The organism is Gimesia benthica, from assembly GCF_009720525.1.
GTDB classification, from domain to species: domain Bacteria; phylum Planctomycetota; class Planctomycetia; order Planctomycetales; family Planctomycetaceae; genus Gimesia; species Gimesia benthica.
Map to the genome: position 1 here is coordinate 346,029 of NZ_CP043930.1, position 115,343 is coordinate 461,371.

General features: G+C 54.1%; 91 protein-coding genes, 1 tRNA gene and 2 pseudogenes (1 of these 94 only partly in view). 44 read left to right on the forward strand and 50 right to left on the reverse strand.

The window, feature by feature from the left end; genetic code table 11:
- The 3 genes from F1728_RS01505 to F1728_RS01515 all read right to left on the reverse strand — a co-directional run.
- Positions 1-92 carry the start of a nucleotidyltransferase domain-containing protein gene (locus tag F1728_RS01505; protein WP_155362600.1) on the reverse strand. Its footprint begins 526 nt before the window's first position, so the window shows 92 of its 618 coding nt (coding positions 1-92); the start codon lies at positions 90-92; the stop codon falls past the left edge of the window.
- Position 93: 1 nt separating this feature from the next.
- Positions 94-894: a pentapeptide repeat-containing protein gene (locus F1728_RS01510; protein WP_155362601.1), complete on the reverse strand. Its 801-nt coding sequence runs from the start codon at positions 892-894 to the stop codon at positions 94-96.
- A 331-nt stretch (positions 895-1,225) separates the two neighbouring features.
- Positions 1,226-1,615, reverse strand: coding sequence for a phage holin family protein (locus F1728_RS01515; RefSeq protein WP_155362602.1), 390 nt, complete (start codon positions 1,613-1,615; stop codon positions 1,226-1,228).
- 379 nt (positions 1,616-1,994) lie between these two features.
- Here F1728_RS01515 and F1728_RS01520 point away from each other — a divergent pair, with 379 nt between their 5' ends.
- The 3 genes from F1728_RS01520 (at position 1,995) to F1728_RS01530 (ending at position 6,037) form a co-directional block, all read left to right on the forward strand.
- Complete coding sequence (locus F1728_RS01520) at positions 1,995-3,329, forward strand: flavin-containing monooxygenase (RefSeq protein ID WP_194242634.1); 1,335 nt, start codon at positions 1,995-1,997, stop codon at positions 3,327-3,329.
- 749 nt (positions 3,330-4,078) lie between these two features.
- The gene (locus F1728_RS01525; RefSeq protein ID WP_228030456.1) at positions 4,079-5,242 is read left to right on the forward strand and encodes a GNAT family N-acetyltransferase; all 1,164 of its coding nucleotides are present in this window, start codon (positions 4,079-4,081) and stop codon (positions 5,240-5,242) included.
- A 60-nt stretch (positions 5,243-5,302) separates the two neighbouring features.
- Positions 5,303-6,037 (forward strand): hypothetical protein, encoded by a 735-nt coding sequence (locus tag F1728_RS01530; RefSeq protein WP_155362605.1) that lies wholly within the window; start codon positions 5,303-5,305, stop codon positions 6,035-6,037.
- Positions 6,038-6,136: 99 nt separating this feature from the next.
- Here the strand turns inward: F1728_RS01530 and F1728_RS01535 are convergent, their stop codons facing one another.
- Both F1728_RS01535 and F1728_RS01540 read right to left on the reverse strand, forming a co-directional pair.
- Complete coding sequence (locus F1728_RS01535; RefSeq protein WP_155362606.1) at positions 6,137-7,405, reverse strand: NPCBM/NEW2 domain-containing protein; 1,269 nt, start codon at positions 7,403-7,405, stop codon at positions 6,137-6,139.
- Between the two features lie 129 nt (positions 7,406-7,534).
- On the reverse strand, positions 7,535-8,182 hold the full coding sequence (locus tag F1728_RS01540; protein ID WP_155362607.1) for a hypothetical protein: 648 nt from the start codon (positions 8,180-8,182) through the stop codon (positions 7,535-7,537).
- Positions 8,183-8,386: 204 nt separating this feature from the next.
- Here F1728_RS01540 and F1728_RS01545 point away from each other — a divergent pair, with 204 nt between their 5' ends.
- The 3 genes from F1728_RS01545 to F1728_RS01555 all read left to right on the forward strand — a co-directional run bounded on the left by F1728_RS01545 (position 8,387) and on the right by F1728_RS01555 (position 9,594).
- Positions 8,387-8,743 carry a hypothetical protein gene (locus F1728_RS01545; protein ID WP_155362608.1) on the forward strand — a complete coding sequence of 119 codons (357 nt, stop codon included), beginning with the start codon at positions 8,387-8,389 and terminating at the stop codon, positions 8,741-8,743.
- 75 nt (positions 8,744-8,818) lie between these two features.
- A complete protein-coding gene (locus F1728_RS01550) occupies positions 8,819-9,166 on the forward strand; it encodes a DUF2007 domain-containing protein (protein WP_155362609.1) in 348 nt (115 codons plus the stop codon).
- Positions 9,163-9,594 (forward strand): hypothetical protein, encoded by a 432-nt coding sequence (locus F1728_RS01555; RefSeq protein ID WP_155362610.1) that lies wholly within the window; start codon positions 9,163-9,165, stop codon positions 9,592-9,594. Before F1728_RS01550 ends, F1728_RS01555 begins: the two co-directional genes overlap by 4 nt.
- Before the next feature lie 14 nt (positions 9,595-9,608).
- Here F1728_RS01555 and F1728_RS01560 read toward each other — a convergent pair whose 3' ends face one another.
- The gene (locus tag F1728_RS01560; protein WP_155362611.1) at positions 9,609-10,400 is read right to left on the reverse strand and encodes an outer membrane protein; all 792 of its coding nucleotides are present in this window, start codon (positions 10,398-10,400) and stop codon (positions 9,609-9,611) included.
- 570 nt (positions 10,401-10,970) lie between these two features.
- Here F1728_RS01560 and F1728_RS01565 point away from each other — a divergent pair.
- The gene (locus tag F1728_RS01565; protein ID WP_155362612.1) at positions 10,971-12,185 is read left to right on the forward strand and encodes a hypothetical protein; all 1,215 of its coding nucleotides are present in this window, start codon (positions 10,971-10,973) and stop codon (positions 12,183-12,185) included.
- A gap of 12 nt (positions 12,186-12,197) precedes the next feature.
- On the opposite strand, the gene F1728_RS01570 is transcribed toward F1728_RS01565, so the two are convergent.
- Positions 12,198-12,773 (reverse strand): HdeD family acid-resistance protein, encoded by a 576-nt coding sequence (locus F1728_RS01570; RefSeq protein ID WP_155362613.1) that lies wholly within the window; start codon positions 12,771-12,773, stop codon positions 12,198-12,200.
- A gap of 415 nt (positions 12,774-13,188) precedes the next feature.
- On the opposite strand from F1728_RS01570, the gene F1728_RS01575 reads away from it, so the two are divergent.
- Entirely contained in the window at positions 13,189-14,160 is a 972-nt protein-coding gene (locus F1728_RS01575) for a DUF1559 domain-containing protein (protein WP_155362614.1), read from the forward strand.
- Positions 14,161-14,247: 87 nt separating this feature from the next.
- Positions 14,248-14,688: a carboxypeptidase-like regulatory domain-containing protein gene (locus tag F1728_RS01580; RefSeq protein WP_155362615.1), complete on the forward strand. Its 441-nt coding sequence runs from the start codon at positions 14,248-14,250 to the stop codon at positions 14,686-14,688.
- 41 nt (positions 14,689-14,729) lie between these two features.
- Here F1728_RS01580 and F1728_RS01585 read toward each other — a convergent pair whose 3' ends face one another.
- Positions 14,730-15,893, reverse strand: a complete 1,164-nt coding sequence (locus tag F1728_RS01585; RefSeq protein ID WP_155362616.1) for a prolyl oligopeptidase family serine peptidase — start codon at positions 15,891-15,893, stop codon at positions 14,730-14,732.
- Between the two features lie 208 nt (positions 15,894-16,101).
- Here F1728_RS01585 and F1728_RS01590 point away from each other — a divergent pair, with 208 nt between their 5' ends.
- Positions 16,102-17,010: an alpha/beta hydrolase gene (locus F1728_RS01590; RefSeq protein ID WP_155362617.1), complete on the forward strand. Its 909-nt coding sequence runs from the start codon at positions 16,102-16,104 to the stop codon at positions 17,008-17,010.
- Between the two features lie 71 nt (positions 17,011-17,081).
- On the opposite strand, the gene F1728_RS01595 is transcribed toward F1728_RS01590, so the two are convergent.
- Positions 17,082-18,602: a hypothetical protein gene (locus F1728_RS01595; RefSeq protein WP_155362618.1), complete on the reverse strand. Its 1,521-nt coding sequence runs from the start codon at positions 18,600-18,602 to the stop codon at positions 17,082-17,084.
- Positions 18,603-18,789: 187 nt separating this feature from the next.
- Here F1728_RS01595 and F1728_RS01600 point away from each other — a divergent pair, with 187 nt between their 5' ends.
- Positions 18,790-20,514, forward strand: coding sequence for an FAD-dependent oxidoreductase (locus F1728_RS01600; RefSeq protein WP_194242635.1), 1,725 nt, complete (start codon positions 18,790-18,792; stop codon positions 20,512-20,514).
- A gap of 9 nt (positions 20,515-20,523) precedes the next feature.
- Here F1728_RS01600 and F1728_RS01605 read toward each other — a convergent pair whose 3' ends face one another.
- Together F1728_RS01605 and F1728_RS01610 are read right to left on the reverse strand one after the other, a co-directional pair.
- Positions 20,524-21,654 carry an NAD(P)/FAD-dependent oxidoreductase gene (locus F1728_RS01605; RefSeq protein WP_155362620.1) on the reverse strand — a complete coding sequence of 377 codons (1,131 nt, stop codon included), beginning with the start codon at positions 21,652-21,654 and terminating at the stop codon, positions 20,524-20,526.
- 4 nt (positions 21,655-21,658) lie between these two features.
- Complete coding sequence (locus F1728_RS01610; RefSeq protein WP_228030457.1) at positions 21,659-23,005, reverse strand: SAM-dependent methyltransferase; 1,347 nt, start codon at positions 23,003-23,005, stop codon at positions 21,659-21,661.
- Positions 23,006-23,572: 567 nt separating this feature from the next.
- On the opposite strand from F1728_RS01610, the gene F1728_RS01615 reads away from it, so the two are divergent.
- The 12 genes and pseudogenes from F1728_RS01615 (at position 23,573) to F1728_RS01670 (ending at position 36,965) form a co-directional block, all read left to right on the forward strand.
- Complete coding sequence (locus F1728_RS01615; protein ID WP_155362621.1) at positions 23,573-24,913, forward strand: DUF1501 domain-containing protein; 1,341 nt, start codon at positions 23,573-23,575, stop codon at positions 24,911-24,913.
- A gap of 109 nt (positions 24,914-25,022) precedes the next feature.
- Complete coding sequence (gene recQ, locus F1728_RS01620) at positions 25,023-26,858, forward strand: DNA helicase RecQ (RefSeq protein ID WP_155362622.1); 1,836 nt, start codon at positions 25,023-25,025, stop codon at positions 26,856-26,858.
- Between the two features lie 341 nt (positions 26,859-27,199).
- Positions 27,200-28,138, forward strand: coding sequence for a DUF1559 domain-containing protein (locus tag F1728_RS01625; RefSeq protein ID WP_155362623.1), 939 nt, complete (start codon positions 27,200-27,202; stop codon positions 28,136-28,138).
- Positions 28,128-28,586, forward strand: a complete 459-nt coding sequence (locus F1728_RS01630; protein WP_155362624.1) for a hypothetical protein — start codon at positions 28,128-28,130, stop codon at positions 28,584-28,586. Before F1728_RS01625 ends, F1728_RS01630 begins: the two co-directional genes overlap by 11 nt.
- Before the next feature lie 77 nt (positions 28,587-28,663).
- The gene (locus tag F1728_RS01635; protein ID WP_155362625.1) at positions 28,664-29,440 is read left to right on the forward strand and encodes a DUF3386 family protein; all 777 of its coding nucleotides are present in this window, start codon (positions 28,664-28,666) and stop codon (positions 29,438-29,440) included.
- A 43-nt stretch (positions 29,441-29,483) separates the two neighbouring features.
- Positions 29,484-31,127 (forward strand): DUF4198 domain-containing protein, encoded by a 1,644-nt coding sequence (locus tag F1728_RS01640; protein ID WP_155362626.1) that lies wholly within the window; start codon positions 29,484-29,486, stop codon positions 31,125-31,127.
- A 118-nt stretch (positions 31,128-31,245) separates the two neighbouring features.
- Complete coding sequence (locus tag F1728_RS01645; protein WP_155362627.1) at positions 31,246-32,046, forward strand: tetratricopeptide repeat protein; 801 nt, start codon at positions 31,246-31,248, stop codon at positions 32,044-32,046.
- 18 nt (positions 32,047-32,064) lie between these two features.
- Complete coding sequence (locus tag F1728_RS01650; RefSeq protein WP_194242636.1) at positions 32,065-32,499, forward strand: Rrf2 family transcriptional regulator; 435 nt, start codon at positions 32,065-32,067, stop codon at positions 32,497-32,499.
- Positions 32,483-33,835 carry an outer membrane protein assembly factor BamB family protein gene (locus tag F1728_RS01655; protein ID WP_228030458.1) on the forward strand — a complete coding sequence of 451 codons (1,353 nt, stop codon included), beginning with the start codon at positions 32,483-32,485 and terminating at the stop codon, positions 33,833-33,835. Before F1728_RS01650 ends, F1728_RS01655 begins: the two co-directional genes overlap by 17 nt.
- A 315-nt stretch (positions 33,836-34,150) precedes the next feature.
- Positions 34,151-34,600 (forward strand): GNAT family N-acetyltransferase, encoded by a 450-nt coding sequence (locus F1728_RS01660; RefSeq protein WP_155362629.1) that lies wholly within the window; start codon positions 34,151-34,153, stop codon positions 34,598-34,600.
- 65 nt (positions 34,601-34,665) lie between these two features.
- Positions 34,666-36,068, forward strand: a pseudogene (rimK, locus tag F1728_RS01665) (30S ribosomal protein S6--L-glutamate ligase).
- A gap of 90 nt (positions 36,069-36,158) precedes the next feature.
- Positions 36,159-36,965 carry a hypothetical protein gene (locus tag F1728_RS01670; RefSeq protein ID WP_155362630.1) on the forward strand — a complete coding sequence of 269 codons (807 nt, stop codon included), beginning with the start codon at positions 36,159-36,161 and terminating at the stop codon, positions 36,963-36,965.
- A gap of 32 nt (positions 36,966-36,997) precedes the next feature.
- Here F1728_RS01670 and F1728_RS31445 read toward each other — a convergent pair whose 3' ends face one another.
- The 4 genes from F1728_RS31445 to F1728_RS01685 form a co-directional block, all read right to left on the reverse strand.
- Positions 36,998-37,741, reverse strand: coding sequence for an outer membrane protein assembly factor BamB family protein (locus tag F1728_RS31445; protein ID WP_390644281.1), 744 nt, complete (start codon positions 37,739-37,741; stop codon positions 36,998-37,000).
- Positions 37,639-38,343, reverse strand: coding sequence for an outer membrane protein assembly factor BamB family protein (locus F1728_RS31450; RefSeq protein WP_228030459.1), 705 nt, complete (start codon positions 38,341-38,343; stop codon positions 37,639-37,641). The genes F1728_RS31445 and F1728_RS31450 overlap by 103 nt, the downstream gene beginning before the upstream one ends.
- Before the next feature lie 110 nt (positions 38,344-38,453).
- Positions 38,454-39,203: a 3-keto-disaccharide hydrolase gene (locus tag F1728_RS01680; protein ID WP_228030460.1), complete on the reverse strand. Its 750-nt coding sequence runs from the start codon at positions 39,201-39,203 to the stop codon at positions 38,454-38,456.
- Between the two features lie 150 nt (positions 39,204-39,353).
- Entirely contained in the window at positions 39,354-40,766 is a 1,413-nt protein-coding gene (locus F1728_RS01685) for a sigma-54 interaction domain-containing protein (protein WP_155362631.1), read from the reverse strand.
- A 541-nt stretch (positions 40,767-41,307) separates the two neighbouring features.
- On the opposite strand from F1728_RS01685, the gene F1728_RS01690 reads away from it, so the two are divergent.
- The 3 genes from F1728_RS01690 to treZ are packed head-to-tail and all read left to right on the forward strand — an operon-like array spanning position 41,308 to position 48,137.
- Positions 41,308-43,536, forward strand: coding sequence for an HAD-IIB family hydrolase (locus F1728_RS01690; RefSeq protein ID WP_155362632.1), 2,229 nt, complete (start codon positions 41,308-41,310; stop codon positions 43,534-43,536).
- Positions 43,533-45,500, forward strand: a complete 1,968-nt coding sequence (locus F1728_RS01695; protein WP_155362633.1) for an alpha-amylase family glycosyl hydrolase — start codon at positions 43,533-43,535, stop codon at positions 45,498-45,500. Before F1728_RS01690 ends, F1728_RS01695 begins: the two co-directional genes overlap by 4 nt.
- A gap of 15 nt (positions 45,501-45,515) precedes the next feature.
- Positions 45,516-48,137 (forward strand): malto-oligosyltrehalose trehalohydrolase, encoded by a 2,622-nt coding sequence (gene treZ / locus F1728_RS01700; protein WP_155362634.1) that lies wholly within the window; start codon positions 45,516-45,518, stop codon positions 48,135-48,137.
- On the opposite strand, the gene F1728_RS01705 is transcribed toward treZ, so the two are convergent.
- Positions 48,134-49,588 (reverse strand): MFS transporter, encoded by a 1,455-nt coding sequence (locus tag F1728_RS01705; protein WP_228030461.1) that lies wholly within the window; start codon positions 49,586-49,588, stop codon positions 48,134-48,136. The two genes, treZ and F1728_RS01705, sit on opposite strands and share 4 nt — an antisense overlap.
- A gap of 496 nt (positions 49,589-50,084) precedes the next feature.
- Here F1728_RS01705 and F1728_RS01710 point away from each other — a divergent pair, with 496 nt between their 5' ends.
- Together F1728_RS01710 and F1728_RS01715 are read left to right on the forward strand one after the other, a co-directional pair.
- The gene (locus F1728_RS01710) at positions 50,085-51,002 is read left to right on the forward strand and encodes an alpha/beta hydrolase (RefSeq protein WP_194242637.1); all 918 of its coding nucleotides are present in this window, start codon (positions 50,085-50,087) and stop codon (positions 51,000-51,002) included.
- Between the two features lie 136 nt (positions 51,003-51,138).
- Entirely contained in the window at positions 51,139-52,392 is a 1,254-nt protein-coding gene (locus F1728_RS01715; RefSeq protein ID WP_155362635.1) for a carbohydrate porin, read from the forward strand.
- 858 nt (positions 52,393-53,250) lie between these two features.
- On the opposite strand, the gene F1728_RS01720 is transcribed toward F1728_RS01715, so the two are convergent.
- The 3 genes from F1728_RS01720 to F1728_RS01730 form a co-directional block, all read right to left on the reverse strand.
- On the reverse strand, positions 53,251-58,386 hold the full coding sequence (locus F1728_RS01720; RefSeq protein ID WP_155362636.1) for a PVC-type heme-binding CxxCH protein: 5,136 nt from the start codon (positions 58,384-58,386) through the stop codon (positions 53,251-53,253).
- 215 nt (positions 58,387-58,601) lie between these two features.
- A tRNA-Arg gene (locus F1728_RS01725) sits at positions 58,602-58,675 on the reverse strand.
- Positions 58,676-58,883: 208 nt separating this feature from the next.
- Complete coding sequence (locus F1728_RS01730; protein ID WP_194242638.1) at positions 58,884-60,269, reverse strand: neutral/alkaline non-lysosomal ceramidase N-terminal domain-containing protein; 1,386 nt, start codon at positions 60,267-60,269, stop codon at positions 58,884-58,886.
- 439 nt (positions 60,270-60,708) lie between these two features.
- Between F1728_RS01730 and F1728_RS01735 the strand changes: the two genes are divergently transcribed.
- On the forward strand, positions 60,709-61,656 hold the full coding sequence (locus F1728_RS01735; RefSeq protein WP_155362638.1) for a hypothetical protein: 948 nt from the start codon (positions 60,709-60,711) through the stop codon (positions 61,654-61,656).
- 23 nt (positions 61,657-61,679) lie between these two features.
- Here the strand turns inward: F1728_RS01735 and F1728_RS01740 are convergent, their stop codons facing one another.
- The gene (locus F1728_RS01740) at positions 61,680-62,711 is read right to left on the reverse strand and encodes a hypothetical protein (protein ID WP_155362639.1); all 1,032 of its coding nucleotides are present in this window, start codon (positions 62,709-62,711) and stop codon (positions 61,680-61,682) included.
- Between the two features lie 407 nt (positions 62,712-63,118).
- Here F1728_RS01740 and F1728_RS01745 point away from each other — a divergent pair, with 407 nt between their 5' ends.
- Positions 63,119-64,003 carry a DUF1559 domain-containing protein gene (locus tag F1728_RS01745; protein ID WP_261344499.1) on the forward strand — a complete coding sequence of 295 codons (885 nt, stop codon included), beginning with the start codon at positions 63,119-63,121 and terminating at the stop codon, positions 64,001-64,003.
- A gap of 102 nt (positions 64,004-64,105) precedes the next feature.
- Positions 64,106-64,396, forward strand: coding sequence for a hypothetical protein (locus tag F1728_RS01750; RefSeq protein WP_155362640.1), 291 nt, complete (start codon positions 64,106-64,108; stop codon positions 64,394-64,396).
- A 101-nt stretch (positions 64,397-64,497) separates the two neighbouring features.
- Here the strand turns inward: F1728_RS01750 and F1728_RS01755 are convergent, their stop codons facing one another.
- On the reverse strand, positions 64,498-65,142 hold the full coding sequence (locus F1728_RS01755; protein WP_194242639.1) for a WD40 repeat domain-containing protein: 645 nt from the start codon (positions 65,140-65,142) through the stop codon (positions 64,498-64,500).
- A gap of 270 nt (positions 65,143-65,412) precedes the next feature.
- Between F1728_RS01755 and F1728_RS01760 the strand changes: the two genes are divergently transcribed.
- Together F1728_RS01760 and F1728_RS01765 are read left to right on the forward strand one after the other, a co-directional pair.
- Positions 65,413-66,348, forward strand: coding sequence for a dienelactone hydrolase family protein (locus tag F1728_RS01760; protein ID WP_155362642.1), 936 nt, complete (start codon positions 65,413-65,415; stop codon positions 66,346-66,348).
- Positions 66,349-66,375: 27 nt separating this feature from the next.
- Entirely contained in the window at positions 66,376-67,503 is a 1,128-nt protein-coding gene (locus F1728_RS01765; protein WP_155362643.1) for a M20 family metallopeptidase, read from the forward strand.
- 14 nt (positions 67,504-67,517) lie between these two features.
- On the opposite strand, the gene F1728_RS01770 is transcribed toward F1728_RS01765, so the two are convergent.
- Positions 67,518-68,759 carry a hypothetical protein gene (locus tag F1728_RS01770; RefSeq protein ID WP_155362644.1) on the reverse strand — a complete coding sequence of 414 codons (1,242 nt, stop codon included), beginning with the start codon at positions 68,757-68,759 and terminating at the stop codon, positions 67,518-67,520.
- A gap of 289 nt (positions 68,760-69,048) precedes the next feature.
- Here F1728_RS01770 and F1728_RS01775 point away from each other — a divergent pair, with 289 nt between their 5' ends.
- Positions 69,049-69,327 carry a hypothetical protein gene (locus tag F1728_RS01775; protein WP_145040341.1) on the forward strand — a complete coding sequence of 93 codons (279 nt, stop codon included), beginning with the start codon at positions 69,049-69,051 and terminating at the stop codon, positions 69,325-69,327.
- A gap of 89 nt (positions 69,328-69,416) precedes the next feature.
- On the opposite strand, the gene F1728_RS01780 is transcribed toward F1728_RS01775, so the two are convergent.
- On the reverse strand, positions 69,417-70,745 hold the full coding sequence (locus tag F1728_RS01780) for a Gfo/Idh/MocA family protein (protein ID WP_145184164.1): 1,329 nt from the start codon (positions 70,743-70,745) through the stop codon (positions 69,417-69,419).
- 323 nt (positions 70,746-71,068) lie between these two features.
- Here F1728_RS01780 and F1728_RS01785 point away from each other — a divergent pair, with 323 nt between their 5' ends.
- Positions 71,069-72,673, forward strand: coding sequence for an N-acyl-D-amino-acid deacylase family protein (locus F1728_RS01785; RefSeq protein WP_155362645.1), 1,605 nt, complete (start codon positions 71,069-71,071; stop codon positions 72,671-72,673).
- Here F1728_RS01785 and F1728_RS01790 read toward each other — a convergent pair.
- The 22 genes from F1728_RS01790 to F1728_RS01895 form a co-directional block, all read right to left on the reverse strand.
- A complete protein-coding gene (locus tag F1728_RS01790; RefSeq protein WP_155362646.1) occupies positions 72,661-73,032 on the reverse strand; it encodes a response regulator in 372 nt (123 codons plus the stop codon). The genes F1728_RS01785 and F1728_RS01790 overlap by 13 nt on opposite strands.
- A gap of 72 nt (positions 73,033-73,104) precedes the next feature.
- Positions 73,105-74,208, reverse strand: coding sequence for an HD domain-containing protein (locus F1728_RS01795; RefSeq protein ID WP_155362647.1), 1,104 nt, complete (start codon positions 74,206-74,208; stop codon positions 73,105-73,107).
- Positions 74,209-74,468: 260 nt separating this feature from the next.
- Entirely contained in the window at positions 74,469-75,899 is a 1,431-nt protein-coding gene (locus F1728_RS01800; protein WP_155362648.1) for a neutral/alkaline non-lysosomal ceramidase N-terminal domain-containing protein, read from the reverse strand.
- 42 nt (positions 75,900-75,941) lie between these two features.
- Positions 75,942-76,694, reverse strand: coding sequence for a HesA/MoeB/ThiF family protein (locus tag F1728_RS01805; RefSeq protein WP_228030462.1), 753 nt, complete (start codon positions 76,692-76,694; stop codon positions 75,942-75,944).
- Between the two features lie 48 nt (positions 76,695-76,742).
- Entirely contained in the window at positions 76,743-77,021 is a 279-nt protein-coding gene (locus F1728_RS01810) for a MoaD/ThiS family protein (protein WP_145040329.1), read from the reverse strand.
- A gap of 1 nt (position 77,022) precedes the next feature.
- Positions 77,023-77,739, reverse strand: coding sequence for an ATP-binding cassette domain-containing protein (locus tag F1728_RS01815; RefSeq protein ID WP_155362649.1), 717 nt, complete (start codon positions 77,737-77,739; stop codon positions 77,023-77,025).
- An 83-nt stretch (positions 77,740-77,822) separates the two neighbouring features.
- The gene (locus tag F1728_RS01820) at positions 77,823-78,776 is read right to left on the reverse strand and encodes an ABC transporter permease (RefSeq protein WP_155362650.1); all 954 of its coding nucleotides are present in this window, start codon (positions 78,774-78,776) and stop codon (positions 77,823-77,825) included.
- Positions 78,773-80,425 carry a molybdate ABC transporter substrate-binding protein gene (gene modA, locus F1728_RS01825; RefSeq protein ID WP_155362651.1) on the reverse strand — a complete coding sequence of 551 codons (1,653 nt, stop codon included), beginning with the start codon at positions 80,423-80,425 and terminating at the stop codon, positions 78,773-78,775. Before modA ends, F1728_RS01820 begins: the two co-directional genes overlap by 4 nt.
- A gap of 37 nt (positions 80,426-80,462) precedes the next feature.
- Positions 80,463-81,152 (reverse strand): ABC transporter ATP-binding protein, encoded by a 690-nt coding sequence (locus F1728_RS01830; protein WP_155362652.1) that lies wholly within the window; start codon positions 81,150-81,152, stop codon positions 80,463-80,465.
- 10 nt (positions 81,153-81,162) lie between these two features.
- The gene (locus tag F1728_RS01835; RefSeq protein WP_155362653.1) at positions 81,163-82,443 is read right to left on the reverse strand and encodes an ABC transporter permease; all 1,281 of its coding nucleotides are present in this window, start codon (positions 82,441-82,443) and stop codon (positions 81,163-81,165) included.
- Between the two features lie 56 nt (positions 82,444-82,499).
- Entirely contained in the window at positions 82,500-83,774 is a 1,275-nt protein-coding gene (locus tag F1728_RS01840) for a hypothetical protein (RefSeq protein ID WP_155362654.1), read from the reverse strand.
- A 327-nt stretch (positions 83,775-84,101) separates the two neighbouring features.
- The gene (locus F1728_RS01845) at positions 84,102-84,566 is read right to left on the reverse strand and encodes a hypothetical protein (RefSeq protein ID WP_155362655.1); all 465 of its coding nucleotides are present in this window, start codon (positions 84,564-84,566) and stop codon (positions 84,102-84,104) included.
- Positions 84,567-84,611: 45 nt separating this feature from the next.
- Positions 84,612-85,592, reverse strand: coding sequence for a DUF1559 family PulG-like putative transporter (locus F1728_RS01850; RefSeq protein ID WP_155362656.1), 981 nt, complete (start codon positions 85,590-85,592; stop codon positions 84,612-84,614).
- Between the two features lie 374 nt (positions 85,593-85,966).
- The gene (locus F1728_RS01855) at positions 85,967-86,239 is read right to left on the reverse strand and encodes a ribosomal protein L7/L12 (RefSeq protein WP_228030463.1); all 273 of its coding nucleotides are present in this window, start codon (positions 86,237-86,239) and stop codon (positions 85,967-85,969) included.
- Positions 86,240-86,407: 168 nt separating this feature from the next.
- On the reverse strand, positions 86,408-86,626 hold the full coding sequence (locus F1728_RS01860) for a hypothetical protein (RefSeq protein ID WP_145440348.1): 219 nt from the start codon (positions 86,624-86,626) through the stop codon (positions 86,408-86,410).
- A gap of 452 nt (positions 86,627-87,078) precedes the next feature.
- Positions 87,079-88,392 (reverse strand): putative sugar nucleotidyl transferase, encoded by a 1,314-nt coding sequence (locus F1728_RS01865; RefSeq protein ID WP_194242640.1) that lies wholly within the window; start codon positions 88,390-88,392, stop codon positions 87,079-87,081.
- A 227-nt stretch (positions 88,393-88,619) separates the two neighbouring features.
- Entirely contained in the window at positions 88,620-89,462 is an 843-nt protein-coding gene (locus F1728_RS01870; RefSeq protein ID WP_228030464.1) for a CheR family methyltransferase, read from the reverse strand.
- Positions 89,463-89,476: 14 nt separating this feature from the next.
- On the reverse strand, positions 89,477-90,523 hold the full coding sequence (locus tag F1728_RS01875) for a protein-glutamate methylesterase/protein-glutamine glutaminase (protein ID WP_155362660.1): 1,047 nt from the start codon (positions 90,521-90,523) through the stop codon (positions 89,477-89,479).
- The gene (locus F1728_RS01880; protein ID WP_145040302.1) at positions 90,520-90,888 is read right to left on the reverse strand and encodes a response regulator; all 369 of its coding nucleotides are present in this window, start codon (positions 90,886-90,888) and stop codon (positions 90,520-90,522) included. Before F1728_RS01880 ends, F1728_RS01875 begins: the two co-directional genes overlap by 4 nt.
- 315 nt (positions 90,889-91,203) lie before the next feature.
- Positions 91,204-93,741 (reverse strand): methyl-accepting chemotaxis protein, encoded by a 2,538-nt coding sequence (locus F1728_RS01885; protein ID WP_155362661.1) that lies wholly within the window; start codon positions 93,739-93,741, stop codon positions 91,204-91,206.
- A gap of 52 nt (positions 93,742-93,793) precedes the next feature.
- A complete protein-coding gene (locus F1728_RS01890; protein ID WP_145040298.1) occupies positions 93,794-94,264 on the reverse strand; it encodes a chemotaxis protein CheW in 471 nt (156 codons plus the stop codon).
- The gene (locus F1728_RS01895; RefSeq protein ID WP_155362662.1) at positions 94,261-96,930 is read right to left on the reverse strand and encodes a hybrid sensor histidine kinase/response regulator; all 2,670 of its coding nucleotides are present in this window, start codon (positions 96,928-96,930) and stop codon (positions 94,261-94,263) included. The genes F1728_RS01890 and F1728_RS01895 overlap by 4 nt, the downstream gene beginning before the upstream one ends.
- Before the next feature lie 520 nt (positions 96,931-97,450).
- On the opposite strand from F1728_RS01895, the gene gap reads away from it, so the two are divergent.
- The 6 genes and pseudogenes from gap to F1728_RS01925 all read left to right on the forward strand — a co-directional run bounded on the left by gap (position 97,451) and on the right by F1728_RS01925 (position 104,425).
- Positions 97,451-98,473, forward strand: coding sequence for a type I glyceraldehyde-3-phosphate dehydrogenase (gene gap / locus F1728_RS01900; RefSeq protein WP_155362663.1), 1,023 nt, complete (start codon positions 97,451-97,453; stop codon positions 98,471-98,473).
- A gap of 276 nt (positions 98,474-98,749) precedes the next feature.
- Entirely contained in the window at positions 98,750-99,454 is a 705-nt protein-coding gene (gene rpe, locus F1728_RS01905) for a ribulose-phosphate 3-epimerase (protein WP_155362664.1), read from the forward strand.
- Positions 99,455-99,469: 15 nt separating this feature from the next.
- Entirely contained in the window at positions 99,470-100,144 is a 675-nt protein-coding gene (locus tag F1728_RS01910) for a histidine phosphatase family protein (protein ID WP_145040289.1), read from the forward strand.
- Position 100,145: 1 nt separating this feature from the next.
- A pseudogene (gene accD / locus F1728_RS01915) lies at positions 100,146-100,999 on the forward strand (acetyl-CoA carboxylase, carboxyltransferase subunit beta).
- Between the two features lie 205 nt (positions 101,000-101,204).
- Positions 101,205-102,368, forward strand: coding sequence for a serine/threonine protein kinase (locus tag F1728_RS01920; protein ID WP_155362665.1), 1,164 nt, complete (start codon positions 101,205-101,207; stop codon positions 102,366-102,368).
- 74 nt (positions 102,369-102,442) lie between these two features.
- The gene (locus tag F1728_RS01925) at positions 102,443-104,425 is read left to right on the forward strand and encodes an ATP-dependent helicase (protein WP_155362666.1); all 1,983 of its coding nucleotides are present in this window, start codon (positions 102,443-102,445) and stop codon (positions 104,423-104,425) included.
- A 1-nt stretch (position 104,426) separates the two neighbouring features.
- Here the strand turns inward: F1728_RS01925 and F1728_RS01930 are convergent, their stop codons facing one another.
- The gene (locus F1728_RS01930; RefSeq protein WP_155362667.1) at positions 104,427-106,295 is read right to left on the reverse strand and encodes a chloride channel protein; all 1,869 of its coding nucleotides are present in this window, start codon (positions 106,293-106,295) and stop codon (positions 104,427-104,429) included.
- Between the two features lie 344 nt (positions 106,296-106,639).
- Between F1728_RS01930 and tsaB the strand changes: the two genes are divergently transcribed.
- The 3 genes from tsaB to F1728_RS01945 all read left to right on the forward strand — a co-directional run bounded on the left by tsaB (position 106,640) and on the right by F1728_RS01945 (position 109,232).
- Positions 106,640-107,344: a tRNA (adenosine(37)-N6)-threonylcarbamoyltransferase complex dimerization subunit type 1 TsaB gene (gene tsaB / locus F1728_RS01935; protein WP_194242641.1), complete on the forward strand. Its 705-nt coding sequence runs from the start codon at positions 106,640-106,642 to the stop codon at positions 107,342-107,344.
- A gap of 276 nt (positions 107,345-107,620) precedes the next feature.
- The gene (locus F1728_RS01940) at positions 107,621-107,944 is read left to right on the forward strand and encodes a DUF6793 family protein (RefSeq protein ID WP_145040278.1); all 324 of its coding nucleotides are present in this window, start codon (positions 107,621-107,623) and stop codon (positions 107,942-107,944) included.
- Between the two features lie 61 nt (positions 107,945-108,005).
- Positions 108,006-109,232 carry an amidohydrolase family protein gene (locus F1728_RS01945; protein WP_155362669.1) on the forward strand — a complete coding sequence of 409 codons (1,227 nt, stop codon included), beginning with the start codon at positions 108,006-108,008 and terminating at the stop codon, positions 109,230-109,232.
- Positions 109,233-109,381: 149 nt separating this feature from the next.
- On the opposite strand, the gene secD is transcribed toward F1728_RS01945, so the two are convergent.
- From secD to F1728_RS01965, 4 genes are all read right to left on the reverse strand, one after another.
- Complete coding sequence (gene secD / locus F1728_RS01950) at positions 109,382-112,372, reverse strand: protein translocase subunit SecD (RefSeq protein ID WP_155362670.1); 2,991 nt, start codon at positions 112,370-112,372, stop codon at positions 109,382-109,384.
- Positions 112,373-112,483: 111 nt separating this feature from the next.
- A complete protein-coding gene (gene yajC / locus F1728_RS01955) occupies positions 112,484-112,837 on the reverse strand; it encodes a preprotein translocase subunit YajC (RefSeq protein ID WP_155362671.1) in 354 nt (117 codons plus the stop codon).
- A 191-nt stretch (positions 112,838-113,028) separates the two neighbouring features.
- Positions 113,029-114,147, reverse strand: coding sequence for a tRNA guanosine(34) transglycosylase Tgt (gene tgt, locus F1728_RS01960; protein ID WP_145184081.1), 1,119 nt, complete (start codon positions 114,145-114,147; stop codon positions 113,029-113,031).
- Between the two features lie 79 nt (positions 114,148-114,226).
- Positions 114,227-115,270: a type II secretion system F family protein gene (locus F1728_RS01965; RefSeq protein ID WP_155362672.1), complete on the reverse strand. Its 1,044-nt coding sequence runs from the start codon at positions 115,268-115,270 to the stop codon at positions 114,227-114,229.
- Positions 115,271-115,343 lie beyond the last annotated feature (73 nt).

Below are 115,343 nucleotides of genomic sequence, written 5' to 3' on the forward strand. Positions count from 1 at the left end.
ATCGGATTATCAGAATGTAGACACAACACATCGAAGTCAGAATTATTATCTATCTCACCTCTTACAAATGATCCATAAACATAAACCCACATTTTACCGCCTCGAGAGTCTTCGAACTAAACTCGAGACGAAAAGTCCCATAGCAATATATCTGGCAATATTTATCACAGAGGAAGATAACAAAGATAATTTTGCTGACTTCCCACCAACACAAAACACACTAAATGTCTCCCTAATCGAATCGTGAAATGAAATATCAGAGGACAAAAAAATTAAAAGACTCATAACAAAAACTAAACATGGGATTGATAAGAACATCAAAGAGGGGATTTCACCATTTCCCCAAATTAAACGGAATAATCCAAAATTCAAACATTTTATAACATACCATGATCGATTCCAAAAACCGTTATATTCGCTCTTATCTCGGTAGTATTGCTCTCTGGAAAAAGCAGCCTTAAACAGATGACTCCAAGTAGCTTCTAATTCCACTTTAATTGCAAAATTCACACCTTCATAATCACCAATTGATGCATAGTTCATTCTCAAGCTCTTAGCCAAATACATTTTGAGGTTATCTTGAATTGGCAAATTCCGTTTTAATGGTCCCATTCCAATTTGAGTGCGATCAAAGCTCGTATACATAAAGTTACAGCCTAGAAATTCTGCCCCTTGAAAATTCGTATCTGAAATCTTTGCTCCGGTGAAATCACAATTTTTAAATTGACAGTTTCTGAAGTAACATTCATTTATAATTGACTGCTTAAAACTAACATTTTCAAAAGAAAAGTCGACAGCATAAACCCTGATCAACTCACACCTTTCAAAGTTTAAGCTTTCATCATCTTGCTGTATCTCTTTCTCTTTTATCCTTTGTTTTTTGTGAATCTTCATTGATCACAAAACCTTTACATTATTGATTTGAGAGTCGTAAATTATTTATCAGTACAGTATATTTAAATATTCACGAATGTACAACAAGAAAGCATCTAACATTAGGTTGAAGTCTGTTTCTAATTGGCAAATAAATCGTAAAATCCTTCGGAATAAACTTTCACACCAGTGATCAGCATTGACCTGCGTTATTGTATTTTGGAATCAGATTTCGCCTGCCGGGGATTCGAGTCCCTCCACCACTACTTATAAAAGAAAGCCAGAAGCATTCAATCAGTAATGCTTCTGGCTTTTTTATGCGCTGAGTTAAAAGTGATCCCGCCGCTGTCGCTCAGGACTCTTTCACCTTTTCCAGTGTCTTCTTGAAAAGGAACAACGGCAGCACCAGCCCCGCGATCAAAGCGACGACCCAGATGATCAACGGCGCGAGAATCCAGGTGGTGAGGCCGGAGATCTTCAGTCCATCGGAAAACATGCTGGTTCCGATCAGGCCAACCAGGATTGCGACCAGGGCAACGCCGCCACTCATCTGGGGCACGTTCTTGATCGAGATCTTAATCAGCAGGGGAGTAATCACAACCACGATCAGCGTGAAGATCGCCGCGACGATGACGATCGACCAGAAGTCGATGGAGAAGCCGGGCAACAACTTGGCAGCCACGACGATTCCAATCGCATTCCCGAGTACATACAGGACAGTGGAGGCGAGAAGACGAACCATAGAATCTTCCTTTCACGGCGAGAGCCGTTCTGGACCTGCTGTCCGTAGCAATTGATCTGAGATTTTTGAATAGTGACTGGAACCCGATTATCGACTGTGCAATTTCAACTGTCAACTTTTTTTTGACGGGGAGGTCAATCGAAGGTTTTCGATTGGCTGGAAACGCCTCCAACTCGCACCAGGATTTCCCGACCGTTGGTCTCCCTCTTGAACCGATATGCTTACAAATTATCAGTGCCATTCTCATTCAACAGTGGCCTCAATCTCCGCCCAGTCCCCCCAATTCTTAAGTTTTTTCCATCTTGGGGTAGTCAAAATCTGCCGATATTGAGAAAAGGGGGCCACAATCTATCTAAATTACTGAATCGGAGTTCCCACATTGCTGGATGTTGACCGTTCGCAATCCATCTGTGTTATTGGAGCAGGAAGCTCAGGGCTGGCCGCCGCAAAAAACCTGAATGAAGAGGGTTTTGCCGTAGATGTGCTGGAACACGAGCGGGATCTGGGAGGCAACTGGAACTATGAGCTGGATTGTGCCCGCGTCTACCGCTCCACTCACACCATTACCTCCAAACACACGATGCGTTTCGTGGACTTCTCCATGCCCGGCGATTTCCCCGAATACCCCCATCACAGCCAGATCTGCAACTACCTCCAGCAATACGCCGACAGGTTCCAGTTACGCCCGTTGATCGAGTTCAACACAGGAGTCGAGCGCATCGAACCCGAACCGGGTACGGATGACTGGAACGTCACGCTTTCGAACGGACAGATCAGATGCTACGCCGCGGTCGTTATTGCCAACGGCCACAACTGGTCGCCGCGCTATCCGGACTACCCGGGGGAATCGACCGCAGACGTCTTCCATTCCGCAGCTTACAAAACCGCGGGAGTCTTCGAAGGTAAAACCGTGCTCGTCGTGGGAGGCGGGAACAGCGGCTGTGACATCGCCGTCGAATCCGCACAACACGGCTGTCGCACCTTCCACAGCACCCGTCGGGGTTACTACTACATCCCCAAATTTCTACTGGGAACCGGTTCCGAACGACTGGGCCAGCGCATGCGGCGGATTCAGTTGCCGCTGTTCCTGAGGCGCTGGCTGATGCAGACGGTCCTCCGGTTCTCCATCGGAACCCCGGAAAGAAACGGGCTGCCAAAACCGGACCACAGGCTCTACGAAACCCATCCCCTGGTCAACACGCTGCTCCCGTATTACGTCCGCCACGGCGACATCGCCCCTAAACCGGACATCGACCATTTCGCTGGACGCCGCGTGCATTTCGTGGACGGCACCAGTGAAGAAGTGGACGTCGTGGTCTACGCAACCGGCTACAACATTGTCTTCCCCTTCATTGAGAACAAATGGCTCAACTGGCAGGAGGGGAAACCGCGTTTGTACAAGAACGTGTTTCATCCCACATCAGACACACTGTTCGTCGCCGGTCTGATTCAGCCCGACAGCGGCCAGTTTGGACTGGTGGACTGGCAGATGCGCGCCGTAGCAGCCTGGCTGCGGGCCAGAAAAAAGAACCCGCGACAGCTGGACTGGTTTCGAAATCAAAGACAACAGGTGGACGAAGATCTGACCAACGGCGTCAAAATGCAGTCTACGGCCCGGCACTCAATCCAGGTCGACGCCTGGAGCTACCGCCGCGCACTCCAGAAACTGGTCACACGCCTGGAAAGCATTGTCGTCCCATCGCGAGCTGCATAGTTCGCTGCCGGGGTTTTGATTTTCTGGCTCGGTTGGTAAGCGCAATAGAACCAGCAGAGATGTGTCGGGAGTTCGAGTCCTTCCACCATTAGTTAAAAACCAGAATCCTCAAAGACTGTAGTTTCAACTGGTTTATCTTTGCATTGAGTTGAAAGCCATCTATTGTGAGCGATGGTCTTGATTGATCCACTTTCATTCATGAATGCGCACTCAACACGCATCACAGCGACGAAATTCACAACACAGGGATTCGGTTTACGGGGGCATTCCCGGTTGCCGGGACAGTGGAAGCGAGAAGCCGAATCATAGAATCTTCCTTTCACGACGATCGCCGTCCAGAGCCCGGCCCCTTAGCAATCAGCTATTATTTGAACAGTGCCTGAATCCCGGTTCTCAGCTGCGCACTTTCAACACTCAATACGCGAATTCGATTTTCTTCAAATCTCACCGGGGGATCAGGCGATCGATTTGTGGTACCACTTTCGCACCGTATTCTACATACAAATGTTATAACCCGCTCTTTTAAAATAAAGTTATGTGAAGCAGCTGTTTTTTTCTCATCATCAAGTCTCCACTCCTCCCCTGAAACTATGTTTTTAAGTCATTTTATGGCATTCAGCAATGCTTCACATCGACTGCGGAAGCTGTGATTGAGGACACTCAGTACCGATAGTCAGTCAGTCAACCTGAAGGTTGACTGAACTCGAGATTCACTTTTTTGATTCAATAAAATTATGTCAGGGCCCAACTTGGACATCATCGAAATCAACGAAATCAATGGTCTGGTACAAATCTGCAATGACTGGAATCGATTGCTGGCTGTAACTCCGGGCGGTAACTTCTTCCAGTCTTTTAACTGGTTAAAAGTGTATTGGCAGCATTTTCATCAGAAGCAATTTCTGCGCGTGTTTGTGGTCAGGGAGGCCGGCGAAGTGACGGGAATCGTGCCGCTCTGCGTGCGGCGGATCAAAACCAAGATGGGGACGTGCAGTATTCTAACCTATCCCTTTGATGACTGGGGAAGTTTCTACGGCCCTGTATCCGCTAACCCCGAAGCCACCTTGAACTGTGTTCTGAAATACGTGCAACAGACACAACGCGACTGGGATCTGATTGACCTGCGTTGTGTCGACACGGATGGATTTGATGGAGGTGCGACTGAACGGGCACTGGATGCGGCCGGACTTGCGTGTGCTAAATTTGAGTGGAGCCAGACCTACTATGTTGACCTTCAGCAGAACTGGGATGATTATCTGGCAACGCGCAGCGGAAAAGCACGCCAGACCTTTCGACGTGCAGAGAAGCGAGTTGCCGAGGAAGGGACAGTTGAATACTTACGTTATCGCCCCCGCGGAGAAAAATGCGGCGAGAGCGATCCCCGCTGGGATTTGTATGATACATGCGAGGAAATTGCCAGCAGCAGCTGGCAAGGTAGCTCAACCACCGGAACGACATTATCGTACGAAGATGTAGCCCAGTATTTCCGCGATACCCACGAGAGTGCAGCCCGTTTTGGATCCGTCGATCTAAATCTGTTGTACCTGTCCGGACAGCCGGCAGCCTTCATTTACAATTACGTCTACCAGGGAATCGTCTATTCACTGCGGATGGGCTTTAACCCTGATGTATCCAACAAAGGGCTGGGACGTTTGTTAATGGGTCAGATGCTGCGTGACAGCATGGAACGTGGAGACCGAATCTACGATATCGGCCCCGGCTCTCCAGATGCCAAGAAATACTGGTATACCTCGGTCGAGAACAGTTATCGGTATGTGCATTATTCCAGCGAATCTAAAAAAGCAAAAATGCTGCAGATCAGTAATCGCATCGCCAGCTGGTATCGAAGGGACAAGCAAGATCATCAGCAAAACTCTCTGAGTTCAAAAGAAACTCAGACTTCCGTTTCTGGCTAACAAGTTGGGGGGCCTTAGCCATTTCCTGTTCTCCTGCAAACACATTTTGAAAGCATTTTCATGTCCTCACAATCGTCCTTAGTACAAATAAAACTTCCGGCGCCGTTCGAGGTCACACGCAGATTACTGATTATCGTCGGGCTGTTGCTGAGTTTAAGCCTGCTTTCACAATTGGTGAAATATGGCACCGGTCATGATCAGGTATTTGGAATCATTCCTCTGCTGTACGTGGACTATGAAGCCAATTTGCCGACCTGGTACTCTTCCATAGCATTACTTACCGCTTCCCTGGTTCTGCTGCTGATCGCGCTCAGTAAACGCTCACAGGCTGATCGCTTTACCTTACACTGGTTTTTTATGGCAGGGCTGTTTTGTCTTCTCTCACTCGATGAGGTAGCGACAATTCATGAATGTGCGATCGAGCCGATGCGCAGATTAATTGATGCGCGAGGGGTCTTGCATTACGCCTGGGTGATTCCGGGAGGGATCTTCGTCCTGGTTGTCGGAGCACTGATGTCCCGTTTTCTGTTTTCACTCCCCGCCCGGACTCGGAATCTGTATCTCCTCGCTGCTGGAGTCTTTGTCGGGGGAGCCATTGGAGTGGAAATGATCAGCGCATTCCACGCCTTTTCCCATGGCGAAAAGAATCTGCTCTACGCTCTCATCATCACTTTTGAGGAAGCAATGGAAATGCTGGGAGTGATCATTTTTATTCACGCCAGCCTGGAATATCTGTGTGAACATGTGCGTTCTATGGAATTCAGTTTGCCGGAACGCAGCGAACCAACGACCTGAAACCGACACCCTACTCGCCGTGAACAAGGCCTCTAGACTTCGCTGTTTCTCAACAGAATCGTCCCCAGGCAGAAAGCTTCCCTCACGAATTGCCGACATTCACTCAGTCTTCAACACCGGCTGTCCCCACACCGCCAGGTTATGACTCGGTTCGGAACCTTCGCCGGCGATTGTCTTCAGCGTCAGCTTCAAGACCTCAGCCGAGGGCAGGGGGACGTCCAGTTTGACGGGTTCATCCCCCACAAGCAGTGGTTTGGTGCGGACCAGTTCCTTGCCGTTCGCCTCGACCGCGAACATGACTGCTCCCTTCTTACCCGCGGTGGGATGCAGTCCAACATCGCACGTAAACCGCTTGAAGACACTCCCCGGGGCCAGCACGAAGTCCAGTTCGAACGGCGTCCCCATGCCATAGCCGGTTTCGTATCTGGTCTCATTAATCTTGAGGGGATGCAGTTGCCGCCGGGCGTCCATCGCCTGGTTCACCAGGAACGGTTTCACGTAATACGGGTGGGGAATCATCCGCCCCCGGAAATCAGGCAACCACTCTGTCAATGATTGATCAGCGAACAGAAACTCCTGATCGTCCACATGGTCCGTCGCCAGGCAGATCGCGGTAAAGATCACATCCGCCGTATGCCGCCCGTTGGCCAGGGCCGCAGCCGCCCGATGTTCGTCCGCCTTGGTGCCGTCTCCGTGCATCGTGTCCTGTACGATGGGAATGATGTGCGCTGCGGCATTGTTCCGCAGCAGCTTCTGGTGCTCATAGATTCGCAGCGCCGCCTCAGCACGCGTCCGTCCCAAAAGTCGGGGCGTATACGCTTCATCCGCCAGTTGATAATTGCCGGAATCCATGAAGCCACCCGCGCCAAACAGATAGTTATAGCGTGCCTTGTCCTTGGGGGGAGGCAGCAGCGTTTTGAGTTGCAGCTCGGAAACGGGACTGCTGTGTGCCGAGGGACAGCCCGGATCTTCGTTCCAGTGACAGAGCACGCCCAGGTACTTCATCGCCTCATCTGTTTTACCCGCGTTCAGGTTATCGGCGATCTGCTCCAGGTACCACTGGATGGCGGTCGCACTCTGTGTCGGCGGGTTGACATCATGCAGCGAGAGCCGCACGCCCGGCACCAGGCAGTAAGCATCCAGTTGCGGCATTTTTCCACCGGCGTGCTTGTCCTGCAGCGACGTGTAATCCCGACAGAGACGGGTGAGATTTTCCTGGCCAAGCAATTCAGTTTGCCATTCCGGCAGCCGGGCCACCGCCCAGAGCCGAATCAGACGATGTCCTTTCCCCCAGGCCCAGAGCGATTCCGAAGCAGACAGGCACACGGCCAGAATCATCAATCCAGCAACAAGACGACACACACGCATGGCTCTTCCTCTATTATGGCTGAGTTCGGGGAATCGATCGAGAGACTTCGATTCTAAGCCGCCAGAGAAACAGAGGCAAGGAAGCATCACCCCCTGATCTTTCAAGAAGCAACACTAGCTGTTCCCAAATCACAGGTAAAACTGTTCGATGCGAAATGCTTCCCGCGAATTCAGATAAAACAAGCCGCACGTCTCTGTGCCGTTTGCATGTCTCAGCTGAAGCTGCAGCAGACAGTCGCTGTCCGGAGGACCATCGGGATTAAGACGCCCCTCTGCCATGATTTCCAGTTCCTCACCCCCCTCCAACGCAGCAAACGGGCCGCATGCCTGCGTGATGTGGTCAATGATCGTCACCAGTTCCTGTTCCGGCAGTTCTGCCTGTAGCGCGGGAGAGAGCAGGGCATAAAAGTCTGTGATCTCACCCGCGATCAGTTTTTCTACATACGACTCGACGGCCTCCCGACAACCCGGCGTCGGCCGCCAGACCGTCTCGTAACCCCCATCCTGGAAATAATCGCTGATCCCCAGCGGGATTGCCGCCAGCCAGATCAAGCCCATGACCAGTAATAAAACAACGCACGTCTCCAGGTCAGGCAACACCCCCGCGAACGACTGTCCCGCCATCCACATACTGAAGAACATCGCACACAGCCCGATGAGTAGCAGGTACCGGACGATCCACGCGACCATCAAACCAGTGAAGACCAAATTGAACGGCGCCAGCACCACTTCAGCTAACACCGGACGAACTGACTTTCTGAGCTTGATAAATGTCATGATAGCGATACCAGTGAAGGGCTCCTCTCAATCCAGGATTTCATTCAGCCAAAGAGGCAATAAAAGTTGATCTCCCCACGTCGTCAGACCGTTACCAGACTGCACTACACCAGAGAAACAGATTGAACCCGCAACCATAAATATGTATACTACAGAAAAATTCAAACGGCGACACACAATAATAATCCACACCAGGAAAGCTCCATGACAGCAGCGCTTTGCCTTTATGAACTCGATCACCCCACTGCGATGTCGGTACTACAGCAGGTCCAACAAAGGTGCAGTGGACTTGAATTAGTCAGCCATACGAAAGAAGAGTACGATTCCACTAACTCGACAGGCTGGTCCGAGATTCTGGAATACGCCCAAGGTCCCGACAGAATCACCATCGTCGTGGGCTACGAACCCCATCCTGAAGCGCCTCTCATGGATTATTTCGTGATGGTCGATCCCCATTCCCGAATGAAATGTGAGTTGAATCCACTGCACGAAATGGTATTACCGCTCATTGAAGAACTCGTCAATAAATCAAAGAGCTTACGATCAATACAGCAGGATTAAGTTCTGGTAACCAGACAGTCCGCCTCCGCCACTGGTTCACCCCGATCAGCAGAACGATAAACAGGAACAGCCACCATGGCTCACAACGAAACAGCACTGACCACCGTCGCGACAGTCTCCACCGAACTCGAAGCCGCCTTGCTGATCGATCTACTCGCAGAGCAGGGCATTACCGCCACACAGACCGGCGGCCTCACCGCACAATTCCGGGCCGAAGCACCGGGGGGCGTCGAAGTCATGGTGCTGCAGGATCAACAGGCTGCCGCCCGCGCAATCATCGCAGAAAACGAAGCGCTGAACGCACAGTACCAGTCAGCAGTACAGGACGCCGAGTATACCACCAGCCTCAGAAAGTTCGGTTACTGGACGCTCATCATCGGTAATGCCGTCGCGCTGCTCATTCTGCTGGTCCTGGCGATATGACTTCTACTCCCGATGCTGAAAGCGGCTGGATCAAATGTGCCCCGCAGGAAACACGAGTTCTACTGGAGCAGGGGGAGGTGCGATTCTTAACATACACACTCTCACATACCATCGCTGTGCTCCGATTACAATCACACGACGCAGAGCCACAATATCTTGTCTGCACCTGCTGTCAGAGCCTGTCGCTGTCCGATACACAGCAGGCTCCGGTCGAACGCCTGAGCTGCCGACTGAATGACGAGTCCGGTTATCTGCTGTTCGATGAATCAGACAACCTGCGCATTCACTGTTCGGCACTCCAGCTCTTCAACCGACAGTCATTAAAATGGTGGATGGACAGCTATGGCTTCAATCCAGATGAGATACAGCAATCGGATGCGGCCCGGTTGCTGAATGTACTCACCTTGATCAACGACGCCACACTCTGACCATCCCTGGCAGCTTACCGGCGACCAATCAGGTTACCCAGCGAGTTAAACCGGATCCCCAGCATGACCTGGTGTGAGGTCAGGTCGGCGCTGTAATTGCCAGCCGAAATCGTAGGATCGAAATTCGCATGCAAGTCGACCATGGTTGAACCGTAATCCATGTAGCGATACCCCAGGTCCAGTGTCACTCGCTGACTGACATCCCAGGCCACGCCGCCCCCGATCTGCCAGGCAAAGCGATTGAAGCGGGCATCCCCACTCACCAGGGTATCGTCGACACTCACACGACCGCCATTGACACCAATTCCGCCACCGATGTAAATCGTCTTGTTGTTTTTCAGCGGAAAATCGAGCCAGCAGTTGGTCATCACACTCCAACGATCATCGTAGTCAACCACATAGTTCTGAATCGGACCTTCGAGTTGAAAGCTGGTCGTCGTCAGCCCTCCCAGATCGCGAAAGGCGCCTTCGACTTCGAAACGCAGCGCCTTGCGCTTGCAGCCGATAGGAATGCGGGTACCCAGGGCCAGACCAAAGTCATAGGCGACGTTATTATCTGACCCGCTGTTCGCCAGGTAGGAGAAGCTGTTGAACCCACCACTCTCCATGTGATTGACCGAAGCATAGTTATTGGCGGAAATATAGAACGAAACACGGTCGGTCCAGCAGTCCTCGACACAGGGGACGCAGTCCAGTAAATCGTCTTCGTTAAAGCACTCGTAAACACCGGCCTGTGCGTCTGCCGCAGAGAAGAGACTCGCAGACAACGTGACTCCCACAGCCAGAAAGGTTTTAAAGCAGTTCATCCTTCCCCCATGTCAAAAAAACAATGTTTGATTTTCAAAGTCTGTGTATCTGAGCCTGTATCCGAGAGTCGGCTTCGCTGGAGAAACCGTTACAGTTCCTTCTGCGTATCGTCCTCGTACCAGCGTCAGAATCCGACTTTCCCGCAGAACGGGGGAGGGAAACAGAATGTCACGTCGGTCGTAAGCATCAGCAGTGATCTATGCATTTGTCCGCAGGCACCAGTCGTGCTCAGCAGTTTTATCCTGACGTTTCTGGTGAACACGCCAGCTGTGCTCACTGTACCGCTCGGCTGAAATGCGGGGGAGCAGTGCGGTTGTAACAGTTCTCAGCTCATGTGACGCCCGAAACTGGTCCCTGAGTCCTGCAATCCTTACGTAACACTGATAACAGCAACCGCTTCGGTGTCATCCGACTGAAAATATAGCGATTTTAGACAACTTATATGATTTACTTCCGCCATTTTACGTGGTACATTCAAACAGACAGCCGCCGGTGAGCTCAGCTCCTGCAGCGGCTCCTGCCTGCGATTATCCCTGAAATACGTTAATATCCCTGGAATTTCCCCGATCATGAATGTTTCGTTACGTCTGTCTTTGTTTGCACTTCTGTTCGCCGGTCTCTGTTTCACAACGGGCTGCAATCAGTCATCCCCTTCGGAATCCGCAGATTCCAGCAGTGAAACAGAAACCGAAGTTGCCAGCAGCAGAGAGCTCGAATCCCCCGAAGAACTGCTGAAAAAAGTAGAGCAGGCCATCGAGGTCTCGCAGCAGAAGTATCTCGAGTCGGAAAAGCATTCTCCCTGGGAAATCTTCCACGGCATTCTGGCTTTTCGCAAAGACTATAAGATCAAGAAAGACGGCCAGACCGTCAATGCCCTGGAATGGCTCTCTTCCGGAGTCACCTACGACGGCGAACCCTGGTTCCAGAAAACCGAGTTCGGCGGACGTCCCCATCCTTACACAAAAGAGAACGCCTTCGAAGGTCATAAGAATCAGTCACTGGCGATCATGGCGATGGCTGACATCCCCTTAGATCATCAGGTTCAGACTCCCGATGGCCCCATCACCGTGGCAGACATGGTTGAAAATGCCAAGAAGGAGATCCAGGAAAACGAAGAAATCACCTGGTCTCTCTGGGCTCTGGTCCATTACCTCGGACCGGACGCCGTCTGGTACGACAAAAAAGGTGAAGAGTGGCACATGTCAGACCTGGTCTACATGCAGAACAACACGATCACCAACGACTCCCCCTGTGGCGGTACACACGCTTTATTTGCACTCGCTTATGCCCGCAATACCTACCGGAATGCAGGTCATCGTCTGTCGAGCTACTGGCTGGAAGCGGATCAGAAACTGCAGCGTTACATTGAAGAAGCCAAGGCGATGCAGAACCTAGACGGTTCCTTTTCTTACGATTACTTCTTCCAGAAAAGCGCCTGCGAGAACTTCCAGGAGCGTCTGGAAACCACAGGGCATACGCTCGAATTCCTGATGATGGCGCTGCCCGATGATCGCCTCAACGAAGAATGGGTTCGCAAAGCAGTTTCTCTGCTGGCCAACGATATCATCGATAACAAAGGGGAAAAGGTAAACTATTCCGCGTTGTATCATGCCATCGATGGACTGGTCATTTACCGGAACCGGATGGATCCCAATCGCACCGCACAGCTGGGCAGCAAAAGCTACAAGACACCGGATGAATCCACAGAAGCCAAGGCCAACGTGAAAGTTCTGAAGCCTGTCACTCCCGCCGCCCCGGCACTGCCACCAGTGCCAAAGCAGTAGACTACACGCAGCTTATTGCTGCGGAGTTTCTGTATCCTGGGGAGTTGCTGATGGATCCTGCCTAGGCATTCCCGGCAGACTTCCCACGTTGATCAGGAAAAATCCGGTCATCAGCAGGTCGACGCCGAGCAGGGTCCCTACGGCCCAAAGTCCGGAGAGAGGCCACTCAGCCCAGATCAGTCCCCCCAGCAACAGCGAGATAATTCCGCTGAACAGTACCTGTCCCCAACCAGCAGCAGGTTTGAGACTGAAGGACATCAGAACCTTCCACGTCCCTTCAAACAGGAAGAACATCGCCATCATCAATGTCAGGAACGACAACCCGAACAGGGGATGACTGATGATACCAAAGCCGCCGAGGATCATCAAAATCCCCAGGATGATGTGCATCATTTTGCCAGAAGTGTCACCGGCCTGTGATGTCTGAAACAGGTACAGAAACCCTCCAAACAGCAGCAGGGATCCAATCACCAGCACGACCGCTGTCCCAGCTACAGCGGGTGTGATCAGAGAAATCACTCCAAGCACACAGAGAATGATTCCAGTCATTTTGAAGTTTTTGATGACGGGTGGAGTAGTGGTCGACATGGTGAGAACCTCGTCTGGGTTAATAACAAAGTGCCGGGGTTTAATAATTTACAGTACTGTTCAAAGCAGGCAGATCCCACGCTGAAACGGGATACGATGGAGTAGCGCTGCCCAATAATCAAGCATTATCAGCCTGAGCAGAGTCTTGATTCCACCGTTTCATTCTACTTCGGACAGCATTACAGATTCACTCAAGAAAACTCAAAAGTTCTATTTTAATCTGATTATGCACAAAAAAACGGCCAGCCTGAGACACAGCTCACACTGATTGGCACGCTGCTTGCTTAGAAAGATTTATTATCTTTTTCTAATGACTGAACATTCTCAATTCGGTCACGCTGGTCTCTCATGACTGGCAGAGATCGTACAACTGTTCTCTCATCTGTCGTCATCATTCTTTCGCAAGGAGTCTTCTGTGTCCTGTCCCAAACCACGCCGTAAAGGATTTACGCTGATCGAACTGCTGGTGGTGATTGCCATCATCGCTATCCTGATTGCGCTCCTGTTGCCCGCTGTTCAACAGGCACGTGAAGCAGCACGACGCTCAACCTGTAAGAACAATCTCAAACAACTGGGACTGGCACTGCATAACTACAACGAAACGTTTGGTGTGCTGCCTTACTCTGTTTCTCACTCTGGTTCCTGTAGTGCCGGTTCAGCCAGCACTGGCGGTAAAGTCACCCTGAATCACCGCGGCTGGTTGTTACTATTGCCCTACCTGGAACAAAGCGCCTTGTACAATACTTTCAACTCAAGTTATGCCTCAGGGTCATACAATCCTTCAGGCGGCACGATTGTCGCACCGGGGGCCTCTGGAAATGACAACGACATTGTGGTCTCCACTAAAGTACCGGTCTTTCTCTGTCCCTCTGACGCGACCCCCGAAGCCTATGGAACGACCTCCAGCACCCACTATTCAATTTCCCCCGGTAACTCAACCCTGCTGGGTGTGTTTACCAACTATGACTTCAGCACCAACAGCCAGTATTCGACCTGTACCAACTGGGGAGAACTTGGTATCTCCAGTCGCCCGATGTTCGGTTTCAACGGATGTGCCAAATTCCGTGATGTCTCAGACGGCATGAGTAACACTGTCGCAGTCGTCGAGACCACACGTCTGGTTGCCAACGGAGAGGGAACCGCCTGGGGCTTTGCGAAATGGGTCGGCAACGGCACCAACTTCGCGGGAGCGAACATCAACACCTGGTACTCCAGCGGTCCCGTAGGTAATCTCGCGTCCTGGGGCTATTCGGGTAGTTTTCATACGGGTGGATGTCATGTTCTGCTCGGCGATGGAGCCGTTCGCTTCATCAGCGAAAACATTGACGCGACCACCCGTGTCTATCTCTCGTACATCGCCGATGGAAAAGTACTTGGCGAATTCTAATCCCTGACTGACAGTTCCATTGATCAATCGGCGGCACAGTTGTCGCCGATTGATCCTTCTCTAGAAACTTCATTCGAAACGAGTCCCATGGCTGTAAGATTTTTTTGTATCCTGTCGTTAGTGTGCCTGACTGCCTGTGGCAGTTCAGAGACCAAGCGTGATGAATTAAAAACCTTTCCCACCTGGGGAACCGTAACGATTAAAGGCAAAGCGGTGCCGGGTGTCTCTGTGGTTTTCTTTCCTGATGGCCAGACAAGCGGGCAGGGGGGACGTGGCACCACCGATGAGTCAGGCCAGTTCATGCTCTGCTACCAGGACGGCCGCGACGGTGTGCCTCCCGGAAACTACCGCGTGCTGTTCGAACATTTCGTGATGCCCGATGGTTCCCAGGTTCCCGAAAGCGAATTCCCTGCAGACGTCGGTGCTATCAATCAGCTGCCCCACAAATTCAGCGATTTCGGCACCTCGCCTTTCAAGGCAACCGTTCCGAAAGGGGGCACATCAGATCTGGAATTCGATCTGAAATAACGCTCGACCGTCTCGGTTGACTTTCGCCAGATGCATTCAGATCACTTCTGCTGATCCAGTTGATCCTGCAGCAGCCAGTATTCGAAGAAGCGATAGATCTGCTCATTGGATTCCGGGTTCGGTGAATGTTTTTCACGATTGGTCATCGCGACCCGGTTCTTATATCCCAGGAAATCATTCACGGCGATCGTGTGATTCAGTGCCCGCCACTGACTGGGGGGATCTTCCGAACCGCCTGACACCAGGAATGGACGTGGGGCCATCAACGCATGCAATTCATGCAGATCGTGGCCTTCTTTGACGAGCCGTTTATACAGACCGGTTCGTGGATTCTCTTTGGTCGGCAGCCCCCGTTTGCGGAAATCAGGCCCTTCATAACCCAGGTACCAGGGTTCCCAGTAATTCACGCTGGGACGCTTTTCATTGAAGACAATCCCGCCATCCGACCAGGCAGCACAGGCGAATTTATCGTACAGGCAGGAAGCGAACATCGACCACTTGCCGCCATACGAGTGCCCCATGACTCCAATCCGTTCGGGATCGACTTCGCTCCGGTTCGCCAGCACATGAAAGGCATTCGCCGCTCCGTAGGCCAAAGCAGACAGCGGCTGGATCTCCGCTTTCTCGCGATTGGGATAGTAGAGTGAATAGTCATGGCCGACAGAAAATGTCACGAAACCCCGTTTAGCCAGGGCCCGCGCAAAGTCCCGATTTTCGCCTTTCAGGCCGACACCGGTCTCCGGTTCATAATAGACCACCAGTACAGCCGGACGACTGTGATCCGGCTTCGCACCATGGGGAATCAACAGGTAACCGGTATTCGGGTGCCCGGGAGCAATGTCGAACTGGACCGTGTACTGCGTATAACCTTCCTTCTGCTCTTGCTTCAGTGTTTTCACATCGGGATGTTCATTCACGGGCGGCCATTCACCCATCATTGTGTGCCAGGTCTTGAGAATTTCCTGACGACGCTTCTGCCAGTCCGCTTTGGTTTTCACCGGACTGCCATCGTAGAATTTCAGCGGTGTTTTCAAATCCCCCAGGTCACCTTTGAATTCCGAACCGGGTTCAAAAAAGGGAGCGATCTGCTGCCAGAGTTGCTGGGCGCGAGCGGGAGAAACCTGTGGCGCCTCATCGCCGGCCTGCAGCAGAGATGTACTCAACAGACTCAACAACACCAATCCACTTAGAAACCATTGTTTCATCAAAACACTCTCCCTTTTCAACGGTTGTTTTCTCCAGAGCAGCTCATTCTTCACACTCCAGCATCATAGCCCGTCCGGCGATTGAAAGGAACTCCTCGCATTAGATTCTTGATTCCCATCCCAAAACTGCGCAAGATGATCAGAAAGGAATTCGTTTTCTTTTAAACATCTCCTGGTAATTTTCACCCGACATCAAGGATCTCGTCCTATGCAACGCCTGTTACTCTCGCTCGCTGCGGCTTTGGCACTGATGACATCAACAGCCCTGGCAGCAGATCAGCCGAAACCGACCTACGCTGATGTTTCCTATGGTCCCTACAAAATGGACAAGCTCGACTTCTGGGAAGCCAAGGGGGAAGGGCCCCGTCCGCTGCTGGTTTACATCCACGGGGGTGGCTGGATTGGTGGCGACAAAGCCCGTCTGCCCGGCAACATCAAAACATTTCTCGACAAAGGCATTTCCTACGCAGCAGTGAATTACCGTCTGACGGGGGAAGCACCGCTGCCTGCTCCCGTACATGATGCGGCGCGTGCGATTCAGTTCCTGCGACACAAGGCCAAAGAGTGGAACATCAACAAAAATAAAATCGCTCTGACAGGGGGCAGCGCCGGCGCCTGCACATCCATGTGGCTGCTCTGCCATGACGACATGGCCGACCCCAAAGCGAAAGACCCGGTCCTGCGTGAATCAACGCGGGTCACCGCAGCAGCCGTCGGCGGCGGTCAGACTTCCATCGACCCCAAGGTCATCGAACCCTGGCTCGGTCCGAATGTCCTCAAGCATGCCATGATTTACAAATCAGTGGGCGGCAATAGCATGCAGGAAGTCATGGACAACTACGAAAAGCACGCAGCCCTGTACAAGGAATTCTCTCCCTACAACCACGTGACCGCCGACGATCCACCACTGCTGATGACGTACGGCAACAATATGAAACTCCCTTCAGAAAACGCCGGCCACGGAATCCATCACCCGGTCTACGGTGTCAAAATGAAAGAGAAAGCCGACAAGGCGGGCATGGAATGTCATCTCTTGATTCCTGGCGTTTCGCAATCAGAGAAATACAAAAACACGAATGACTTCCTGATCGATAAACTCACAGGCGATGATTCGTAAGCGGCTCGCGACTGTTTGACCGAAATCAAAACACAGAGTCAGCCCCTGAACGGACATGGCTCTGTGTTTTTTTATTGCGTGAACTGTTCAGCAGCGATTCGTGGATCGGACAGATCCAGGCGGTACATGATCTGATTGTAATCGTAACGCGGCGTTTTAACTTTATTCCCCGAGAAGAGCGTTGTATAAGTCCCCTCAAAATAAATCAGCCGTCCGTTTTCCCGGGCAAACAGGGGATGCTGCTTAGGATTGTAAAAGCTGTATCTGTCGTGTGTCACGATCTTGTGGCCCCACTTCCAGGGCCCCAAAGGACTGTCAGCTTCCGAATACCAGATCTCACCCAGCATCGAAGTCCCGTTCTTTTGCGAAGCAATCATCGTCCACTTGCCGCGATAGGCGTTCCAGGCTACCGAACTGTTATGCAGCTGCACACGTTGCTTTGTCTTCAGATCACGAAACTGGAAAAATGCCTCCTCCGGTCGCAGTTGCTGCTCAGCGATCAGCATCTGCTCCAGTTCATAACTCAACGGGGGAACTCCTTTCCGCCAGGCATACTTCACATGTCCCTGGTCATCGCGGTCTACGGTCCAGAGACCTTTCTTAGCCCCGGGCTGGAAATAAGAATAGGTTTCATATTCACTGAGTTCTCCCAGGGCATCCATAGTTGCAGGTACACGGATCAGGGGAATCTCCAGTCCGAACAGCAGATAATCACGCCCCTCCATTTCATACCGGACCGGATGACCAACCGGGTAGAGCGGTGCATCGAAATCGAACGTCTTCCGCTTTTCAAACTGGTTCGTTTCTGAATTGAATTCGACCAGCCCCCGTTCATAGACCGTCAGTGGAGCCTTCACCTTCACATATTTCGCAAACAGACGCTCCCGCCCCGATTCATCCTTCAAGGTCACCAGCGCATCGATCCACGTCGGCCCCGCTCCCGGCATTGGGCAGGTCTGGCTGGCAAAGCCACTCGCATCGACGAAATACTCCAGGTTGATTCCCCGCTCGATCGGCAGGCCTCCCTGGCCGGGCAGTTCCGAGACGGCCCCGGGAACCTGAAAGTTCCCCAGCGGATAACTGGTGCGGTTCGTATCTCCCCAGAACCAGTAGACCCGCCCCTGAAATAACGTGTTCTGCACACTGTCCGATCCCAGCACCTGCGCGTTGAGTACCGGATGTTTCAAAGGCACCGGTTCCCCCGTCAGCAGGCTGTCCCGATAGATTCCGCCCCCCGTGATGCGATAAAGCCGTTCCGCCACGTTGATGCGTTTCAGTTCCAGAACTGCGTTCCCGCCCGATGTCACTTTCAGCTTCTTACCCCGGTACCCGAAACCATCTGCGGGGTATTCATAACCATGACTGCGAATGAAAAAATAGACTTCCTGATTCACCAGTCCCGGTTCATTTACCGCAGCGATTCCATTGCTGTCGGTCACATACTGAATCTCATTGACGGTCTTCAACTCGACCAGTGGGATGCCCCGTTTCGTACCGGCATCGATCACACGAATCTGGAAACAGTCACTCGCCAGCGATAACCGGGGAGCACAACACCAGGCGATGAGCATCAGGCACGCGATGTTCCGCATCAAAGTCTCTCCCATTTTTTCTTGTCACGATTATTCATTCACCAGACAACTACACTTTCGTTCGGTCTCGCTTCCGATATACTAAACAAGATAAAGTAAATCAGCTCGCATCATCTGTGCGACCGGTGATTCGCTTATCTTAATCAATCATCCCCGACAATCTCACCCGTTTTCTGAAATCATTCTCATGCATCGACGACGTTTCCTGCAACAGTGTGGCTTTTACGGTTCCGGTATCTTCAGTCTTGGTTTTCTGCAGGCCATGCAGTCCCGTAGTGCCGCTGCCGCAATGCCACGCGAACTGAAAGCAGATGTTGTCGTGATCGGCGCTGGTCTGGGAGGCTGTGCTGCCGCCCTCGCAGCTTGCCGCAACGGCGCGTCGGTGATTCTGACAGAACCCACCGACTGGATCGGCGGGCAGATTTCCCAGCAGGCGGTCCCCCCCGATGAGCATAAGTGGATTGAGTCCTTTGGACGCACACAGAGCTACGCCCAGCTCCGGGCTCTGATCCGCGACTATTATAAACAGCACTACCCGCTGACGAAAAAAGCCCGCCAGCTGGAGAACCTGAATCCGGGCAATGGTTCGGTCTCCCGGATCTGCCATGAACCCCGGGTCGGCGTCGCAGCCCTGCAATCCATGCTGGCACCACTGATCAGCAGCGGTCAGCTCACACTGCTCGTCAACACTCAACCGGTGTCGGCAACCTGCACAGGCGACCGCATTGAAAGCGTTGACTGTCAGATCGCAGGCAGTGGTCACCCCGTCACACTCCACGGCACTTACTTTGTCGATGCCAGCGAGGAAGGGGACCTGCTCCCGCTGACGAAAACCGAATACGTACTGGGCGCAGAATCGCAGGCTCAAACCGGCGAACCGCATGCCCCGGAAACAGCCAATCCACAGAACATCCAGGCTCTCACGCACTGCTTCGCCATCGATCATCGAGAAGGGGAAGATCATACCATCGATCGTCCTATGATGTATGATTTCTGGAAAGACCATGTGCCACCCCTCACACCCGCCTGGTCCGGCAAGATTCTTTCACTCGATTACTCTCACCCACGTACGCTCAAACCCAAAGCCCTCTCGTTTGTCCCCTCTGGAAAAGAGAGCCCTGCACCCCGCACGAAATCACTCAATCTCTGGCTCTACCGCCGGATGATCGATCGCAGCAACTTCACTCCCGGTTCGTATGCCAGCGACATCACCGTCGTCAACTGGCCACAGAATGACTATATGCTGGGAAACATTACCGACGTTACTGCGGCAGAGCGGGAGAAACAGCTCCACGCCGCCAGACAACTCAGCCTGTCACTCCTCTATTGGCTGCAGACCGCCGCTCCCCGTCCGGATGGCGGAGAAGGCTGGCCGGGCCTGCGTCTGCGGAAAGATATAGTGGGAACAGAAGACGGTCTGGCGAAGTATCCCTACATTCGCGAGTCCCGCCGCATCAAAGCGGAGCTGACCATTAAGGAGCAGGACCTGACCTACGACGAACGTCTCAAAGTGCAGGGCAAGGACCAAAAGCCGCTGCTGGCCAAACCCTTTGCCGACTCGGTTGGCATCGGTTACTACCATCTCGACCTGCACCCCAGTACGGGAGGCGACAACTACATCGACATGGGAAGCGTGCCATTCCAGGTCCCACTGGGCGCGTTGATTCCGGAACGTGTCGAAAACCTGATCCCGGGTTGCAAAAATATTGGAACGACGCATATCTCTAACGGCTGCTATCGTCTGCATCCCGTGGAATGGTCGATTGGCGAAGCAGCAGGCGCCCTGTGTGCCCACGCACTGTCAAGCCATTCGACACCACGTCAAATCAGAAACACGCCTCAACAACTGGCAGACTTCCAGCAAAAGCTGACCGGGCAGGGCATCGAACTTGAATGGTCCCAACTGAGTTAAATCGCTGTCTCAACTGCGGACCAGTGGGGGAAGATGCTGCTGCAGGAACCAGCGATCCAGCAGCACCTTGCGGGTAAACCACTGGGTCGCCATTAATTGTCGTCCCAGGAACTGACGGAAGACATCAGGCAGCATGCTGTGCGCGGGCTCATCCGGCCAGGGACCGAACCGTTCCAGCAGTCGGTCCTGATAGACCTGCAGCTGCCCTTTCTCAAAATTCGGCTGACAGTTCTGCAGCACATCCGCCGCCATCAGCCCCGATTCAATGGCCGGACGAATTCCCTCGCCACTCTGTGGTGACGCCAGACCGGCGGCATCTCCGATCAGCAGCAGGGCATCGACGATGATCGTGCGTTTCTGGAGACCATACAGGCGATAAGCGTGCCCCTTGAATTTCCCGAGGATGTCCCGGGGAACGCGTTGTTCCCGATCCAGGTACTCCGTGAACTCATCCCGGGCCGTGGAGAGTTGCTTCTCTCCTTCACGACCGATGCCCACATTCAGATAACCATCCTTCAGAAAACACCAGGCATAGCCTTTGAAATCGCGACAGAAATAAAGCTCTGGGGTATCGGGCTGAACGCGGCACCGCTGCTGTTGTTCGGGAGTGAGTTGAACTTCGGTCTCCTGGGCCAGGACCACGGAATGATCGCCCGCATGTTTGTCGTTGATCTCACGGGCCACCGGACAGAAATGTCCTCCGGCACCGACCACCATTTTCGCAGAAAGATTCCCGTTCACCAGCCAACCGTCCGCTGTTCGTTCGAGTGACTGAAAGGACTCACCCAGCCGGGTCCGTGCTCCGCAGCGCTGCAGCAGGTAGTGATCGAATTCGCAACGACGAATCCCATAGCTGACCGTTTCGGGATATTCAGTATGCAGCGTGCTTCCGCCAATCAGACCCGTACGAAAGCGACAGATTGGCTGCAGGACATGCCCGTGTGAATAATCCTTGAGATCGAGTTCCAGCAGCTCCGCCACGGCCGGGGTGATCCAGCCGGCACAGACTTTGTCTCGGGGAAATGTCGCTTTGTCGAGAATCAGTATATCCAGTCCCGACTCGCGAAGCCCCCAGGCACAGGATGAACCGCCCGGACCTCCGCCCACAATCAGTACATCGCAGCTGTCTGTCTCTGACACTGGTCTATCCTTCTACTGAACCAGACTCCCGATCCTGATACAGGCCGGCCCGGGTCCAGGGTATTTCGTTATTGGCTCCATTCGTAAAGACCACCTGAAACAGCTGCAGCGAACCAGCGCGGAACGCAGCGACCGAAGCCGACAGATAAAGTCGCCAGGTACGAATAAAGGTTTCATCGAACATATCGCGGACCTGATCGATGTTCTGCTCATAGCGTTCCAGCCAGTGCTCCAGCGTGCGGGCATAATGCAGCCGGATGTTTTCGACATCGAGTACGGAAAACTTCTGTGGCTCAAAGATCCGCATGAATTCGCTCAAGCTGGGAACGTGGGCACCGGGGAAGATGCGTTTGGTCGTCCAGCTGTCGAGCACCCGAGGCGAATTACAGCCGATCGAATGAATCAGACCCCGTCCGTGGGGACGCTGACAGCGGGCAATCACGCGTCCCAGTTCTTCATAATTCTTCAAGCCGACGTGCTCCAGCATGCCGACCGAAACGAATGAGTCATAAGAACCAGTTATATTCCGCCAGTCGTCTTCGACGAATTCAACCTGCTTTTCAAGCCCTTCGCGTCTGGCACGTTCGCGGGCATACGCAAGTTGCTCTCGGGAAATATTAAAGGCGCGCACATTCACGCCATAATGTTTCGCCATGTGAATCGCCAGCGCGCCCCAGCCACAGCCGGCTTCCACAACCGAGTCTCCCGGCTTTAAACCGACTTTACGGCAGACATGATCCATTTTGGCGATCTGGGCCGCTTCGAGTGTATCGTCGGGGTCAGGAAAATAGGCACAGGTATAGGCCAACTGTTCGTCGAGCCAGAGCTGATAGAAGTCATTGCCGATATCGTAGTGATGGTGAATGTTGTGCCGGGCGGCATCGATGGTGTTCCGTTTCAACCAGCTCAGACTTGTGCGAAATCGGTCCCGGTAGAATCCCTGCGTATCGACTTTGTGAGTGCCCTGGTCAATCGCCTCATTAAATTCGACCAGCCCCCCCTCGACCTCAATGGTTCCCAGTGAATAGCCATCTCCGAAATACAGACTGGGATCGAACAGCAGCTTATACAAGGTGCTGCGATTGCGAATATGCGCGCGAACCGAAACAGGAGCTGTGGCTGTGGTGATGACACTCCCGTCCCACAAGACCACTTCGACTTCCGGATTCCCGGCTTTTTCCAGCATGGTCCGCATCAGCCAGCGGTCCAGTTTTGAAGAGTCACCGCTGGTAGGGGGAGGGGGTTGAAACAACGGAGTCTGTTGAGAAGCCAGTTCTACTGGACTTTCAGAATCACTCGACTCACTTGAGGAAGCTTGCTTGGTCTTGTACTCAGAGTTGATTGGATTCACCTTTGATCTCCCGAACTAAAGCGATCAGAATCTCATGCAGTAAGCAAACGCTGGCTCTTCCCTCGATTTCAAACGTATTTCGAATTAAGTACTTTCACTTATTTTCTCACTCATATTTCAAAATTCAAATCTTTTTTGGTGTTATGAACACTATTCCGCGAATTTCTAAAAATGTAATTGACCTGTATTTTAGTGAGAGCCTGTGGTCAATCCGGACGATCACAATCCACATCAGGCCCGGAAACAGTTGTCAGAGCAGGGGATTCTGCAGAGAAATATTGTGGAAATCACGATCACGGAAAAAGTAGTTCCCCGTGACACGAATTCCTTCTGAAATAATAAAAATTTCTCCGGATTGCCAGACTTTGATCAGTTTATCAGGTCTGGAATCACAGCTGATTTTTCCTGATCTGAAAGCCGAGTTTTGAAGTTTGGGCTTGGAATTCCGCCCCCCGAAGTGCTACAATTCTATATATCAATCTTTTTTGATCATTGATATCACTCCTGCCAGGCGCAATGCCCGATAACCTCACTAAACTCCTGCCCTTCCTTGAGAAAGGATTTTTCATGCTGTCTATCTGGGGACCGGAAAAGAAGCTCTGTGATCGAATTTCCCGTCGGGAAATCCTGAAAATCGGTGCATTGGGACTGGGTGGCATCAGTCTGCCTCAACTTCTCCAGGCAGAGTCCGCAGCAGGCAGCAGTAAACGACATAAAGCCGTCATCATGATCTACATGTGCGGCGCGCCTTCGCATCAGGATATGTACGACCTGAAGATGGACGCTCCCGCGGAAATCCGCGGCGAATTCCGTCCCATCGATACCCGCGTTCCCGGCTTCCAGATCTGTGAGCATCTGCCACGTCTAGGTAATATCGCCGAGAAGATCATTCCCCTGCGTTCGGTCTATGGTTCGCCCAATGGCGCTCACGATTCATTCATCTGTTACACCGGTCGTACGACTCGGAACCAGCCGGCGGGCGGATGGCCGTCTATCGGTTCGGTCGTCTCCAAAATTCAGGGATCCGCTGATCCGGCGGTGCCTCCCTTCGTAGGGCTCGCCCCCGATACGGGGCATCCCCCTTACGGCTCTCCGGGGCTTCCCGGATTCCTCGGCGTGAGTCATTCCGCTTTCCGGCCTTCAGGCCCCTCGCGGAAGAACATGGTCCTGAATGGCATTGATGAAGCGCGACTGAACGATCGCAAGCAGCTGCTGGCCACCTTCGATCAATTCAAACGCGATGCCGATGCCAGCGGCTCGATGCAGGGTATGGATGACATGAACCAGCAGGTGTTCAACATCCTGACTTCCAATCGACTGGTCAACGCCCTCGATCTTTCCCAGGAAGATCCTGCCGTGCGGGAACGCTACGGAAAAGGGGATCCTAAAAACTTCGGCGATGGCGCACCGCGTAATCTGGAACACTTCCTGATGGCCCGCCGTCTGGTGGAAGCTGGTGCTAGAATCGTGACTCTGAACTTCGGTCGCTGGGACTTCCACAGCAATAACTTTGGCGGCCTGAAAGACACTCACCTGCCACAATTTGACCAGGGTCTGGCCACACTCATCGAAGACCTGCACGAGCGGGGCATGGCCGACGACGTCGCCGTGGTCGCCTGGGGCGAATTCGGGCGAACTCCCAAGATCAACAAAGACGGCGGCCGCGATCACTGGCCGGCTGTTGGAGCTGGCCTGCTTGCCGGCGGCGGATTCAAAACCGGTCAGGTCATCGGCGCCACTGATCGTCTGGGAGCCCAGGTAGCAGACCGGCCGATTCACTTCGGAGAAGTCTTTGCCACGCTCTACCGCCACTTGGGCATCGATTTCCACGGCACCACCATCCCCGACCTCGCCGGACGTCCACAATACCTGGTCGACGACTACGAACCACTGCACGAAGTGCTCTAGAAGAATTGACGTTCCAGCGACGTTACATCCTTTAGCTTTTGAGCTTCAGCCGTTACGATAGGGATCTGCCTGCACAGGCAATTTTGCTCTACTAATAACGGAACCAATCATGGCTGAAACAGGGATGGACGACGCGTTACTGGATGTCTTACACGAATACTGGGGATATTCCGAATTTCGCCCCCTGCAGCAGTCTGCGATGACCTCGGTGCTGGAAGGTCGCGACTCGCTGGTCGTACTGCCGACCGGGGGTGGGAAATCACTCTGCTACCAGGCTCCTGCGCTCTGTATGGAAGGAACCGCGGTTGTTGTCAGCCCGCTGATTTCCCTGATGAAAGACCAGGTCGATACGCTCCGCGTCTGTGGCATCTCCGCCGCCTGTCTCAACAGCTCCCTCGACCAGGAAGAAGCCCGGCAGGTCTTTCGCGATCTACGGGCAGGCAAGATCAAACTGCTGTATGTCGCCCCCGAACGGCTCATGCTCGAGGGTATGCTCAGTATGCTCGCCGAAATCAAGCTGGCTTATATCGTCATCGATGAAGCACACTGCGTGAGTATGTGGGGACACGACTTTCGCCCTCATTACCGGGAACTCCAGGAACTGAAACGCATATTTCCGCAGTGCGGCATTCACGCTTACACCGCCACCGCGACGGAACTGGTTCGCAACGATATTGCCAGTCAGCTCGGACTGCAGGATCCGGAACTGCTCATCGGCTCGTTCGATCGTCCCAATCTGAGTTACACCGTCGCCCGCCGGAGCAATCGCTTCTCACAGGTCTGTGAGGTCATCGATCGCCACCCGGATGAACCGGGGGTGATTTACTGTATCTCCCGGGCCGATGTGGAATCGCTGAGTGAGTCGCTCAACGACGCCGGCTACGAAACGCGCCCCTATCACGCAGGCTTGCCCGATGCAGAACGTGCAGCCAACCAGGAAGCCTTCATTCAGGATCAGATCGATGTGATCGTTGCCACCATCGCGTTCGGCATGGGCATCGACAAGCCTAACGTCCGCTATGTAATTCATGCAGGCCTGCCCAAGTCACTGGAAAATTACCAGCAGGAAAGCGGTCGGGCAGGGCGGGACGGTCTTGAAGCCGAGTGCGTTCTGCTCTATTCCGAGCAGGATGCGATGATCTGGCAGCGGATCCTCGAAGATCAGCCTGACGAATCCAAAGCAAGCGCCTTTGAATCACTGCAGGCGATGCAGAACTACTGTCACGCGTTCGACTGTCGACACCGCTACCTGATGCGGCACTTTGGTCAGGATCTGGAAGAGGACTGCGAAACGGCCTGCGATCTCTGCCGGGGGGAATTCAAGCAGGTCGACGATGCCCAGGTGATAGGTCAGAAAATCCTCTCCTCGATCTATCGTCAGGATCAGAATTTTGGAGCATCCTATACCGCAGCAGTCTTGAAGGGTTCCAAAGACAAAAAAGTACTCAATAACGGACACGACCAGTTGAGTACCTACGGTCTGTTGAAAGGGGAAAGCCTGGCGACAATCCGCAGCTGGCTCAACCAGCTGATGTCCCAGGGATTCCTGACCAAGACGGCAGAATACCAGCAGTTGCGAATCACAAAGACCGGCTGGCAACTCCTCAAAGGGGAAGCAACTCCACAGCTCATGCGGACCACACAGGACGGTCAGGCTGAAAAGTCACAGCGTTCCCGCGACAAGTTCGACAACCTGAACTGGAAGGGGGTCGATAAAGGGCTGTTCGAAGTGCTCCGTGAACTGCGGAAGCAGATCGCTGGTGAAAAAGGAATTCAACCCTACATGGTATTCGGCGACGCCACGCTGCGGGAACTGGCCCGCCATAAACCGTCAAACACGGCACAATTCCTTGAAGTCTGGGGCGTGGGTCAGAAAAAGTGCGATGATTTCGGGGCTCCGTTCCTGGAATCGATCGCAGATTTTGAGAATGAATCTCAAGACTGACACTCTACCACTCTCTCCGTACTTGCTCTGAGAGCATCTGACCAGACCATTTCTGGACCTCTCGACTACAGCAAAACCAACTTAAGTGACTTATATAATGAGACTTAAGATACCCCATGTAATTTTATTAATTTTCACTGATTTTGTTGTCTAAAAACTTGCAGAGCAGGGGATCCAATTATATCATCCCTGTATTGAGATTGAGTTTCAATTTCAATCAGCCAGCCAGCGAACATGACGCTTCTCCATGCGTAGCCAGCCAGCCAGATCCTTCGGGCGTTGAATCGATCATCCATCGGTTCAAATTCATCAATCTGGTACTACAACCTTCTGGAGAAACCATGTTACTCACCCCCACTCACTCCCAACGGCGTCGTGCATTCACCCTCATCGAGTTGCTGGTCGTAATCGCCATCATCGCAATTCTGATCGCCCTTCTGCTCCCCGCCGTCCAACAGGCCCGCGAAGCGGCTCGCCGCACCCAGTGCAAAAACAACCTCAAACAGATCGGCCTGGCTGTTCACAACTATGCCGACGTCTATACTACTCTCCCCAATGCTAACTGTGGTAATTCCAGCTCCATCACAAGTGGAGGTAGTCTCTTTGTTTCAATCCTCCCCTTTATCGATCAGTCGAACGCATATAACCTTTACAATTTTGATCTGAATAACTCAGACCCATACAATGTGACGGTCACCTCTCAGAAGCTACCGTTTTATATGTGCCCCACATCGCCGATGCGTCGCGCTGTCCCCAGTTGTTCAGATGATAACGGCCGTGCTCCCGGACACTATGCGGTCTGTGGAGGTACAGAAGACTACAATATTTACTGGAGCCACGTTGGCGATCCGGTTCCAGCACAGAATGGTGCCATCGTATACACAGGCAGCACTGCCGGTAAAATTCGATTCCGGGACATCACCGATGGTACCTCAACGACACTGTTAATCGGAGAAACCGCTTACAACCTGCCGGACTATAAATTCACCAGTGCCAGTTCCAGTTGTAATGGTCAGTCTCGTTACGGATTTACTTACTGGGCTAATCCTTACCCGGGATCAACCGTCTGCTTCACGGCTGCAGACTTTAATCCTCACGATGTTGCTAACGACTCTGTCTTTGACAGTAACTGGAGAAAATCATTTCGCAGCGACCATGTAGGCGGCGTACAGTTCGTCTTTGCCGATGGCTCGGTACACTTCATCTCTGAAAATATTGACGCCGACCTGCTGGATGCCCTGGCAACCCGAAACGGTGGGGAGGTGATCGGTGAATTCTAAACAGGTATCACTCACCTTATGTTTCTGCCTGCTTCTGCCTGCTTTGACAGGCTGTGGATCTTCTGACGAATACCCCCGTGCTGCGGTGCGGGGGATCGTAACCCTGGATGGCGATCCACTCTCCAAAGGTGTCATCCGCTTTATTCCGGATGGTGAAAACGAAGGTCCCCAGGCTTCAGCCCCAATTCGCGAGGGGATTTTCAATGTCCCAGTCGATTTCGGTCCCGTGATAGGCACCAACCGCATTGAAATCATCTCAACAGATGACGGCGGCTTTCCCGAGGATGACGAGGAAGCATTTGAACGTATGCAGGCCGTGGGCATCAAAAAAATTGAGAAGATTACAGTTCCCTCTCAATACAATAAGAAGAGCAAACTGACCAAGTCCATCAGTGCAGAGCAAGACAACGATTTTACCTTTGCCCTGACATCGACTGCTAAAAAATAAACCTGTTTGAAGTTTGACTTCAATCCCCACTTTCCGCCAACGCGAACCTACTTACTTCATAACGATGGAGACATCCAATGCCGTTTCGCCAAAAAATCACGCGAGAACTCAAGCAATGGGGCCTGGCTGGCCTGATCGTTTTGCTGGCTCTCTCTGCCACCATGGAATGGACGCCTGCCCGGGAACAGGAATCGACCGATTCCCAGCAGGAAAAAGCAGCCGCGACCAAACTGTACCAGAAGGTCAGGGAAGCCCGGGCGACCTGGCGTGACTTTCCCGGTTTTACGGCTGATGTCACCGTCTGCTACAATGGGAAGCGCACCACCGGGAAACTCGTCGCAGACAATCAGTTCAAAATCAAGCTGACGCTGCAGGACGAATCACTTTCCGAGTGGAGCCTGCCCAAGATGCATTCCGTGATTGGACATCGGAAATACCGTCAGCAGAAACCAATCCCCGCCACGTTCGCTGATCAGGAAGTCGATCATCCACTCGGTCGCCTGGTCAACATTGACGGCAAGAACGTTTCGTTTCGCCTGCAGGGGGATGTCATGACAGAAGTCCATCGCCGTTCCGATAAATCGTGGTTTACGATTTCCACACTGGACGTTCTGCGGACCAAAGAAAATGAAACGCTCCCGCAGGTCACTTCCGTGACTTATCGCAATCCCCAGACAGGCGAAATTCTGTCCAACCGCAGCAATACGTTTGCCTTCGCCCGGGTCGGCAAGTTCGACCTGCCCACAGCTATGCTGACCGTAGAATGTGGCGAAAAATTCGATCACAACGTCGGTTCCATCAAGCTGACAAATCACCGCCTGCTGACCGACTCTGCACTCTCACAAACTAACTGAGATGATTTCTAAACAGCTACTCGTCTTTTGAAAGTAATCTGAAATGAAAAGACTCAAATTTTCCGCCGCCATGCTCTGCCTGCTGGCAGTCATCGCGACAAACCAGGCATACGCCCATTTCCTCTGGCTGCTTCCCCAGGCCGAAGGCAAGAATAACGCTGCCAAAGTGCAGCTCTACTTTGGTGAGGTCGCCGAACCCGATGATCCCGATCTGCTGAAACGACTCACCAGCATCAAAGTCTGGGAGAAACAGCAGAAAGGCAAACTGCAGACCTACTCCCTGACAGCAGGCGATGACTCGCTGTTCATCACTCCCGAACCCAAGGGAGCCGGTAAAGCCGCTTATGGGTTGAATCACACTTATGGCGTGATCACGCGCGGCGAAAACAACTTCCTGCTCAAGTACTACGCCAAAACATTCCCGCAGAAAAGCCAGCAGGTCTGGGATAAGATCACCTGCACCGAACAGCTGCCCCTGGAAATCATCCCTACACTCAAGGGGGAAGAAGTCACCCTGCAGGTCAACCTGAACGGTAAACCTCTGGCTGGTGCAGAGGTCAAAGTCATCGGTCCTGAAACCACCAGCGAAACGGTCACCGCCAGTAGTAACGACCAGGGTCAGTACCAGTTCAAACTCAGCAAAGGCCTGTATTCGATCCGCGCCAAACACGTGGAAGAAAAAGCGGGCGAACATAAAGGGGACAAGTACGACAGCATCCGTCACTACTCCACGCTGACGCTCCCTTACTTGCCCGTAGCCGACAAAACAGAAACGACCGCTGTCGACAGCAAATATCCTCAGCTGCCAGATGCCATTTCCAGCTTCGGTGCCGCCGTGAGTGGTGATTACCTCTACGTCTATTCCGGACACACAGGACGGGCTCATCAGCACAGTGCCGACAACCTTTCGCAGAACTTCCAGCGACTCAACCTCAAGCAGCCCAAAAACTGGGAAACGCTGCCGCTCAAAACTCCATTACAGGGACTGGCCATGGCACCTCACGGAGAAAGCGTCTACCGGATCGGTGGCCTGTCGGTCACAAACAAAAAGGGAGAAGAATCCCTGATGGAATCGCTGCCCAGTGTGGAACGCTTTGAACCCGGCAAAAACAGCTGGGAATCAGTCACCGCGATGCCCAACGGACGCTCCTCACATGACGCTGTCTTCCTGGGAGATCAGCTCTACGTTGTGGGTGGCTGGCAGATGCGAAAAGGGGATGAATCGATCTGGCAGGATAACATGCTGGTCTTCGATGCTGCTGCAGATAAACCCGCATGGAAAACCATTAAGCAACCCTTCCAGCGTCGGGCTCTCTCCGCAGCTGCCCACGAAGGTAAAATCTACGCCATGGGAGGCATCGATGCTGACGGCGATATCAGCCACGAAGTCGACGTCTACGACACCCAGACCGGCAAATGGTCTAAAGGGCCGGAACTGCCCGGCAGTACCATGAACGGCTTTGGTACCACCGCCTGGAGTCTGGGTGGCCAGCTCTACTTCAGTGGTATGGATGGCGGCGTTTTCCAGTTGGATCAGAAGAACAACCAATGGAAACAGGTGGGCTCCCTGGCTACACCACGTTTCTTCCATCGTCTGCTCCCTGACGGGAACGGCGGTCTGCTCGCCATCGGAGGCGCTTCACGCAAAGGACACCTCAAAACAATCGAGCAGATTCAGTTGAATTAAAGTCGAGTTTTCCGCTTGAAGAGACAAGAGTTCTGTTCTGGATACGCCCCATTCCGGGAACTCTTGTCTCTCCTCTTTTCAGGTGAAACCTGACGATTTTCTCTCATAGAGTATGACTATGGAAACACAGCAAACGCTTCAGGCGGCCATCGATCTGTTTCGGCAGGGACTGCATTACCAGGCTCTGGACCAGATCACTCAGTTGCACGCCGTTGATCCCGATGCAGGAAAAGCCTGGGAACACAAAGGACTGATTGAAGACTCGCTCAGCTGGCACAATACATCAATCCATTCACTCGAAACGGCCACAACACTCATCCCGCTCTCCGCTTCCGGGCAATACGTCCTAGCTAAGAACTACCTGGAAACCGGTAAAACGGCTCTAGCCCAGTCGGTCTTCACCATCCTCTTACAACGGGATGACATTCCGGATCGGCTGCTTCCCGCACTCTCGTCCTACCTGGGACGGCACTCCGAGATGAGACATCTGGCGCTGCAGGCCTGCCGCAAAGCAGTCCGCCGCGATCCGGATCAGGCTGATTCCTGGCTGGGGATGGCCCACTTTATGAATCAGCTCGGTTACCCGCAACGACAGGTTGCCAGCGTTCTACGCAAGGCAGTCAGTCTGGATCCGGAGAACCGACATTACAGACTCGCACTCAGCAATCTCCTCGAACAAATGGGACAGTTCGAAGAGGCCTACCGTGTCGTCAAACAGATCAGTCGCTCAGAATTACAGCAGATCCGCTGTAGCAGTTGCCTGGAAAGGCTCATGGCCATTTTTCAAGATGCGAATGACCAGATGCGTTACGACATCTGCCGAAACCAACTGCTGCAACTGCAATCCCCCACACAATCAGAGAGAGGCCCGTTCGCCCGAAATCGCCTACCGAAGCCTCCTCGACAGATACTCCATTGAGTCCTGATCAATATGAATATGATTTCTCAAACCGAAGAGTATGCTCTCAGAGCAATGACCTGTCTGGCGTTTCGTTATCCGGACTATATGACCCGCGATCAGCTGTTTGAAGTCACCCAGGTCCCGCACGCGTACCTGCCCAAAATCATGCTGGAACTCAACCGGACCGGGCTCATCCGCTCGCAGCGCGGCCATAACGGCGGATACACGCTGCTCCGTGATCCCGTTGAAATCAGCCTGCTTGATATTATTAATGCCGTAAATACTACCTCTCTCAGAGAGACGCTTTCCCACACGGACTCTGTTTCGACCGAGATCAGCCAGTTACACCAGCATCTGCTGAATTCCTTTTCCATGCTGGAAACCACCCTGAATCAGACATCACTGGCAGATCTGGTAACGCCTCCGGAACCCCCACACCTGAAGGAACCCAGCTGTGCCCAGGAATCTTAAATCGACTCGAATTTTGCTGGCATTCTGCCTGCTGGCCACCATCACTACTGCGAATGCCTCAGACACCTGGACCGGTTTTCGCGGCACAGGCTCTAATATTTCCTCAGCCCGCGATCTGCCACTGAAATGGTCTGCCGACCAGGGAATTCGCTGGATACAGGCAGTCCCCGGCTATGGTCAGTCTTCGCCTGTGATCTGGAAAAACCAGGTCTTCGTCACTTCCATCGCAGGTCCCCAACAGGAAACCTGCCTGCTGCACTCGTATGATCTCACCTCGGGTAAATTGAACTGGACGAAAGAGTTCAAAGCCAGCCAGACTAAGAAATCAACTTCCATGGTCTCCCGTGCCGCACCGACTCCCGCAGTTGACGGGCAGGGGATCTATGCGTTCTATGAAAGTGGAGATGTCTTCGCCTGCTGGCATGATGGCTCACCACTCTGGCATCGTTCGCTCGTGAAAGATTACGGTGCATTCGTCAGTAACCATGGCATCGGAAACTCAGTGGCCCAGACAGCCGATCAACTGTTCGTGCTGACTGCCCACGATGGCCCCTCCTACCTGTTGGCTCTCAATAAGAAAACCGGCGAAACCAACTGGAAGACGGATCGAGAGGAAGGAGTCGCCTGGACTTCCCCCGTCGTTGCCGACCGTAAAGGTACGCCGGAAATCATTGTCAGTGCCCGCGGTACTGTGAAAGGCTACCAGGGATTGACCGGCAAACTGCTCTGGACCATGTCGGGCATCAGTGGCAATACAATTCCGTCTGCGTCAATCTTTGAAGATTACGTACTCATTGGAGCGTCCACCGACCGCCGCAACCCGGGGGGAGCGAATGCCAGCGATTCCAACTGCTGCCTCCGACTTGTAACGAAGGACGGGAAACCGGGGTATGAAGTGCTCTGGAAAGCAGAAAAGGCCGTCTCCTATTACTGTACTCCGCTGGCGTATGAGGGCTGCGCTTATTTCGTCAATAAGGTCGGCGTGGTCTTCTGTCTCGATCTCAAAACCGGCAAACAGAACTACGCCCAAAGGCTCTCCGGTCCCTGCTGGAGTTCGCCCCTGGCCGCCGGCGACCAGATCTACTTCTTCACCAAAAAAGGCATTACCGACGTCATCGCCCCGGGGCCAGATTTCAAACTCATCGCGTCCAATCCTCTCCTGGCAGACTCTGCAGATGCAGAGAAATCCAAAACCGCTCCAGAACAGCAGGACAAGCCTAAGTCCGAATACGCGGAAGCAGGTCCCATCGCCGTTTATGGAACCGCAGCCGTCGACCAGGCCCTGCTGATTCGTACCGGCACCGAACTATTCTGTATTGGTAGACCTGAAAAATAACAGCGTGGCCCGCTTAGCAGAGCCGCGTCGTGCCCTTTAAATCATCCCCTCTCCGATACAGCATTGGTGAGGGGATGATTTCATTTCGCCCCCGCTTCATCTGTTTTTCACACTTGAGAAAGCGGAAAGTGACCATCCCGGTCCGTCCACAGGGAATCCGCCTCCAGTAGTGACAGCTGGTTACCCAGGCAGAAAGCGCTCGAACTGCGCCAAACACGGAAAACTAACAGACGTGTTGTGGACACAGCTGCCGAGAGCGACTATTTTACGCATAGTGACTCCCACCCTATCGCGTTCAACCTTGTGGCCTGCATTATGAATTCGATCACCGTCAGACAAGCCGTTCTCACAGATCTGGATGATCTGCTACCGCTGTTTGACAGCTACCGCCAGTTCTACCGGCAACAAAGTAATCCACAGGCGGCACGCGACTTTCTTTCAGCCCGCTTTAACCATGGCGAATCGGTCCTGTTCATCGCGTATCAGGGAGACAAGCCCGTCGGTTTTACCCAGTTGTACCCCGGCTTTTCCTCGATCTCGCTGGCGCGGACGTTCATCTTAAATGATCTGTTTGTCGCCCCGGAAGGTCGAAGGCAGGGGGTGGGAACAGAATTGCTCTCCGCTGCCATTGCGTATGCCCGGGAGCTCCAGGCGGTCCGGCTGACCCTGTCCACAGAAATGACGAACGAAACCGCACAGGCCCTGTATCAGACCGCCGGCTGGAAGCGGGACGAACAGTATTTCGTCTACCACTATTCCCTCTGACTCCTGCTCGAATTTTTAAACCATCCCTGCCTGGCAGGTTCGAAATAGAAACGACACTCCCCATCATGAAAGATGAGAAAAACAAACAGGTTATCGGCTGTGAAGAATGGTGCGCTTTCCCCGACCTGGGGATCCCCTCCATCAAAGCCCGTGTGGACTCCGGAGCCAAAACATCTTCCATCCACGCCTTCAACGTTCAGAAGTTCCGCCGCCAGGGGGAAACCTGGGTCAGTTTTGAAGTCCATCCCCTTCAGAATAACCGTCGCACCGTGGTCCGCTGCGAACGTCCCATCGTCGACAAGCGCGTGGTGAAAAGTTCCAGTGGGATTTCGGAAACCCGCTACGTCATTCTGGCGACACTCAAGATGGGCGATCAGGCCTGGGAAATTGAACTCACGCTCGCCAATCGCGATTCCATGGGTTATCGCATGCTGTTGGGACGCGAAGCGATGAGCGGGCGGATGCTGGTTGATCCCGCCCTCAGCTTCTGTCAGGGGCAGGTAACCAGCGACACGTTGAATAAACATTATGGCAAGCGGGAACAGACCCGTAGCGGACTCAAAATCGCGGTGCTCGCCAGTAACCAGGAACTCTACAGCAACCAGCGGATTCTCGAAGCGGGAGAAGAGCGGGGGCATGAGATGGAGTTTCTGGATATCAAACAGTGCTACATGAAACTCGACGCGGTCGAACCTGAGGCTCACTACCGGGGTGGCACCATTCTCGATGACCTGGATGCCGTCATTACCCGCATCCGTCCCAGCATCACCTATTACGGTTGTGCACTGGCCCGCCAGTTCGAAAGCATGAACGTTCTGACTGTGAATACGTCTGTCGCCATCACCCAGTCCCGCGACAAGCTGTATTCACTGCAGTTGATGCTCAAGAGCGGCATCAACATCCCCACGACCGGCTTTGCTAATTCTCCCATCGATACCAACGACCTGATTGAAATGGTGGGAGGTGCTCCATTAATCGTTAAGTTGCTGGAAGGCTCGCAGGGACGCGGCGTCGTGCTCGCAGAAACCCGTAAAGCTGCTGAAAGTGTGATCAATGCATTCAAAGCGCTGCGTGCCAACCTGCTCGTGCAGGAGTTTATCAAAGAAGCTGAAGGGAAGGACCTCCGCTGTTTCGTCATCGATGGCAAGGTCGTCGCGTCCATTCAGCGGGAAGCAGCTCCGGGAGAATTCCGGGCGAACATCCACCAGGGGGGACTGCGTCCATCATTAAGATCACACCGACCGAACGTAAGCTGGCGGTGAAAGCTTCGAAAGCGCTTGGCCTGATGATTGCCGGCGTCGATATTATTCGCTCCAAACATGGTCCACTGCTGCTCGAAGTTAATTCTTCACCTGGACTCGAAGGTATTGAAGCAGCCACCGGTAAAGACATCGCCGGCATGATGATCTCAGCCATTGAGAAGAAGCTTAACTGGAAACGCGAATTGAGTGGGAAACGACATAAATAGCAGAATTATTCTAGTGTTACAGAGATCCGCGGTTAGAATGCATCCATCGGTTTAGTATCACTGAATTTAGATTCTTTCCGAGGGCCTGTAATGAATTCCTTTTTATCCAGGGGGAGCATCGTCTCCGCCTGCTGCCTTTACGCTCTGTTTGTCTGCCAGTCACTCACGATCGCATCTCAAGATCCCAAAAATCCGGGACATGAGCAGATCGGTACTGTGATGGGGCGGGCCGTGTATCGAGACCAACTCCGCACCGGGAAGAATGTAACACAACGCGAAGAACTCTTTCGGCTGTTCGCGCAGCCTGTCAAAGAACAATACATCAGCGACCGACGGAAGTCGCTTGTTCCCACCGAACAGGAAATCACGTACGCGGCAGCATTCTTCTGTCGCGACCAGCAGATCCGCCGGCTGGATGACAAAGAGAAGAACATGATCCGTCAGCAACTACTGACGATTGAAAAGCAGCTCAGAACCGAACAGCTTGTATCATCTGAGAAACGGACACTGCAGGAACAGCAGACCGAACTGCAGGCCTGCCTCGACATGCCCTGTCGTACCTTTGCCCGTTTCATGCTCGACCGCTGGAAATTCCAGCGACATCTCTATCTGACCTACGGCAAAGGAAGAATTCTCTGGCAACAGGCAGGCATCGAAGCATTCGACGGCATGTACCGCTGGCTGCAGGATCGCGAAAAGCAGGGGGAATTCAGCATTGATGATCCCCGGCTTCACACCGAGTTTTACGCTTACTGGACCACGCAGAAGCACGGTGCATTCCTCACCCGCGATCAGAAACGCATCCGCGAATTTCTCAGTCCCGACTGGGCACATCAGCTCCCACGGGCTGAACAGCATTTCAAAAAACTGCCGGAAACGAAACCGAATCAGAAATAATTCGGTCCGAATCAGTTTCGTGAGACCAAGAGTTACCTGGCCTGGTCGGTTTCGGTAGCTTTGGATTCAGACATCTTAGCCAGACAGACCAGTTGCTCCTGTCGTTTGCCTCCCTGTTCTTTACCGATCCGCAGGAACAGTTCGCCATCCGCCACCGCGGGACTCGCGTAGCAGTCATCACCAATCTTGTTGAAGCCGACTTCTTCGTATCCGTCAGGAGTCGCTTTGAAGATAAACGTCTCCCCCGACAGATTCGAGACATAGATCAACCCATTGCACAAAATCGGTGACGCACTGAAGGACCCCCGCAGTCGGTTCCGCCACATGACTTCTCCCGATCCGGCCGACCAGCAGTAGGCAATCCCGTCATCGGTCACGCCGTACACGTATTTGCCGTCCGCCAGCAGGGAAGGTTCATAGACTTTGGTCTTATCCGTCCAGAGCAGTTTCCCCTCCGCCGAGAGCCCCACCGTTTCCCGCTTGGGATAACCGCCGCTGGCAAAGATTTTGTCGTCGGCAGTCACAATTGTCCCGCAGGTTGCTTCTGCCAGACAAGGAGTGCTCCAGTTTTCCTTACCCGTAGCCGGGTCGTAGCTGGCGACACTGTCACAGCCACTGATCAGCAGTTGATCCCGACCTCCCACATGCGCTACGATCGGGCTGGAATAGGTACTCACCGCGGGTCGCGCGACCCGCCAGGCGATCTTGCCCGTCTGTCTATCCAGGGCAGCAATGTATCCGCCCCCCGGTTGTCGGCGGCAATGATTACAAATGATTTGTAGAGCAGGGGAGATGGCGCATATCCAAACTTGGAATTAAAGGCCCCCAGTTCCTGCTGCCAGAGTTGCTTCCCCTCTAGATGCAGTGCGGTCGCGATGACTTTTCCTGAATTCAGAAAGGCAGCAAAGATCCGCTCGCCGTCGCAGAGCAGACTTCCGTTCGCATTGGTTCCTTTTTTATGCAGTTCCCCGTCAGAGGGGAAGCCCCCTTGATGCACGACGGTTTCCCAGAGCACGGTACCATCCTTGCGGTTATAGGCGATCACCATCTGCTCCTGATCCGCATCATCGGCGGTGGCCAGCATCACCTGGTCGCCAACCACGATGGGAGAGCTGTGTCCGCGCCCGGGAATATCAGTACGCCAGACTACATTCTTGGACGCGTTCCACTGGACGGGCAGGTCCTGGTCCGGGGCGTGTCCATTCCGTTCCGGTCCGCGCCAGCCTGGCCAGACATCCGACAGATCGGGAACGTCAGAGTCAGTCAGGGAGACGCCGCTGGACTGGACAGAGATTTCTTCAACGGGAGTCGTTTTGGTGCAGCCGACCAGCAGCCATAAAAGCCATAAAATCAGGCCGGTCACAAATAAGCGGTGCATGCAGGAAACCATTCCTTAACTCCTCCCTGAATTTTATATCGAAAACAGCACCCGGATCTCAGCTGTCCCGCACCAGGGGACAGCTGATTCCGAATTCTGTTTTGTACGGTTTACAGCTTTTTCAGAAAGACATTTCTGAAACGGATTTCACCGCCATGAGTCTGAAGCTGAATCGGCCCCGTCTCATAGATCGGTTGGTCCTTCTCATAATAATTATCCATCTTTTTGTTGTCTACAACGAGTTTGTCATTGAAGTAGACCGTAACCTTATCCCCCTTCATGATGATCCGGAAGTGATTCCACTCACCAAAGGGTTTATCGGCGTGTACCAGCGGATACTTGCCTTCCCCTTTGTTATTGAACAGACCACCGGAACCCAGGTTCGCCTTCCGATCCCATTTACCACCTTCTTTGGTCGTATCCCAGATCTGCACCTGTGGCACACCACGTAAGTAGATACCGCTGTCTGCTTTCGCGACGGTCTTGTAATCGAGCAGCAGTTCGAAGTCACCAAAGTCTTCAGCTGTCGTCAGATAGACGCCATGACCGTCATTCACCAGTTCCCCATCTTCCACGGACCAGTGTTCCAGTACGTCTTCCCAGTTCTTTTTGAGCAGTTCTTCCCGCTCTTTTTCCGACATCTTCTTCACGGCCATCGGGCTTTTTCCTTTGACGGTGTGATAATTCATGCCGATCCAGCCGGACAGATCTTTACCGTTAAACAGGGCGATAAAGCCTTCTGGAGGCTGATTCATTTTCTTGTCGGACTTCTTTTCGCCTGCATTCACGGCAGCAGTTCCCATGACAGCCAGAACCAGCAGGGAAAACAGACCACTTTTGCAGAGTGACTTTAAATTCATCGATCATTCCTTCTTGATATAATGACGCTGACAACCAGGCTGGAATTGACTCTCAGCCGATTCAATAACCTTGTTTAGTAATTACTCTAATCAGAGGGGGAAGGAAATACAATCTGCGTGTTGCCCGGTCAGCTTAAAATTCCCGAACTGTCAGTCTTTGAAATCCTGCTTCTCGATTCCATACTGTTTCATCTTCCGTAAGAGGGTCCGCCTGCTGATCCCAGCAGCGTCTGCGGTTTCTGCCACCCGACCGGAATTCTGTTTGAGCTTTGCCCGGAGATACTCGCGTTCCAGCTGCTCAATCACGGGCTCCAGATTCTCCTGCAGCGTCCGCGACGCATCAATGCTCTTCCGCCAGACCGCCTGCTGCTTATGTTCCAGCGTCTGCCCGGTCTCTGCCAGATTGGTACTTCGCAGCCTGGCAAAATCCCGTGCCGTCAGAGCCGAAGGAAACCGGGCCAGCACCAGCCGCTCACTGAAATTTTCCAGCTGTCGCACATTACCCGGCCATTCGTAGTCGAGCAGGGCATCCAGAAAGCTGTCCGTGAAGACCGGCGGTTCCAACCCGTAATGCCGCGCCAGACGTTTCGTAAAATGGCCAAACAGTAGAAAGATATCTTCCGGACGCTGACGCAGCGGCGGCACATTCACGCGGATCACATCGAGTCGGTAAAAGAGATCCTCGCGAAATCGTCCCTCGCGAACTGCCAGATCCAGCAGCACATTCGTCGCCGCCACGATCCGAACATCGATCTCAACTTCAGACTGACTGCCCACGGGCCGAATCCGTTTTTCCTGCAGCATCCGCAGCAGGCACAGCTGCGCTTCCGGGGGCATATCGCCAATTTCATCCAGAAACAGTGTCCCGCCGTTCGCATGCATCACCAGACCTTTCTTGGCCCGTTCCGCACCGGTGAAGGCTCCTTTCTCATGACCGAACAGTTCGGAGTTGATCAGTTCTGCAGGGATACTAGCACAATTCGCAGCGACGAATCGCCCCGATCTTCCCGAGCGACGATGTACGGCCCGCGCCAGCAGTTCCTTACCGGTCCCTGTTTCTCCCACGATCAATACGGTCGCATCCGTCGGTGCCACGCGCGTGCAGAGTTCGAACAGATCCCACATCGCCAGGCTGCGACTGAGCATCGATTCAAAACGCGCCCCTTTCTTCCGCTGAGGACTCAGATCGTGCATGCGGGGCAGGAACTGCTGATTCTCGAGCGTCTCTTTGACCAACTGCTGCAGTTGCTCCGCGGACTGAGACAGACAGACATCCCTCACGCCTGACTGAAACAGAATCCGCACCTGTTCATTCTCGATTCCCGGTGCCCAGATCAGAATGTCCGTCAGTGGCCATTGATTGCGTAAGACGCTGATGACACCCAACACTTCTTCCAGGTTCTCTGCAGTCGCCGTCATTACAAACAGCCGGGGCGAACGAGGGAATTCCGTCGAGAGAATCTGCTCGGCAGAGGAGACCACCAGCAGATCGCAGCCTTCAGACTCCAGGGCTGTCCTGGCCTGACGTTTCGATAACGTACAGACAAGCAAAGGTTTTTCCATGAGACACCTCCCGGCCGCTATTTGAGGTGAATTCAGCGAGCACGAGGCTGAATTGACTGAGAAACCGACGGTCGATTTCTCACTCTCAAATGCGACACGCGTTTCCCATTATATCATCACGCACACATATGAGACAACCGTGTCACTTATATTGAGCCAGATATGTCTCATCACTGCCGGATCTCTACACCCCGGTTCGGCATGCCCTTTGCATAGTTAAGTTCCACTACATTGGACTCAGGATGACCATTCAGGAGAAAGCAATAAACAAACCCGTTTTGATTGTACTCGCCCCAGCAGGAGATAGCCCCGGGTGGTTGGCTGGCGACCAATGTGATCGCTCAGCGACCAGATCTGCTCGATTGATATCTCCACTGAACAGAGCCCATTTTGACATACTGCAAAATCGACGAACGACTCTTTCGCCGCGCTCCCGCCGACACGTTTTCACGCGAACCTCTTACCATCACTCCCGTTATTCAGGATTGCGACATCGCAGCGGGCCCCTAACTCAGGAACAGAATTTAACAGGATGAACTCAATGAGCCATAACGTATTAAATGAACCCTTTTCAGACGCAGTTGTTGATCCCCGTGGGGCAGGCATTGCCTCTGCGAGACGCGGTGATCTGAAAATCACGCTCATCAGTCTGCACGGTTTGATTCGGGCACACGATCCCGAACTGGGCCGCGATGCGGATACCGGCGGCCAGGTCAAATACGTGCTGGAACTGGCCAAAGAACTCGCCGCTCACTCGCGCGTTAAAGAAGTCGAGGTACTCACCCGTCAGATCATCGACCCCAAAGTCGATGACGCTTACGCTCAGGTTGAAGAGCCAATTTCGGAAAACGCAAAGATCGTCCGCATCCCGTTCGGCCCCAAGCGTTACCTGCGTAAAGAATCGCTCTGGCCGTACCTGGAGCTGTTTATCGACCAGACGCTGCAGCACTTCCGTCGCACAGGTCTGCCTGACATCATTCACGGCCATTACGCGGACGCCGGCGTCGCGGGAGCCCAGTTGGCCCGACTGCTCCACATTCCTTACGTCTTTACCGGACACTCACTGGGACGGGTCAAACGCCAGCGACTCTCACTGGGGAAAACCGATCCTGAGTCGATGGATAAACTGGAAAACCGCTACAAGTTCACCGCACGCATCGAAGCGGAAGAACTCGCATTGGAAACCGCTTCCATGGTAGTTACCAGCACGAACCAGGAAGTCCAGCAGCAATATGAACTCTACGACCACTATGAACCCGCCCGGATGGAAGTTATCCCTCCCGGCGTGGATCTATCGTCATTTTCTCCTGCGAAACCAGACTGGAAAACACCTGCGTTCGCCGAAGAACTGAAACCCTTCCTGCGCGAACCGGACAAGCCAATGATCCTTACCGTGGCGCGACCGGATGAACGCAAAAACCTGGAAATGCTGGTCAAAGTCTATGGTGAAAGCGAGCAGCTGCAGGAGAAAGCCAACCTCGTCATGGTCATGGGAACCCGCGATGACCTTCGCGATCTGCCCAAATCGCAGCGGACCATCATCAACCGTGTACTCTACCTGGTTGACCGCTATAACCTGTATGGGAAGGTCGCGTACCCCAAAACCCATACACCGAGTGATGTCCCCGAGCTCTACCGACTCGCTACGTCTTTGAAGGGAGTCTTCATCAATCCCGCCCTGACAGAGCCTTTCGGACTGACACTGCTCGAAGCCGGTGCCACAGGGCTCCCCGTCGTCGCCACCAACGATGGCGGACCGCGGGACATTATCGCCAACTGTCAGAACGGTCTGCTCGTCGATCCTCTCGATAAAGAAGCCATCGAACACGCTCTGCTCCGTGTCCTCACCGAGCCGGAGCAGTGGTCCGACTGGTCCACCAACGGAATCGCAGGCACCCGTGAACATTACTCCTGGAATAACCACGCGCAGCGTTACCTGAGGGACCTGCAGGATATCCTGGAGCACTCTCCCGCACCCGTGCTGGCCGACAAATCGACCTCGCGTCGACTTCCCGAATTTGACCGGTTGATTATCACCGATCTGGACAATACACTGACGGGAGATGACGAGGCATTGCAGGAGTTCATCGAACTCATTCGTGAGAATGATCATATTGGTTTTGGAATTGCGACGGGCCGACGTCTGGACAGTGCCATGGAACTTATCCAGGAGTTGGGGCTCCCTCAGCCGGACCTGATCGATACCGACGCGGGAACACAGTTACACTACGGCGAGAACCTCACTCCCGACCTCAGCTGGCGCAAATCAATTGATTATGCCTGGCAACCCGAGAAAATTCGCGAAGTGCTGGATTCACTCCCCGGATTTTTCCCGCAAATCGAAGAACATCAGTCAGAATTCAAAATCAGTTATGAAATCGATACCAGTCTCAGCCCCAGCCTCTCGGAAATCAAAAAAATTCTCCGGGAAGCAGGATTACGTGCTAAGGTTGTGATGTCGCTCGGCATGTACCTGGATGTCATCCCCGTGCGGGGGGGCAGCGACCTGTCAATGAGGCACGTGCTCTGGAAATGGGGCTTTGCTCCCGAACACGTTCTTGTCTCTGGCGATTCCGGTAACGACGCGGGAATGCTGCTGGGACGCACCCTGGGAGTCGTCGTCGGCAACCACAGCGAAGAGCTGGAACGTCTGCGTAATCGACCCCGCGTCTACTTCGCGCAGGCAACCCACGCTGCAGGCATCCTCGAAGGAATCAAGTACTACAACTTCTTAGATAAGATTACCATTCCCAACGATCGGATCGAATGAGCAAGACACAGGATGAGATTGACTTCAAGGCAGATCTGACCCTGCAACGTTTGCAGCCCCGGTTAGCTCAGGTCTGGCAGGAGAGTCAGATCAGTGATGCCAGGCAGCATGAATTCGAACTGCGACTCGACGAGCACTGGCGCCCGTTGTTCCGTCTGCTGTTCGAACTCTATCACAGCCGTTACGACTTCTTCTTCCACATCGAACACGTGCTGCTCACCGCAGCCCGGGCGTGGGCGGAACGGAGAGAAGAACTCTGCGAACTGGACCGGCATCGGATCAACGAACCCAACTGGTTCCAGTCCGAACGCATAAACGGCGGGGCACTCTACGTCGATCTGTTCGGGGAGAACCTCAGCAAACTTCGCGAGCATGTGGGCTACTTTAAAGATCTCGGTCTGACTTATCTGCACCTGATGCCTTTATTCGCAGTCCGCCCCGGCAATAACGACGGCGGTTACGCGATCAGTACGTATCGCTCTGTCGATCCCCGTCTCGGGACGATTGAGGATCTGCGCCTGTTCGCCGCTGACCTGCGGAAAGCGGGCATCTCGCTTGTCCTCGATTTCGTTTTCAACCACACCGCGGACGACCACGAATGGGCGCGCCTCGCGCAAGCCGGGAACCGTGAGTTTCAGGAGTATTACTACATCTTCCCGGATCGCACCGAACCGGAGAAATACGAACGGACCCTCCGCGAAATCTTTCCCACCGTGCGTCGCGGGAACTTCACCTGGCACGACGGAATGCAGCAGTGGGTCTGGACTACGTTTAACAGCTTCCAGTGGGATCTGAACTACACCAACCCCGCGGTCTTCCGCGCCATGCTCGAAGAGATGTTCTTCATCGCCAACACGGGTATCGACATCCTCCGCCTGGACGCGGTCGCTTTCATCTGGAAACAGATGGGAACCAGCTGTGAGAATCTCCCCCAGGCACACACGCTGATCCAGGCCTTCAACCGCCTGGCCCGCATCGCCACCCCCGGTCTGCTGTTCAAGTCCGAAGCCATCGTACATCCCGACGATGTCGTCAAGTACATCAGCGAGCACGAATGCCAGATCTCTTACAACCCCACACTGATGGCGCTCCTCTGGGAATCGCTGGCCACCCGCAAAGTCAATCTCCTGGTACAGACCCTCAGCCACCGATATCGGCTGCCCCGCAACACTGCCTGGGTCAACTACCTCCGCTGCCACGACGACATCGGCTGGACCTTCGACGACGCCGACGCCCAGGCCATCGGCATCAACGCCTACGATCATCGTAAATTCCTCAACGACTTCTACACCGGTCAGTTCCCGGGCTCCTTCGCGCGCGGCGTTCCCTTTCAGGAAAACTTCGAGACCGGCGACATGCGCATCTCGGGAACCATGGCGTCGCTCGCCGGACTCGAGCAGGCCATCGAGGAAGACGACGAGGAGAAGAAGGAACTCGCCCTGCGACGTATGCTGCTCCTGCACGGGGTCTCACTGAGTATCGGGGGCATTCCGCTACTGTACCTCGGCGAAGAGTGGGGCATGCTCAACGATTACGATTTCGTAAAAGACCCCGCCAAAGCCGGCGACTCCCGCTGGATACATCGTCCCAAAATGCAGTGGGAGTTTCTTGAAGAACTCGACGACCACCGCAACGCGGGCAACGGTTCTATCCGCACCCACATTTACTGCACGACCCAGAAGCTGATCGCTCTCCGCAAATCGCTGCCGGCTCTCGCGGGTCAGGAGATGGATCTCATCGCGCTTGCCAACGAACACGTTCTGGGCTACATCCGCATCAATGAAGGCAACCGCCTGATCGTGCTCGCCAACTTCTCCGAGGAACCTCAGCAAATCGACGGGAATAAGATCCGCACCGCTGGCCTCGGACGATTCTTCCAGAATATGATCGACGACAAAACCTACGCGACCTCAGAGAACATCGTGCTCGCCCCTTACCAGATTCTCTGGCTCAATCGCGTCTAACCGACGGAGCGTCCCATGTCTCGCGCAGACAATCCGCTGACAGATCCCTCAGCCCAGATCCTGGCCACCGATCTGGATGGCACCTTTATCCCCCTGAATCAGGATCCCCAAAACCAGTCTGATCTGAAGACTCTTACCACAGAGTTCCAGAGCCGTAATGTTTCCGTCGTCTTTGTCACGGGCCGTCACTTCGCTTCCGTCTCCCAGGCGATTGAAGAGTTCCAACTGCCCGTCCCACAGTGGATCATCTGCGACGTCGGCACTTCCATCTTAAAACGCCAGACTTCAGGCGAATTTGAACTGGTCTCCGCCTATCAGGATTACCAGGATCAAATCATCGCCTCGATGCCCATCGAGAAGCTCCGCGAACTCCTGCAGCCGATTTCCGGTCTGCGTTTACAGGAACAGGAAAAGCAGGGGAGATTCAAACTCAGTTACTACACCGACGCGTCACTGCTGGAGCAGGAAGTCGACCGCATCCAGCAGATCCTCGACAAGACCGACGCTCCATACTCGATCATTCACAGCGTCGATCCCTTTAACGGGGATGGCCTGATCGACCTGCTCCCCGCTACCGTCTCCAAGGCCCTGGCCCTTGAGTGGTGGCACAAGGAGAATCAGCTCGATCCCACCAGCACCGTCTTTTCTGGAGACTCCGGAAACGACCTGGCCGCACTGACTGCAGGCTACCGCACGATTCTGGTCGGAAACGCCGACCGCAGCCTTGCCCAGCGGGTCTATAACCTGCACCGACAATCCGGTTGGGATGACCGCCTCTATCTCGCTTCAGCCACCGCCACTTCCGCAGTGCTGGAAGGCTGTCGCTGGTTTGGACTCGCGGCCCCCGAACCAACGGAAATCACGCGTCCCGGCGCCACCCCTGTGACCTCCCGGGATACCCACTTCCGCGTCTGGGCGCCTCATTGTAAGCAGGTGCATGTCGAGATCAATACCGATAGCGGAAACAGCAGCCACGAACTGGTGCGCGATCATCAGGGATATCATTCCGGCACCATCCCCCAGGCCTCCGCGAATGCCTGCTATCAGTACCGCCTTGATGGGGAAACTACGCGCCCCGATCCCGCCTCGCGATACCAGCCGCAGGGAGTCCACAGTGTCTCTCAGATCATCGCCCCCCGCGACTTCCCCTGGGCCGATGAGAGCTGGCAGGGAATTGAAAAACAAAACCTCGTGATCTACGAACTGCACGTCGGCACCTTCACCCAGGCAGGCACGTTTCGCGCGGCCATCGAACGCCTGCCGGAATTAATCGAGCTCGGCATCACCGCAGTCGAGATCATGCCGGTCGCCCAGTCACCCGGTCGCTGGAACTGGGGCTACGACGGGGTTGACCTCTTCGCCGTCCGCAACACTTATGGCACGCCTGACGACTTCCGCGCCTTCGTTGACGAATGCCACCGCTCAGGCCTCGCCGTTATTCTGGACGTGGTCTACAACCATCTGGGACCGGAGGGGAACTACCTTTCCGAATTCGGCCCCTATTTTTCCGACAAACATCACACCCCCTGGGGAGACGCCTTCAACTACGATGGCCCGGAATCAGAACACGTCCGGCAGTTCATCGTCGATAACGCTGTTTACTGGCTTGAAGAGTTTCACCTCGATGGACTCCGCCTCGACGCCGTGCACTGTATGTACGATGACAGTCGCCCCGACATCCTGGACGACATCCGCCGGGGCGTCTCGCGACACGCGGAGTCCGTACGCTGGCCCATTCACCTCTTCGCTGAGACCAATGCCTACAACCACGAACTTTTGACTCCTGGTCAGGACCGCGTCCCTTACGACGGCATCTGGTGCGACTGCCTGATGTACTCAATTTATTCCCACGTCCTGCCGGACCTCTCTCTGACGCACCGTCAGTACCACGGAACCGCGGACCTTGTGGAGTCGCTGGCACACGGATACGTCTTTGCCGGCAAAGACTCACAACGCGTCACCGACAGGGAACGGGCCAGCCGGCATTTCGAATCGCTGGTCATCGCGTTGCAAACCCATGACAGCGTCGGCAATCATCCGCACGGCAAACGGATTCACCATCTGACGTCCAAACCATTCCAGAAAGCGGCCGCCGGTCTGGTCCTCCTGTATCCCGGGATCCCGCTGATCTTCATGGGAGAAGAATTCGCGACTTCCGCTCCGTTTCCTTTCTTCGTCGACTTTGAAGATCGACATCTCCGCGACGCCGTCGACGTCGGTCGTCGAGGCGATTATCCACCTCATGTCTGGCAGGATGCGTTGCTCCCCTCGCAGGCCGAGGCGTTTTTCAAAGCCAAATGGAACGAAGCCTCACACCGCGATCCGGACATGTTCCACTGGTATCAAAGCCTGCTCAACCTCCGCAAACAGGGGATCGACGCAGGTTGGCTGACCGCTGACCACCTGCAGACCAGCGTTGACCGGGAGCACAATATATTCACGCTCCAATACCTGCAGCCGGAGCAGGGGGGCACGATCACCGTCCACTCCCGTCTCACCCCAGTCGCAGATACGGACGCTGAGCCCGTTCGCATCCCCCTTACAGGTTCGCTCGAGCTCTCCTCGGTATCAGAGCCCCTGATCCAGGACAACGAAATCCAGCTCGCCACCGATCATCTGGTGATCCTGCGGAGTTAAACCGGTTCCACCGGGCCACTACCCGCGTTCTGGGTCTGCTTCGCTTTCTCCAGACGGCTCTGTTTCCGTCTTTCTTTAGGCGACATCTCCCTTAATTCGTCCGTACGGAAGGAACGGTACAGACCAACGGGAAAACGCATCATCCGGAATGGCGTGACGCCTACCAGCTTCATAATTACCTGCGCCGTCCAGTGCGAATCCGGTTCGCGAACCGAGCGTGCGTAGAAGGCTGCGACCAGTCGCATCAACAGGCTGATGAAGAAAATCAGATGAAAATTGTTGAACTCTTTCCCCAGAATCGTCACGCTCCAGCCTGAGGACATCACCAGAAACGCCCCCGCCAGAATCGAAGTGATGCCGCCCACCAGTCCCGCCAGGGCGGTTCCCGCAGCGATATACATCGTCCGGTTTTCGGAAGGGGAATTCTTGAGCATGAAGCCGTTATTGGCGATCGCAATCCCCGCATTCAGCAGTGAATCGATAATAAACACCGGCACCATAATCCAGAACGCCAGCGTTGGATCTTTAGGAAGAAACAGCAGGCCGATCATGTTGGTCGATTTGAACGCCGTGCACAGAATCAGCACCGGCCGGTTGCCGTAATGGTCGGCCATCGAACCCAGTCGCTTGGAAAAGACTGCGCCACCGAGCCAGGCACACGTCCAGAGCAGCAGCAACCGGAACACGTCCATGCCCGTGTATTCCAGCAGGTAATAGCTGATGAAGGGAGCGCCCAGCATCGCGGCAAAATGCCAGAAACAGGTGAACGAAATATAAGATCGGAAATTCGGATCCAGAAAAGGCGTCATCAGCACCTTTTTCAGCTTCGGTTCTTTGACCTTCGCCACAGGCGGCTCTTCGATCTTTGTGTAGAACAGAATATCGAACACGCCAAAAATCGATCCGACGCCAACCAGCCAGGCAAACCCGTACTTAATATCCAGACCACTTTCCGCCAGGAAAATCGCACCGCCCAGCAGTGAAATCGCTCCGGTCCAGTACATCCAGACCTGGCGATAGCCCCAATAATGATTGAGCCCCTTGTGCGGCAGATAGTCTCCCAGCCACGACAACCAGAGCGGGGTTGTAAAGTGAATCAGCGCGTGGTTGACCGCAGTCAACACGATCAGCCACCAGAGCCAGGCCGTATCAGACAGGGAAGGCAGCAGCCAGGGAACCAAAGCCACAGGCACCAGAATCAATCGCTGCAAAATCGAAATCGGAAACCAGAGCCAGCGGCGGTACTCCAGGTGGTTGGCGACAATCGCTGCCAGGAACTGGAAAAACAGCATCATGGTTGGCAGGGCACCTAGAATCCCGATGTGTAACCCGGTCGCTCCCAGCGAGCGTGCGAACTCAATCGTCGCAGGTGACATCGTAAACTGGGTGTAAATCATCGCCATACAACCGGCGGCGATCAGCGCCCGCTGTGCTGTTTTTAGAGACCACACGGTACATCTATCCTTGAAAAAAATTCGCGTCGAGACGCACTCCCACCGGGAGACGCCTGCCTGTTGAGCTCACAACGGAATCCTGCATCAGGGTTTCCTTTACACGGACAAACCGGTCGTAAAGGAGAGTTTGGAATGCAGGGAAGACCCCCAGGGTGAGAAAATCGCTTGTGTCTGAGTGGCGTTGTCGATCCACAGGCAGGCAGCGGATCATAGCACTCCCGCGAATTCTTTGCGACCGAGATTTTTTCCGATTTCACAGTTATTTTCAAATCCTTAATCCAGGCCTGATTAGTACGAAGCCAGGCATCTGCCTCACCCCATAACAGGAATTCTACAGATCGGATCGACCGGGAAAAGAGGGAAATCCGGATCGGGCCGCTCTCGCCAGCCCAGCCGACTCCCGACCTGTCATTCCCCGTCCCTCAGGTATACAATGGACACATCCGGAAACCTCCGGGATCGCCCCGAAAATCAAGCTGAGAAAGAGGCACTTATGCGACCTTTCTACCGGGCCGGGCTCATGCTGGCCCTGATGCTGTTTGTATCCCCCGACAGGAGTTTCGCCGTGGAATCGATTCAGCGGATCAACGACATCCAGTACGCAACCGCAGACGGCCACCGCCTGCTGCTCGACCTCTACCTCCCCGAGAGCGTCTCGCAACCGCCGCTCCTGGTCTGGATCCATGGCGGTGCCTGGCGGGCCGGCTCCAAAGACCACATGCCCCTCGCTGCTCTGGTCCAGCAGGGCTTCGCCGTCGCCAGCGTCGATTATCGTCTCTCCCCGGTCGCGCGCTTCCCGGCCCAGATCCACGATATCAAAGCCGCCATCCGCTTCCTGCGCGGCTCTGCAAAGAAGTACGGCTACGACGCCACCAAAATCGGCATCCTCGGTTCTTCGGCCGGAGGACACCTGGTCGCCCTGATGGGTGTCACTAACAGACACCCGCAGTTGGAAGGGGACCTCGGCGACTTCGATCAGGAATCCTCCCGCGTCGATGCCATCGTCGACTACTATGGTCCCACCAACTTCATGACGATCCTCCCCCAGTCCACGCCGCACGGCTTGAGTGTCCGCGTCCCCGCGCTGCAACTCCTGCTGGGTGACCGCCCGGAAAACATGCCCGAACTCGCCCGTCTTGCCAGCCCCGTGTTTCACGTGGACGAGCAAGATCCGCCGCTGCTCATGATTCACGGAGATCAGGACCCCCAGGTCCCCATCAACCAGTCCCACGAACTGCACGGCAAGTACAAGCAGCACGATCTGGATGTCACTTTCGAAGTCATTCATGGAGGTGCTCATGGTGGACCCCAGTTTTTTGACGCACAGCGGATACAACTGGTCGAAGCATTCCTGCGAAAACACCTGGCCACACAGCCCAAAACAGGGCAGAAAGCCCTGCAATCCAACTGAAACATGCCGTCATTCTCTCCTTAGTTTGACTATTCCCCCAGACTGGATCACAGCGTCAATTCTGCCGAAAATAAGAGTATTGCGCGCTGTTTTCCGATCTGAACATTCTCACGCAGCGTGAACGGGGAGCGTAACGTTGCGGCTGAATTCTGTCGTCCCGCTGATATTTCTGATTCTGGTTCTGTCTGCCCGCCAGGCAGTCTGCAGTCAGCCCTGCGCTGAAGAGGCTCTGACAGAACAGATCGACTGTCTCCCCGTTGATCCCGCTACCATAGTACCTCCCACCAATATGACGGCTCCCGAAGATCCGACGCTGATCCCCGACTGGTTTCAATCCGATAGCGGTATCGCTGTCTCCCCCGTCTATTACGGTGAAGTCTTTACCAATACCCACGGCGGGATCGCCACCAACGGTTCGACTCAGTACGAAGGTCTGCTCGACCTCACCGTTGATCTCGATTTTGAAAAGATGAAGCTCGACATCCCGGGACGCGCTTCGATCCTGTTTCAGAACACCCACGGTCGCGGCCTGGATGAGTATGTCGGCGCCACGCAGATCCTCAGCAGTATTGACTCGTTCGACAACATCGCCCAGATCAGTGAACTCTGGTGGGAGGTCGGCCTCTACGATTCCGGTGTGAAGATGCGCGTCGGCAAGCAGGATATCAGCAACCTGTTCCTGGCAATCGATGCCGCCGGCGATTTCATCAACTCCGCCTTCGGTCTCTCCCCCTCGGCGGGGCTGCCCTCGTTTCCCGCCCCCAGTCCCGCTGTTGTATTCATGACCGAAGTCAACTCCGATCTCAGTCTCAGGGTCGGGGGCTGGGACGCATTTCGCAGCGACGCGAACGGGCTCTTTTCCGATAACAACTCGGCCCTGTTCATCGGCGAATTTGAGTATCACTATCAAAGCCTGTTTCGACAGCTGCCCGGGAAATTCACAGCCGGCGCCACTTACCAGACCCCTGGATCGGTTCCCGCCGGCACGATTCCCCGCGCCTTCGGCTATTACGTACAGATAGAACAGCTCCTGTTCCGCGAAGCAGGCAGCACGGACGACCAGCCTCAGGGGCTGACCGTCTTCGCCCAGCATTTTCCTACCAGCACCTATGGCCGCTCTCCTTTTCCCCTGATCCCGCATGATGCCCTGGCCGGGCTCTCCTATACCGGTCTGATCCGCGGACGCGATCAGGACGTCACCGGCGCCGGAGCAGGGTGGGTCGAACTCGACCAGGGAGGCACCAACCGCGAGATCATGGTCGAAGTCTTTTACAAAGCACAGATCAACGACGCACTCAGCATCCAGCCCGACCTCCAGTATATCTCTACTCCTTCCGGCATCTATCCCGATGCCTTCGTCGCCGGCCTGCGGTTCCAGCTCGATCTCTGAACACATTACACCGCTTCCGGATAACCAGGTGTGCCGTTCAGTTCTTTTCACTGCATAAACTCCCCTTGATTCCCACTCCCCGAATCGTATTCTTGTGCAATTGTGCTTCGCGCGCGAGGCGGATGATGCGAGCACCGGAACACGGGGCACCAGTGACACAGCTGCACCTGAATCGACGTCGATTTTCACCCACGTTTCACCCGAACATTCATCACCGGTTCCCACTGTCTCGTACATTTTCAAATGCTTTCGGAGCACACTCAGAGCATTTCGCCCCACATTCAGCCTGAACTCACAGGATCTCATCAGAACCTCAAACCCCAGATTCCACTTGACCTGCCCACGCCGATCCACAAAATAATCCCCAACACAAATAAATGACCGGCAAGGCGCCAGCCGCGGGCAGTCCGTACTTTTCTGTGAGAACGGTGGCGTTAAAACGGTCATCATGGGCTATTTTCCCCTTAGCCGCAGGGCGTTAACCCCGGTTGAAACAACTTCGATATCAACCGTGCAAATAAAGAAACGCTACCGAGCCCTCGTGAAAGGCCCCCGGTGGAACAGCCCACCATTCTAGGCATCGGCTCTCAGCCCCCAAGCTGAACATGCAGAACGATTGAGCACACAAGAGAGCAGGGTGCGCAGAATGGAATCCGGGCCCCGGTGGAAGCAACTTTGGCATCAACTGCGCAATTTATGAACGAAAGCAGCGCCGAATCAAATCAGCTCAAAAGCCACTGATGATCAGCCAGACAGAAACCGCCCACAAAACAGAAACAGCAGCCGGGGCAAAATGCCACCGGCTGCCATGTTCTATTGCGAAAACAAATTGATCACCTGAAGTCGGTCGTCACCATCTTAGTGGTGATGATGAAACGCATCCGACTTCGCATTCCCGCCGGACAGCACGAACGCGAGCAGATCCAGAATCTCCTCTTTGTCCAGCGTATTCAGCAGGTCGGCGGGCATAATCGAAATGGGAGAAGTCCGCTGGAATTCAATCGAATCCTTCGACACCTTCTTCTGTTTCACCTGGGGAGGTCCGGTCAGAATCGTGACCGATTTGTCATCTTCGGTAACAATGTTACCGTTGATGGTCTGACCGTCATCCAGCACGAACAGCACCGTGCGGTACTTATCTTCGATCTTCCGTGAAGGCTCCAGGATTTCAGCCAGAACCGCTTTAGGATCGTGTTTGTGCTTCTTCACGACCTCATCCAGGTTCGGGCCAATCGCCAGGTTCTTGCCCAGCGTGTGGCTGTGCTCATTGATCTTATGGCACTGGGCACAGGCCAGCTTGGTGAAAATCTCCTGTCCCCGCGAGAAGTTTCGATGCTGTCCAACCCGCTTCAGGTCCTGGGTCAGGTCGGCCAGTTTCCACTTGGTGATCTTCTTCTCTTTCTCCGGGTTCTTCGCCAGATACGCTTTGAGATCGTTGGTCACATACATGGTCCCCCGCATCAGCAGGTGGTGACCGGGGAACGAGCAGATATAAGGATAAGCCCCTTCCTGGGTCGGAGCGACAAATTCAATCACCTCTTCCTGACCATGATCCACCAGCTGGCTGTGCCAGAGAATCTCTTTGCTGTCAGGAATAAAGCCCACAGAAAACCCGCTGGCCCCCAGGGCAATGGCTGCCAGTCCGACTTCGTCCGCTTTACCGGGATTCACCAGCATGATGTTATGCGGCATGAAATCGGGGTTCGCAAACGTCAGTTTTACCTTCTTGCCCGGTTTGACGGTCAGCTTCGTCACATCGTAACGCATCCGCTCGCGGACCGTCCCGATGCGAATCGTTGTCAGCTCGGGTGTATCGCTCAGAATACCCGACTTCTTGGTCTCGGCTTCTTCCGTTTCAGCAATCACACCACCACGCATCGTGCCTTCTACGTTGAACCAGAGGTGCTTCACCGTATTCGCGGCGATGCGGGCATGTGGCTCGGGCGACTTGAGCAGCAGCCCCAGCAGTTCCAGGTTCCGGACATTGTGCTGCTGATGCAACCAGAGTGCTTCCAGCAGGTGATGTGCGTCTTCCTTCTTATTGGGATCAAACTGCTTGATCCATTCTTCCGTCGCGGCAATCACGGCATCGGTATCGCGTTCGCTCAATTCGACGCGGGTCCGATGACGAATGCCGTCGATCGGCGATTTCAGATTTTCCAGCAGGGCGGGAATCGGCTCGCCATCGATGGCCACCGGTTTCTGCAGCGGACGCCCCTTGGCTGTCATCCGGTAAATACGACCATGCTGATGATCGCGGTTGGGGTCGCGAACGTTGTGCTGCATGTGTCCAATGATCACGTTGTGCCAGTCGCAGAAGTACAGCGAACCATCGGGAGCAAAAATGGCATCAGCGGGACGGAAATTCTTATCCCCGCTCATCATCAGCCCCTTGGATTTATCTTCCGTTTTCGATCCGTCCGCGTTTAAACGCATCACGGTCAGATCATCGCCCGCCGGTTCACCCCACACGGTACCATCGGTGGCGTTGCGGGCCAGATCGTAATGTTTGATGCCCAGGAACCCGATCACGTTACAGATCAGGAAATCCCCCTGCATGGACTCAGGGAAGTGCGCACTGCTGACCACTTCGCTGGCGGTCACAGGACGAACTTCTTTCTTGAGCAGCTCGTGCATTTTGAACCCGCCTTTTTCCGGCCGGACCTGGTAAGCCCGTCCGCCGGTCCCATCGGTCGCATAATGATAGCCCCAGTAATCGAACGAAATCCCGTGCGGGTTGGGTGAATTGATCGCGTGCATCGAAATCGTGAACCGCCGTGGATCGAAGCGATACATGGCTGACTCACTGGCCTGCAGCGAAGGCCCCCAGGGATGTTCGTGGTTATGTACCATGAACACGCCACTCTGCCAGTAGATGGCGCCATCGGGACCGTAAATCAGGTTATTGGCCGCATGATGGGTGTCCGAGGAATCGAGGCCCTGCAGCATCACGGTCCGCACATCGGCCACGTCGTCTCCATCGGTATCCTTCAGGAACACGATTTCCGGTGCAGACGCGACCAGCACGCCCCCGTTCCAGAATTCAAAACCCAGCGGATTCTGAATGCGGGCAAACTCGGTCACGCGATCCGCCTTGCCGTCATTGTCATCATCGTGCAGGATCAACAGAGCATCGTTCATCTCTTTCAGCGGCTCCCACTTGGGATAGGTCGGCCAGACAGCCGCCCACAAACGTCCCTTGGTATCGAACTGCATCTGCACGGGGTTGACCAGTTCGGGGAACTGTTTTTCATCCGCGAACAGACTGACTTCAAACCCGTCAGCCAGCGCCATATGCTCAATCGCTTCCTGGCCACTGATGTAGTTCAGGTTCCCCTCTTTGACCGCACTTGAGCTCTTACTGCCGCCACCGACATTCGAAATCACTTTCACCGGAGCAGGCACGTTGCTGTCGTCAACCTGGTAGTCTTCCCCTTTGGCTTTCGCCCAGATCAGGGGATCGCGATTGTTCGTCATCACGTCCAGCATCGACAGTTCGTGCTGCAGCACTTCGGCGTTGGTCTGATCGTCAGTAAACTTGAGAATCGAACGCCCCCCCCACACGTCGTTCCCGTCACGGGCACGAAAGCGGTTGTTCCATTTGTAATTCTTATCCAGCACGGCAGACCGCAGCGGTTCCATTGTCTGAGACGCGGTCACCTGATGTCCAAACAGGGCAGAGGAGATAATCTCCGCCAGCTGCTTGTTACCTTCTTCGGTCAGATGGATTCCGTTAATCGTCAAAGGTGTGCTTGACTCCTGGAACATCTGCTGGGAAGGGTGAAACAGATCGACATACGCGACACCCGCTTCTCGGGCTGCTGCTGCCGTGGCCCGCGTGTATGCTTCCAGCTGAACGTTGTGTGCTTTTCCATCCGGCACGTTTTTGTTGCCGGTATCTTCATGGGCGATGGGGCTGAACAGCACGATCCGCGGGAATGATTTGCCATTCGCCTTGGAACCGCGTGTCTTTCTGACGAAATCGACCAGCCGTTTCTGATAGTCGCCCGCTTTTTTCACGCCTTGGAAGGATTCGTTATAACCGAAGAACGCCAGCACGACGTCGGCTTTCACATGCCGTAACATCTCGGTGGTTGTCGCGGCACCTTTGCTCCGCGGAAACGAATCTACCTGGTCACCACTCACGCTCATGTTGCGAAAACGAACTTTCTTACCCTGCAGTTCACTCTGCAGCAGAGTTTCCAGCCAGCCATCATGCTGCATCCGATCGGGCAGCCCATTACCGAGGATCGCGACGACATCGCCTTCCTGAAATTTAAAGGGAATCGGATCACGATAATCAGCCGGCACTGCCACCAGCGTCGGATCTTCAACCTGACTCCCCGATTCCGCACCGACCGACTTCGAAGTCGACTTGTAAGGCACACCCGCTTTTCCACTGTGGGTCAGGTATTCCAGCTTGCCCTTGTTCTTGACGTCAATTTCCATGGAGAACGGGGCAGGGATCTTCGTCAGCCGAAACACTTCTTTCCGATTCGCATCCAGCAGCGTCAGGGTGAAGTCTTCCAGGCGTCCTTCGAAACCTTCCCGGTTCCAGATCGCCACTTTGTCTACATCAACCGCACGGCCCAGGTCGACTTCCCACCAGGGATTTTTCGAACCTGAGTTCGATGTATGCGTCTGTCCGCCTTTGCCCCAGTCCGCACTCTTGTTCCCGTCCAAAGCCTTGGCGGCGACCGCTGATCCCATCGTACTCGACTGAGTGGCTTTCGCCCCCTTGGCAACATTCTTTCCGCCACTGAGAACTTCCACTTCCGCCAGGGTCAGAATCCGTTTGTCACCAGGGAGTTCAATTCGCACAAAACGGGCCGGCTTACCGGTCGCCAGGGACGCGGTAGGCTCTTTCGACTTACTGGTCGGCTTGCCCTTCTTTTTTTTCGGTGCTGCCTTCTTGCCTCCCTTTTGGGGAGTGTCTGTCCGCTTGGTATTGTGGTTTGCGGGAATCGGGCTCTTGAACCCGGCATAGGCTTCCGGCTTGATCCCGTGTGCGTAGGTTCCAAAACCGAATGTGTTCGGTTCGAACGGGCCGACGAAATCCACATTCGCATCAGCCTTGATCGCGTCTTCCATCCCCAGTGCCCAGTAGCAGGCATTCACCAGCATCCGGCGATATCCATCGTTCAGCAGATCCTCAGGCGTTCCATACAGGGTCGTAAAGACACGTCCTTTTTTCCCGGAAGCCGAAGTGTAAGTACGCGTCCATTCGGAAGGCATGGGAGGTTTGGTTTCATCGGCAGGGGAATCGGGCTGCATCCCGTTCAGCGGCTGCGCCATCGTCAGCACTTCACCATCGATCGGCTTACCGACATAACCGCCGGCCTGCACCCAGATATCTTTCACGCCCCGCAGAATCGGGTGCTGTTTCTTATCGTCAATGATAGTGATGCGCGTGCTCTGCTTGTGATTGGTTCCATAATGTCCGACCCAGGTCTGTCCCAGTACCTGGTGACCAAACCCTTTTTCGTAGTCTTTGTCTTTGCTCTGATACGAATATTTCGAGAACGGTGCCGACTCAGGCATGTTGAAGGCATGCGTGGCGGTACGCATCCCAACCACCGGGCCACCCCGTTTCAGATAGTCATCGAGATGCTGCATCTGTTCCTTAGGCAGATTCTGAAACCGCAGAAACACGACTGCCAGATCTGCCGACTTGAGGGCTTCCATCCCGGGAATATTCGAATTGCCGGCGACAATCTCGCCGGTCTCGGGATCGATGTTAAACAGCACCGTGCACTTGAACCCATGCCGCTTCGCCAGGATGCGGGCGAGTTCGGGCAGCGATTCTTCCGAGCGATACTCATGATCGCCGGCCAGGAAGACAATATGCTTGCCTTTACCAGGTCCCTCGGTCCCTTCATAAACCAGCGGCCCCGCAGTGGCAAAGCTGGTCACAAACAGCGACAGACACAGGGCAACAGCCCAGCCTGCAGATTTCAAAGAAGATACGGCACAGCGGTGGGAGAATCGTTTCATGGTTCTAGCATCATCCGTATTAAAAGAGCGTCAGAAGAGGGGGGTGTGAAAATTTGGTAGTACCACCAGTGTAGTGGTAACCCAAGGCAGACGCCAGCCTTTGGAGAAATTGAGACAAGAAAAGTCAGGCTCTGAAGAGAGCACTCAACAAGGCAGACCGCGCCACCAGCCAATAAAAAAAGCGATTCACCTTTACAGTGAATCGCCATCAAAAGCACGCCCGGGTGGATTCGAACCACCGACCTACGGATTAGAAGTCCGTTGCTCTATCCAGCTGAGCTACGGGCGCCTGTGTTTCTCTATGGACCCCACTTCAGGCGAATGAGTTCGCACCGGGGTCGCGGAAGCGGTGCTGGATTCTAACGGGAAAGTGCTTTTCGGCTCAATACTTACAACACACAATGCAGGCCCCGAATTCAAAATAATTCGGGTTTCCGGCTGCGGATCATCCATTTTCAGCCTCCGGTCAGCAGCACGATCCCTGTTTTCGCCGCGATTCACTCTGCCTGCTGCACCAGTTCTTGAATGCGCTTGATCAGAATATCTTCGGTTCCTTTCGCCCAGCGGCCCGGCTGATTGTAGTAGATCATCGAGAAATCAACCTCGTAGCCACCTTCATCCCGCATCCGCTCTGATGCGACGTAGCCAAACACGTCGTTGGCGTAAGCAGTCACCCAGACGGCATCACTTTTGAGTTCCCGCTTGAGCCGCAACGCGTAGTCCACCACCACTTCGCCTCCCAGGAAGACCATCGTGAATTGTCGACCAAACTTCCAGACCTGCACGGGAGCAGGGTAGCTCGTCGGCAATTTTCCGTCTTTCTCAAAGTGCTTGAGCATGTTAGCCGCGTGCTGTCTGACCTGCGGCCGCTGATGATCGAGGGCCGTTTCCAGTTCCTGTTTTGAAGGGGGCTCAAAAGGCAGATCCGCCTTGCCATATGCGGTTCCCAGCGGGGCCGTAATGGGTTGCGTCTCTTGTTTCAGCAGTCGGGCGACTTCCACCGCGATCGCCCGGCCATGACCAATGGCCAGATCCTTCGCCACATCCTTCTTACCCCGGATCGGGTTCTGATCGGCTCCACAACCGATCGTACAGACGGCGACAATCTCCCCCTGTTGCTCCTCAATATAACGGGCGGCATAGCCGGCCCAGTCGCCATTAAGACAATTGTAATCGCTGCCGAACGTGGTGCAGTGACAGGCATAGTTAAATACCAGCCCCCGCAGTCGGCCGTTGCCATCAGTCACCTTCAATACCGGCAGACTGTGATCGACGGGCCCCTCCGGATTGACGCCGAACCCGGTCCACTTGCCGTTCTTCAGCACCCGCCGGTTCTGGGCAAAGCCGACTTCACCGGTGACCAGCGCCATCGTTCCCGGCTTGAGATCTTCAATCGCAGTGCCGACGGTCTTTACAATCCGCGCTTCGACCTGGGTCCAGTATTTCTGTGATGCATTCCGCTGCGCCTCGGTCAGCGGCGTAGAGAAGATATTCGACAAGCCCTCCACCGGATGCGGGGCGGTATGGGAATGCGTGCTGCAGATCACCAGTTGATCGCGGTCCAGTCCATACTTCTCTTTGACCGTCTTCGCAATCCGGTCGGTAAACGTGCCGGCGAAGCCGATGGAATCGAGCGAGACCAGCGCACAGACCTTTTTCTCAGGCGATCGAATCGCGATCGCCCGCACATACAGGGGCTCATCCACGTTCTCGTAAACCATATCCCGGTTGCCGTACCCGGAGAGCCGTAACGGGACCTCGGGGGTGATTTCGGTTTTCGCGAAACCATAAGCATAACCGGCGTCCGCAGCACGGAGCGCGCCACCACTCAGGCAGCAGACACACAACACGACAGACAGAAATTTCAAACCACAGGCAACCATCGCATTCTCCCGAAAGCAGAGACAGGCGGAAAGTAAACATAATCCATTCTCTTGATTATGCCATATCTCGCCAGCGATGGAAACCAGCAACCCGCGGTCAGGGGAAGCTACCTCTCCTGGAATCAAAAAACAAACAAAGCCCATTGACCGACTGCTGTCGCGCCAGTAACGCAATCAGATCAACGGGCTTCGTTACTGCTTTAGAACGGAATTGCTCCGGTTTTTGTCTGTCGCTTTCTGAAAAAAACAAAACCGCGTTCGATGAATTCTCCGTGAGTTTTCCAGGATCGGCTTGCACATCACCGTTTTTCTGTTTATCACAACGATTCACAAATATCGTAGTGGATAAATTTGAAGCGAATGAATAGGCTGGTCTGTATATTTAGCAGTTCCTGCCCGGGACAAGCGCCCTTTCATATCCTTCCGGGAGACATCATCCATGCCAGAAATCGTCGTCACCTGTCCGCACTGTCAGGCTAAAGCTAAACTGAAAAGCACCAAAATGCTGGGGAAGAAAGTCAACTGCCGCAGTTGCGAAACCCCCTTTGTGCTCAAAGCCGATGGCCAGAAGACAAAAGCCAGAGCCGCGTCCGCAGATGAGTTCGATGATTTCGACGAAGAATTTGACAGTGCCGCCGTAGCCCGCGCCCGTCGCGCACGAAAAAAGAAAGGGAACTCCAGCAGCAGTGCCGGCACAACGAAAGCCAAATCCAAGGGTAAAAAATCGGAACAGGAAAAGTCACAACCTCCCGTTCTGCTGTTAGTCGGCGGCAGTATCCTGGGGCTCGCCCTGACCGGTGGTGTGATCTATTTCATGGTGACCGCAGGAAGTTCGCTGAGTGCTCAGAATGCGGCACAGAATCAGCCGGCAGGTCCCGTCAAGTATGCGACCTTCCATCCGGAAGTCGGCGACTTCGGCTGCGAATATCCCGATAACTGGAATGTCAAAAGCGGAGGCGGGCAGGGGGGCGTCCAGAGCTGGGCCAAGTTCAGTTCCCCCGATGAAAGCGCCACGGTTTCGGTACGAGGCAACATGACTGGCGGCGCCCTCGGTGGTGCGGGCCTGGCGATGACACAGGGCGCCGATTCCGACGAGATCGAACCGCCGGTCGTCGACATTCACCGCCTGATGAAAATCAAACTGGCAGACGACTACCCCAATTACGAAGAAATCGGCGACTACAAGCTGCTGGAGACGAAAATGGGCGATGCCTGTCAGTCCGTCTTCACCACCAAATCACTGCTGGGGGGCACACAGCGCGGCTACCGGGTGACCCTGCTCACCGGACGGGTGCAGTTCAATATGATCTGCCTCTGTCCCGACGGCCAGTTCGATCAGTTAAAGCCGATCTTCGCCCAGGTGATCAATACGATTCACGAAAAGTAACCAGTTCGAAAGAGCCTGTCTGCTTATCCCCATGACCAGGCAAACTGGTTCTTGAAGTGGTGGTAATACAGGCCGATCATTCGTAACGCCACCAGTTCGACGTAGATCATCACGCCTCGCATCAGAAACAGGCCCATGATCCCCCATTCGATGTTCGCGAAAGTCAAGCCGAGCTGCAGCCCCGCCACGAAGAACATCCCGGTTGCGGTAAAGAAGTAAGCGGGCATCGATTTGAAAATCGTCAGTACCATCAGGTCGAGTCGGAAGACCGATTCCACACCACCGACGGCCACGCACAGTGCCAGAATCGGCCAGAAGAACACACCCATGCAATACAGAAACATGAACATGCTCAAGTGAAACGCAGGCAGGTTATCACCGATGGTCTCCATTCCGAACAGATACAGACCCGCATCCGCAATGATCTCCGGATTGAGGAAGAAGATCACACCGACATAGGCATACGCCGGAAAATGCACCAGGAACCAGGTGAAAATCCACTTGATCATCGGGATGAAAAAACCTTCTTCGGGGCTTAATTCCGGCAGATGTTTCTCACCTGCAGCCGCTTCATAAATCACACAGAAGCGATAATGGCTGTACCAGCCCCGGATGATGATCAGCCCGATAAAGCCGAGTGTGCCGGCGAAAGGTAATAATGAGAAACAGAGCCCCATCCCCAGCCAGAGCAGCATGAAGATAAACAGGTTGGACGGATCGAGCAGCATCAGAAACGTCGCCTTCAGATCCTCGACGTAGTTATTCTCTTTCTTCCGCGTGACGGGGCCGTCTTCATCACCATCATACTTCTCGGCTTTAACCATCGGCTTGCGCCGCACCGGTCGGCGAATCGTTTTGGACTTCGCTTCCAGTTCCACCGCATCGTCCAGCAGGCTGGAAAAGTCATTCTCGGCGTAGTCTTCGTCCTGTATTGATTCCAGCGTGGGAATCGCCACGGTTTCGCCACACTCCTTACAGCGCAGCTTTTTACCGGCGGCTTCCTCTTTGACTTTATAATTCTTCGCACAGACAGGGCAGCTGACTTGAATTGACATGGAACGGATTCATCCTGAAGAACAAACGGCGCTGGGAAAACAGTCTTGTCTTGAGTCTGACAACGCGAAAGATCCGACCCAGGATCAAATGAAACTGATTTTTTTGTTCACTCTCAGCATAACGCCTTTCGCCTGAATTCGCGAGCGTTTTCTGTGGAATGTTCAGCCCGCCCCAAATCGCTTCTCCAACTATTCACACTTCGGCCATCGAATATTTAAACAACGCTGTTAAAAATCTGGCCAGACCTGCTTCGAGCACAGCGAGCAAATAAATTCGCTGCCTGCTTAGAGAAGCTTTTTCCAGCCAGACGCTGCGCCCACATAGTAAAACGCCCACCGTTTTACCCACCACGACAACCCGCTACCTGTTACGTACCCTCTAAATTCAAACCCCAGGAGACCCGATCGTGTTGTATCGTCACCCGACCCGTAAAGGATTTACCCTCATTGAACTGCTGGTGGTCATTGCCATCATCGCCATTCTCATCGCACTGCTGCTCCCTGCAGTCCAGCAGGCTCGCGAAGCCGCCCGCCGCAGTTCCTGCAAGAACAACCTCAAACAGATAGGTATCGCGATGCACAACTACAACGACGTGCATTCCACGCTCCCGCCCGGCTATCTCGATGACGATCCCACTGCCAACGTCACCAACCACAACCTGCTCGGCTGGGGCACCTTCATTCTCCCTTACATCGAGCAGAGTGCACTCTACAACTCCATCGTGGAAGTCGGCGGCGTCGATAACAACTGGACCACCATTCCCGAAATGACCACCGGCTCTGCAACGGTGACCACTCCTTATTCCAAAGTTGTACTGACAACCTACATCTGTCCCTCCGATCCCATGGGCGGCCTGAATACTGATGTCGGCGGCTACGGAAAATCCAACTACACCGGCGTCGCAGGCAACACCTATCGCAGCTCGGGATCGACGAAACCGACTGGATCGTTCTATGACAATTCCAGCGTCCGCTTCCGAGACTACCGTGACGGTTTGAGTAACACCATCATCATCGGCGAGCGGGGGACAGAAGGCGCCAAGAACGGCACAATCTGGATCGGCAACTACTCTGACGCCGCGTATTACACGCAAAACGCTATCGCCACGAACAGCGCCTACTACGGCATCAACGGCACCGCCGGCTCCTGGAACTTCACCAGTTCCCACACAGGCGGCTGTCACTTCCTGCTGGGCGACGGCGCGGTCCGCTTCCTCAGTGAAAATATCGACCTCAATACCTACCGTGATCTGGGCTTCATCGCAGACGGCAACCCCGTCGAACTGCCTTAAGCACCAGACCGCGATTTTCCATTCGCTCCGGTGTGTTGTCCCGACAGGCGACACGCCGGAGACATCCCTCTTTCTTCCCACTCTACGAGACAGACTACGTCCATGAAATTAATCGCCCTCTGTTTACTGACACTCACCCTCATCGGGTGCAGCGGCAATGCCTTGACCACTCCGGAAGTCAGCCCCGGCCTCACACAGGATCAACTGGTCCCCACGCTTCAGAAAATCGCCGAAACCGGCCAGTACGACGCCGTCCTTCAGGACCTGACCGTCGGCCTGGAAAACGCCGGCCACATGGAACAGGCCGTCACCGTCCAACGGTTCAACGAACTCTCCGACCCGGAAGACATCAAAAAACTGGCCGCACAGGTGGTCGCCACGATTCAGAAGTAAGCTGCAGGGAAGCAGGTTGGATATTCTGGCCTGTTTCCGTTTCATATCAGTCCAGCCAGGCATATTCATTCACAATCTTGAAAACAGTCCTGCTACTTCGATTATTCCTGATCCAATAGTTTCTCGATGTCCAGAAAAGTCACCTTATTTCCATTCGCCAGGGCCAGCAACTTTCCATCGGGTAAGAAATCGACACCGATCACAGATTCCGCAGGGCACCGTAGACTTTTTATTTCCCGTCCTGTCGATACCTGATAGAGATGCAGATTGGGTTTGCGAGAATCCTCTGCCCACAACATCGTCCCCACTGCCAGAGACGCATTATTCGGAGAGAAATCGAGAGCAGTCACTGACTCAGAATTGAAATTGACCGATATCTGGCGCGACCAGTCAGTAACATGCCAGATCTGCAAGCTGCCATCATAGCCACCCGCTGCCAGATATTTGCCATCGCCCGAAAATACTACGCTGCTGACTCCATCTTTAAAGCTGTCAAATGTCGCCAATCGTTTGCCACTCTTGATATCCCAGACAATCGCCATACCAGGTGAAGGTTTCCGTAATAATCCGCGAAATCTGCCATAAGCCACAGCCAGGATTTTACTGTCTGGTGAGAATGCGAGATCACTGATGACATCGGCATTCCCATTAGGATCATCAGGAACTTCCAGACTCGGCACATGACTGCCCGTTAATTCTTTCTGATCAGCCTGTGTCTCAGCAGCCAGAGAAAATATTACCGGCATCAAACATGCCACTGTCACACTGAGAATTCGTATCATTGAAGAATGATTCCATAGAAATGTTGATTCAGTTGTGATGAAATACCTTTAGCTTGTCATTTATTGTAAATCGCGAACAGTCCACCTCACAAACAGAACCTCAAAATAGTCCTAATTGTCCGCAATCGAATCCAGAGTCTTCTTCCGGATTCTTTGCTTTATTATCAATACCGCAGCGGTTATAAAGGAAAGGATGCAATCAAAAATCGCTTCCCCCTTTCCGGAGCCCACCCCATGCCCCCCGCCGATTTTAAACAAAAACTGTTAGCAGGCTTGGGCGGTGACTGGCCCGCGCCGCCGGACCTCAACGTCAAACACCGCGAAACCATCCAGCGGGACGGCTTTCGCATTGAATCGTTGACCTACGAAGCCGAGGCCGGCGATCCGATTCCCGCCATGCTGCTGATTCCCGATATGGTCTCGCCCGCACATCCCGCTCCCGCCGTCGCGGTCTGGCACCAGCACGCCGGTCAGTACCATCTCGGCAAAAGCGAACCGGCGGGACTGGCCGGAAACCCGATGCACCACACCGGTGCCGCCCTCGCGAAAGAAGGTTACGTGGTCCTCTGTCCGGATGCGCTCTGCTTCGAAGAACGCCAGGACCCGACCGGCAAACTCAAAGCAGGGAACTATGAACGCTTTGAATTCCTGCGTTACGTCGTCGACGGCAAATGCATGGCCTGGAAAAACATTCTCGACATGCAGCGCGCCATCGATTTTCTGCAGAGTCGCCCCGAAGTCATCGATGAAAAAATCGGCTGTTACGGACACTCGATGGGTTCCACACACACCTGGCTCATCGGTCCCTGGGAACCCCGCATCAAATGCCTGGTGGGCAACTGCTGCCTGCCCACCTACAAAGGCATTCACCGCGAACACATGCTGCACTGTTTCCCGAATTTTATCCCGGGTATCTACGAATTTGGCGACACGCCCGACATCGCCGCCCTCATCGCCCCGCGTCCATTGCACATGAATTTCGGCGAGCTGGATGGAGGCAGCCCCATCGATGAAGTCCGCCGCGGTGTCAAAATAATTGCAAACAACTACGCTGCCATGAATGCAGAAACAAACTTTAGTTATTATATTGAAGAGGGGGCCGGCCACGTGCTGTCCCCCGTGATGTGGGATAAAACACGGTCCCACTTCGAGCGCCACCTGAAGTCTTAACCCAGAGAGAATACCCGGAACCCATTCATGGATGCCCTGAAATACACGCAGGAACTGGTCGGCTTTGAATCCACCAGCTGCTACTCAAACGTCGAAGTCACCGATTACGTCGAAGCCGAGCTCAAAAAACTGGGCTTCGAAATCGAGCGCCTCGAATACACGGATGCCAAAGGCGTACGCAAAGCCAACGTCATCGGTCGTCGCGGTTTCGGCCCCGGAGGCATGGCCTACTTCGCCCACACCGATGTGGTTCCCGCAGATCCCTGGTTCACCGACGAGTTTGGTCCGTTTACCCCCACCATCCAGGGAGACAAACTCTATGGCCGCGGTTCCTGCGATATGAAAGGGTCTATCGCCTGTATGCTGGCGGCCGCCAAACGCTACGTCGACCAGGACCTGAAACACCCGCTCTACATCACCTGTACCGCAGACGAAGAAGTCGGCTATCACGGTGCTAAGAACGTAGCGGAACACTCCCAAATCTATCGAGAGATGGCAGCAGGCGAAGCCCACGGCATCATCGGCGAACCGACCATGCTTGAAGTGGTCTACGCGCATAAGGGAACCTACGGTTTCCAGGCCATCTCCCACGGCCGGGCCGCACACTCCAGCCTCGATACCGGCATCAACGCGAACCTCGCTATGATCCCGTTCCTCGTCGAAATGAAAAAACTGTACGAGGAATGCATGACCGATCCCCGCTGGCAGAATGACGAATTCAACCCGCCTACCAATGGCTGGAACATCGGTATCAACGACAAAACGGCTGCCGTCAACATCACACCCCCGCAGAGTATCTGCACCGTTTACTTCCGCCCCATGCCGGGACAGGAGCCGGACGAACTGGTCGCCCGCGCCCGCGAAGCTGCTGAAAAGTGTGGTATCGAATTCCAGTTCAAATGCGGAGGCAGCCCGGTTTACACCGATCCGAATTCGACTATCGTCAAAGAAGTCCTGAAGATTGCCGGTAAAGATCAGGCGAAAACAGTCTCATACGGCACCGACGGCAGCCAGTTTCCCGAGATGAAAAACCTGGTCGTCTTCGGCCCCGGAGACATCGGCCAGGCACATACACACGATGAATTCATCGCCCTCGAACAGCTGGAGCAGGGGACCGAGAAATTCGCGGCCCTCATTGAGAACTGGTGCTGCTGAATGTCACCCTCTAATCAGGGACTGGCAGGCACACCGCTGTTGAATTCCGCGGGATCAAAGGGATCCGCGGGCTTCGGTTTTACCAGCTTATTAATTTCCTGGTCGGACAGCTTCTTCGGAACAAAATCGGCAATCAGCGAGAGGTCTCCCTTCAGAGGCGTGGCCTCGCTGGTTCCGCCGGTCTGCTGAATCACCGGCTGTCCTGCTGCCGCCCGATCCTGGATGTCCTGTTCCATGAGAGCCTGTTCGAGGCCGGAATTGGAACCGCCGCTTGTCGGGCGAATCTCCGCGGCCTGCTTCAACAGATTCTCACGAGCAAAGCCCACCCGGCGTTCCGCCCGTTTGGCCAGCCGGTCGGCCCGCAGATTGTCATTCGCCAGTCGGTCTGCCACCGCATCGCCCACCCACTTCTGAACAATCTCTTTCTGCTTCCGTCCCGCATAGCCCTGGTAGACTACCATGCCCTGCTGCGGATGTTCCTGCTCCGGTTTCACGATCAACGCGCTTTTGGTGGGGTAGTCGAAATCCAGCCACTTCATGACCTCTGCCAGGTTCTTCTCGGCGTAGATCCGATGATTTCCATACCGCCGCGTGACCTGGGTTAATTTGAATTCGGAAGTCGTCGCACTCCCATGGCAGTTCGCATTTCCGCATTTATTGAGCAGAATCGGCTGAATCTTACGTACGAAAATCGCGGACTGTTCCCGGGAGATCCCTGTCAGTGAAGTCGCTTCGTCTGCATTTTCCAGTTTCTGCGTGACGAGTTTCTCTTCGATTTTCTGCTGAATCGTCATCCGGTCTTTCGTGGGAGAGACGTTCATCAGACGACGTAACATCAACTGGGGCTCAGAGCGTTTGGGTTCGAGGCGAATCGCATCTCGTAACTCGCTCTTCGCTTCTTCAATCAGATCATTCGTTACACACCAGCGGGCTAGATCCATATGCGAATTGGCCGTGGGAAATTTCATCGACGCCCGCTGCTTCTTATAAATTCCATGCAGGTCGGGAGCCTCAAACACCACATCCGCAAAGGGGACCAGCATACTCCCCGTCGGATTCGTGACGAGGTAGCCTCCCGCGCTTTCACTGATTTCGCCCGAGACCATCCGGCCGGTCCGCATCAGTAGAATCGAGTTCTTTTTCAGCGGCGTCTCTATCTGTGCCTCTACAGTCCTTCCACCAATCCAGCCGAACACAGCCAGGCAAAACAGAAGGACAGGCACACACGAACGAATTGGCGCTGATAATAAAGTCATAAGACATCGACACTGAAACAGGGATTCAGATTTTGACGCCTGCCAACCAGACAAATGAGGACACTAAACCATTTCACCAAAGAGACTTATGGCAAAACAGAGACATGATTGTCACAGGAGAGGCAGGGGAGAGGATTTGTGAACCGCTCTTATATGGGATTTATCGTTTTGGGTCAACCCGAGATTTCCTCACACGCCCCACGCGCAGGGGGCGGCACCGGTTGATTTCGCCGTCAAACCGGTCACAATAGGCGGCTGGAATCTGTGTCTCTAACCTGATGGATGCGAAATGAGTGAAGACTCTCAGTTTTTTGATCAAATGGTGGGCAAAACGGTCGTGATCGACCTCACCAGCCTCTACGTGATTGCAGGAACCCTGATCGGACAGGACCAGCACTACCTGTTTCTGGAACAGGCCGACGTCCACGATCTCCGCGATACGACCACCACCCGTGAACTGTACGTCCATGAAATGGGCAAACACGGCGTCGCCGTCAACCGCGAGCGGGTCCTCGTCTCCCGCCGGGAAGTCGTCTCCGTCTCGGCCCTGGATGATATCGTCCGCTGATTTCCATTCCGTCCGATATTACGAAAAAACCCCGCAGAACCAATCGTCCTGCGGGGTTTTCATATCTCAGTGAATTGGGCTCTCAGCGATTAGAGAGACCAGCCATCACGGTAATCACGGCTCAGGAACTTGTTAGCTTCCGGAGCATTCGTGAATTCCATCTTCTTGGCATCCCAATCCAGTTTCTTACCAGCGCGGATGGCACAGTTACCCAGCAGGGTCGTTTCCGTCAGGCGGCTGGCATAATTGAAGTTGGACATCGCGGGCTCACCACCTTTGATGGCGACAACGAATTCTTCGAAGTGGCCGGGCGAACGAGGCAGGCTCTGCTCGGGCTTTTTGAAGTCGCTGAACTTGTCGCGAGGCAGCAGCACGTATTCTGCACCGTAGTCGTCCGGCGTATACAGGTTGCCTTCATCGCCAATCAGAACCACACCACTGGGCTTCATTTTTTCGCCCATCAGCAGTTCTTCCGGAGGCAGGTTACCGCCATCGTACCAGGTCAGCTTCAGCGGGCAGAGTGTTTTATCGCCCTGGGTCCGCTCGGGGAACTGGTAGGTGATTTTAGTCGACTTGGGATAAGTCTCGTTTTCAATCATTCCTTCCGATTCGGCGACGATGGAAGTCGGATCGTACAGATCGAGGGCCATCACGTGCATGTTCATCGTGTGACAGGCCATGTCACCCAGGGCACCGGTACCGAAGTCCAGCCAGCCACGCCATTCAAACGGATGGTACAGCGTGCTGAATTCCCGGTAAGGAGCAGGGCCGAGGAACAGATCCCAGTGAATGTGCTTGGGGGCCGGTTCCCCTTCCGGTGGACGCTCGACGCCTTTACCCCAGACCGGACGGTTCGTCCAGACATGGGCTTCACGCACATTACCCAGCACGCCAGACCGGATGACTTCGACGGCTTCGCGGAACCCGTCCTTGGCAGTCCCCTGGTTACCCATCTGGGTCTGCACATTGTGCTTGTTGGCTGTTTCACGCATCACGCGGGCTTCGTGGACCGACCAGGTCAGCGGCTTCTGGGTGAAGCAGTGCTTCCCTTTTTTCATCGCCATCACGGAGGCAGGAGCATGCGAGTGGTCAGGGGTACTGACGGTCACCGCGTCAATTTTATCGCCCATCTCTTCCAGCATTTCGCGATAATCATTGAACTTTTGCGCTTTGCGATAGCGGGCCGCTGATTTCAACAGACGCTTATCGTCGATATCACAGATAGCAACCAGGTTACCGCTGCTTGCTGCACTCGCTGTATCGCTGGAGCCTTTACCGCCCACGCCGATCGCGGCGAAATTGATTTTTTCCATGGGAGATTTTTCAGCAGCCAGCAGGCTCTGACCACCGACCCAGAAGGCGGCCCCCAGTGCCGAGCTCTGTTTGATAAACTCGCGGCGTGTTGTACGTTGACTCATGAAGTGCTCCTGTTTGAATGTCTAAAGTAATCTTCTGACGCCATGTTACTTTAGTCGGTTAAAACGTGATTTAACTTTTAAGAATCTCAAATCAGTAAAGATCCATTTATTGTAGTGGACGCCCCAGCGAAAGAAAACAGAATTAACCCCGAAATGGCCATCTCCCCCAGACTCCGAAAACCCATGCACACTTGAGCCATTCTCATTTTTTTGAAATATTTTCCACAGAGACTTTTCTCCCCTGAGGGAACATGTCAAAGTAAATAAAACATCACAGCGTTCACCCACCCACACCGTCCCGCAACACGAAACTGACAACCCCCATGAGCAGCAGTGATTCTTCTTCCACGACCCCTGAATTTGATGTTCTGATTAAAGGCGGCACCGTCATCGACGGAACCCGCGCCCCGCGCGTGACTGCCGACGTCGGCATCAAGGGGGACCAGATCGTCGCCCTGGGAGACCTTTCCTCTGCGAAGGGGGCCTTTGAGATCGACGCGACAGGAAAAATCGTCGCCCCCGGCTTCGTGGATGTCCACAATCACTCCGACAGCTGGCTCCTGAATACGCCGAACTTCCTCTCCAAAACATCGCAGGGATTCACAACGGAAGTCATCATGGCCGATGGCATCTCGTATGCCCCTGTCGACCGCTGCACCGCAGCAGACTGGATCTACTATCTGCAGTCCCTCGACGGACTTTACCCCGAAGAATACACGGGCTGGGAATCCCTCGAAGATTACATGAATCTGCTCGACGGCAGAAACGTGCAGAATGTGATGACCCACATCCCGTATGCCAACCTGCGTTCCATGCACTGCGGATTCGGACGCCAGCGGGTCGACGACTTCCAGATGAAACTGATCTGCAGCGAAGTCCGCAAGGGAATGGAAGCGGGCGCCGTGGGGATCTCAACCGGTCTCGATTACGTCGCCCAGTGCTTCTCGCCGACCGACGAACTGGTCGAAGCCTGCCAGGCGATGGCCGAATATGACGGCCTGTATGTCTCGCACATCCGCTACAAGAAAACGCTGATGCCCGCGATCGAGGAACTCGTCGAAATCGGCAAGCGGGCCGGCGTCAAGGTACATATCTCTCACATGAAGGGACAGCATCCGGGGCAGGCCGAAGAGGCACTCGAATACATTGACAAAGTCGCCCGCCACGAGGTTGATATTTCGTTCGACGTCTATCCCTATCAGCCCGGCTCCACCATGCTGCACTTCCTGCTTCCCTATGAAGTCTTCGAAGAGGGCCCCCGCAAGGCAGTTGAAAAACTCAAGCAGCCCGAAATGCAGCAGCGGTTCAAATACGGACTGGAGAACTACCTGCTCGACATCTCGGCCATTCAGATCGCCTGGGTCCTGACCGAAAAGAACAAGCAGCACCAGGGCAAAATGCTCAGCCAGTACGTGGAAGAAACAGGACTTCCCAAAGAGGAAGCCCTGATCAAACTGCTCATCGAAGAAGAGATGGCTGTCCTGCTGGTCTTTAACATGGGCGATGACCGCCTGGTCGATCCCGTTCTGCAGCACGACCTGTATATGATGGGCACCGACGGCATCTACATGGACGGGGGCGTCATTCATCCCCGCCAGTTCGGTTCCGCCGCGCGAATCCTCGGCCCCTGTGTCAGGGACCACAAACTCTTCTCACTGGAAGATGCGGTTTATAAACTCTCCGGTTGTGCCGCCCAGCGGTTCGGTATGGAAAAACGCAGCATCCTCAAACAGGGCAACTACGCGGACATCGTCGTCTTCGATCCCGAAACCATTAAGGATAACGCGACCTACACAGATCCGCAGCAGTATTCCACCGGTATGGAATATGTTCTCACCAACGGCGTACCCATCGTACACAACAACCAGCCACTGGATGTTAAATCCGAAACACTCCCCGGACGCTACGTCCGCTATCAGCCGAGGTAAGGCTGCAGGCGGGCCACGGTTTCCGGGCTGTGATATTCGTTTTTACCGATCCCGTACGCGGCACCAACTCCAACCGCCTGTTCCTGGTACTCCGGAAAGTTGGAAACCAGCATCAACGTACAAGGCTTCACATCGGGCGTATTTTTGATGGTCTGCATCAGTTCGATACCGTCGCTGTAGTCCGCATCCAGTTTGCGATTGATCATCACCAGGTCGTAAGCGGTGGTTTTCAGCTTCTCGAGCGTATCCTGTTCCACGTCCGACTCATCGATTTGGACTTCAAAATGGGTATTCAGAAAACGGTTTAACGCACTGGCATCCGGCATACATTGCCCGACACTGAGTACTCGTTTCGTCATCGAAAGTTCCTCTCTCTCTTTATTTCAATTGTGATCTGATTTCTGGAAAAGCGGTTCTGATTGGGCAGCAGCTTAGCTGCACAATCGTGATAGTTCGCGGATGGATTCCAGCGCGTCATCCACGTCCGGCACCTGCACTCCCGGCTCGCGACCACTGTGGTCGCATTCTTCCAGCAGCAGCAGGTCTTCGTAATTTTCGTTGGCCATCAGTCGTCGACGGGCCCGGGCGCCGATCGTCCCCGACCGGATCAGGTGGGCCTCCATGTGATGTTCGATCAACCAGGCGGTTCGATCTGTAATAAATCCTTCCAGCGCCTGCAAGCCTGCCTCGACGTGATTCTTTGAATCGATGGCTTTGCCCACATCGTGCAGCAGTGCCGCAAGCTGAAATTCTTCGTCGTAAGGCAATTCGTCACAAGCCAGATCATAAACCTGCAGACTGTGGTATAACGCATCCCCCTCGGGGTGATATTTCTTTGACTGCTTCACCGCAGCCAGAGGCAGGAGCAGCATACGGTAAATCTGGAACCGGTCCACACTCTCCTCGACTTCTGCCAGCCTTTGATCCAGATCGATACCGGGATAATCCTGCTCCAGCAGTTGTTCGAACTCGGGCAGGGTGGCTCGTTCAATCCGTTTCCCCGTAATCGAACATTTGAAGCCGTAACTCGATTTTTCTGTCGGATACAGCGTCAGCTCAACCGGATAGGTATCCTGCACATGAATGTGTGTAAACACGCGTTCTTCTCCGTGTTTCTTCACCGTCTTGTGCTCGACATGGTAAGGCGTTCCCTCTTCATCCAGCTGTGTCGTCACTGCTTCACAACTGTGCGAAAAGACGTGGATATCAATATCCGATCCCTGCCGGATATGACCGGTGAGTGTACTGCCGATAATTTTGGGGTGAAACGCCTTGAAGAGTCGCAGATAACGCAGGGCCTGCAGCCGCATCGCCAGCAGGTTTTCGGTACGCGACTCCCCCTCGAATGTGCAGGCGAAACGCTGAATTTCGTCCCGGATTTCGCGGTTACTGGGAAGATCGGCCGGTTTGACCCAGCCCTGGCAGACCTTGCGGGCTGCTTTCATTTTGGCACGATAGTACTCGGTTTCCTTACGGGAATACATCAGTCGGGCCGCCTCAAAGACGATCTGGCGGCGCATTTTGCTGGAATTCATTCAAAAATCGGTGAACTTTCTCACCGTCGAATCGAAGTCACGCTGATTGGAAGATTTTACGGTATGACCTGACAGGCAGGTTCTTAGGGATTCTAGCCATCCTGCGACAAAAATCAATTTCGATTTATGAGAAACTGCCCACTTCGACGATTCATGACTCTGCCCGGGATCCATTTCAACCCGGAAATCACCCCCTGAAACGCCAGAAACCGGGGACCGCTGCTGCGCTGTCCCCGGTTTCAGTTGTTTGTTCAACGAGACTAATCCCCGAGTGCCTCGCGGCGGGCCTGTTCGGTCAGCTGATGGACTTTCGCTGCCACCCGCTCTTCGACCGATTCTTTAAACGGACCGGGATAAGATGAGTAAATCATCGCCCGGGCGCCTTCATAGCCTCCCTCTTTCAGGACCCGCAGGCTGGGCAGGTAGCCGAACACATGGTTCGAATAGCCGGCAACCCAGACAATCGGATCTGTCTCCCCCGCACCATGACCCGACTTCAGTTCTTTCTGGAAGCGATGCGAATAATCGACCACGGTCTCACCGCAGACCGCCACCAGTGTCAGGTCTTTTCCAAACTGAACCACCTGCAGCGGAAAAGCATATTCAGTCTGAATGCCGCCCCGTTCCTCCAGTTGTTCCAGCAGACGCGTCGCGTGACTGACTTCATACTTGTTGCCGCTATCTTTCTGCCTGAGCAGCTCTGCTTTGGTGGGGGGAGTCGCGAACTCCAGTTCCACATCTCCCATCGCCACGCCCAACGGACCATGAATCAGGCGAGGCTGTTTGACAGAGATGGCCGTCTCAACCGCATTGGCCAGCGCCCGTCCGTGCTGCTTCGCCAGGTCGAGTGTCCGTCGCGGGTAAGGATTCTGATCCCCGCCACACCCCATCATGAACATCGCCACGGTCCCCGGGTGATCAGCTTGCAGATATTCCTGGGCATAACCCGCGTAGTCACCGCAGAACTGGTAGAAACTGAGCGTCGTATTGTGACACGCATAACCGAACAGCACCGCCATCAGAGAACTGTCGGGCCGTTCGACCATCAGCACGGGCACCCGCTGATCGACGGGACCTTGAGGATGCGGACTGTTGATCACACCGTTCTCGGTAGGCAGGCGGCGGTTCATCGAAAAACCGGCGCGTCCATACGAATACTTGAGCACGGCTGGTTCCAGTTGGGGAAGGGCTTCCCCAATCGCAGCCACCAGTTTTCGCACCAGCTCCTGCGTGTAGACCCGCGCCTGGGCACCACGGTCGCCGCCCAGCCCCCGGCGGGAAGCTTTCTTTTCTCTCAGCTCCGGTCCGCAGTGCGTATGCGAGGCATTCATCAACAGTGCCGCCGCGGGAATCTGAAAATCTTCTTCCAGGCGGGCCGCAATCGGATCACGCAGAGCAGGGGTGATACCAATCAGGTCGGTCGTGATCATCACCAGTTTCTTGCCACGGCTGTCTTCCAGAATCAGCAGCTTGGCGTATAGATCGTGTACTTTCCCCTTGGAAGGTTCTGTGCGGGCTGCATAGCCAGCCATCCACATATCTTTCTCGGGAGTAATCACCACCGACGCCGCTACGGCTTTCCATTCGGTCTGCTGTTTCGCTTCGGCTGCTGACAGGAGACAATTCTCCCCGACCGTCACGGTTCCCATCAGAATCAGGACCAACAGATAGCGGTGTATTTTATTCTTCATCGGATCTCCCTGCAGTATTTATCAAATGTATTGGAAGTGGAGTCAGGCTCCACAGACCGGGCAATCGGAACGGCGCTGAATCCGGTTGCGGTGAAATGTCATGTCGCGCAGATCAAACATCAGCAGTTGATTGGCCAGTGTCTCTCCAAACCCGGCGAGTACCTTGATGGCCTCCATCGCGGCCATGCAACCCACGGTTCCCGAAACCGCACCAAACACGGGAAACTCCCGTTTCCAGGCCGGGGGATCATCGGGATACAGACAGGCCAGGCACCCGGTCTGACCGGGTAGAAAGGTCGTGATTTGTGCTTCGAGGTCGTACATCGCGCACTCGATCAGTGGTTTCTGCTGCAGAACGGACTGCCGATTCATGGCATATCGCTCGGGGAACAGCGGTGCACAGTCGACGATCAGATCTACCTGATCCACAATCGCCGCTGCATTCTCTTCCGAAATATTTTCCTGAATCGCCACCGTCTCCAGCCGTGGATTCAGTTCCTTCAAACGCCGCTCTGCGGATTCAACGCGTGGCTTTCCCAGCCAGTCATGCGTCATCAACAGCTGCCGGTTCAAGTCGCTCGGTTTTACATTCCCGGCATGAGCCAGGACCAGCTTGCCGACTCCCGCAGCCGCCAGTTCGTAAGCCACAACACTCCCCAGACCGCCACAACGTGAAACCAGCACCGACGCATTCTTCAGCTTCTCCTGCCCGGCTTCGCCGAACTCGGGCACCCAGATCTGCCACTCGTAAACGGCTCGTTCTTCATCTGTCAGGGGAGCGAAACCAGACATCATGTCTCCTTCAGGCTGAATTGCGTGAGGTCAGTTAAAAAGACGAGGATATCATCCTCCAGAGATCGGGGAAAGGATCGTAACGCTGTGATGCGGTTCGAGCGTCAGCGGTTCATCCCACAGCACCTGTTCATTGGATACAAACAACAGCATGGAAGGATGCAGGGCCTCGCCGGCAGGGAACAGCAGTGGCTTCAATGAATCGGCCCGTGACTCAGCCACGGTTTTGACCAGCTCCTGCAGCGTCGTGCCTGCGGGGACTTCGAATTCTTCTCTTCCAACGCCAGCCGCTTTTTTGACCTGGGCTGTATATTCGACCGCAATTTTCATGTTAGTGAGCTCTCGTGTCAGCTGTAGTTTCAGAAGGTTCCGTGGTCGGGCTGGTGACGGTTTTCTTCGGATTTCCGCCGGGCAGCATACTCAGCTTACCATTGTTGATCGTCAATTTCACATCCCCCAGCCGATCTGATTCGGAGATATTATGAGTGATATGCAACGCCGTCACACCGGTCACGTGCTGAACATTGATCAACAGATCACAGATTTCCCCGCGCGTATCTTCATCCAGTGCACTCAAGGGTTCATCCAGACACAGAATCGCGGGGCGGGCCGCAAGCGCGCGTCCCAGCGCCACCCGTTGTATCTCTCCACCGCTTAAACCGTGAGGTGTCCGGTTCAACAGTCCGGTGATCCCCAGCAGGTTCGCCAGTTCATCGACACGTTCGTCAATCTCACGTTGCTTCCACTTCCGGATTTCCAAAGCGAATGCCAGATTATCTTTAACCGTCATCGTATGGAACAGCACACCTTCCTGAGGTACATACCCGATCTCACGCTCAGCCGGTTTGGCATGAGTCATGTCTTTACCATTCAGGATGACTTCACCGGACTCGACCTTCTTCAGGCCGCAGATCGTCTCCAGAATGGTCGTCTTCCCGCTCCCCGTTTTCCCCATCAGCACGGCGTAATGCCCCTGAGGAATTTCAAAGCTGACGTCGTTCAGCCGGAAGTCACCCACTTGTACACAAAGGTTTTTTACCGAAATCATATTTCAACTTATCGGGCGACCAGTGCCGCCGGTTTTCAGATCGTTTTTCCAGTCGCGGTGCAGTCTACCGCCATATTTTATATTTATATCGCCGCCGAGCGTGTCAGACCAAACATGCGGGCAATCACCAGCACGATCAGGGCGGAAACGACCATAATCAGTGAAGCGGCTACGGCCCCCTCGATATTCCCCACGGTCAGTTCCAGAAACACGGTTGTCGGCAGCACCTCGGTTTTCATCCGGGTCGCCCCCGAGAAGATCAGAATCGGGCCAAATTCTCCCAGCGAGCGGGCCCACGCCAGGGTCGCTGCAGCCAGCAAACCCCGATAAGCCTGCGGAAAGACGACCCGCCAGAAAGCCTGCCCCCGGTTGCATCCCAGGGTCAACGCTACCTGTTCATAGCGAGGACCAATCTGGTCGAAAGTGACCCGCATCGTACGGACGGCAAAGGCACACGCCACCATGAACTGTGCAAGAATGATACTCGGAATTTCGTACGTCACCCCGATGGCCCGCCCAAACAGCACTTTCGTGATCTTGCGGATCAACTCATCCAGTGACTGTGTCTGGCCCGCGACGGCCGCTGCAGCCGCCTTGTCGTACACAATGCCAGACTTCGCCGCCACCATTTCATTCAGCCATTCAAACTCAGGTAACTGGATCTGAAACAGAATCAACAGACAAAGCCCAATAACCAGAGGTGGGAGCACGATCGGAATATCCAGAATCGCGTCAATCAGGGTCTTCCCCGGAAACTGATGCCGCGACATCAGGTAGCCGATGGGTACCGAGACCCAGAGCGAAAGCACGGTCGTAATTGCACAGGAAACCAGGCTCAACCAGATCGCATAGCGGATTTCCGGCTTCTGAAACGACCGCATAATATGACCGGGAGTCGTATACGTCGTCTCCGCGGCCAGCATCGCCACGATCAACAGAATGTAAACGGCACTGACGGCCACAAACACGGCATAAAAGGGGAGATCAGAACGCGACTTCCATGTGCGAGGAGCTTCTTCAGAATTCGACGCACTCATAGTGACTCCGGTGTAATCCGCCAGCGGAAGCCGATCGATTCGAAAATGCCGCGCGAAGGATTGGAAGTCAGTTTATCCACCAGACGCTGCATCAGATTCGGATAATCGGTCGTTTTCAGAATTGCAATCGGCTGTTCAGCCAGGGGATCTCCCTCTTTGATTTCAATGATGTCGACCTTGTCTTTGACGTAAGGCAGATTCGCCCGGTAGACAATCGCAGCATCAAGCGAGCCGGTACGCAGCTGATTGACCAGCAGATCTGCGGTCGGCGTATTGGTTTTCACATTGGGCTGTACGAGGTCATACAGATTTTGATCATCCTTTTTCAGGGAAATCAGCAGCTTTTTCGTCAATGCGCCCAGGGCACTCTGCTCGTGGTGCGCCAGGCCGACGCGAACATCTTTACCAACCAGATCAAAGATGGACTTGATCTGCTTCGGGTTTCCTTTTTCGACAATTACAACCATATCAGTTTCCGCAACAGTCAGGGGGATGCTGAACTTGGGCTGCACCTGCACCATGTAAGAAGTATCACAGGCGAAGTATGCATCGGGACGTTGACCGCTGTTGATCTGCCCCACCAGGATGCCACAGCCATTAAAGACCGTATTGATTGTCACCCCTTCGCGCTCTTCGAACTCTTTGAGCGTATCCTGAATCGCCAGCCGGTTCACACCGCCGCTGAACAGCAGAATGGTCGGATGCGGATCCCATTTATCGCCTTTAACCGTCTCGTAACCCAGCTCCGCAAACGCTTTCTGACCCTTTTCAGGCGCCTGCAGATAGCGGGCAAACATCAGCGCTTCCCGGGGCTTTTCCGTAGAGGTCAACACGCCCACGGTTACATTCTTCATCGCTTCGGTGAACTCGGGAATATCCACCAGGTCTGCTTTTTCCGGATGCTGATTTACGGTCGCATCCCAGACAATCGCGGCATCAACGGCCCCCAGCAGCACATCAGTGGCAATTTCTGACACCGTCGGTTTGAACACCCGGGCTGACTTGGAAAGGGGTTCCCATTTACCGTGTTGCGTAAGGATCTTTTTGGTCAATTTCCCAATCGAAGCGGCATCGGGGTTCGCCAGGGCCACGGTGACATTCTCTTTGAGCAGGTCATCGATCGACTTGATACCCTTAGGATTCCCTTTCTGCACCATGATCACCGGATGCATCCGGGCCACGCTCACAGCTTCATCGACCAGCCCTTTTTCACGGGCAATCTCGATGTAGCTGGTATCGGCTGCCAGGTAGAGGTCTCCTTTTTTCGCCACCTGCAGATTACTGAGGAGGGTACCAGACCCGCCGTACTGCAGGTGAACCGGCATGCCAAATTCTTCTTCTGCAAATTGTGCTGCCATCGCAGCGACCGGCGGTTTGATCCCCGCGGCACAGTACATCACCAGGGCATTCTCTTCTTCCGGATCAGCAGCAGAGTCACCACTTTCGGATTCGTCTGTCTGTGAACTGGATGAGTCTGTCTTTGCTGTAGACGATGAAGGAGTATCTTTAGGCGGCGTATAAACCAGCAGGACCAGCATGATGACCAGAAAGACGACCGAGCCGCCGGCGATCACCAGGCCTGACACTTTTCCGCTGCGGCCTGTTTGAGAGCAGACCTGAATTCGGGGCTGAGGAGCGGGATGTTTCATTCTCTTGTCCTGTATACTGACTGAGCAAAATTGATTCTCAGGAGTTGACTAACGATTCTGATTCTTGAGGAGTAACGAGGCGACCATCCCTGATCCCCAGCACGCGTTGCGCCGACTGTACTGCCTGGTCATCGTGCGAGACCATCAGTACGCAACCACCATCGGCGGCAAACTGACTGAGTGCGTTCAATACGATCGTGGAGTTCTCGCTGTCCAGGTTGCCTGTCGGCTCATCTGCCAGCAGAATTTTCGGCTGATGAAACAGGGCGCGGGCCAGAGCGACCCGCTGCTTTTCCCCGGTACTCAACTGGGCCGGGGTATGATGCAGACGCTGTTCCAGGCCAAATTGTTCAATCAATGCACGGGCGCGCTCCCGGGCCTGACTCCGATTTGATGCCAGGGCCGGCGTTAAGACGTTGTCCAGCACATTCAAGTAAGGCACAAGGTGGAACTGCTGAAATACAAAGCCCAGATGCTGTGAACGAAAACGGGCTCGTTGATCACTCGAAAGACGATACGGGTTAGTCCCTTCGACCAGTACCTGACCGGAATCGGGGCTGAGCAGTCCCCCCGCCATCAGCAGGAGCGTCGACTTACCACAGCCGCTGGGTCCCTGAATCGCGACGAACTCAGTCGCATCGACGGTCAGGCTCACACCGTCCACTGCCTGGACACGGCCCGGACCGGACTTGAATGATTTCGACAGTTGTTCCAGTTCAAGTAACATCGTGATGTAATCATCCTTCCTGGAGAATGGTGGCAGGATCCTGGCGGGCCGCCAGCAGGGCAGGGATCCAGCTGGAGAGACTGGACAGCAGGGGGGCGAACACCAGGCTCAACAGTAACCAGCGTCCCGAAAAGAGGACCTGCGCCGGATCTGCAGCCGCAGGCAGGTCACCCCAGGTAACGCCGATCCAGTAGCCCAGAAAATAGCCGATCAACGCCCCCACGAGGCCGATCAGCAGTGCTTTGATGATGAAGATTCCGAAGACCTGGGAGGAACGCACGCCGATCGCCCGCAGAATTCCGATCTCGGTCGCTCGACGGCGAACATTTTCCAGAGAAAGGAAACCAATCCAGGCACCGCAGCCCAGCACCACAAGAGGCACCAGGATCGCTGCAAAACTGGCATGCCGTTCGATCAGTTTAATTCGATTCGCTTTTTCCTGCTCCAGTGAAGCGACCGCGTTCGCAGCCGCTGTGTTGCGTGCTTCGGCCCGGGCCAGAGCAGGAGGGCCACGTTCGATAATCTGGGTACCGGGCAGAATCTCAGCCACGTCCTTGCGGATTTCTGCAACCCGGTCTTCAGTAGCACAGTTACATTCCAGCGCCAGAATGGCATTCAGCAGATTTTCCATGCCCAGCAGTTGCTGCGCTTCTTTGAGATTGATCCAGACGGTACTGTCATCAGCGTTTCCCCGTTCGGGGAAAACTTTGGCGACCTTGAAACCTTTGCCCATCAGCTGGACTTCGTCGCCCGCTTTGAGACCGGTTTTCTTCTGCACCTGGTATCCCAGCACCATTGCCCCTGCAGGCACGGGTTGCTGCAGTGGTTTCTTCAGAGCCCGATGCAACTGGGGCACTTCACCGCGGGTGCCGGTGAGAATGATATCCAGTTCCTTTTCGGGCCAGGTCACTTTCTTCGCCACCATCGGCAGCATGTGGTTGATGGTGACAATTTTAGATTCGGACAGTTTCCGCATATTGTCTTCGGGCATCGTTCCCGAGACGACGCCGGTCAGGTGAAACTCTTCCAGGTCCTGGTCGGCAGGGAGGATCAGAATATTAAATCCGAGCCCCTTGGTAATCTTCCGCATCGCATCGTTCAGTTCGGCTCCTGCCTGCTTCACCTCATCTTCCTTCTGTTGCAGAATCAGTGCGGTCTGAATTTCGTCCGCCTGCAATAGAGTCAGGGCGGCAATCAGACAGCCGACCGCGACGATCACCGACAGCAGCCCCAGCAGAAAATTCATTTTCCGGTGCTGCATTTCCTGAAGAATCAGATGAAAAATTGACATAATGCCCGCTCTTGATTTCCTGATGGAGTGAGGGATTCAGATACAGATCTGAAATTTCAACTCTCTGATTTACGTCCCATAACAATGTAGCTCGCAGCCAGCACGATCACGATTGCCAGCACAGCCAGGATCGAAAGATTCCGCAGCAGCGAGCTGCTTTGAGCCGCTTCTGTGGTTCCCGCAGCAGGAAGCTCGGTTGTACCTGCATCAGCGGAATCACTCTCCTGCGTCTGGACTTGCGTTTCGGCGGTAGCTGGTTCCGCCTGAGCGGTCTGTTCTGCAGAAACGCTTTCTGTTTTCGGTGTCGCCTGATCCGATTTCTGTTCTTTTTCTTTCGACATTGACAGCCCCTGTGCTGCATCAGCTCCCTGTTTTGAGAAGCTGGTCAGTCCGGTCAGGTCGGGAATCTCTTTTTCTTCCTGGGGAGTGGGTGTTACCAGTTTCTCCCAGTTGACTGCCATCAGCAGGTCGGTCCCCGGATTCTGGTCTTTCACCTGGCAGGTGCAGGGCCCCGTCAGATCCCGACAGGCCTGCTCGATGGTCCCGGGATTGATGCCTTTGCCGATCAGAGCATACAGCACGCGCCCACGACCAAAAACCGGCAGTGCCATCGGTTCGTCTCTGAACTCATGCAGGTCGTTTTCGGTTGCGATCAGCATGCGGGTGAAATAGTCTTCTGCAGCCTCTTTGCGAGACAATGTTTCCACACTGAATTTGAGCTTGAGGCTGTCCGGTGCGACGCTGACCAGTCCCTGTTCAATATCAGCCTGTTCGATTTCGGGGAGTTTGAGTGTCTTCTCCATCCGCTTCAGTTCGGCTTTGAGCTGCTCCAGTGCGGCCTTGTCCTGTTCCGCATCACCAGATTCCAGAAAGACCCAGACCGCGGTCTGACCGTTAATCAGCTGTTTGGCAATCTTTTGACGCAAGGGGGAATCGATAAGTCGCGAAACGTTTTCTTCCGTCAGTTCTCCTGACCAGAAGCCCACCGGTACCGGAGCGGGCAGGGGAGTCCGCATGACCAGCAGAGGCAGTGCCTTGGATTCCTGTCGTTTCCAGAGTTCCAGATCCTGTGGTGCCGGGTCGGCATCCAGGTCGACCAGCTTCAGTTCAACATTCGCGGACTGCCGGGCGACAGCCCCCTCCCTGGCAAACAGGTCGACGACACGCTGTTGTTCCGGTTGAAGCGGACCGCGGTGAAACACGACGGCGCTGTATTGATCTGCGGGCCAGCGTTCCAGCGCGTACCGAAATACGGGAACGGAACAGGCCCAGATGACAGTTGTCGTTAACAGGGCGCTTAGCAGAGTCACTGGTGTTAATAACCGTCTCATGCAATCACCTTTCGAGGAGGGGGTCAGGTCGGGCGGGTTGCTATCGGGAAATCATTCACCGTATTCAGCTTAAGTACTGATTACGTAAATTCAATCCAGCACGTAATATGATGACAAATTGTGTGGTAAATGTGAAGAAAAGATGATTTCATTAGGAAACTTTTCTGAGAACAGGTTTCCCGGCTGAAAACGGGAGAAATTAAGTTGAACTCGACTTTCTCCGTTTCTCTCCATATCGAATAAAAAAGGCAGGCATCCTGCTAATCTTCAGAATACCTGCCTGCTTCTCATTTTTAGTCCAGCCCACTGAACGGGCTCCGTAACTGCTTACTTCTTCTTGCCAGTCAGTTTCAGTTCGATCGGCTGCCCCGGTTCGACTTTCACCTGCAGCTCCGAATTGTCTTTGCTTGAGTATTTCGCGGGCAACGACTCTGTGGCCGGGGATTCAATCGGAGGGGTCTCGTCTCCTTCCGGTACGGGTGTACCATCGGGCATCAGACGATAACTGACGGCCACGCGATAAGTGCCCGCCGGTAAACCTTCACCGCCTCGATAATAAACCACCTCGAATTTGCCTCCCTCTTTGGATCGCCCCTGGCCCCCCACGCCGGGGGTGCTTTCAATAGGCATAAAGAACAGGTCTGCATTTTCCAGTGGTTCTTCATTGAGCAGAACCACCCCGGTGACGGGACCGAGTTCCGGCCCCTCAGGTTTACTACCGCAGCCGATACAGAAACTGCACATCAGCAACATGGCTCCCAGAGCCGTGCGCTTCCCTGGAATAAGTCTCATGAAGTACCTCACGCAAGAATGTTAAACTCAGGTTGTAACTCGGAACTAAGGAATTTCGACAACAAAACCGTCTGAAATGGTCCCCAGTCGTCTCAGCAGAGTGAGGTCTGTGTTTTCCGAAATGAAGCGGACCGATCCGTCGCCGAGACCAAAGTGAGCCCCGCCGGTATGCAGACTTCCCACCTGACCCCAGCTGTTGAGGTTTCCGGTATCGGGTCGCGTCCAGCCGGTCGGGATATCCCAGACGTTGATTCCGGGATCGATGTCCCCGCCTGTAGTCACCCAGCCACGCATCCCCCAGGCCGGAGGTTCGCCGTTGGCAACCGTTCGCGTCGTCTCACAGACCATCAGCGTGTTCGAGGTTCCATCTTTGACATCGCGAATCCGGCACCGGCTGTTCTCGCCGAACATCTTGCGGGCAGTAGGCGCCTGTGCCGACCAGTAGTTACAGGAGATCGTCTGATCGGCACTCAGTTCATAGTTGGTTTTGGCCGGCCCGGGCGCAACAGAGGTCCCATAAGGGGCCCCCGTTCCAAGGTGTGTCGACCCGGAATCGGAGGGGCAGAGAAAGACATCGAGCAGCACGGCCATCTCATCGGCATTGTCCGCCGGGTTTCCTGCCAGGGGACTGGATGCTCCACCATAGCTGCAACAGTACCCGGTATTCTGCGCGCTGTTGGCAGTATCCAGGTTGAGTCGGTTATACAGCGGAGCCTGATCCAGGTAAGGCAACAACAGACAGAGTCCGTTTTTGTTGTGGGTCGTACGTCCGGGATCAGGAGTTCCCAGGGTACACCAGCCATAGGTGATTCCGCCGGGGGGAAAGACACTGTGAGCATCGTGATAGTTGTGCAGGGCTAAGGCGACCTGCCTGAGCTTGTTTTTACAGCTGGCACGACGGGCTGCTTCGCGGGCCTGCTGGACGGCAGGCAGGAGCAGGGCGATCAGAATCGCAATGATGGCGATCACGACCAGTAGTTCAATTAATGTAAATCCGCGTCTCCGTTGAAGAGGACTGAAAGACATGACGCACTCCTAATAAAAAAACGATAAGAAATCATGAATTATTAAGATCCGGTCAGAGCCATCCAATCCGATATTCCCGGGAGAAAGATGGAATGGTCATCCGGAAGGCTTTATCGAATAGAAGTGAAAGATCATAAAAGATCGTAAGAGAGTAGTTAGAGCAACTTAATGTTCTTATATAATCGAGTATACATGCGACAGGCAGGTGCTCAAGAAGAATCGAGATTTGTTTAGGAGTTTTATAAAAAAAGAAATTACCCCCTTGTTAATCTCTTCCAGGGGGAGCAAATTCGCCTGCCCAGACAGACGCGGTTACCAGGATTTCAAGAGAGCGATGCCGGGGAATTGAGCGTTTCGCATAGCCCCCGATCAGGTTACCAGCAGACGAAAACCAGCAGCAGCGTCGAGGAAAGCCCGATCAACAGGAGAGAGGCACAGCCCGACTTCATCGGGATCTCATATTTCTGAATCAGAGCTTCAATAGCTTCCTTCGATTCTTTGAGCCCGGAACCAGTCAGTTCCCGGTACTCCTTAATGGCCTCGATTTTATTCCCCTGGCGGAGCGATTCGACAATCTGCTCCATGGCTTTGGTCTGGTCAGCGTCACCGGTGTTGGATTGAGAATTGTCTGCGGAAGTGTCGTCCATTGAGGTGCCTTTCATTAAAAAAGCGAGCCTGTTGTCTTCACATGGAAAACAACAGGCTCGCTTAAGCTGTTCCCACGCATTTCCGTTTTAGCATCGGAAATGCGACTGGTTCAAGTAATTTCTGCTGGAATCGTCAACCGGATCGCGCCCCTCTCCCACAACCCCGATCTAGGAAACGAGGCAATCGGACAGGCGGGGATTCCGCATCTGTCGCTCCGCCTGATAAGTGCAGGCTTTCGCCAGCAGGTTTTTCATCTCGGCCAATGAAACGTCCTGCAGATCGATATTCAGCTCCTGCAAACGATCGATGACTGCATTCGCCAGTTCCATACTGTTGGTTGCGGGGGATAAACCGTTCCACAACTCTTCCATGACCTGTTCTGACATGACCTTCTTCTCCTGTTTCATTTTTATATCACTTTTTGGTTGTCTCGTTTGCTTTCTCAGCGATGACTGGCTCATCAGTCACTGCCGGGCTGATCTCCTGCGGATAAGCCTGATAATTGGAAGAATCGCAAGGACTGTACCAAACCTGTCAAAAAACAGATTTGCGTCTGGATGTGAACGTAAATGCCTGCAAAGCCAGACTCTTGAGTTCACCAGTGGACTGGTAAGAATGACAACGCCTGTCGGGCCGCTCTAACGAGTGTCCTCGTTTTTGCGACATTCTTACATCAAGATGATAAGTCTTACGAAATAGCGGAATTCACCCGGATTTCGCTCAAGTCCCAGCACCTCTCTGACGCCGGTGACTGACACACTGTTAAGACAACACGAACGCCGTACAAGTTCGCTGGATTGTCTGACTGTGACAGCAGGCCGTCACTTTAATCTGAAAATCAGTGTTCTGCAGGCAGGGAAGGCTGGGGACCGCGGGAAGCCAGCTTCTGGTCCCACCACTGAATCGCGGTTTCGCGCTCGTCGACACTCTCATCCAGCAGCTGTTTCAGCAGTTTCTGCTGGGCAGAAGTCAGGCTCATTCCCCGCCGCTGCATCGAAGTCTCTGCCAGCTGCAGCATGCCGTTCAGATCGATCTGACCGTCGATCCGGCCCAGCCAGAACCGGGAAAATGAGGGAATGTGCTTCGGCAGCAGTTCTCCCGTGGGCAGGACCATCGACATGACGCCCACCGAGGTGCCGGTATTGAACAGGCTGTTGAGCCCGGTTTTGGTGTGGTCGCCGATAAAACATCCCACCTTCACGGCCCCGGTATCAACGGGATAGCCCGAGATGGGAACCTTGACATTGGAGTAATCGTTTTTGAGATCACTGTTGCTGGTCTGTGCTCCCAGGTTCACCCAGGGACAAATATAAGAGTGCCCCAGAAACCCGTCATGGTACTTGTTCGCATAGCCGTGAATGATCGACTCTTCAATTTCGCCTCCCAGTCGGCAGAACGGGCCGGCACTGGTTCCCGCTTTGAAATTCGCGCGGAACAGACGGGTTCCCCGACCGATGTAGGCAGGTCCCTCGATCCGGGTGAAGGCCTGAATCTGGGCCTCAGCTTCGACAACAATTGGTCCCTGGCGCGTGTCAAAGACGACAAAGGGATCGATCTCAGCCGACTCAGCAATCCGGACCAGATCCGGAGAACCAACGATCGTCAGGCTGCGGGTATCACCACCCGAGGCAAAGCTATCTGACACATATGCGAAATCTTCCAGCAACTGCTGACGATTCTGATTCACCAGATCCCAGGGATAGCGGAGTTCCGTTCCCTGTACCGCCACTGGTTTACGGGTTGCGGCGATCCGGTTAATTGCGTCATCCCAGGCTTCGGTCGTCAGCAGCACTGACTCTTCGGGATCCAGCAGCAGGTAGGCTACACAGTCGCCCTGCATCCCGACTGTCTCGGTAGAGGCACTGGCAAGCTGTTTCAGATCCTCATTAGAGGGCAGCCAGCGGCCATTAATCAGCAGGGTGGGTGCTTCGCTTAACCAGAGTGCATCATTGATGCGGGCATCCGCATGCGCTTCTGCATAGACTTCTGAGAGCACCGGACGGATCAGAACGCCCCATTCCGCAACGGGCAGGGTACGCAGCAGTCGCTCGCGGAGCGAACAGGTACCACACAGCAGTTCAAACACCGGTCGCATAAGCGAGACCGGTGAGAATTGCAGAGCAGAATGATCTTCAAAAATGGCAAGCCGCATTATCGGGCACTTCCCTGTGCGAAATCAGCTGAAAAGCAGGTGTGAAACATCAATTATTAACTCCAGATTGACCTCTCACCCCGTGCATTAATAACAGATATGCACGGGGGAGAAAAGGCAATTTACTACGAGAGAGAATTGATCTTCACGGACAGGGAAGGATCCGAAAAGAATATTAACTTTCTTAATATTTACATCTTACCGGACAGGCTTCCTGCCTGGCGGATTCAGCGAACTCCAGCTGAAAGCGGGCTCGAGTTTGACAGACGATAAATGGCCGACTGACATTCGGGCAGCTTGGTGTAATTATCTGAAATTCCCAGCACTGTTTCCGCTGCTCCCAGCAGTAACACGCCGGCAGACGACATCTGTCGGCTGATGCGGTCGAGAATGTCTTTCTTCGTCTCTGGCTTGAAGTAAATCAGGACGTTACGGCAGAAGACAATGTCGAACATGCCCAGGTGCTGAAAATCTTCCAGCAGGTTCAGGTGCTTCCACTGAATCCCGGCTCCCAGTTCCGGTTTGATCTGCCAGCCCTGTTCGCACTGATCAAAGTGCTTCATCAGCAGCTGCACAGGCAAACCACGCTGAACCTCAAACTGGGAATAAATCCCACCCCGGGCACGATCCAGTGCTTTGCTGCAGAGGTCGGTCGAGACGATCTGAATATTCCAGTTAGCCAGTTCCGGGAAGTGTTCTCGGATCAGCATCACGATGCTGTAAGGCTCCTGCCCGTGAGAGCAGGCGGAACACCAGATCCGCAGCCGCTGGGTTGTTTTCCGTTCGGCAATCAGGTTCGGTAAAATTGTATTCTTGAGTTCGTCAAAAGGACGTCTGTCACGGAAGAACGAAGACTCATTTGTCGTCATCGCTTCCATCACGTCTTTTTTGAGACTGGGATCGATACTCGATTTGAGTGCCAGCACGAGATCTTCGACCCCGTTCATACCATGTGACTGGGCCAGCGGAATCAGGCGGGCTTCCAGCAAGTACTCTTTGTTCTCGCCGAGAGACAGACCTGTTGTGTCCAGCAAAAAGCTGGTTATGAAATTATAATCTTCTGGAGACACGGGAACACCACTTTCTATAAAGAACAAAGTCGCGCCAGTTCAGAGGCAATATTTCTGAGTGGCAGCACCTGGTTGGCCAGTCCTGCCTTGGCGATAGCGCCAGGCATTCCCCAGACAACACTGCTTTGTTCATCTTGTGCGATAATATAACCTTGACGTTCACTGATCGATCGGGCTCCCTCGATACCGTCATCTCCCATCCCGGTCAACATCACCGCCAGCACAGAACTGCCATACCAGTTCGCTGCGGAGTTGTATAACGGATTGACTGAGGGACGGCAGAAATGCTCGGGCGCTTCCTGATTCAGTCGAATTACCATGCGATCATTCTGCTTGTCGACCACCATGTGATAATCACCTGGCGCGATGTAGATATGACCTCTTTCAATCAAAGCACCATCAACCGCTTCTGAAGTCGGTCGACCGGTATCCCGCTGGATATGTTCCGCCAGTGTTCGTGTAAACAAGGGTGGCATATGCTGGGCAATCAGAATCGGCAGCGAAAACTTCTCGGGCAGGGCGGACAATACTGTTTTTAAAGCATTGGGCCCTCCCGTGCTGGATCCGATGACCAGTACCATGGGAGTTTTTACAGGAGACGCGGTCGTACGCACCTGCAGTTGGGTCAGACTCTGAGAGTCGGTCTGCCTGTTTCGAACCAGTGCCTTGATTAAAGGCAATAGATCGTGAGCCATCTGGGCGATTGCCTCAGCCGCATTCGACGCGACCGGTTTGGCAACACATCCGGCGGCCCCCAGATCCAGCGCCTGCAGAGTAATTTCTGCTCCGGCACGGGTCAGAGAACTGGCCATGATCACCGGCAGGTCAGGATGGCTTTGTCTCAGCTGCTTCAGACAGCTGATCCCATCCATCACCGGCATTTCCACATCGAGCACAACGACATCCGCCTGGTGTGCATTTAACCAGGTTAACGCAGCCTGACCGTGCATTGCGGAACCGACAACACTGATCTGATCATCGAGATTAATTGCCTGCGTCATTAATCCACGAATCACAGCCGAGTCATCAACCAGAAGTACTTTGATTACCGGATGGCTCACAAAACACCTGTCTCTTCAAATTTGTCTCGAATGATGTCTTCAGTGAACGGCTTCATGATGTACTCGTTGGCACCAGCCTGCATGGCCTGTACGATACGGGGCATATCATTTTCCGTAGTGCACATCACAACGATGGGCTGCTTCTGACGATCTTCCGCACGCAGTGCGGTCAGAAACTCCATCCCATCCATGATCGGCATGTTCCAGTCCAGTAAAATCGCATCCAGTTCCGGATTCGCACGCGCGACTTCCAGAGCCTGCTTACCATCTTCCGCTTCCAGAACTTCCAGGCCAAACGCCCCCATCATGCGGCGACCAACCAGTCGCACTGCACGGGAATCGTCTACAAGTAATACCGTTTTCATTATCACCGGTCTCCCAGTATGTAAGTTATCGTTTAATCAAATGCCGACCCGCAAAACTGGTGAATCTGTTACAATCGCACCCCGCGGACAGGCGGTCGTTTCTTTTCTCATTCGAAGTCTAGGACACGATTTTGTACCGGAGTCCAGCAAAGTCCAAAATCCTTAAATTTCAGCAGCTTTGAGTGTTTTGCCTGAACCTCAGTCTCGTTGTTAAAACAAAAAAACCGTCAGATCTGGCATTTGTAAATATACATGAGCTCAGACTGACGGTTGATTTGATTGACCTGCAGTGTCTGCCCGTCAGGGCCGACCTGCTTAGATGGAACGCATCCGCTTCAGGAAGTTGGCAGCAGCGTCGTCCAGTTTGACCGATTCCTGAGTCAGCCCCTGAGCAGCGGCCAGCATGTCGTTTGCTGCCGTACCACTCTCGCTGGCTGCCTGGGAAACACCCGAAATGTTGTTGGTCACTTCGGCAGTTCCGCGAGCCGCTTCCGCGACGTTACGGGAAATCTCATTCGTAGCAGCGGTCTGTTCTTCAACGGCACTCGCAATTGTTGTGGAAATTTCGTTGATCTTACGAATGCTTTCCCCAATCGAACCGATGGCCGAAACCGCAATGTTCGTCGATCCCTGGATCGCAGAAATCTTCTCGCTGATTTCTTCCGTAGCACGAGCAGTCTGGCGAGCCAGTTCTTTCACTTCGTTCGCTACCACAGCAAACCCTTTACCAGCTTCACCGGCCCGGGCAGCTTCTATGGTCGCATTCAGTGCCAGCAGGTTAGTCTGCTGAGCAATCGAAGTAATCACTTTCACGACCTGACCAATTTCACTGCTGGCATCACCCAGTTCTTTGATGGTCTCATTCGTACGATCTGCTTCACCCACAGCCTGCGATGTCATGTGCGACTGTTCCTGCACGTGACGGGCAATCTCGCTGATCGAAGCACTCAACTCTTCAGCAGCTGAAGAGACGGTCTCCACGTTGCGGGTTGCCTCTTCACTGGCCGCAGCCACAACCTGCGACTGACGAGCCGTTTCATCAGCCATGTCAGACAGGCTCTTCGAGCTGGCCTGCATTTCTGTAGCAGACGAGGTAACTACACTTACGATGCCCTGAATTTCGCTTTCGAAATCATCAGCCAGCTTGACCTGATCAGTAATCAGAGACCAGCTGACCATCGGGCCGATGTAATTGCCTTCCTTGTCGGTGATTGCTGTTGCCAGCAGGTCCAGAGTTTCGTCGCCCACCTTGATTTTTGCCCGGTGAGGCATGTTGGACGGATCAGCCAGCATCCGCCGCTGCATCTCCGGATTCTTATGGAAAATGTCGATGCTCTGACCAACCAGCTGATCAACGGGCTTGGGCAGCAGATGCTCGATGGCTTTCAACTGTTTGTAAGAAGCAGGGTTCATGTAGACCAGTTCGAAATCGCGGTTCGCCAGCAGCACATTGATCGGAATGTTGTCCATCATGTTCTGCACACGCACCATCTCGGCTTCGGCCAGCTTCTTCTCGGTGATATCGGACGCATATTTGACGACCTTCACCAGTTTCCCACTCTTGTTTTTGATGGGATTATAAGAGGCGGAAATCCAGATCTCTTTTCCACCTTTACCGATGCGCTTGTACTCAGCAACCTGGTTAATCCCGGCATTCAGTTTTTCCCAGAATTCCTGATATTCAGGACTGTTCTGAAACTCGCTGTCTACGAACATCCGGTGATGTTTACCCTGAATTTCTTCAAGTGTGTAACCGACAGTTTTACAGAAATTGTCGTTGGCCTTGATGATCGTGCCATCCATCTTGAATTCAATCACAGCCTGGGCATCGCTGATTGCGCCCAGCTGACCGGACAGGTCGCAGTTCTCTTCTTCCTGCTGGATAGTCTCGGTGACGTCCTTCCAGGTCATGACAGTTCCAACGCCCGCACCAGACTCACCACTGGCAGCAGAGAGACTGATTTCCAGGTAACGTTGTCCCACAGGAGCGGTGATCGTTTTCTCTCCCACCAGACCGGTAATTGCGGTCTGCAGTTCAGGAATGCGGGCAGCCAGCTGATTGATGCTGCCACCGACAACCTGTTGTGCTGTCAGTCCCAGTTCGCCGCTGAATTGATTCAGCAGTTCCTGTCCCTTGCGGTTGATGTAGGTCAACTCGCCTTGAGCACTGACAAACAGGGTGGCCTGTGGACTGAATTCCACAATGCCGTAAAACTGATCAAGATTCTGCGACCGTTCAGTAGCCGCGCTCTGTCCCGTATTCTGTACTGAATCAATCGACATTTCACTCTTCTCCTTAGGATGGTTGATCTGCTCTTCAGATCGAATAGACTGTTCGGTTTGTGTTTGGTTTAAAGTCTCTGAAGTCAGGTCAGGGTCCACGTCAGACGCTTCCGCTTCAAAGTCGGCTCCCATTGAGCCCCCGGCAGCCGTTGATTGAAGTTGCTTTGCGCGACTTGAGTCTTTGGCTCCTTCAATCATCAGGTTTGCTACCGCTGTCAGTGCCTGATCCCAGGCGTCTTCCAGTTCATCACTCCAGTGTTCGCCGGCAAACTCAGCCAGCACACTCAACAGCGTTTGTGTGACAGGTGGGTAATCGTCTTCCTGGACACCCATTTCGTCATGTTCTTTTCCCAGTTGATGCAGGACCCGGGTCAGAGCAGTGGGATTTTCCAGTGACTTCATCACCAGCACCAGTGCCTGAATCAGTTTGCCCCGCTGCTCGGAAAAGTCGGTATGCGTAAAATAGCGCAGAAGATCGGGATAATCTTCGAATAACTTCTCATAGAACCGTTCTGCCAGCTGGTCGGCCCGGGGTGCCACCAGCTCGAACGATTCTCGAAGTGCAGTCACATTTAAATCCACGATTTGGCCCTTTTAAAATGCGCCGAAAACAGAACGAAACTCAGTCAAAATTCAGGATCGTTTCGACATCCAGGATGACGAACAGTCCCTCGTCCAGCTGAAACACTCCAATCGTGACCGAGCGCCAGTGTGGATCCAAAGTCCGGGGTACCGGTTCCATCGAACGTCCGGAAACGTTGATCACGTCTCCCACTTCGTCGACCAGCAGACTGAAAGACTCGCCTCCCAGCCGCGTCACGACATTCATTGATTCTTCGTTGTCCAGGTCAGGCAGTCCCAGTCGTTTCCGCAGGCTGACCGCCGTCACAATCTGTCCCCGCAGGTTGAGCAACCCTTTAATTTCCGGGCGGGCCAGGGGAGTCGGCGAAATCACCTGCTCCGTCAGGACTTCCTGCACCATATTCACAGGAATTCCCAGCAGCTGACCATCCACGCGGAACGAGACATACTGACTCGAATAATCTAACTGCGACTCCATGCCGCTGGTTGAATCAGTCGCTGTAAGGCTCATGCATTGACTCCTGCACTATGTTTCGTCCGGGCAAAGTGCTCATCCAGACAGGAAATGAGTTCGTGAGAATTGAATTTGACCAGGAACTGATCAAAGCCGGCCTCGGTGGCCCGCGCCTGATCTGCACTGCTGTTGGAAGAGGTCATGGCCAGCACGCAGGTCTCCTGCGTGTTCGACTGTTCTTTCACCCATTCGCAGAATTCGAAGCCATCCATCATCGGCAGATCGAGATCGGTAACAATCGCCTGGAAATTCGCATTGCGTTCCAGAATCTCTACCGCTGCCACGCAGCTGTCACAGGTTGCCACAGAGTAGCCTGCGGTCTCCAAAGCAGTCGCGACCAGCTGACGGAAGAACATCGAATCATCAACCACCAGCACCCGGAAGGATTTCTTATCTTCCACTTTGGCAAACCAGTTGGGGGTGGAACGCATCACATAATATTGAGTATCAATCACATCGATCGCATTCTTACCGATGATTGCCGTCCCCAGTACACCCGGCCGATCAGACTGCATGCGGATCACGAGCTGCTCATCGATGATGTCTTTAATCTCGCTGACCATCAGGCCCATCGATCGGCTGTTCTCCGAGAACACGACCACAGGCTGAGGATCTATGGATTCTCCACCACCATACCCGGCACCTTCCACCGAAAGTAACGGCAGCAGGTTGTCTCGATATTGGACAACTTTCCGGCCGCCATTCAGTTCAATGCTGTCCAGCGGGAATTCTTCCAGTCGGGCGACCAGCGAAAGCGGGACGGCCATGGTTTCATTGTCGCCGATACCGAACAGCAGCATGCTGATCGTTTCCCGTCCGGCACCAGAGTTATTTTCTTCAGCCACTGCCTGGGAGTGCGAAGAACTGCCACCGCACTGGTTGAAGATTCCCCCGACATCGAGAATCATCACAACCCGCCCGTCACCAAGGATCGTTGTCCCCTGATACAGGCCAATGTTTTTCAGCAGGCGTCCCACCGGTTTGACCACGATCTCTTCCGTGTCGAAGATCCGCGATACAATCAGCCCGAACTGGTCTTCGCCAACCTGGACAACCACGATGTTTGTATCGTGCAAATCGTCATCATCTTCAAGTGCCACTTCTTCCAGTTGCAGAACTTCATTCAGATGGACCAGCGGCAGCAGTCGATCCCGCAGACGGAAGACTTTCTTGTCATGAATTGTTTCAATTTTCGTACGGTCTTCAGCGGAGAGACGTACCAGTTCGACAACACCCAACTGAGGAATCGCGAATGGCTGACCGCCACTCTCGAGTACCAGGGCCGAGACAATCGCGAGCGTCAACGGAATCTTGATCCGGACAGTCGTACCTTTGCCCATCTTCGAATTCAGGTCGACGGTCCCGCCGATTTTTTCAATCTGGGTCCGTACTACATCCATACCCACGCCGCGACCGGAAATGGAACTGACCTGTTCTGCCGTCGAAAAGCCAGGCTGGAAAATCATGGAGAAGACGTGGCTGTCCGTCATTGTGTCGGCATCGGCTTCGTTGATCAGCCCCTGTGAAATTGCCTTTTTCAGAACCCGTTCACGGCTGATGCCGGCTCCGTCGTCCTGAATCTCAATAATCACATGACCGCCTTCGTGATAGGCATTCAGATGAATGGTCCCCGATTCCGGCTTTCCGTTGGCCTTACGGATCTCGGGAGCTTCAATGCCATGGTCAGCCGAGTTGCGGACCATATGCGTCAATGGGTCTTTGATGGCATCCAGCACCGTGCGGTCGAGTTCGGTTTCCGCACCGGTCATTACCAGTTCGATATGTTTATGTGTCACCTGAGACAGGTCACGCACCAGGCGGGGCAGCTTATTCCAGGCATTTCCGATAGGCTGCATTCGGGTCTTCATCACCCCTTCCTGCAAATCGGTTGTCACCCGGTTCAAATGGGTGATCGGCGCTGCATACTTCGATTCCTCATCTCCCCGTGCCAGCTGCAGCAGCTGATTTCGTGTCAGCACCAGTTCCCCGACCAGGTTCATCAGACTGTCGACAACGTTCACATTCACGCGAATCGAAAGATCGGCAACGCTGACCTTAGATGATTTAGCCCCATCATCGGCAGCATCCGCCACGACTTCGGGAGAAGCTGGTGTCGGTTCTGGTGCTCTGACCTCTTGCGCGGGAGCTTCAGCCACTGGTTGAGATTCGATGGTTGCTGATTCTGCAGGGGAGGGTGCCGCAACTACTGCAGGAGCACTGATCTCTGCCGGCTCTGTAGTGGCCACTGTTTCCGGGGCAGCGGCAGGTTCTGCTACGGGGGCCGTAGCCAGATTTGCCAGGTCATCCAGCATGCCGGTCAGAGTTGAATGATCGGTCTTGGGCTCTTCTCCAGTCGCTTCCAGCCCCTGCAACAGCTCTTTAATACTGTCGACGGCTTCCAGCACCAGAGAAATCGCTCCGGGAGAAACTTCCATCATCCGCTCGCGCATCTTACCCAGCACATTTTCAGCTGAATGCGCGACCGCTCCCAGATTCGTCAGTCCCAGAAAACCACAGGTTCCCTTAATCGTATGAATCGTCCGAAAGATGCTGGCGATCAGCTCAGCATTCTGAGGATCCTTTTCCAACTCAACGATTTCAGAGTCGAGTTGACCTAAGTTTTCCCAGCTTTCTGCCAAAAACTCCTGCAGAATATCGTCCATCAGCCCGTCCTGGTGATTAGGGAACATATTATATAGTAAATTTGAGACCTGGCGGGAGGAGCTAAGTTACTTACAGTCAGGGTCTTATCAACGTTCCCCGATGCATGATCTGTCGATATATTCCCTCTAGATGTAAGTATTCTCCTCTCAAGCACTATCGTCATTTTTGCTGGAGCCCCTTGAGGTCGTGTGATCCAGACTTCGCGCAGGGAGGGGAATACTTGTCGAAATTTGTTTCAAGCCAGCGCCCGCGAACAGTATCTGTCCAGTAAATTCGCCCACAATCTCCTGGGACATTCACCAGTCACTGAGTACACACACAAATACTTAACATTGTTGAATAATTAAGAACTCAAACGAGTTGCTGCGTTCGGTTGTGTGGCCGTGCATAGACTATTACAATCAGCCCCGAAAACGAGTTACAAAGTACGCGCATCGAGATCCCCGAGGAATTGTCTTCCAGCGGATCTGCCGTCAACAGATAGATATAAATTTCATTCAGATGTAAGGAGTGAGTCCTGTGGCTGCTGTAAAGGTAGGTATTAACGGTTTTGGACGCATTGGTCGTATCACATTCAGAGCACTGGCTGCCCGTCCCGACGAATTCGAAGTGGTTGCCATCAACGACCTGGGTGATCCTCAGAAACTGGCATGGCTGTTGAAGTACGACAGTGTTCAGGGTCGTTTCCCCGGAACTGTCGAAGCAGAAGGCAGCAACCTGATCGTCAACGGTAAAACCGTACGGGTCTGTGCAGAACGCGATCCTCGCAATCTGCCCTGGAAAGAACTCGGAGTCGAAGTGGCTCTGGAATCCACCGGTTTCTTCACCAAACGTGAAGCAGACGGTAACCCCGGTTACGACAGCCACATCACCGCTGGTGCTCGTAAAGTTGTGATTTCCGCTCCTGCCAAAGACACTCCGGACATGACCGTTGTCTTCGGCGTTAACGATGATCAGCTGACTTCAGAGCACAACTGTGTTTCCAACGCCAGCTGTACCACCAACTGCCTGGCTCCCATGGCCAAAGTCATTCACGAAAACTTCGGTATTGAGCACGGTCTGATGACCACAGTGCACGCTTACACCAACGACCAGCGTGTTTCTGACCAGTTGCACTCCGACCCGCTGCGGGCCCGTGCTGCCGCTGTGAACATCATTCCGACCACTACCGGTGCTGCCAAAGCCGTCGGTCTGGTTCTGCCCGACCTGAACGGCAAACTGACCGGCCTCAGCCTGCGTGTTCCGGTTCCCGCTGGTTCAATTACCGACCTGGTAGTAACCCTCAGCAAAGACGCCTCAGCTGACGATGTCAACGCTGCCATGAAAGCAGCCGCTGAAGGCCCTCTGAAGGGCATTCTGGAATACAACACCGATCCGATCGTCTCCAGTGACATCATCGGCAACACTCACAGCTCCATCTTTGACGCCAGCTGGACCACCCAGATCGGCGGCAACATGATCAAAGTTCTGAGCTGGTACGACAACGAATACGGTTACTCAAACCGGACGGCCGACATGATCGCCCGTCTGGCGCAACTCTAATCATCGTCTAACCTTATAGAATATGACTTAGAGACGGAACTACGAAAACAGCCGAGATGGTTTTCATCTCGGCTGTTTTTCCAGAGTGACTCAACTACACGCAAGAACAGGTATTTCTACTTTCCACTAGACTATGATCACTGAGATCGTCAAAATAGTCCGCTTATAATAAAAGCAGTAATCCCATTCATAAAACTCGCAAGAAATCAAACTCTTGATGCGAACGATTCAGAGCTCTTGCTTTTGGCTTTGAGTTGTATATTATTCCTGAATTCTATGATTGACTCGAATACCAAACACAAACTGTTATCAGATGCACCGGTAATTGCTCCCTCGATGCTGAAGTGTGACTTCGGCAACCTCCACCGTGAGGTCGAGCTGCTGGATGCCGCTCAGGCGCCCGTACTCCACTGGGATGTCATGGATGGGCATTTTGTCCCTAACCTCTCCTACGGAGCCATGCTCATTGAGCGGGTCAGACCATTGACCAAGTCGTTTTTCGACGCCCACCTGATGATCAGCAATCCCGAAAAGTATGTTGATGACTACATCAAGGCTGGCTGCGATTCGATTACCGTCCATATCGAAGCATTGCCGGAACCACAGGGTCTGCTGGATCGCCTCCAGGAGGCAGGGGTCTTACCCGGTCTGGCGATCAGCCCCCAGACACCGCTGGAACGGATCGAACCGTATCTGGATGCCTGCGGACTGGTGCTGGTGATGAGCGTGGAACCTGGCTTTGGGGGGCAGTCCTTCATCGAAACCAGCCCCGAACGAATCAGACAATTGAAATCAATGATCTCTCCGGAAACGATTCTCTCCGTGGATGGAGGCATTGATCCAGATACCATCGGCGCAGCAGCTCAGGCCGGTGCCAATTATTTTGTGGTCGGAAGCGCCATTTTTAATGAGCCCGATTACGCAACTGCTGTCAGCGATCTGGCCCAGATAGCCAGAAGCCGGACAGCTTCCTTAACATAAAAGAGATTCAAAAACATGCCAACTGTGGTACTCATACGTCCTGGTTGTACTGACTTTGATAAAGATGAGCGAATTCAAGGTACCCTGGATCTTCCGCTGAACGCGAAAGGGGAAGAGCAGGTTCGAAATCTGATTCCCCAGTTGGAACAGGCAGGGATCGAAACCATCATCACTTCTTCATCAGAGCCCGCCCTGTCAACAGCCGAACAGCTGGGCGAAAACCTGGGAGTTCCGGTCAAGGAAAAGGAAGGCCTGAAGAACCTGAACCAGGGACTCTGGCAAGGCCTGGAGTACGAAGAAGTCCGTCGGAAGTACCCCAAATTGCTCAAACAATGGGCCGAATCTCCCGAAACAGTCTGCCCGCCTGAAGGGGAACTCGCCTCGGAAGCGGTCAACCGGGTTCAGAAAACATTACAGAAATACCTGAAGAAGAAACAGAACTTTGCCATTGTGGCTTCAGAACCACTGGCGACGATCATTTCCAGCCTCCTGCGGAACGAACAGAAAGAAAAAATTTGTTTTGAGCACGCCGGACGCTTCTGTCACAATGAAATGTTGGAAATTCTTGAGTCACCCCCTAAAAAAAGTGATTCAAAACAGGTAAATTTTGACGATCAATCAGAAAAGAGGGATTCCCAACAGGGTCAAAGCTGCCATACAGAAAAATGGCGCTACGAGGAGGCTAAGTAATATGAGTTCTGCTCCCAAGTCAAACGTCGATTCAAAGCTCAGCCACACCACCCGCCCCAAGCGAGGGGTGCCGGAAGGACTCTGGCAACGCTGTCCTGCCTGTAACGCAACCGTGTTCTGCAAACAGGTCGATCAGGGGCTCGGCCTCTGCCCGGAATGCGATCACCACTTCTCGATCTCGGCTCACACCCGGATCCAGCAGCTGCTCGACCCGGACAGCTTTGAAGAATGGTATCCCGACCTCACCGCCGGCGATCCGCTCGAGTTTGCTGACAAAAGCAAAACCTACAAAGAACGCCTGGTCGCGGAGCAGAAAAAAACCGGACTCAAAGATGCCTGTATTGTCGGCAAAGGCTACATGCGTGGTCGCCCGCTGGTCATCGGCATTACCGACTCATCCTTCATCATGGGCAGCATGGGTTCCGTGGTCGGCGAAAAACTGACCCGCGCCATCGAACAGGCAACGGAACTCAAACTCCCGCTGATCATCATCAGTGGCTCCGGCGGGGGAGCCCGCATGCACGAAGGCATCTTCTCCCTGATGCAGATGGGAAAAGTTTCAGCAGCCCTGGGACGCTACCACGAAAAGGGAGGACTGTTCATTTCAGTTCTGACCAACCCCACCATGGGGGAGTCGCCGCCAGTTTCGCCTCACTGGGTGACATTGTCGTCGCGGAACCCAAAGCCCTGGTCGGTTTCGCCGGACCGCGGGTAGTGGAAGCCACGATTAAAAGTTCGCTGCCCGAAGGCTTCCAGACCAGTGAATTTCTTCTGGATCATGGCTTTGTCGATCGCATCATTCCCCGTCCCCGACTCCGCTCGGAACTGGCACGACTGATTGACTATTGCGTCTGACTCCCCCAAAGTCTCAAAACGAATCCCTGACACCGTCCCGACCACCGATCGCATCAGTCGACGCTGATTGGAAACAGTCGATTTCAGGGGACCGCTTTGCGTCTCGTCAGGCTGGCAATTATACTGGAAGCGTTGGGCCGGTTAACTTCTTCTGAGCCCGGGATGAAACCTGGTCCTGAATTCACTCTCTGCCCCTGGTGAATGCATGAACTTTTTAAAGCGACTCTTTTCCAAAGAAGCACGTGTTCCCCGTGTGAACATCAAGCAACGTTTTGAGCTCATCGGGCGTGTAGGCCAGGGCAGCATGTCGAAGGTCTGGCGGGCTCGCGATTACAATTCCGGCAAAACCGTTTCGCTTAAAATTCTGGACAAAGTCAAAACACAGGAACTGGAAGCCCGCTTTATCGGACTGGATAAACCCAAAGAGGGGGAGATCGCTGTCCAGTTCAATCACCCGCACATCGTCAAGACCTACGAACATGGCCTGACTACCGATCAGGAACAGTTCCTCGTCATGGAATTCATCGAAGGCTACAGTCTCAGCTTTCTGGTGGAAGCCCAGAACGAGGATATGAAAACCAACTGCCTCAAATACATGATCCAGTTGGGCGAAGCGATCCAGTATTTTCATGACGAAGGCTGGATTCACCGCGACATCTGCCCGCGCAATATCATGGTCAGCAACGATCACGAACTCAAGCTGATCGATTTCGGACTGGTCGTCCCTAACACGCCTCCGTTTCTGCAGCCCGGCAACCGCACCGGCACCGCCGCTTATATGGCCCCCGAGCTCATCAAACGCCAGAAGACCAGCCAGAAAATCGATATCTTCTCTTACGCAGTGACCTGCTACGAGATGCTGACCAAACGGCTTCCCTGGAAAGCAGCCGAAACAATGGAAGCGGTCCTGCAACACATCAATTCACCACCGGAGCACATCCAGAACCTGCTCCCTGATCTCGACCCCCGCATTGCCGATGCGATCATGAAGGGGTTGGAGCTCTACCCGCAGGACCGCTGGCAGACGATCAACGAGATGCTTGAGCCGCTCAGGCTGGCTTACAAAGAACAGCAGCGTTCCGCTCCTGCAAAAACACCGGTCCCCCACCAGGAGACCGTGGAATCGGCCCGTCGAAAACAACAACCAGATCCCGCTCAGCCCCGGCGCAGCGAACAGGCGCGCCCCAGATTGAGAAAAAAGAAACAGCCCGGTTCCAGCAGACGCTCCGCGGAATCGAAATCGGAGTCTCCTGAAGCAGGGCAGGCTCCTGCGAAAAAACCACCCAGTGCCTCACGGAAACCGGAACGCCCCGCTCAGAAAAAGCCGGCGCCCCGATCGAACCCCGATAAAAAAGATGAAAGTCACTGAGCAGGAACCGTCGCCGGTTACCGCTTCAGCTCAGCTGCCCATACCCGTTTTAGCCAGATAATTGATCCTGATATATGTCCTTGTCTTCCTCTCCCAGTTCTTCCAGTCATCTCTCCGCACTCAATCCGGCACAACGTGAAGCAGCCTCTACTCTCTCTGGTCCGCTCCTGGTTCTGGCTGGCGCCGGTACCGGTAAAACACGTGTGATTACCTATCGCATGGTGGAGTTGATCCGGCAGGGAGTGACTCCCAACAAAATCCTCTCCGTGACCTTCACCAACAAAGCAGCCAAGGAAATGCAGGAACGCATGAACGGTCTGATGGGCAAACGCCTGCCGTCCAAGCCCTTCATTTCCACGTTCCATTCACTCTGCGTCCGCATCCTGCGCGAAGAGATCACCGCACTGGGCTATCCCCAGAAATTCGTGATCTATGACCGGGGCGACCAGGAATCCGCAGCCCGGGCGGCACTTCGAGAAATCCGCGTCAATGACAAAAGTCTCCGTCCCGGCGACCTGCTGAACCGAATCAGCTCCTGGAAAATGGCAAACGTCTCTCCGGAGATGGCCACCAACTACACCGAAAACGATTTCGACTTCCTCGCCGCCATGGCGTATCGCAAGTACCAGACCAAACTCCGCTCCAGCGGTGCCGTCGACTTCGATGACCTGCTCATGCTGACCAATGACCTGTTCTCGCAGTTCCCGGATGTCCTCGCGAAGGTTCAGGAGAAGTTTGACTTCGTGCAGATTGACGAATACCAGGACACCAACCTCTCCCAGTTCAATCTGATCCGCGCTTTAGTCAAACCGCATCAGAACCTCTGTGTGGTGGGGGACGACGACCAGTCAATTTACGGCTGGCGCGGTGCAGAAGTCCGTCACATTCTCGGGTTCCAGCAACAGTTCCCCGGTGCCAAAGTCGTTCGCCTCGAGAGCAATTACCGCTGCACCGACAAGATCATCGACCTGGCCAACCGGCTCGTGAAACACAACCGCGACCGACATAAGAAACAGCTTGTCGCGCACAAGAAAATGGGAGCCCCGGTCCGCTTCCTCGAACTGGCCGACGAATTGACCGAGGCCGAGAAGATCATCGGCGAGATTCGCTACCTGCACGAAGCCCAGGAGATTCCGCTCCGCGACTTCGCCATCCTGTTTCGCACCAACGAACAGCCCCGCGTCTTCGAAACAGAACTCCGACGGACCAACGTCCGCTACCAGTTAATTGGCAGCCAGTCTTTCTTCGATCGTCGTGAAATCCGCGACCTGCTGGCTTACATGAAAACACTGGCCTTTCCGCACGACGAACTCTCCATGCTGCGGATCATCAACACCCCCACGCGTGGCATCGGCAGCGGGACGGTCGAAAAACTGGTCAACCAGGCCGTCAAGGCAGGGCACCAGTTCTGGGACACGGTCGATTCTGCCCGCGAAGCCAACGAACTGACTCCGCGAGCCAGCTCTGCACTGAGCGCCTTCCATCAGTTGATTCGCCGATATCGTGCCCGACTCGAACGGTCGCCACGCGAACTGGCTCAGATCATGCAGGAACTGATCCAGGAAATTGACTATGCCTCGGAAATCAGAAAACAGTACAAGACTTCCGAGCAGCAGCAGGCCCGGCTCGTCGTACTGGAACAGTTCATTGAATCGATCAAAGAATACTGCACACGAACCAGCGCCCCCAGCCCCTCCGGCTTCCTGGAAGAAACGGCTCTCGGGGATCGCGACGACCTCAACGACAAGGAAGACAAACTGTCACAGGATGCCGTGAAGCTGATGACGCTGCACAGTGCCAAGGGGCTCGAATTCCCGCGTGTCTACCTGGTCGGGATGGAAGAAGGGCTCCTCCCGCACAAGCGATCGGTCGAAGGGACCGATGCGGAAATTGCAGAAGAACGGCGGATCGCCTATGTAGGCATTACCCGGGCTCAGGACTACCTGACACTCAGTCGCGCTGCCACCCGAACCAAGTGGGGCAAGAAACAGCCGACGTTACCCTCCCGCTTCCTGTTCGAAATGCGGAATACGGACGGCGAAGAGGATGAAGACTAAATCAGGTTTCCTGTTCGTCGCTGGCCCGCTTATGCTTCAGTAATTGCTGATTGTAATACCCAATCGTTTCCTTACGATGCAGCATCCCCAGCAGCACGCCCGCATCCTGGGCATCAACCACCGGCAACGCTTCCACATTGATGGCCGTAAACCGCTGCATAACGGTATTCAAGTCGTCATCGGGGGTCACCCGCATGAAATCTGGCTGCATGATGTCTCGCGCCAGGGCCAGCTTCCAGATCGTTTCATCGTAGAGGTAAGCCCGCACGTCATCCTCGGAGAACACGCCGATGATCCGTCCCGCGTCGTCCACCACAGGGAAGTAATGCTGTTGCGTCCCTGCCAGTGAATGCACGATTTCATCCAGGGTTTTCGATTCATGAATCAACTGGATCTTACGCTTGGGATCATACACATCGCTTACCCGGCTTCCTTCCAGAACATCGATCAGGAAGTCACCCCGGTGTGCCGGTGAATCCAGGCGGCTGGGATACTGTTTCTGGTAGAGGTGCACCCGCTGACAGAGCACGAAGCAGAGCGTCGAAGCGAGCATCGTCGGCAGCAGCAGGGCGTAGTTCCCGGTGATTTCAGAAACCATGATGATCGTCGAAATCGGTGCATGGGCCGCCCCGGCAAAGAACCCGGCCATCCCCACCAGCCCGTAGGCCTCGGGCTGTGTCACCAGATTGGGCCATAGTTTCTGCAGAAACTGCCCGGTGGCAGCCCCCACACAACCGCCAATCACCATCGAAGGTCCGAACACACCGCCGGATCCCCCCGAGCCGATCGTCAGCGAGGTCGTAAAGACCTTCACAAACGCCACCGTCAGCAGCAGTGGAATCCCCACCTTGGATGCCGATGTCAGCGCTTCCTGCAGGACGCCATAACCGGTTGAGAGCACCGACAGTGCCCGCATATCCTGATCGTAAAGATAGAACAGCCCCAGCCCGACGACACCGGTCAGAAAAGCACCAACAGCAGGGCGGAACATCGGCTTGATCGGTAACCGTTTGAAGAGCCGGTTTGTGCCATAAAATGTTTTCACATAAAAAGCCGCAGACAGGCTGAGTACGATCGACAGGATCGTGTAAGGAATCAATTCAAAATGGGAATCAACCGTATGATGCAGTTCATTTCCGAACAGGGGCATGAAACGCAGCGCTTGTGGCAGCGACATGCAATAGAGAGAATATGCAATGATCGACGACATCGCAGCCGGCACGATCACGTCCGATTCGAAATCCGCATTGCTGTACATGATCTCGGCGGCAAACAGCGCCCCCGCCAGGGGAGCACGAAAGATCGCACCAATCCCAGCCCCCATTCCCGCCGCCAGCATGATCCGGCGATCGCGGGCCGAGAGCTTCAACTTGGTCGCCACCCACGAACCAAAGCCGGCTCCAATCTGGGCGATCGGTCCTTCCCGGCCGGCTGAACCGCCGGTTCCCAGTGTCAGGGCAGAGGCAATCGTCTTGACGATCGGAATCCGGGGCTGGATTTCTCCCCGTTTATTATGAAAGGCGTCGATGGCAGCATCGGTCCCGTGCCCTTCCGCCTCCGGGGCAATGTTGTACACAATGACTCCCGAAGCCAGACCACCTAAAGTAATCACCACCAGCAACAGCCATGGTGCGAAGTTCACCTCCGTCACCTGGTCTTTGTAGAAGGAATATTCACCAACTGTCTGCGGGTGCTCGAACCCGGCGATCGCGACCAGCGAGTGATGCTGCACGATCTGAGTTAATGCGTCAAATACAATGGCGCCAAACCCCGCCACCACCCCGATCAGGCAGGACAGCACAAACCATTTGCCACTCGTTTTTAAATCAAATGAGGTCAGCAGGTCGTTGAGTTTTTTAAAGTAAACCATTTTGTCTTAACTAGGATGAACAGCAAACTGTGTGTTGCTGTATTGAATTATGCCGGCAAGCGGGACACTTCGAACACCAGGCATGCAGACCGGGCGGGTGGACATCGATCTATTTTCGGTCCTGACAGCGTTCGAAATACAATAATCTATTCTATTTTGGACTTAAAGCGTCTGCTCCAGAGAAGTGGATGGTCAGCTGTCAGTCTCTGCAGACTCGTTGATACACATCCGCATGGGAGATTTTACGGTAGATGACTTGGAAGCCCAGGGGGAGTTTGTCATACTCCTTAATGCATTTTTAACGCATTTGCCCTCCTTTTTCGATGTACTTGATTTCAGTCAGTGTGGAAAATTCCGAGTTTTATCTAGGTATCGAGACTTCCGGACGCAGCGGCTCCATCGCGATTTGCCGTCCCGGGCAGGAAATTGCGCCCGTCTCACTGCAGCAACAGGGGAGAAAGCACGCCCAGACACTGGTCAGCGAAGTCAAAAAACTGCTGGATCAGCTGGAAATCGCCCCTCATCAGATCGCCGGAATCGGCGTCAGCCGTGGCCCGGGCAGCTTTACCGGCCTGAGAATCGGCATCACCTTCGCCAAAACCTTTGGCTACGTGACAGGTGCTCCCGTACATGGCATCGATACCTTTGCAGCCATCGCACTCAGCTGTCCGACTGAAATTTCAGAGACCTATGTGATCTCCAACGCCCAGCGGGGCGATTTATTTGTCGGCAGATATGTCCGCAATTCCACTGGAGAATGGCAACAGACAGTCCCCATTAATCTGAAGGACATCCACGAATTCAGCAGTGCACTTCAGCCCGGTGAAACCGTCTGTGGGCCCGGAATCGATCTGCTCGACCAGGGTAGCTTACCGGAAATCCGGATCGAAGATTTTCCCCGCCAGACACTCGCCTCCCAGGTCGCAGAACTGACGGCCACGCTCCTGCAACAGGAGACCCCACCGGCCAGTGAAGTCTGGAACCTGACTCCCTTCTACCTTCGTAAAAGTGCAGCAGAAGAGAAGTGGGATGCACAACATAATCAGTAACACAGCCGCTCCTGGAAACCTTCAATTAAATAATCCAGAATCTCTGCAAGTTCTGATGTCGCATAAGCAAGCGTAAAATCGTGATTTCTTATTTTCTTGAAACATTTTCCAGAAGACGCTCTCGCCGCGATTCGGGCTTGGCTATAATACGGACAGGGAATTGTTCGATTTCAGACTCCTGAGTATTATGTCTGCTGCGACGAATTCGAAAGAGTCCTGTTATTCGTTGTCGTTCACAGGCTTTCACATTTCCATTCTTCAGACTGGAGTTGAATTATGGCTCTTTACGAGATTGAAACAAACGCGCATATCATGGTGGGCTGGGCTAATACTCAAGAAGAAGCGGAACACGCTGCCCAGGAGAATTACCCCGAAGATGAGATCTTGCGTGTCACTCGCCGCCCACGCGACATGTGGGTCATCTCCAAACGTCTGCTGGGGATTGAAGGGCACACCGAACCCTGCGACATGGCACGCGAATGCCTCTTCCGCGCTTCGGGCGACAAAGTTCACGCCATCCGACTCTACATGCGTGACACCGGGGCCGACCTGCACGAAGCCCAGCTGGCAATCGAAACCAACATGTCTGTCGGCTGGTAATCACACCATCCCTCTTTGACTGCAGACAACACTTCTTTCATAACGGAATGACTTCAGTTCGATGATCATACAAGGAACTCTCGTCAGTTCTACAGGGACTTCTCACAGCCAGATTCGTATCGAGGGAAATCAGATCGTCGAAGTCGGCGCTCAACTGGGAAAACCGGATTTCACTTTCTCCGATGACTGCCTGATTTTTGCCGGCATGGGCGATATTCACATTCACGCCCGCGATGATATCGGGGAATCACAAACATATAAAGAAGATTTCTGCACCGCAGGTGCCGCCGCTCTGAATGGCGGGGTCGTCCATGTGGCTGATATGCCCAACAACCCCGTACCTCCGATTACAGACGAGAGCTACCACGCCAAACAGGAGCACCTTAAGCAGCGTAACCCGCCGATTCACTTTACGCTCTATGCCGGCATCGGACCGGGCACCAGCCCGCTCACATTTCCGGTACCTTACAAAGCCTACATGGGCCCCAGTGTCGGCGACCTGTTCTTCATAACACTGGAACAACTGGATGAAACACTCTCGCAGTACCGGGGCTGCAACGTAAGCTTCCACTGTGAAGACCCCATTCTGCTGGATGAACACGCGAACGCCGCCACGCACGAAGAGCGGCGACCCGCGGAATGCGAAATTTCCGCCACACGCTTCGCGTTGCAGATGATTGAAAAATACGACCTCCGTGGCAAACTCTGTCACTACTCGGTCGGAGAAGGGCTCCCCCTGATTCGCGAAGCCCGCAGCCGCGGCCTCAAAGTCACCTGTGAAGTCACACCGCATCACCTCTATTTTGATCAGTCCGATCTGACCGATCAGAACCGGGGAAAGATGCAGATGAATCCTCCGCTGCGGACAATAGAAGACCGCAAGGCCATGCTGGCTGCCCTGCGGGAAGGGACCCTCGATTACCTGGCAACCGACCATGCCCCGCATACCCTGGAAGAAAACGAGCAGGGTATCTCCGGACAACCGCACCTGGATACCTATGGTGCGTTCGTTACCTGGCTGATTCTGGACCAGAAATTCACTCCGGAACAGGCAGCCCGTTTCTGTTCGGAAAACCCCGGGGAATTCGTCAACCCGTATATCGCACCGCTGAAATTCGGCAAAATTGAACCGGGCTACACCGCCAGCCTCACCGTGCTCAACCTCAAACGTCCGGTAACCATCCAGCGTGAAGATCTGAAAACCAAATGTGGCTGGTCTCCCTTCGAAGGAATCACCTTCCCGGGCTCGGTCGAAGCCGTCTTCGTCGAAGGACAGAAGACGCGTTAAAAGCTCAGGCCGACCACTACAGTTGAGGGTTACTGGCATTCACTCAGCTTGAGAATTCTCGCTCTACCAGACACGACAGATACAAAAAAAGGGGCTGACCTCAAAGTCAGCCCCTTTTTATTTCAGAGCAGTTTAGAGCATCGTGCAGCTTAGCTGTTGCTGACGCTGGCCTGCTTTTCGCTTTCCTGAGTTGCCCGGGCAGTTGCACTTCCAGGACGGTTCATCAACCATACCAGAACCGGGCTGGCGATAAAGATCGAGCTGTAGGTACCGACAAACACACCCAGTACCAGACAGTAAGCGAAGCCGTGAATACCTTCACCGCCGATCGCATACAGAATCAGCACTACGATCAATGTTGTCAACGAAGTCAGCAAGGTACGAGACAGCGTCTGGTTCAGACTCTCATTTACCATACCGGTTGTCAAAGCAGGGTTCTTGCCACGAACTTCACGAATCCGGTCGAAGACCACGATCGTATCGTTCAGTGAGTAACCGACAATCGTCAGGAACGCTGCAATCATAGGCAGGTTGATCTTGAAGTCGGTCAGCCCCATCAGCGGCCCCAGAGCGGTGTTGCTCAGGTAAGCTCCCAAGGCAACCAGCCCCAGTACAACCAGCACGTCATGCACCAGAGCCACGACAGCCGCCAGACCGAAGGTGATTCGCTGGAAGCGGAACCAGATATAAGCCACGATCGCCACCAGACTGATCAGCATCGCCATCAAAGCCGATTCCTGCATCTCGCTGGCTACAGAGCTGTCGAAGCTGTTAACTTCATCCAGTACCGCTGTGGTTGCCATGACTGTTTTCATCTCAGCTAACGCAGTTTCCAGGTCGGCAGCTGACAGGTCAGGACCAAACTGGGCAACCATCTTCTTATGGCGGGCTGCTTCTGCAGAAGCATCTGCCGTTTCGTCCTCTTTATCACCAGCGGTTGCGCCTTGAACCTGGAACTCGGGGATCCGCTCATATTTATCGGAACCATCTTCGTTCTTGATCTTGGCAATCTCTTCTTTGAGGTAAGTCTCAACCGTCGATGGTTTCAGATCACCACTGAAGGTCAGTTCGACTTCGGTGCCAGCCGGTGAATCAGCACTACCGGTCAGTTTTTTCACCTCGCCAAAGTCCATTGTTACTTTCCGAAGTTTATGATCGGTTCCGTCGAAGGCTTCGTTCAGATTTTCACGAATACCTTCAGCCGCATTCTGACCGGAGTTCTCCAGGTCGGCATCATTCATCGTGGTACGTAACCGGAAGAAACGTCCCTCCGAAGTCGGATCGTTTGACAGCTCCAGTTGTTCCAGCGTAATGCTGCTGTCGAACGCCTTCTGCAGGCTGGCGCGGACTTCGTCGATGTTCTGCTGATCTTCAAACTCGAAGGTCACCATCGTACCACCGGTGAAGTCGATATCCAGGTTTTCTTCTCCACGGGCAATGACAACACCCATCCCGATCACAATCAGGGCCACCGAACAGGCACCAGTAATCTTCCGCTTGCCAAGGAAATTGATACTGGTATCACCCACGATACTCATCATCTTCAGATCGCTGATCCAGCGTTTCCGTTCGAAGATGTCAAAGATCAGACGCCCGACATACAGGGCGGTAAACATACTCATGACAATACCGATAAACAGCGTCACGGCGAAACCGCGGACCTGATCGGTACCAATCACGTACAAGACAACCGCCACAATCAGCGTGGTCAGGTTGGCGTCCACGATCGTAGTGAAAGCCCGTGAGAAACCATTATTGATCGCCATTCGCAGGCTGGAGCCCCGGGCTTTCTCTTCCCGGATACGCTCAAAAATCAGAACGTTTGCGTCGACCGCCATACCAATCGTCAGCACCAGACCGGCCAGACCGGGCAGGGTGAAGGTCGCATTGATGAAAGACATGGCTCCCATTACCAGCAACAGGTTCAGCGTCAGACAGATATTGGCCACCAGGCCGGAGAAACGATAGTAGATCAGCATGAACACGATCACGGCAACAGCCGCGATGATGATCGCCTGCTTCCCTTTCTGCTGAACATCAACACCCAGCAGCGGGCTGATAGAGAACTCGGAGACCGGTTCCGGCTTCAGCGGAACTTCCAGAGCCCCGGCATTCAGGACGTTCAACAGGTCGGTAATTTCTTTCTGAGTAAAGTTACCGGTAATCTGCCCCTCGGACCCAATCGTGTCGATCAGACGGGGTGCCGAATGAACTTTACCGTCCAGCAGCACGGCCAGGTGACGGTGGAAACCATCCTTACTGGGACGGTTTTTCGATGTCAGCTGGCTGAACAGGGTGCCGCCACGGGCATTGAATGTAAAGGCAACCGCAGGTGCACCGTTCTGGTCAGTCGACTGACGGGCCCGCACCAGGTACTTACCGGTGATGCGTCGGTCTTCGTTAGGCTCGATGATGACCAGCACTTCCTGTCCCTGGGACCCGTCTTTGCGGGTGAAGGGGCGAACGACCATCTGGTCATCAGTGCTGAAAGGCTCGTCGCTGCTGACTTCACGCCAGCTTGCGATCACGCGGCCTTCATTGTCACGCACATCCTTTCCCTTGGCTTCCATAGCCAGTCGCACTTCACGGGGATGGTCGCGGCGGTTTGCGACAATATCGAATTCCAGGCTACCCAGTCGGGTAATCAGCGATTTAATCCGCTGGACGTCTTCGGTGTCGGCTCCCGGAACAATGACTTCAATCCGGCTCTGGCCAACCTTACGGACGGTGACTTCTTCCGTACCCGATGGATTGATACGACGCCCGATCGCGCCGACCATCTGGTCCATCACTTCGTTGGAAAGCTCTTTTTCGCTTTTACCCTGATCGACTTCGAAAACCATGTTCGAACCGCCGGCCAGGTCGATACCCAGACGAATGGCATTTCGCCAGTCGTGGCCATGCGAGATCTGCCAGATAAAGGGAGTCGCCGCTACGATGGCCACAAACAGGACCAGGCCGATCTTCTGTGAATACTCCTTCAACTTGAGAGCACGGGAAATCACCGCCCCCAGAATAAACGGCAGTACAAAGACAGCCAGAAGGATTAAGATGATAGTGACGGCGGATACGCCCGAAGGCGCTTTTTCGGTCGCTTCCTGAGCCAGCAGCGTTGCTGAGTGAAAATCAATCCCTGTCATTCAATTAGTCCTGAAACGATTCTTTTTGTCTGGGCCGATTCATTCGGCAATGATGATTTAAGCTGACAACTTCGTGCCAGATACTGACAAACTTCTCTGTTGAAACGCAACCTAGCTTGTTGTCTCTTTGGTTTCAACCTGATACAGCCCCTGAATGGCACTGCGACGCACTTTCATCTTGGAATTATCATCAATTTTCAGAGTCACTTCCTGATCTGACTCAGAAATATTGGCAATCGTGCCAATGATCCCACCGATGGTCACCACACGATCATTCTTCTTCAACTCTTTAAGCGCCTGCTCACGTCGGGCCCGTTCCTTCTGTTGAGGACGGAACATGATGAAGTAGAAAAAAATCACGATCACAATCAAAGGCAGCGACTGGACCAGGAAAGAAGGTCCAGCAGGCTGTTTGGCGGGTGTCTCTTGAGCAAGTAGTAACAAAGTCGACAATAAGGTGTGCATTTCGTTCTCTTCCCGGGCCAGCGTGGTAATCTATAAAGTGAGTCTCATGCATCACTTAGATCTGACCCGCAACCCGATCCAGCAAGAAATTTTATATCAGTTTAACAGGCTCGGGTGGTTCACTGCTGTTTCGAATTTGGCCCAAACCTAAACAATTTCAGGAGTTATCCAGCAATCAAGTAAGCTGTATCTTAGAAAGATGCGTTCCAGCGGGCAAGGTGAACCGCCCTAAACTCCTCAACTTGATCATTCAGAATCGCCTCACGCAGATCCCGCACCAGTTTCTGATAAAAGGCAATGTTATGCAGCGAGATCAGAATTGGCCCCAGCATCTCCCGCGCCATGAATAAATGACGCAGATAAGCCCGGCTGTAATCACGCGAACCGGGCGAATCACACTCGGGATCCAGTGGACTCGGATCCCGGGCATGCTTTTGATTACGCAAATTCACGCGTCCCTGACTGGTAAAAGCCATCCCATTTCTGCCATTTCGGGTCGGCATCACACAGTCAAACAGGTCCACGCCCCGCATGATGGCCTCGATCAGGTCGGACGGACGGCCCACACCCATCAGGTAACGGGGTTTTTCCACAGGCAGCATGGGCGTAGTGAAATCCAGGGTGGAGTACATATCCTCAGGCTTTTCCCCTACGCTCAAGCCCCCGATCGCATACCCGGGGAATTCCAGTGGCAGCAGCCCCTCAGCCGAACGTTCCCGCATTTTCTGATCAGTCCCCCCTTGAACAATGCCGAACAGGGCCTGGTCATCCCGTTTCTGGGCATCCCGGCAGCGGGCTGCCCACTTGGTCGTCCGATCGACGGCTTCCTGCATTTTTTCCAGAGGCACATCGTGTGGCGGGCACTCATCCAGACACATGATGCAGTCGGCTCCCAGCTGTTCCTGGATCTTCACCGCTTTTTCGGGCGAGAGTTCAAACAGGCTGCCATCAATGTGAGAGCGGAAAACCACCTGCTCATCATCCATCTTTGTGAGCTGGGCCAGACTGAAGACCTGGAATCCACCACTGTCGGTCAGAATCGGACCATCCCAGTTCATGAATTCATGCAGCCCGCCCAGTTCCTGCACAATTTCGGCTCCCGGCCGCAGTGCCAGATGGTACGTATTTGCCAGCACCTGCTGCGTTCCCACCTGTTTGAGCTGTTCGGGCAGTAACCCTTTGACAGAGGCCAGGGTGCCCACGGGCATGAAGGCCGGAGTGTCGACAATGCCGTGGGGAGTATGCCAGCGGCCCGCGCGGGCCTGAGTCCGGGAATCGGTATGGATCAGTTCGAAATGAAATTGAGACACGGTCGTTTTTCTGTTCAGATGTTACTTTATCGCGATCAGATCCAGGCTTCGTCAGCAGTAAAAACCCAGCGGGAAATGCTCAGATCTGCTCCAACGCATCGTTGATAATCCCCAGATACCAGAAAGCGATGCGGAACACAACAAAGATGATAAAAGCAGCCACCATCGCCCAGATCAACCAGCCCAGCACCGCCGCCAGGGCAGCCAGGGAGCGCTGCGCGTCTTCCTGAAAACGGGGACTCAACCGCTCCAATGTTTCAGGTACCGTCCCGGAAGTCTCACCAACATGCACCATCTGAATGTAATCTTCGGGAAACAGATGCGTTCCCGCCAGGGCGTCGGTCAGATCCACCCCATCATTCACGGCTGCATTGACCTGAGGAATCGCAGCAATAAACGCTCCATTACCAGTCGCTTTGAGACTGGCTTCCACTGAGTCCAGAATATTCATCCCGGCCTGCTGCGTTAGCGCGAACGCCCAGGAGAAGCGGGCGATCGCAAACGAACGCATGCAGTTTCCCACGACGGGAATGCGCAGAAACAGGCTATGAAAGAAGCGTTTCCCACCCCAGAGCCGATCCATAACCTGGTACGCGACAAACAGTACAAAAATCGAACCGAACGTACAGGTCAGCCAGATCAGAGCGCCGCTGGGACCGGACAGTCCCAGCCCGAGCACATCGATCGCCTCACCACCTCGCGCATTGGCGATTAAACCCAGCACAAGAATCATCAGCGCGATGACCATGATCGCCGCCACAAACTGAAAGACGGGCCAGGCAATCAACCGCACAAAATTCTTCCGCAGGTTCAGCAGCTGGTCATAATGCTCCGACAAGGCTTTCAGCACTTCGGGCAGGCCGCCACTCTGTTCCGCCACACTGACCATGTTGACCATCAGCTCCGGATAATAGTTTCCCTGGAGCTTTAGCGCCGAGGTCACATCGTTCCCGGCTTTCAACTCGACGGTGATCTCTTTCACCGAATCCTGCATCCGCCGATTGCCCAGTTTTCGCCCAGCCAGCTGAAAGCTTTTCGTGATCGGCACGCCGGATTCCAGCATCGTACTCAGGGAACGACACAGCATCGCCAGAGACTTCATTGAGGCACGTGCCTTGAACATGGAATTCGCTTTCAGGGAACATTCGGAATCGGAAACAGGACCATTAACCCGTTCATTATGTCGAATTACGACT

Coding starts and splice junctions, on each gene's coding strand:
- F1728_RS31450 (WP_228030459.1), bottom strand. CDS start 38,343: ATGCACCGCTTATTTGTGACCGGCCTGATTTTATGGCTTTTATGGCTG.
- F1728_RS01780 (WP_145184164.1), bottom strand. CDS start 70,745: ATGAGTCAACGTACAACACGCCGCGAGTTTATCAAACAGAGCTCGGCA.
- F1728_RS01730 (WP_194242638.1), bottom strand. CDS start 60,269: ATGGTTGCCTGTGGTTTGAAATTTCTGTCTGTCGTGTTGTGTGTCTGC.
- F1728_RS01880 (WP_145040302.1), bottom strand. CDS start 90,888: ATGAAAACGGTATTACTTGTAGACGATTCCCGTGCAGTGCGACTGGTT.
- F1728_RS01925 (WP_155362666.1), top strand. CDS start 102,443: ATGTCCTTGTCTTCCTCTCCCAGTTCTTCCAGTCATCTCTCCGCACTC.
- F1728_RS01685 (WP_155362631.1), bottom strand. CDS start 40,766: ATGGAAAAACCTTTGCTTGTCTGTACGTTATCGAAACGTCAGGCCAGG.
- F1728_RS01615 (WP_155362621.1), top strand. CDS start 23,573: ATGCTGTCTATCTGGGGACCGGAAAAGAAGCTCTGTGATCGAATTTCC.
- yajC (WP_155362671.1), bottom strand. CDS start 112,837: ATGCACACCTTATTGTCGACTTTGTTACTACTTGCTCAAGAGACACCC.
- F1728_RS01830 (WP_155362652.1), bottom strand. CDS start 81,152: ATGTTACTTGAACTGGAACAACTGTCGAAATCATTCAAGTCCGGTCCG.
- F1728_RS01805 (WP_228030462.1), bottom strand. CDS start 76,694: ATGATGTCTGGTTTCGCTCCCCTGACAGATGAAGAACGAGCCGTTTAC.
- treZ (WP_155362634.1), top strand. CDS start 45,516: ATGTCTCGCGCAGACAATCCGCTGACAGATCCCTCAGCCCAGATCCTG.
- F1728_RS01890 (WP_145040298.1), bottom strand. CDS start 94,264: ATGAGCCTTACAGCGACTGATTCAACCAGCGGCATGGAGTCGCAGTTA.
- F1728_RS01535 (WP_155362606.1), bottom strand. CDS start 7,405: ATGCGTGTGTGTCGTCTTGTTGCTGGATTGATGATTCTGGCCGTGTGC.
- recQ (WP_155362622.1), top strand. CDS start 25,023: ATGGCTGAAACAGGGATGGACGACGCGTTACTGGATGTCTTACACGAA.
- F1728_RS01735 (WP_155362638.1), top strand. CDS start 60,709: ATGCCAGAAATCGTCGTCACCTGTCCGCACTGTCAGGCTAAAGCTAAA.
- F1728_RS01560 (WP_155362611.1), bottom strand. CDS start 10,400: ATGAACTGCTTTAAAACCTTTCTGGCTGTGGGAGTCACGTTGTCTGCG.
- F1728_RS01820 (WP_155362650.1), bottom strand. CDS start 78,776: ATGAGTGCGTCGAATTCTGAAGAAGCTCCTCGCACATGGAAGTCGCGT.
- F1728_RS01775 (WP_145040341.1), top strand. CDS start 69,049: ATGAGTGAAGACTCTCAGTTTTTTGATCAAATGGTGGGCAAAACGGTC.
- F1728_RS01860 (WP_145440348.1), bottom strand. CDS start 86,626: ATGTCAGAACAGGTCATGGAAGAGTTGTGGAACGGTTTATCCCCCGCA.
- F1728_RS01650 (WP_194242636.1), top strand. CDS start 32,065: ATGATTTCTCAAACCGAAGAGTATGCTCTCAGAGCAATGACCTGTCTG.
- F1728_RS01530 (WP_155362605.1), top strand. CDS start 5,303: ATGTCCTCACAATCGTCCTTAGTACAAATAAAACTTCCGGCGCCGTTC.
- F1728_RS01600 (WP_194242635.1), top strand. CDS start 18,790: ATGCATCGACGACGTTTCCTGCAACAGTGTGGCTTTTACGGTTCCGGT.
- F1728_RS01690 (WP_155362632.1), top strand. CDS start 41,308: ATGAGCCATAACGTATTAAATGAACCCTTTTCAGACGCAGTTGTTGAT.
- F1728_RS01645 (WP_155362627.1), top strand. CDS start 31,246: ATGGAAACACAGCAAACGCTTCAGGCGGCCATCGATCTGTTTCGGCAG.
- F1728_RS01580 (WP_155362615.1), top strand. CDS start 14,248: ATGGCTGTAAGATTTTTTTGTATCCTGTCGTTAGTGTGCCTGACTGCC.
- F1728_RS01510 (WP_155362601.1), bottom strand. CDS start 894: ATGAAGATTCACAAAAAACAAAGGATAAAAGAGAAAGAGATACAGCAA.
- F1728_RS01755 (WP_194242639.1), bottom strand. CDS start 65,142: ATGCCGGTAATATTTTCTCTGGCTGCTGAGACACAGGCTGATCAGAAA.
- modA (WP_155362651.1), bottom strand. CDS start 80,425: ATGAAACATCCCGCTCCTCAGCCCCGAATTCAGGTCTGCTCTCAAACA.
- F1728_RS01710 (WP_194242637.1), top strand. CDS start 50,085: ATGCGACCTTTCTACCGGGCCGGGCTCATGCTGGCCCTGATGCTGTTT.
- F1728_RS01815 (WP_155362649.1), bottom strand. CDS start 77,739: ATGATTTCGGTAAAAAACCTTTGTGTACAAGTGGGTGACTTCCGGCTG.
- F1728_RS01965 (WP_155362672.1), bottom strand. CDS start 115,270: ATGTTCAAGGCACGTGCCTCAATGAAGTCTCTGGCGATGCTGTGTCGT.
- F1728_RS01670 (WP_155362630.1), top strand. CDS start 36,159: ATGAATTCCTTTTTATCCAGGGGGAGCATCGTCTCCGCCTGCTGCCTT.
- F1728_RS01810 (WP_145040329.1), bottom strand. CDS start 77,021: ATGAAAATTGCGGTCGAATATACAGCCCAGGTCAAAAAAGCGGCTGGC.
- F1728_RS01790 (WP_155362646.1), bottom strand. CDS start 73,032: ATGACGAAACGAGTACTCAGTGTCGGGCAATGTATGCCGGATGCCAGT.
- F1728_RS01865 (WP_194242640.1), bottom strand. CDS start 88,392: ATGCGGCTTGCCATTTTTGAAGATCATTCTGCTCTGCAATTCTCACCG.
- F1728_RS01840 (WP_155362654.1), bottom strand. CDS start 83,774: ATGAGACGGTTATTAACACCAGTGACTCTGCTAAGCGCCCTGTTAACG.
- F1728_RS01785 (WP_155362645.1), top strand. CDS start 71,069: ATGAGCAGCAGTGATTCTTCTTCCACGACCCCTGAATTTGATGTTCTG.
- F1728_RS01835 (WP_155362653.1), bottom strand. CDS start 82,443: ATGTCAATTTTTCATCTGATTCTTCAGGAAATGCAGCACCGGAAAATG.
- rpe (WP_155362664.1), top strand. CDS start 98,750: ATGATTGACTCGAATACCAAACACAAACTGTTATCAGATGCACCGGTA.
- secD (WP_155362670.1), bottom strand. CDS start 112,372: ATGACAGGGATTGATTTTCACTCAGCAACGCTGCTGGCTCAGGAAGCG.
- F1728_RS01565 (WP_155362612.1), top strand. CDS start 10,971: ATGAATGTTTCGTTACGTCTGTCTTTGTTTGCACTTCTGTTCGCCGGT.
- F1728_RS01845 (WP_155362655.1), bottom strand. CDS start 84,566: ATGAGACTTATTCCAGGGAAGCGCACGGCTCTGGGAGCCATGTTGCTG.
- F1728_RS01720 (WP_155362636.1), bottom strand. CDS start 58,386: ATGAAACGATTCTCCCACCGCTGTGCCGTATCTTCTTTGAAATCTGCA.
- F1728_RS01555 (WP_155362610.1), top strand. CDS start 9,163: ATGACTTCTACTCCCGATGCTGAAAGCGGCTGGATCAAATGTGCCCCG.
- F1728_RS01660 (WP_155362629.1), top strand. CDS start 34,151: ATGAATTCGATCACCGTCAGACAAGCCGTTCTCACAGATCTGGATGAT.
- F1728_RS01590 (WP_155362617.1), top strand. CDS start 16,102: ATGCAACGCCTGTTACTCTCGCTCGCTGCGGCTTTGGCACTGATGACA.
- F1728_RS01895 (WP_155362662.1), bottom strand. CDS start 96,930: ATGGACGATATTCTGCAGGAGTTTTTGGCAGAAAGCTGGGAAAACTTA.
- F1728_RS01945 (WP_155362669.1), top strand. CDS start 108,006: ATGATCATACAAGGAACTCTCGTCAGTTCTACAGGGACTTCTCACAGC.
- F1728_RS01550 (WP_155362609.1), top strand. CDS start 8,819: ATGGCTCACAACGAAACAGCACTGACCACCGTCGCGACAGTCTCCACC.
- F1728_RS01635 (WP_155362625.1), top strand. CDS start 28,664: ATGCCGTTTCGCCAAAAAATCACGCGAGAACTCAAGCAATGGGGCCTG.
- F1728_RS01910 (WP_145040289.1), top strand. CDS start 99,470: ATGCCAACTGTGGTACTCATACGTCCTGGTTGTACTGACTTTGATAAA.
- F1728_RS01545 (WP_155362608.1), top strand. CDS start 8,387: ATGACAGCAGCGCTTTGCCTTTATGAACTCGATCACCCCACTGCGATG.
- F1728_RS01750 (WP_155362640.1), top strand. CDS start 64,106: ATGAAATTAATCGCCCTCTGTTTACTGACACTCACCCTCATCGGGTGC.
- F1728_RS01570 (WP_155362613.1), bottom strand. CDS start 12,773: ATGTCGACCACTACTCCACCCGTCATCAAAAACTTCAAAATGACTGGA.
- F1728_RS01795 (WP_155362647.1), bottom strand. CDS start 74,208: ATGAATTCCAGCAAAATGCGCCGCCAGATCGTCTTTGAGGCGGCCCGA.
- F1728_RS01740 (WP_155362639.1), bottom strand. CDS start 62,711: ATGTCAATTCAAGTCAGCTGCCCTGTCTGTGCGAAGAATTATAAAGTC.
- F1728_RS01640 (WP_155362626.1), top strand. CDS start 29,484: ATGAAAAGACTCAAATTTTCCGCCGCCATGCTCTGCCTGCTGGCAGTC.
- F1728_RS01765 (WP_155362643.1), top strand. CDS start 66,376: ATGGATGCCCTGAAATACACGCAGGAACTGGTCGGCTTTGAATCCACC.
- F1728_RS01770 (WP_155362644.1), bottom strand. CDS start 68,759: ATGACTTTATTATCAGCGCCAATTCGTTCGTGTGTGCCTGTCCTTCTG.
- F1728_RS01930 (WP_155362667.1), bottom strand. CDS start 106,295: ATGGTTTACTTTAAAAAACTCAACGACCTGCTGACCTCATTTGATTTA.
- F1728_RS01680 (WP_228030460.1), bottom strand. CDS start 39,203: ATGAATTTAAAGTCACTCTGCAAAAGTGGTCTGTTTTCCCTGCTGGTT.
- F1728_RS01585 (WP_155362616.1), bottom strand. CDS start 15,893: ATGAAACAATGGTTTCTAAGTGGATTGGTGTTGTTGAGTCTGTTGAGT.
- F1728_RS01540 (WP_155362607.1), bottom strand. CDS start 8,182: ATGACATTTATCAAGCTCAGAAAGTCAGTTCGTCCGGTGTTAGCTGAA.
- F1728_RS01595 (WP_155362618.1), bottom strand. CDS start 18,602: ATGCGGAACATCGCGTGCCTGATGCTCATCGCCTGGTGTTGTGCTCCC.
- F1728_RS01695 (WP_155362633.1), top strand. CDS start 43,533: ATGAGCAAGACACAGGATGAGATTGACTTCAAGGCAGATCTGACCCTG.
- F1728_RS01515 (WP_155362602.1), bottom strand. CDS start 1,615: ATGGTTCGTCTTCTCGCCTCCACTGTCCTGTATGTACTCGGGAATGCG.
- F1728_RS01850 (WP_155362656.1), bottom strand. CDS start 85,592: ATGTCTTTCAGTCCTCTTCAACGGAGACGCGGATTTACATTAATTGAA.
- F1728_RS01760 (WP_155362642.1), top strand. CDS start 65,413: ATGCCCCCCGCCGATTTTAAACAAAAACTGTTAGCAGGCTTGGGCGGT.
- F1728_RS01625 (WP_155362623.1), top strand. CDS start 27,200: ATGTTACTCACCCCCACTCACTCCCAACGGCGTCGTGCATTCACCCTC.
- F1728_RS01855 (WP_228030463.1), bottom strand. CDS start 86,239: ATGGACGACACTTCCGCAGACAATTCTCAATCCAACACCGGTGACGCT.
- F1728_RS01920 (WP_155362665.1), top strand. CDS start 101,205: ATGAACTTTTTAAAGCGACTCTTTTCCAAAGAAGCACGTGTTCCCCGT.
- F1728_RS01800 (WP_155362648.1), bottom strand. CDS start 75,899: ATGAAGAATAAAATACACCGCTATCTGTTGGTCCTGATTCTGATGGGA.
- F1728_RS01940 (WP_145040278.1), top strand. CDS start 107,621: ATGGCTCTTTACGAGATTGAAACAAACGCGCATATCATGGTGGGCTGG.